At 70.5% G+C, this 115,343-nt stretch carries 92 protein-coding genes and 3 tRNA genes (1 of these 95 only partly in view); 57 read left to right on the forward strand and 38 right to left on the reverse strand.

The window, feature by feature from the left end; translation table 11 throughout:
• Positions 1 to 371 carry the 5' portion of a VOC family protein gene (locus tag D458_RS0124980; protein ID WP_017589456.1) on the reverse strand. 151 nt of this gene lie to the left of the window's left edge, so 371 of the gene's 522 nt are visible here — the first part of the coding sequence; its start codon is at positions 369 to 371; its stop codon lies beyond the left edge, outside the window.
• 313 nt (positions 372 to 684) lie between these two features.
• Between D458_RS0124980 and D458_RS34965 the strand changes: the two genes are divergently transcribed.
• From D458_RS34965 to D458_RS0125000, 3 genes are all read left to right on the forward strand, one after another.
• Positions 685 to 2,358: a serine/threonine-protein kinase gene (locus D458_RS34965; RefSeq protein WP_051049781.1), complete on the forward strand. Its 1,674-nt coding sequence runs from the start codon at positions 685 to 687 to the stop codon at positions 2,356 to 2,358.
• A gap of 223 nt (positions 2,359 to 2,581) precedes the next feature.
• Positions 2,582 to 4,303: a protein kinase domain-containing protein gene (locus D458_RS34970; protein ID WP_051049782.1), complete on the forward strand. Its 1,722-nt coding sequence runs from the start codon at positions 2,582 to 2,584 to the stop codon at positions 4,301 to 4,303.
• A 134-nt stretch (positions 4,304 to 4,437) separates the two neighbouring features.
• Positions 4,438 to 6,126 carry a pentapeptide repeat-containing protein gene (locus tag D458_RS0125000; RefSeq protein ID WP_017589457.1) on the forward strand — a complete coding sequence of 563 codons (1,689 nt, stop codon included), beginning with the start codon at positions 4,438 to 4,440 and terminating at the stop codon, positions 6,124 to 6,126.
• Positions 6,127 to 6,159: 33 nt separating this feature from the next.
• Here the strand turns inward: D458_RS0125000 and D458_RS0125005 are convergent, their stop codons facing one another.
• The gene (locus D458_RS0125005) at positions 6,160 to 7,527 is read right to left on the reverse strand and encodes a hypothetical protein (RefSeq protein ID WP_017589458.1); all 1,368 of its coding nucleotides are present in this window, start codon (positions 7,525 to 7,527) and stop codon (positions 6,160 to 6,162) included.
• Between the two features lie 1,043 nt (positions 7,528 to 8,570).
• On the opposite strand from D458_RS0125005, the gene D458_RS35780 reads away from it, so the two are divergent.
• The 4 genes from D458_RS35780 to D458_RS36540 are packed head-to-tail and all read left to right on the forward strand — an operon-like array spanning position 8,571 to position 13,581.
• Complete coding sequence (locus D458_RS35780) at positions 8,571 to 10,910, forward strand: type IV secretion system protein (protein WP_152521238.1); 2,340 nt, start codon at positions 8,571 to 8,573, stop codon at positions 10,908 to 10,910.
• A gap of 25 nt (positions 10,911 to 10,935) precedes the next feature.
• Positions 10,936 to 11,616, forward strand: a complete 681-nt coding sequence (locus D458_RS0125015) for a hypothetical protein (RefSeq protein ID WP_017589460.1) — start codon at positions 10,936 to 10,938, stop codon at positions 11,614 to 11,616.
• A 4-nt stretch (positions 11,617 to 11,620) separates the two neighbouring features.
• Positions 11,621 to 12,793: a C40 family peptidase gene (locus D458_RS0125020; RefSeq protein WP_017589461.1), complete on the forward strand. Its 1,173-nt coding sequence runs from the start codon at positions 11,621 to 11,623 to the stop codon at positions 12,791 to 12,793.
• A 2-nt stretch (positions 12,794 to 12,795) separates the two neighbouring features.
• Positions 12,796 to 13,581, forward strand: coding sequence for a hypothetical protein (locus tag D458_RS36540; protein ID WP_152521239.1), 786 nt, complete (start codon positions 12,796 to 12,798; stop codon positions 13,579 to 13,581).
• Between the two features lie 35 nt (positions 13,582 to 13,616).
• On the opposite strand, the gene D458_RS0125025 is transcribed toward D458_RS36540, so the two are convergent.
• Positions 13,617 to 14,168, reverse strand: coding sequence for a thymidine kinase (locus D458_RS0125025; protein ID WP_017589462.1), 552 nt, complete (start codon positions 14,166 to 14,168; stop codon positions 13,617 to 13,619).
• Positions 14,169 to 14,897: 729 nt separating this feature from the next.
• On the opposite strand from D458_RS0125025, the gene D458_RS0125030 reads away from it, so the two are divergent.
• Positions 14,898 to 15,758 (forward strand): ion transporter, encoded by an 861-nt coding sequence (locus D458_RS0125030; protein WP_239648066.1) that lies wholly within the window; start codon positions 14,898 to 14,900, stop codon positions 15,756 to 15,758.
• Between the two features lie 142 nt (positions 15,759 to 15,900).
• Here the strand turns inward: D458_RS0125030 and D458_RS0125035 are convergent, their stop codons facing one another.
• Positions 15,901 to 16,167 carry a GntR family transcriptional regulator gene (locus D458_RS0125035; protein WP_017589464.1) on the reverse strand — a complete coding sequence of 89 codons (267 nt, stop codon included), beginning with the start codon at positions 16,165 to 16,167 and terminating at the stop codon, positions 15,901 to 15,903.
• Positions 16,168 to 16,340: 173 nt separating this feature from the next.
• Between D458_RS0125035 and D458_RS35785 the strand changes: the two genes are divergently transcribed.
• Complete coding sequence (locus tag D458_RS35785) at positions 16,341 to 16,529, forward strand: hypothetical protein (RefSeq protein WP_083936423.1); 189 nt, start codon at positions 16,341 to 16,343, stop codon at positions 16,527 to 16,529.
• On the forward strand, positions 16,526 to 17,155 hold the full coding sequence (locus D458_RS34205; protein ID WP_239648061.1) for a hypothetical protein: 630 nt from the start codon (positions 16,526 to 16,528) through the stop codon (positions 17,153 to 17,155). Before D458_RS35785 ends, D458_RS34205 begins: the two co-directional genes overlap by 4 nt.
• A 471-nt stretch (positions 17,156 to 17,626) precedes the next feature.
• On the opposite strand, the gene D458_RS35130 is transcribed toward D458_RS34205, so the two are convergent.
• From D458_RS35130 to D458_RS34220, 3 genes are read right to left on the reverse strand one after another with little or no spacing between them, the layout of a single operon-like run.
• Positions 17,627 to 18,733: a thioesterase, FlK family gene (locus D458_RS35130; protein WP_017589466.1), complete on the reverse strand. Its 1,107-nt coding sequence runs from the start codon at positions 18,731 to 18,733 to the stop codon at positions 17,627 to 17,629.
• On the reverse strand, positions 18,703 to 19,266 hold the full coding sequence (locus D458_RS34975) for an acyl-CoA dehydrogenase family protein (protein ID WP_017589467.1): 564 nt from the start codon (positions 19,264 to 19,266) through the stop codon (positions 18,703 to 18,705). The genes D458_RS35130 and D458_RS34975 overlap by 31 nt, the downstream gene beginning before the upstream one ends.
• Positions 19,267 to 19,321: 55 nt before the next feature.
• Positions 19,322 to 20,503 (reverse strand): MFS transporter, encoded by a 1,182-nt coding sequence (locus tag D458_RS34220; protein ID WP_204366924.1) that lies wholly within the window; start codon positions 20,501 to 20,503, stop codon positions 19,322 to 19,324.
• Between the two features lie 325 nt (positions 20,504 to 20,828).
• On the opposite strand from D458_RS34220, the gene D458_RS0125060 reads away from it, so the two are divergent.
• Positions 20,829 to 21,392: a TetR/AcrR family transcriptional regulator gene (locus D458_RS0125060; RefSeq protein WP_017589469.1), complete on the forward strand. Its 564-nt coding sequence runs from the start codon at positions 20,829 to 20,831 to the stop codon at positions 21,390 to 21,392.
• Between the two features lie 99 nt (positions 21,393 to 21,491).
• On the opposite strand, the gene helR is transcribed toward D458_RS0125060, so the two are convergent.
• The 3 genes from helR to D458_RS0125075 all read right to left on the reverse strand — a co-directional run bounded on the left by helR (position 21,492) and on the right by D458_RS0125075 (position 25,907).
• Positions 21,492 to 23,669: an RNA polymerase recycling motor ATPase HelR gene (gene helR, locus D458_RS0125065; RefSeq protein ID WP_017589470.1), complete on the reverse strand. Its 2,178-nt coding sequence runs from the start codon at positions 23,667 to 23,669 to the stop codon at positions 21,492 to 21,494.
• Between the two features lie 286 nt (positions 23,670 to 23,955).
• A complete protein-coding gene (locus D458_RS0125070; RefSeq protein ID WP_017589471.1) occupies positions 23,956 to 24,987 on the reverse strand; it encodes a MerR family transcriptional regulator in 1,032 nt (343 codons plus the stop codon).
• A gap of 92 nt (positions 24,988 to 25,079) precedes the next feature.
• Positions 25,080 to 25,907, reverse strand: coding sequence for a hypothetical protein (locus D458_RS0125075; protein ID WP_152521240.1), 828 nt, complete (start codon positions 25,905 to 25,907; stop codon positions 25,080 to 25,082).
• Between the two features lie 403 nt (positions 25,908 to 26,310).
• On the opposite strand from D458_RS0125075, the gene D458_RS0125080 reads away from it, so the two are divergent.
• Both D458_RS0125080 and D458_RS0125085 read left to right on the forward strand, forming a co-directional pair.
• Positions 26,311 to 26,625: a hypothetical protein gene (locus tag D458_RS0125080; RefSeq protein WP_017589473.1), complete on the forward strand. Its 315-nt coding sequence runs from the start codon at positions 26,311 to 26,313 to the stop codon at positions 26,623 to 26,625.
• Positions 26,626 to 26,766: 141 nt separating this feature from the next.
• Positions 26,767 to 27,069, forward strand: coding sequence for a putative quinol monooxygenase (locus D458_RS0125085; protein WP_017589474.1), 303 nt, complete (start codon positions 26,767 to 26,769; stop codon positions 27,067 to 27,069).
• Positions 27,070 to 27,113: 44 nt separating this feature from the next.
• Here D458_RS0125085 and D458_RS0125090 read toward each other — a convergent pair whose 3' ends face one another.
• The 3 genes from D458_RS0125090 to D458_RS34980 form a co-directional block, all read right to left on the reverse strand.
• Entirely contained in the window at positions 27,114 to 27,317 is a 204-nt protein-coding gene (locus D458_RS0125090) for a hypothetical protein (protein WP_017589475.1), read from the reverse strand.
• A gap of 143 nt (positions 27,318 to 27,460) precedes the next feature.
• Positions 27,461 to 29,962: a tetratricopeptide repeat protein gene (locus D458_RS34225; RefSeq protein WP_063825769.1), complete on the reverse strand. Its 2,502-nt coding sequence runs from the start codon at positions 29,960 to 29,962 to the stop codon at positions 27,461 to 27,463.
• Positions 29,963 to 30,205: 243 nt separating this feature from the next.
• Positions 30,206 to 31,087: a VanZ family protein gene (locus D458_RS34980; protein ID WP_017589476.1), complete on the reverse strand. Its 882-nt coding sequence runs from the start codon at positions 31,085 to 31,087 to the stop codon at positions 30,206 to 30,208.
• Positions 31,088 to 31,296: 209 nt separating this feature from the next.
• Here D458_RS34980 and D458_RS34985 point away from each other — a divergent pair, with 209 nt between their 5' ends.
• Positions 31,297 to 32,421 carry a zeta toxin family protein gene (locus D458_RS34985; protein ID WP_017589477.1) on the forward strand — a complete coding sequence of 375 codons (1,125 nt, stop codon included), beginning with the start codon at positions 31,297 to 31,299 and terminating at the stop codon, positions 32,419 to 32,421.
• A 108-nt stretch (positions 32,422 to 32,529) separates the two neighbouring features.
• On the opposite strand, the gene D458_RS34990 is transcribed toward D458_RS34985, so the two are convergent.
• Both D458_RS34990 and D458_RS0125115 read right to left on the reverse strand, forming a co-directional pair.
• On the reverse strand, positions 32,530 to 33,603 hold the full coding sequence (locus D458_RS34990; RefSeq protein WP_017589478.1) for a hypothetical protein: 1,074 nt from the start codon (positions 33,601 to 33,603) through the stop codon (positions 32,530 to 32,532).
• Positions 33,604 to 33,871: 268 nt separating this feature from the next.
• Entirely contained in the window at positions 33,872 to 35,056 is a 1,185-nt protein-coding gene (locus D458_RS0125115; protein WP_017589479.1) for a DUF695 domain-containing protein, read from the reverse strand.
• A gap of 145 nt (positions 35,057 to 35,201) precedes the next feature.
• Between D458_RS0125115 and mnmA the strand changes: the two genes are divergently transcribed.
• The 9 genes from mnmA (at position 35,202) to gatA (ending at position 46,177) form a co-directional block, all read left to right on the forward strand.
• Entirely contained in the window at positions 35,202 to 36,293 is a 1,092-nt protein-coding gene (gene mnmA, locus D458_RS0125120; RefSeq protein ID WP_193374654.1) for a tRNA 2-thiouridine(34) synthase MnmA, read from the forward strand.
• Between the two features lie 178 nt (positions 36,294 to 36,471).
• Positions 36,472 to 37,032, forward strand: coding sequence for a DedA family protein (locus tag D458_RS0125125; RefSeq protein ID WP_017589481.1), 561 nt, complete (start codon positions 36,472 to 36,474; stop codon positions 37,030 to 37,032).
• A gap of 103 nt (positions 37,033 to 37,135) precedes the next feature.
• Positions 37,136 to 37,786, forward strand: a complete 651-nt coding sequence (locus tag D458_RS0125130) for an HAD-IA family hydrolase (RefSeq protein WP_017589482.1) — start codon at positions 37,136 to 37,138, stop codon at positions 37,784 to 37,786.
• Between the two features lie 67 nt (positions 37,787 to 37,853).
• Positions 37,854 to 39,026: a methionine synthase gene (locus tag D458_RS34245; RefSeq protein WP_017589483.1), complete on the forward strand. Its 1,173-nt coding sequence runs from the start codon at positions 37,854 to 37,856 to the stop codon at positions 39,024 to 39,026.
• Positions 39,027 to 39,188: 162 nt separating this feature from the next.
• Positions 39,189 to 41,444: an NAD-dependent DNA ligase LigA gene (ligA, locus tag D458_RS0125140; RefSeq protein ID WP_017589484.1), complete on the forward strand. Its 2,256-nt coding sequence runs from the start codon at positions 39,189 to 39,191 to the stop codon at positions 41,442 to 41,444.
• A 291-nt stretch (positions 41,445 to 41,735) separates the two neighbouring features.
• Positions 41,736 to 43,772 (forward strand): putative bifunctional diguanylate cyclase/phosphodiesterase, encoded by a 2,037-nt coding sequence (locus D458_RS0125145; RefSeq protein ID WP_017589485.1) that lies wholly within the window; start codon positions 41,736 to 41,738, stop codon positions 43,770 to 43,772.
• 294 nt (positions 43,773 to 44,066) lie between these two features.
• Positions 44,067 to 44,300 (forward strand): hypothetical protein, encoded by a 234-nt coding sequence (locus tag D458_RS0125150; protein WP_152521242.1) that lies wholly within the window; start codon positions 44,067 to 44,069, stop codon positions 44,298 to 44,300.
• 80 nt (positions 44,301 to 44,380) lie between these two features.
• The gene (gene gatC / locus D458_RS0125155; RefSeq protein WP_014911146.1) at positions 44,381 to 44,680 is read left to right on the forward strand and encodes an Asp-tRNA(Asn)/Glu-tRNA(Gln) amidotransferase subunit GatC; all 300 of its coding nucleotides are present in this window, start codon (positions 44,381 to 44,383) and stop codon (positions 44,678 to 44,680) included.
• Positions 44,681 to 46,177 carry an Asp-tRNA(Asn)/Glu-tRNA(Gln) amidotransferase subunit GatA gene (gene gatA, locus D458_RS0125160; RefSeq protein WP_017589487.1) on the forward strand — a complete coding sequence of 499 codons (1,497 nt, stop codon included), beginning with the start codon at positions 44,681 to 44,683 and terminating at the stop codon, positions 46,175 to 46,177.
• Positions 46,178 to 46,280: 103 nt separating this feature from the next.
• Here the strand turns inward: gatA and D458_RS0125165 are convergent, their stop codons facing one another.
• The 5 genes from D458_RS0125165 to D458_RS0125185 all read right to left on the reverse strand — a co-directional run bounded on the left by D458_RS0125165 (position 46,281) and on the right by D458_RS0125185 (position 53,232).
• Entirely contained in the window at positions 46,281 to 47,108 is an 828-nt protein-coding gene (locus D458_RS0125165) for a nucleotidyltransferase domain-containing protein (RefSeq protein ID WP_017589488.1), read from the reverse strand.
• A 225-nt stretch (positions 47,109 to 47,333) separates the two neighbouring features.
• Entirely contained in the window at positions 47,334 to 48,506 is a 1,173-nt protein-coding gene (locus D458_RS0125170; RefSeq protein WP_051049783.1) for a thioester domain-containing protein, read from the reverse strand.
• 368 nt (positions 48,507 to 48,874) lie between these two features.
• On the reverse strand, positions 48,875 to 50,095 hold the full coding sequence (locus D458_RS0125175; protein ID WP_017589490.1) for a thioester domain-containing protein: 1,221 nt from the start codon (positions 50,093 to 50,095) through the stop codon (positions 48,875 to 48,877).
• Positions 50,096 to 50,431: 336 nt separating this feature from the next.
• Positions 50,432 to 51,652 carry a thioester domain-containing protein gene (locus tag D458_RS0125180; protein ID WP_017589491.1) on the reverse strand — a complete coding sequence of 407 codons (1,221 nt, stop codon included), beginning with the start codon at positions 51,650 to 51,652 and terminating at the stop codon, positions 50,432 to 50,434.
• A 407-nt stretch (positions 51,653 to 52,059) separates the two neighbouring features.
• The gene (locus D458_RS0125185; RefSeq protein WP_017589492.1) at positions 52,060 to 53,232 is read right to left on the reverse strand and encodes a thioester domain-containing protein; all 1,173 of its coding nucleotides are present in this window, start codon (positions 53,230 to 53,232) and stop codon (positions 52,060 to 52,062) included.
• 300 nt (positions 53,233 to 53,532) lie between these two features.
• Between D458_RS0125185 and gatB the strand changes: the two genes are divergently transcribed.
• From gatB to D458_RS0125280, 18 genes are all read left to right on the forward strand, one after another.
• A complete protein-coding gene (gene gatB, locus D458_RS0125190; protein ID WP_017589493.1) occupies positions 53,533 to 55,026 on the forward strand; it encodes an Asp-tRNA(Asn)/Glu-tRNA(Gln) amidotransferase subunit GatB in 1,494 nt (497 codons plus the stop codon).
• 456 nt (positions 55,027 to 55,482) lie between these two features.
• Positions 55,483 to 58,188 carry a putative bifunctional diguanylate cyclase/phosphodiesterase gene (locus tag D458_RS0125195; RefSeq protein WP_017589494.1) on the forward strand — a complete coding sequence of 902 codons (2,706 nt, stop codon included), beginning with the start codon at positions 55,483 to 55,485 and terminating at the stop codon, positions 58,186 to 58,188.
• Between the two features lie 532 nt (positions 58,189 to 58,720).
• Positions 58,721 to 60,481: an acetolactate synthase large subunit gene (locus D458_RS0125200; protein ID WP_017589495.1), complete on the forward strand. Its 1,761-nt coding sequence runs from the start codon at positions 58,721 to 58,723 to the stop codon at positions 60,479 to 60,481.
• An 18-nt stretch (positions 60,482 to 60,499) separates the two neighbouring features.
• Positions 60,500 to 61,024, forward strand: coding sequence for an acetolactate synthase small subunit (gene ilvN / locus D458_RS0125205; protein WP_017589496.1), 525 nt, complete (start codon positions 60,500 to 60,502; stop codon positions 61,022 to 61,024).
• Between the two features lie 113 nt (positions 61,025 to 61,137).
• Positions 61,138 to 62,133, forward strand: a complete 996-nt coding sequence (ilvC, locus tag D458_RS0125210; RefSeq protein WP_193374655.1) for a ketol-acid reductoisomerase — start codon at positions 61,138 to 61,140, stop codon at positions 62,131 to 62,133.
• A 365-nt stretch (positions 62,134 to 62,498) separates the two neighbouring features.
• Positions 62,499 to 64,088, forward strand: coding sequence for a phosphoglycerate dehydrogenase (gene serA / locus D458_RS0125215; RefSeq protein WP_017589498.1), 1,590 nt, complete (start codon positions 62,499 to 62,501; stop codon positions 64,086 to 64,088).
• A 322-nt stretch (positions 64,089 to 64,410) separates the two neighbouring features.
• Positions 64,411 to 64,788 carry a hypothetical protein gene (locus D458_RS0125220; protein WP_017589499.1) on the forward strand — a complete coding sequence of 126 codons (378 nt, stop codon included), beginning with the start codon at positions 64,411 to 64,413 and terminating at the stop codon, positions 64,786 to 64,788.
• A complete protein-coding gene (locus tag D458_RS34250; protein ID WP_017589500.1) occupies positions 64,785 to 66,647 on the forward strand; it encodes a glycosyltransferase in 1,863 nt (620 codons plus the stop codon). The genes D458_RS0125220 and D458_RS34250 overlap by 4 nt, the downstream gene beginning before the upstream one ends.
• Positions 66,644 to 68,473 carry a glycosyltransferase gene (locus tag D458_RS0125230; RefSeq protein WP_017589501.1) on the forward strand — a complete coding sequence of 610 codons (1,830 nt, stop codon included), beginning with the start codon at positions 66,644 to 66,646 and terminating at the stop codon, positions 68,471 to 68,473. Before D458_RS34250 ends, D458_RS0125230 begins: the two co-directional genes overlap by 4 nt.
• On the forward strand, positions 68,470 to 70,068 hold the full coding sequence (locus D458_RS0125235) for a glycosyltransferase (protein ID WP_017589502.1): 1,599 nt from the start codon (positions 68,470 to 68,472) through the stop codon (positions 70,066 to 70,068). Before D458_RS0125230 ends, D458_RS0125235 begins: the two co-directional genes overlap by 4 nt.
• A 9-nt stretch (positions 70,069 to 70,077) precedes the next feature.
• A complete protein-coding gene (locus D458_RS0125240) occupies positions 70,078 to 71,712 on the forward strand; it encodes a glycosyltransferase (RefSeq protein ID WP_017589503.1) in 1,635 nt (544 codons plus the stop codon).
• 615 nt (positions 71,713 to 72,327) lie between these two features.
• Positions 72,328 to 73,392: a 3-isopropylmalate dehydrogenase gene (locus tag D458_RS0125250; protein WP_017589505.1), complete on the forward strand. Its 1,065-nt coding sequence runs from the start codon at positions 72,328 to 72,330 to the stop codon at positions 73,390 to 73,392.
• 223 nt (positions 73,393 to 73,615) lie between these two features.
• Positions 73,616 to 74,731 carry a branched-chain amino acid aminotransferase gene (locus tag D458_RS0125255; protein ID WP_017589506.1) on the forward strand — a complete coding sequence of 372 codons (1,116 nt, stop codon included), beginning with the start codon at positions 73,616 to 73,618 and terminating at the stop codon, positions 74,729 to 74,731.
• Between the two features lie 178 nt (positions 74,732 to 74,909).
• Complete coding sequence (locus tag D458_RS36145) at positions 74,910 to 75,542, forward strand: hypothetical protein (protein WP_026119671.1); 633 nt, start codon at positions 74,910 to 74,912, stop codon at positions 75,540 to 75,542.
• Positions 75,543 to 75,887: 345 nt separating this feature from the next.
• Positions 75,888 to 77,498, forward strand: coding sequence for a citramalate synthase (gene cimA, locus D458_RS0125265; protein ID WP_017589507.1), 1,611 nt, complete (start codon positions 75,888 to 75,890; stop codon positions 77,496 to 77,498).
• 369 nt (positions 77,499 to 77,867) lie between these two features.
• A complete protein-coding gene (locus D458_RS0125270; RefSeq protein ID WP_017589508.1) occupies positions 77,868 to 78,809 on the forward strand; it encodes a carbohydrate ABC transporter permease in 942 nt (313 codons plus the stop codon).
• The gene (locus tag D458_RS0125275; protein ID WP_017589509.1) at positions 78,806 to 79,741 is read left to right on the forward strand and encodes a carbohydrate ABC transporter permease; all 936 of its coding nucleotides are present in this window, start codon (positions 78,806 to 78,808) and stop codon (positions 79,739 to 79,741) included. The genes D458_RS0125270 and D458_RS0125275 overlap by 4 nt, the downstream gene beginning before the upstream one ends.
• A gap of 32 nt (positions 79,742 to 79,773) precedes the next feature.
• Entirely contained in the window at positions 79,774 to 81,177 is a 1,404-nt protein-coding gene (locus D458_RS0125280; RefSeq protein ID WP_026119672.1) for an ABC transporter substrate-binding protein, read from the forward strand.
• Between the two features lie 132 nt (positions 81,178 to 81,309).
• Here the strand turns inward: D458_RS0125280 and D458_RS0125285 are convergent, their stop codons facing one another.
• Positions 81,310 to 81,795 (reverse strand): Rieske (2Fe-2S) protein, encoded by a 486-nt coding sequence (locus tag D458_RS0125285; protein ID WP_017589511.1) that lies wholly within the window; start codon positions 81,793 to 81,795, stop codon positions 81,310 to 81,312.
• Positions 81,796 to 82,251: 456 nt separating this feature from the next.
• Here D458_RS0125285 and D458_RS0125290 point away from each other — a divergent pair, with 456 nt between their 5' ends.
• Positions 82,252 to 83,433 (forward strand): esterase/lipase family protein, encoded by a 1,182-nt coding sequence (locus D458_RS0125290; protein ID WP_017589512.1) that lies wholly within the window; start codon positions 82,252 to 82,254, stop codon positions 83,431 to 83,433.
• Positions 83,434 to 83,457: 24 nt separating this feature from the next.
• Here D458_RS0125290 and D458_RS0125295 read toward each other — a convergent pair whose 3' ends face one another.
• Positions 83,458 to 84,252: a DUF3152 domain-containing protein gene (locus D458_RS0125295; RefSeq protein ID WP_017589513.1), complete on the reverse strand. Its 795-nt coding sequence runs from the start codon at positions 84,250 to 84,252 to the stop codon at positions 83,458 to 83,460.
• A 507-nt stretch (positions 84,253 to 84,759) separates the two neighbouring features.
• On the opposite strand from D458_RS0125295, the gene D458_RS0125300 reads away from it, so the two are divergent.
• The 6 genes from D458_RS0125300 to D458_RS0125325 all read left to right on the forward strand — a co-directional run bounded on the left by D458_RS0125300 (position 84,760) and on the right by D458_RS0125325 (position 88,769).
• A complete protein-coding gene (locus D458_RS0125300) occupies positions 84,760 to 85,560 on the forward strand; it encodes a fumarylacetoacetate hydrolase family protein (protein WP_017589514.1) in 801 nt (266 codons plus the stop codon).
• 81 nt (positions 85,561 to 85,641) lie between these two features.
• Positions 85,642 to 86,616, forward strand: a complete 975-nt coding sequence (locus D458_RS0125305) for a GDSL-type esterase/lipase family protein (RefSeq protein ID WP_017589515.1) — start codon at positions 85,642 to 85,644, stop codon at positions 86,614 to 86,616.
• Between the two features lie 139 nt (positions 86,617 to 86,755).
• Complete coding sequence (gltX, locus tag D458_RS0125310; RefSeq protein ID WP_083936428.1) at positions 86,756 to 88,216, forward strand: glutamate--tRNA ligase; 1,461 nt, start codon at positions 86,756 to 86,758, stop codon at positions 88,214 to 88,216.
• Positions 88,217 to 88,373: 157 nt separating this feature from the next.
• Positions 88,374 to 88,445 (forward strand) — tRNA-Gln (locus tag D458_RS0125315).
• Between the two features lie 49 nt (positions 88,446 to 88,494).
• Positions 88,495 to 88,570 (forward strand) — tRNA-Glu (locus D458_RS0125320).
• Between the two features lie 126 nt (positions 88,571 to 88,696).
• Positions 88,697 to 88,769, forward strand: a tRNA-Glu gene (locus tag D458_RS0125325).
• 127 nt (positions 88,770 to 88,896) lie between these two features.
• Here the strand turns inward: D458_RS0125325 and D458_RS0125330 are convergent.
• From D458_RS0125330 to D458_RS0125360, 7 genes are all read right to left on the reverse strand, one after another.
• Positions 88,897 to 89,088 carry a hypothetical protein gene (locus D458_RS0125330; protein WP_017589517.1) on the reverse strand — a complete coding sequence of 64 codons (192 nt, stop codon included), beginning with the start codon at positions 89,086 to 89,088 and terminating at the stop codon, positions 88,897 to 88,899.
• An 88-nt stretch (positions 89,089 to 89,176) separates the two neighbouring features.
• Positions 89,177 to 89,779, reverse strand: coding sequence for a TetR/AcrR family transcriptional regulator (locus D458_RS0125335; RefSeq protein ID WP_017589518.1), 603 nt, complete (start codon positions 89,777 to 89,779; stop codon positions 89,177 to 89,179).
• Between the two features lie 189 nt (positions 89,780 to 89,968).
• Positions 89,969 to 91,096 (reverse strand): PDR/VanB family oxidoreductase, encoded by a 1,128-nt coding sequence (locus D458_RS0125340; RefSeq protein WP_017589519.1) that lies wholly within the window; start codon positions 91,094 to 91,096, stop codon positions 89,969 to 89,971.
• Complete coding sequence (locus D458_RS0125345) at positions 91,093 to 92,100, reverse strand: metal-dependent hydrolase (protein WP_017589520.1); 1,008 nt, start codon at positions 92,098 to 92,100, stop codon at positions 91,093 to 91,095. The genes D458_RS0125340 and D458_RS0125345 overlap by 4 nt, the downstream gene beginning before the upstream one ends.
• 76 nt (positions 92,101 to 92,176) lie before the next feature.
• On the reverse strand, positions 92,177 to 94,060 hold the full coding sequence (locus D458_RS34255) for an SDR family oxidoreductase (RefSeq protein ID WP_239648062.1): 1,884 nt from the start codon (positions 94,058 to 94,060) through the stop codon (positions 92,177 to 92,179).
• On the reverse strand, positions 94,057 to 94,932 hold the full coding sequence (locus D458_RS0125355; protein WP_017589522.1) for a M24 family metallopeptidase: 876 nt from the start codon (positions 94,930 to 94,932) through the stop codon (positions 94,057 to 94,059). Before D458_RS0125355 ends, D458_RS34255 begins: the two co-directional genes overlap by 4 nt.
• 294 nt (positions 94,933 to 95,226) lie before the next feature.
• Positions 95,227 to 95,913: an IclR family transcriptional regulator gene (locus D458_RS0125360; RefSeq protein ID WP_017589523.1), complete on the reverse strand. Its 687-nt coding sequence runs from the start codon at positions 95,911 to 95,913 to the stop codon at positions 95,227 to 95,229.
• Positions 95,914 to 96,089: 176 nt separating this feature from the next.
• On the opposite strand from D458_RS0125360, the gene leuC reads away from it, so the two are divergent.
• The 3 genes from leuC to D458_RS0125375 all read left to right on the forward strand — a co-directional run bounded on the left by leuC (position 96,090) and on the right by D458_RS0125375 (position 98,747).
• Positions 96,090 to 97,493: a 3-isopropylmalate dehydratase large subunit gene (gene leuC / locus D458_RS0125365; RefSeq protein WP_017589524.1), complete on the forward strand. Its 1,404-nt coding sequence runs from the start codon at positions 96,090 to 96,092 to the stop codon at positions 97,491 to 97,493.
• A 32-nt stretch (positions 97,494 to 97,525) separates the two neighbouring features.
• Positions 97,526 to 98,116, forward strand: a complete 591-nt coding sequence (leuD, locus tag D458_RS0125370; protein WP_017589525.1) for a 3-isopropylmalate dehydratase small subunit — start codon at positions 97,526 to 97,528, stop codon at positions 98,114 to 98,116.
• 349 nt (positions 98,117 to 98,465) lie between these two features.
• Positions 98,466 to 98,747 (forward strand): HU family DNA-binding protein, encoded by a 282-nt coding sequence (locus D458_RS0125375; protein ID WP_014910144.1) that lies wholly within the window; start codon positions 98,466 to 98,468, stop codon positions 98,745 to 98,747.
• A 138-nt stretch (positions 98,748 to 98,885) separates the two neighbouring features.
• On the opposite strand, the gene cofC is transcribed toward D458_RS0125375, so the two are convergent.
• Complete coding sequence (gene cofC, locus D458_RS0125380) at positions 98,886 to 99,533, reverse strand: 2-phospho-L-lactate guanylyltransferase (protein WP_017589526.1); 648 nt, start codon at positions 99,531 to 99,533, stop codon at positions 98,886 to 98,888.
• A 240-nt stretch (positions 99,534 to 99,773) separates the two neighbouring features.
• Between cofC and D458_RS0125385 the strand changes: the two genes are divergently transcribed.
• The 4 genes from D458_RS0125385 to D458_RS0125400 are packed head-to-tail and all read left to right on the forward strand — an operon-like array spanning position 99,774 to position 104,058.
• On the forward strand, positions 99,774 to 100,592 hold the full coding sequence (locus tag D458_RS0125385) for a lysophospholipid acyltransferase family protein (RefSeq protein WP_017589527.1): 819 nt from the start codon (positions 99,774 to 99,776) through the stop codon (positions 100,590 to 100,592).
• Positions 100,589 to 101,644: an NAD(P)H-dependent glycerol-3-phosphate dehydrogenase gene (locus D458_RS0125390; RefSeq protein WP_017589528.1), complete on the forward strand. Its 1,056-nt coding sequence runs from the start codon at positions 100,589 to 100,591 to the stop codon at positions 101,642 to 101,644. Before D458_RS0125385 ends, D458_RS0125390 begins: the two co-directional genes overlap by 4 nt.
• An 11-nt stretch (positions 101,645 to 101,655) precedes the next feature.
• Positions 101,656 to 102,873 carry a trans-sulfuration enzyme family protein gene (locus tag D458_RS0125395; RefSeq protein ID WP_017589529.1) on the forward strand — a complete coding sequence of 406 codons (1,218 nt, stop codon included), beginning with the start codon at positions 101,656 to 101,658 and terminating at the stop codon, positions 102,871 to 102,873.
• A 60-nt stretch (positions 102,874 to 102,933) separates the two neighbouring features.
• Complete coding sequence (locus D458_RS0125400; RefSeq protein WP_017589530.1) at positions 102,934 to 104,058, forward strand: D-alanine--D-alanine ligase family protein; 1,125 nt, start codon at positions 102,934 to 102,936, stop codon at positions 104,056 to 104,058.
• Positions 104,059 to 104,152: 94 nt separating this feature from the next.
• Here the strand turns inward: D458_RS0125400 and D458_RS0125405 are convergent, their stop codons facing one another.
• The 6 genes from D458_RS0125405 to D458_RS0125430 form a co-directional block, all read right to left on the reverse strand.
• Positions 104,153 to 104,998, reverse strand: a complete 846-nt coding sequence (locus tag D458_RS0125405; RefSeq protein ID WP_017589531.1) for an EI24 domain-containing protein — start codon at positions 104,996 to 104,998, stop codon at positions 104,153 to 104,155.
• 54 nt (positions 104,999 to 105,052) lie between these two features.
• Entirely contained in the window at positions 105,053 to 106,843 is a 1,791-nt protein-coding gene (gene cydC, locus D458_RS0125410; RefSeq protein ID WP_017589532.1) for a thiol reductant ABC exporter subunit CydC, read from the reverse strand.
• Positions 106,840 to 108,594, reverse strand: coding sequence for a thiol reductant ABC exporter subunit CydD (gene cydD, locus D458_RS0125415; RefSeq protein WP_017589533.1), 1,755 nt, complete (start codon positions 108,592 to 108,594; stop codon positions 106,840 to 106,842). Before cydD ends, cydC begins: the two co-directional genes overlap by 4 nt.
• Before the next feature lie 238 nt (positions 108,595 to 108,832).
• Positions 108,833 to 109,873 carry a cytochrome d ubiquinol oxidase subunit II gene (gene cydB, locus D458_RS0125420; RefSeq protein WP_017589534.1) on the reverse strand — a complete coding sequence of 347 codons (1,041 nt, stop codon included), beginning with the start codon at positions 109,871 to 109,873 and terminating at the stop codon, positions 108,833 to 108,835.
• 12 nt (positions 109,874 to 109,885) lie between these two features.
• Complete coding sequence (locus tag D458_RS0125425; protein ID WP_017589535.1) at positions 109,886 to 111,331, reverse strand: cytochrome ubiquinol oxidase subunit I; 1,446 nt, start codon at positions 111,329 to 111,331, stop codon at positions 109,886 to 109,888.
• 239 nt (positions 111,332 to 111,570) lie between these two features.
• Positions 111,571 to 112,293 (reverse strand): DUF305 domain-containing protein, encoded by a 723-nt coding sequence (locus D458_RS0125430; protein ID WP_026119673.1) that lies wholly within the window; start codon positions 112,291 to 112,293, stop codon positions 111,571 to 111,573.
• Positions 112,294 to 112,382: 89 nt separating this feature from the next.
• On the opposite strand from D458_RS0125430, the gene D458_RS0125435 reads away from it, so the two are divergent.
• Complete coding sequence (locus D458_RS0125435) at positions 112,383 to 113,162, forward strand: DUF3105 domain-containing protein (protein ID WP_017589537.1); 780 nt, start codon at positions 112,383 to 112,385, stop codon at positions 113,160 to 113,162.
• Between the two features lie 270 nt (positions 113,163 to 113,432).
• On the opposite strand, the gene D458_RS0125440 is transcribed toward D458_RS0125435, so the two are convergent.
• Positions 113,433 to 113,894: a DUF3515 domain-containing protein gene (locus tag D458_RS0125440; RefSeq protein WP_026119674.1), complete on the reverse strand. Its 462-nt coding sequence runs from the start codon at positions 113,892 to 113,894 to the stop codon at positions 113,433 to 113,435.
• A gap of 31 nt (positions 113,895 to 113,925) precedes the next feature.
• Positions 113,926 to 114,159 carry an Lrp/AsnC family transcriptional regulator gene (locus tag D458_RS0125445; protein WP_017589539.1) on the reverse strand — a complete coding sequence of 78 codons (234 nt, stop codon included), beginning with the start codon at positions 114,157 to 114,159 and terminating at the stop codon, positions 113,926 to 113,928.
• A gap of 212 nt (positions 114,160 to 114,371) precedes the next feature.
• Here D458_RS0125445 and D458_RS0125450 point away from each other — a divergent pair, with 212 nt between their 5' ends.
• Positions 114,372 to 115,319 carry a thiamine-phosphate kinase gene (locus tag D458_RS0125450; RefSeq protein ID WP_394296599.1) on the forward strand — a complete coding sequence of 316 codons (948 nt, stop codon included), beginning with the start codon at positions 114,372 to 114,374 and terminating at the stop codon, positions 115,317 to 115,319.
• The last annotated feature ends 24 nt before the right edge of the window (positions 115,320 to 115,343 follow it).

Genomic DNA, 115,343 nt, shown 5'->3' on the forward strand with positions numbered 1-115,343 from the left:
CCGCTCGTGGAGCCGGGCAGCGCCTTCTCGCACGCCGCCACGATGCCGTCGATCTGGTTGAGCACGCAGGAGAAGCTGACGCTCACCGCGGGCGCCTCGGCGGGGCGTTCGCCCGGCACGAGCAGGACGTCCTGGAACGCCCAGCGCCGCAGGTGGACGATCTGCCCGGGCATGGAGTAGATGTCGAAGAAGCCGAGTCCGTCGGTCCAGAACTCCTTGGACGCCTCCAGGTCGTCGGTCGGGACGGTCAGGAACATGGGCATGCCGTAGATGCCGCGGAAGAGCTCCGGGGGAGCGGTGTCGGGCCCGGGCTGCGGGACGGGGCTGATGCTGAACGCGGGAAAGTGCCCGTTCGTGTTGTTTTCGCTCATGCGGCCATCGTGAAGCCTCACGCCGCGTGAGGGTCAAGCCGGGCGAGAGCCGCACCAGAGGTGCCCGTGAGGCGCCGGAGGCCCATGTGAGGGGTGCGAAAGGTGCACCGGGCCGGTATCGCGAATGAGGTTGGAAAAGGCTCAGTATTCACATTTTCCGAGGTGGCGGAACGACAGAGCACATCGTCCCTAAAGGCCGATGCCGAAGGCCGATAACCTCTAGCATCGAACCGATGCCCGTTTGTGACAACCGGTACTTATCGTATCTACGGGGCATTTTCCTTTTCAGTGTCGAGGACACCAGGAGTGAACCGTGTTCGCACTCACCGACAACGACCCCGGTCGACTCGGGCAGTACCGACTCCTCGCGTCGCTCGGTGAGGGCGGCATGGGGCACGTCTACCTCGCGGCCGGACAGGGCCGACAGCTCCTGGCGGTCAAACGGGTCCTGCCGCACCTGGCGCGGTACGACGGGTTCCGGCGGCGCTTCGCCCTGGAGGTGGAGACCGCCAGCCGGGTCGAGAGTCCGCACACCGTCCGCCTCATCGACGCCGACACCGAAGCCGAGCAGCCGTGGCTGGCCTCCGAGTTCATCCCCGGGCCCACCCTGATCCAGCACATCGAGGAGAACGGGCCGCTTCCCGAACCCCTGGTCCGCCGCCTCGGCGCCGACCTCGCGGCGGCGCTGTCGGCGATCCACGGCGCGGGGCTCGTGCACCGGGACCTCAAACCCTCCAACGTCATCCTGACCTCCACCGGGGCCAAGCTCCTGGACTTCGGTATCTCTCGCGCCATCGACTACTCCACCAGCGTCGCGCTCACCCAGACCGGCGGCGTCGTCGGTTCGCCCGGCTACATGTCGCCCGAACAGGCCCGGTCCAACCCGCTCACCGAGCGCTCCGACGTCTTCAGCCTCGGCTGTCTCCTGGCCGTCGCCGCCACCGGCCGCGCCCCCTTCGACGGCCCCTCCATCCCGCAGGTCCTCTTCAAGGTCGTGTACGAGCAGGCCGATCTCGACGCGCTCCCGGGCGCCCTGCGAGACACCGTCGGCCGGTGCCTGGCCAAGGAACCGGAGGACCGCCCCACGGTGGAGGAGCTCACCGGACTGCTGGCCGGACCCGAGACCGCGCCGGGTTCGGTCCCCGCGTCCGTGGCGGCCTTCATCGACCGCCAGTACGCCGAGGTGAACGCCTTCGCCAGCACGGTCCCGCAGCAGCCGACCCTCGTCGACGAGGGCCCGACCCACGTCCTCTCGGACCAGGGCTTACCGCCCAACGCCGGCGGCCCCGTTCCGCCCCGGTCCGGTGGCCCCGTCCCGCCACCGCGCCGCATCAGCAAGCCCGTGCTCATCGCCGGTGTGGCCGTGGCGGCCCTGCTGTTGGCCGTGCCGATCGGCTTCGCCCTTTCCTCCGGTGAGGATTCACCGAGCGGGGAGAACGACGACCCTTCCTTCTCGGGGGGCTCTTGGGCTGACGGGGGCGAGGGGGACGACTCCGAACAGTCCGGAGAGTCCGAGCAGTCGGGGTCGGCACTCTCCGTCCCGACGGGGGAGGAGCTCTGCGAGATCTTCGATGCCGATGGCTTCGTGGCCGCACTCGGTTCGGAGTGGGAGATCAACGAGGTCCAGGAGGAAGACGACGGGGCCTGCAGGGCTTCCGCCAGAAGCAGCGCCGGGCTCGGCTCCGCGACCATCTCGATGTCCGTGAGCCCCACTCCCGAGGACAGCTGGCTTCTCTGCCCTTTCACCGGCTGCGACTACGCCCCCGACGCAGCGCTCGTCCCGAACAGTGAATCGACCGCCAGGCCCTGGGACATGGCAGGGATCGTCGACAACACGATGCCGGAGATGATCTGGTACCAGGACGGCACGGCCGGGGTGGTGAGGGCGTCGGCCATGGGGTCGGACGTCGATGCGGGGGACGAGGCGTTCCAGGCGTTCCTCCTGGAGCAGGGCATCGCGCTCTACGACCTCGCCAGCGAGGGCTGACCACGGGCGGCCGACAGCGCAGAGGGTTCTTGCTGAAGGCCCCGCGGAAGAGCCGTGTCGAAGATGACCGCAGCTCCGCGGCGGTCCCCGTGGAGCGCGAGCCGTCTCGTCGGTAGAGGGGGCGGCACCTTGCGTGTGTGCGGCTCTGAGAACTCTCTGTGCGGGGCGCTGGGGCGGTTGTAGCGTGTCGCGCAGTAGAGAACGACAAGCGGATAGGAGTGCGATGACAGAGTCGGGGCAGTGGGTGGGCGGGTTCAGGTTGGGTGAGGTGATCGGGGTGGGCGGGTTCGGCACGGTCCACCTGGCGGAGACCCGCGAGGGTGGGCGTGCGGCGGTCAAGCTGCTCCACCCGCACCTGGCGGCGGATGCCAAGGTCCGCCGGTACTTCTCCCTGGAGTTGGCCAACGCGCGCCGGGTCCAGGGTTTCTGTCTGGCGGAGATCTTGGACGCGGACGCTGAGGCGGACCGGCCATGGATCGCCACCGAGCATGTCGAGGGCCCCACCCTGGCCGAAGCGGTGCGTCAACGCGGCCCGTTCTCCGGCGGGGATCTGCAGCGCCTCGCGGTACAGACCATCACCGCGTTGAGCGCGATCCACGCGGCCGGGGTGGTGCACCGCGACTTCAAGCCCGCGAACATCATGTTGGGCCCGGACGGGGCGCGGGTGATCGACTTCGGTATCGCCAGGGCGTTTGACGTCGACAGCGTATCGACCAGCCGAAGCGGAACCCTGAGTTACATGGCGCCCGAACAGATCGCGGGCAAGGCCCTGGGGTCGGCCGTCGACCTCTTCGCCTGGGGTGCGGTCATGATCTACGCCGCGACCGGTGCACCTGCGTTCCCCGGCCCTTCCCCGGACAAGCTCGTCGAACAGATCCTGAAGCTGTCGCCCGAGACCGGCGATCTGGCCGACCCGTTGCTGAGCATTGTGCTGGCGTGCACCGCCAAGGACCCGGTTCAGCGCCCTACCGCCCCTCAGGTCTGGGACATGCTTCTCACCGGCCGGGCCACAGCGCCGACGCAGGGGGACGAAGAGGAGCCCCGAATCCCCAATCCTCCCGGGGACGTCAACGCCATGCTCGGCCTCGCGGACCTGATGGTGGGGCGGGGTGAGCTGAGCGAAGCTGAGCGGTGGTTGCGCCGCGCTGTGGAGGCCGGAGACACCGACGCCATGGGGCACCTCGGGGCATTGCTGCACAGTCGGGGTGAGCTGGATGAGGGCGAACAGTGGCTGCGCCGTGCCGGCGAGGCCGGGCACGCCGACTCCATGGACAGCCTCGCTGGAATCCTGTTCAGGCGGGGCGAGCTGGGTGAGGCTGAGCGGTGGCTGCGCCGTGCGGCGGAGACCGGGCGCATCAACGCCATGAAAATCCTTGCCTACCTCCTGTCCAAGCGGGGGGAGGAGACCGAGACCGAGTACTGGTTGCGCCGTGGGGCTGAGGCCGAGGACTCCGATGCCATGAGCATGCTCGGAGGGCTGCTGTATCGGAAGGGTGAGGTGGCTGAGGCTGAGCGGTGGTTGCGCCGTGCTGCCGGGAGCGGCAACGCCGGAGCCATAGCCAACCTCGGGTACATGTTCCTTGATCAGGGTGAGGTGGGTGAGGGGGAGCAGTGGTTGCGCCGTGCTGCCGAGGTCGGGAACGCCGACGCCATGAAAACCCTCGCCGGACTGACGTTCAGGAGGGGTGAGGAGGGCAACGCCGAGCAGTGGTACCGCCGTGCTGCCGAGACCGGGGACGCCGAAGCCATGATGCACCTCGGGGCCATGTTGTTCGAGCGGGGCGAGACGGGTGAGGGCGAGCAGTGGCTGCGCCGTGCGGCTGAGGCCGGGGACATCGATGCGATGAAGGGCCTCGGAGCTCTGCTGAGTGAGCGGGGTGAGGTGGATGAGGCCGAGCAGTGGCGTCGCCGCGCCCGGGAGGCTGGGGCCGACTCGGCGGGTTGAAGCCGCGTCGAACGAGTGCGTCTCGCCCTCCGCGCTTCCTGCGGCCGACCGGGCACGAGGTTGTGGTGCGGGTCTACTGACCGGAAGCGGCACCCCGTGCCTCTGCCGGCTCAGGGCGGTCTACCGTAGCGCTCATGCGTTCACCGACCCCCCGCCAGTGGACCGGCATCGCCCTCACCGCCGTGGTGCTGTTCGCGCTCACCTTGACCTCCTGGCCCCTGCTGACCCTCCTGTGGGGCCTGCTCCCCGAGGACCTGCCGATGCGGCGCATCCTCACGGGAGCGGGACTGGCCGCGCTCCTGGTGGTGGTGCTCCTCCGGACCCACACCGAACCCGGCCGCCCGAATGAAGCCCGGTTGTGGTTGCTGATCAGCCTCGCCTGGGCGGTGGCCATCGGGGCCGTGGCACTGATGGCGTTCCTGGTCTGGTTCATCCTGGGGACGCCCGGCCTGGACCTGCCCGACGAACTCTCCCCGCGTGCTCTGGACGCGATCGCCACCCGGGCCTTCGCCGTGGTGGCCGGGCTCGGCGGTGTGGCGCTGCTGGTGATCCACTACCGGCGCCAACGCACCACCGAAGCCGACGCCGTGCGGGCGGAAGCAGCCAACGTTCGTGCCGAACGGGCGTCCGAACGCGAGGTCACCAAGCTGTTCAACGAGCGGTTCACCACGGCCTACTCCGAACTGGGCAGCGAGCACGGCGCCGTGCGCCTGGGCGCCGTCCATGCCCTGGCGCACCTGGCCGATGACGCCCCCTCGGAGGAGGAGGTGCAGATGGTCATCCACGTGCTGTGCGCCTACCTGCGCATGCCCTACACCCCCGCACCCGGGGCACTCCCGGAGGACGCCGACGAGGCGCAGCGGGAGGGACACCGCGAGCGCGAGCTGGAGTTCGCGTCCTCCCGGGAGGTGCGCCACACCATCATCCGCATCATCGGCAACCACCTGCGCCGGCACACCCGCTGGCGCGGCAAGGACTACGACTTCACCGGCACCGTCTTCGACGGCGGAGACCTGTCCGGGGCCGTCTTCGACGGCGGGACGGTGTCCTTTCGCGGGGCCGCGTTCGCCGAGGGGACGGTGTCCTTCCAGGAGGCCGTGTTCTCCGGGGGAAGGGTGGACTTCAGCGGAGCGAGGTTCTCCGGAGGGGAGGTGACCTTCTACAGGGCTGGGTTCTCCGGCGGGGAGGTGGCCTTCCACGGGGCTGAGTTCTCAGCCGGGCGCGTGGTCTTCAACAGGGCCGAGTTCTCCGACGGGAGCGTGGACTTCGATCGCGCCGGGTTCTCCGGCGGGAGGGTGACGTTCGAGGACGCCGAGTTCGCCGGCGGGAGGATGGACTTCGGTCATGCGAGGTTCGCCGGCGGGGCCGTGTACTTCAGCGGAGCGAGGTTCTCCGGCGGGAGGGTGAACCTCGGCACGGCCGAGTTCTCCGACGGCGAGGTCTCCTTCTACATGGCCGACTTCTCCGGTGGGGCGCTGTCCTTCTTCATGGCCAAGTTCACCGGCGGGGAGGTGAGCTTCTTCAAAGCTGAGATCTCCGGAGGGAGGGTGGATTTCGGCAATGCGAAGTTCTCCGGCGGCTGGATGGGTTTCCGCCAAGTACAGATCTCCGGCGGGATGGTGGACTTCTACATGGTCGGCTTCTCCGGTGGGGAGGTGGACTTCGACGGGAGCTCAGGCGTGTGCCCCAGGTACCTGCTGGAAAGGGCCGAACGCGCAGAACCAGGGGTGGTGCTGAGGCTGCCCCGACAATGGCGACAGGCGACAAACGGGAGCGGCCACCAAGGCGGCCCGAGCGCGTCCGCCGGGATGGCTGGTCACTGACCCCCTCCGCGTCCGACAGCGGCCCTGCCCGACTCACTTCGCCAGGTAGGCGGAGGCGGCCAGTTCCTGTGCCGCCGCGCTGTCGCCGGGGTCCAGCAGGCGAACGTGCTCGGCAGCCTCCCGCATGGTGGAGGCGGGGATGCCGAACCTGGTCCTGCCCTGGAGGAAGCTCTCGTCGGGATCGTAGGCGGATTGCAGCAGTGCCACCGGGCCCGTATCGCCCTCCTCTTCCGGGGAGTCCGGCGCCGGAGCGCCTGCGTCCTCGTCCGCCGTGGCCGCCGCGACCTCCGCGTACCCCTCCGAGCCCGCTCCGCCCAGGTCCACCCGAACGGGGGCGGGGGCGTACTCCGACATGGATTCCTCCGGCACGTCGTACACGACCGCCCGGGCCTCGAACGCCTCGAAGGCGGAGGCGTCCCCGTTCAACCCGGACACCTCGACCCTCTCCTGCGCACACACCGTTCCGTCCCCTTTGCTCGCGAGACCACCAGTCCCTTCCGTACCCGCGTCCGTGGCGCCCGCGTCCGGTGAGACCTCGGAGCACTCGTACTCGAGGTCGTACTCCGGCTTCGTGATCAGGAGGAGCTGCACACCGTCGTCGTTGATGTACGTGGCGGTGAAGGAGCTGTGTTCGTGGTGGAAGCTCAGATGCCAGGGCCGCCAGCCGGGGGCGTCGAGGACGGCGAGCGGGTACGGGTACTCCCCGATCGAAGCCGCGTCGCCCCGGATCTGCTGCGCGGTGTCGTCCCGCATGCGCTCCAGGGTGTACGCGGTGGTCAGGGGCAGGGCGGCCGCCAGTGCCGCGCTCGCCAGTACGAGCCCCGTCCGGGACGGCCGTCGTCCGCCCGGATCCGACGTGTCCGCGCCAGGGGCCTGTTCCCGCCTGTGGAGGGCGTCCGCGCGGGCGTCGGAGGAGCCGCGTGCCAGGGCCCTTGACCGGTCCCGCGCCCGTCCCCGGGCTCCGGTCCACAGCTGGACCACGAACAGCGTCAGGACCACCACGGCCAGATGCAGGTATCCCGCGGATGCCGCCCCGGTGGCGAAGACGTTCAGCGGGGCCGGACCGATCTCGACCCCCAGAGCCTCCCCGCGTTCTCCGCTGAACCACAGGGACAGGAGCACGGGCTGGATCGGCGCGGGGATCAACGCGACGCACATCAGCAGGGAGGTCCCCACCGGGCGGGGCCAGTTGGTGAACCGGAGCGGCAGGGAGACCAGCACCGCCAGGACCGCCAGCCCTCCGAAGACCGTGGCCAGTGACAGCAGGTCCGGAAAGGCCGATCTGGAACCGCTCGGCCCGGTGACCAGGAAGGCGACGACGACCGCGGGGATGATCGCGACAACGAAGGCGAGGAAGTGCAGCAGGAGTGCCAGAAGCCCGAGTGTCGCGAAGGCGGGCACCCCAGGGGGTCTGGCGGCCATCCGGGACCGAAGGGCCCTGAGGGCGACGAGGGGGCCAGGGCCGGAGCGAAGACCGGGGGAGCTGACCGTTCCAGGGACACCTTCGGCGTTCTCGGCGCCGGGCCCGCCGTGGCCGCCGCGGGCACTGGGATCGGGATCGGGGTGCTGGGAGGTGGACAAGTCGTCTCCGGGAGGTGGACGTCAGGAACGAACAGCGGCGGTCGAGAAGGTTCGGAGGGCAGGCGGCCAGAGTGCGGAGGGAGGCAGGATCGATAGGAGGTCGGGATCGAACCCGGCGGGTACCTGAGCCGGTGGGCCAGTGGCTGCCGGAGTGTGGGGTCCCTGCGATGCCGATGAGGCGGAGGAGGCCGAACCAGAGCGGTGGATGTCGTGCTCTTGGAGCCTGAGACGCCACGAGAGCCGCACACGTTCTGCCTGGAACCGGATCGAACCCTGCTGTCGGGTTCCCCGGACGGGCGGCAGCAGGCTCGTCGCAGACTACTGATCGGCAACCACGGACAGGAGACGGCAGGGAGGCCGCCAGGTGCCAGGGACGGGGGCGGAGACCCGTGGAGGGAGGGGCGGAGTTGTTTCGGTCCTACGGCAATAGGGGCTGGGGGTTCCACGGAAGCTGAAGTTGGTACCGGGTGTCAGTCCACTTGATTGCTGTATGTCCACTTTTGGTTGCGAAAAGTTCTGTGACGCCCCTCATAGTCCTCATGTGGACAGCAAATTGTGGCCTTGTGGTTTTTGGGTGTTTCGGCCGCCCGTTCAAGCCTGCTACCTGCACAAACGAGAAGGATGGACCCATTTGATCCCCTGCTTCCGGTCAGATCCAGGCCGACAACCGGAAAACCGGTCGCGTTGCAGCCATCTCCCAACCCGGTGATGACGCACCATAGAAGATGGGGTAAAGACATGCGGGGGCCTTGTGGTCGCGTACGGTCGCGCGTTGGATGGTGCGATGGCGTGTGTGCGCGGTCGGAGGCCTCGGTGTCTGCCATCGATTTCCCCGCACGACCCACGACGCAGGAGCTCAGCAGATGAGGCATCAGCACGTCCACCGGCGGGGTTGGCGACGCATCCTGATGACGTTCCTGATGTTGTGCGGCCTCATCCTGATCCCCCTGAGCTCAGCCCAGGCGAACCCGATGTGTCCGGGCAACCCGGCGCCGCTTCCCGAGTCCGCCGGCAGCGGCTCGGATGGGCTTCTGGTTCCCCCGCAGTCGCAGTCCTCCATTGAGGGGTCGCCTGATGGGATGCCTCCGGACGCCAGCATGTACGGCCAGTACGGAACAGCCGGGCAGCAGTGGCACATGATCACTGAGTCCTGCGTTGACAAGATGTCTTTGAGCGCACAGGCAACCATCTCAAACTCTGCCTGGGATCTTTCAAAAACCATCAATCAGTCGACCATAACTGTTTATCAGGCAGCCACTTCTGATGGTCTCCTGGCTAGCTTTACTGAAACAGTTGAGAACGTCATTGTGGCGCTGAGGGAAGGGGTTTGGCGGCCACTGATCCCGACGATGGTTATCCTGGGTGCGATCTGGCTCGGCTGGTACGGCCTCATTCGTAAGAGAATGACTCTTACTCTCGAGTCGGCAGTTTGGATGGTTGCTGCCACTGCGCTCGGTATGTGGATTCTTGTGAACCCTGCTCAGGTGATGGGCATGGGGAGCACGCTCGTCAACTCTGGGACTCAGCTTGTCACTAGTGCAGTCGGGCAAGTGCCGTATGGTGCTGGAGCGGTTTCATGTCCGGCTGGAGCTGAGCCTCCAGAGCGTGCTTCATGGGAATCTGAGGCAGATTTCCAGGTTCGCCGTAATGCTGACATGATGTGGGCAAGCCTTGTGTGTCAGCCATGGGTTTCTGGTCAGTTTGGAAACGGTGACATTGCCGAGATCGCTGAACAGGAACACGCGGTTGATCTCTTGGCAGCTCAAGGAATCAGTCGAATCGAACAACAGCAGCTGACTGATGGTGACCTAGAAGCTGAAGCTCTTCTTGCGGAAAAGCAGGAGTCCTACGAGGAGATCGCTTCAAACGTCCAGTCATCATTCCCTAGTGTGTACCCAATTTTCGCGGGTGATGATCAGGGAAGCCGCCTTGGGGTTGCGACTCTAGCGCTCTTTGCATCAATCTTTGCTGGTGGGCTGATTCTCGCCGGTTCGGTGGCTCTGATCGTACTGAAGATCGCGTTCATCCTGCTCTTTATGCTTGCTCCAATCTTCCTGTTGATTGGTATTCATCCCGGTTACGGGCGCATAGTCCTGCTGCGCTGGGTTGAGATGATGGTTGGATTTCTGCTCAAGCAGATCTTTGTGGTGTTGATGATCTCCTTGCTCGTCATGAGCTACGGCTTGGTCATGTCAACACCACTTGGATGGGGCCTTCAGATGATTCTGCTCGCCCTGTTCACCTTGGCGATTTTCATCTACCGGAAGACCCTCACCTACCTCTTCGCTTCGGTCAACGCGCAAACCTTCACCTCCCGGGTGGTCAGCGATGCTGCGCGGAGTCAGGCACTGGACAAGAGCGCGGCTGTGCTTCCTCCGGTCGCTTACATGAAGGCGCAGAACTGGGGGCGCCGTAGGGGTGCTGCGATCGCGGGTACGGCTGCAGGAATTCCTGCTGGCGGGGGCGTCCCCACTGGTGTCACCGAGGGCACCGAAGAAGTTGCGGAAGGCGGGAGCACTCGCGCAGATGGAGCTCGTGTTCGAGGGACCGCGGGTTATGGCCGGGTTCGTGGAAACGACAACGCCCCGCCGCTCAACGTCAACCGGACCGGTGGTCCTGGGGCTGCTCGTCCATCCTCAGGTGCTCGTAGCGGTGATCAAGCTCCGAACCTTGGCAGTAGCAGCAGTGCCGTTGGCGGAAACAGCGGTGGGGCGATTCCACCCCGTCCCACTGGCGGTTACACCGGCACGGGTGACAGTGGCTGGGCGGCTGTCTTCGGTACCGGTGGCGGTGGCAACAACTCGAACCGAAACGACAGCGGTGGTTCCGGCTCTGGTTCGAGTGGTGGCTTGTTCGGAGGTGGGGCGAGCAACTCCCGCGCGGCCAGTTCTGAACGCCCCGAGCCCAGCAGTGGACGTGGCATCTTCAACGGCCGCGAGGACACCCCGGCTCAGGGGAGTCTGGGCGGCCGCGGTTCGCGCTGGGGTGGTCCGAGGGAGAAGCGCGAGCGCCCCGCTCCGCAGCGCGCGGCTCGTCCCGCGCCTGCTGATCGCGGGCGGCGTGGCGATGGCGAGGGCGGTTGGCTGACCGGCTCTGGGAAGCGCAAGGACAATGCCCCCATCACCCCCTTCTGGGGCGAAAGCGGGTCCCCCAGTACCCGCGACCGCAAGCGCGATGTCCCCTTCTGGCTGAACGACGACTGACCGAAGACAAGGCACCCCACACACCATGCCCAACCCTCTCCCCGAACGCACTCAGCGTCTGGTCGTCATCGTCCTGATCGCTGCCCTGGCCGCATTCGGGATCTACTTCAGCCTCGGCGGGTTCGGTGGGTTCGGCGGCGACCAGGCTGAGGAATCGGCCGGGTCGCCTCGTGAACCGCTTACGTCTGAGGAAGAGGCCGAGCCACCCTCCAACCCGGGTGGTCTGGCCACCGTGCCGCCCAGCCCTATTCCGACCACTGAGACTGAGGACCTGGACGTCCTTAACTGGTTCCCGTTCAGCGAGGCTGAGTTCCAGGCGGCGGGTGCCACAGCTCAGGCTTTTGCCGAGGCCTACGGAACCATCGACTACTCCCAGGAGCCCGAGACCTATTACGCCTCCATGGAGGCTCTGGCAACCGACGAGTACGCCCGGGTGCTCTCCGACGCGACCCGGGTCGGGGCCTTCTGGGAAGAGATGAGTGAGGCAGAGGCAGTCGCTGAAGGACGTGCGGAGATCCAGGAGATCCGCACCTTCGGCAGCGACTCGATCACCTTTGTGGTCACCGCCCAGTCCATTACCGAGACCGGGGAGGCCGAATTCGACGAGGACCTCGGAGACTTCGCCGTCACCGTGATTCGCGACAGTGGCTCTTGGGCGGTCTTCGACTTCCAACCTGCTGACGCCGGCCAGTTCGGGGAGGAGTGACCGCTTGATCTCCGCTCTGCGTACCCCCGCCCCCGATGAGCGAAGCGGCTCCTGTCTGACCAGGGTCGCCGTGCTGGCCGCCATTGGTGTGGCCGGTCTGGTCTTCCTGACCTTGATGGTCATCCCAGCGCTCACCAGTAACACCCAAGTGGGCTCCTGGTTGGCTTCCGGGGTGGTCTGTGCACCGAATGCCGATGCCGAGCAGCCGAGTAGCAGCACGTACGCCATGGACACCATCCCGGAGAACTACCTGGAGCTGTACCAGGAGGCGGGGGAGGACCGAGGGGTGCCGTGGAACATCCTGGCGGGTATCGGCCAGGTGGAGTCCCACCACGGCCGTTGGGAGGGACCGGGAATCACCGAGGGCCACAACGACTGGGGTGCCTCCGGTCCCATGCAGTTCGGTTCGCTGGATGGTTCGGCTGCTGGGAACAGCTGGGGCGGTGAGCCGATCCAGCCGGTGGAGGAGCGGCCGGAGCAAGGTTACGGGTTGGACGGCAACGGCGATGGGGTCGTCAACGTCTATGACCCCGCTGATGCGATCCCGGCTGCTGCTGACTACCTCCTGGCGCACGGCCTGGAGGATGACATCAGACGGGCGATCTACGGTTACAACCACGCCTGGTGGTACGTCGATGACGTGATGGAGTGGGCTGAGCGATACGCCGAGGGTGACTTCAACACCTCGGACTCCATCCGAACGGCTGTGCTCTGTGAGCTGGACGAGGAAGGGGTCCCGATCGGTCGAGCCCCGGACGAGCTGACTCAGGCAGTGGTGGACTGGGCTCTTGACCAGCGGGGGAAGCCGTATATCTGGGGTGGAACGGGGCCGGACGGCTATGACTGTTCCGGGCTGACGATGAAGGCCTACGAGAGCATCGGGGTGACGGTGCCTCGTGTTTCCCAGGACCAGTGGAACTTCGGTCCGGAGATTCCGATGGGCGAGGAGCAGCCGGGTGACCTGGTCTTCTTTGATGTGACCCGGGCTGGAGAGCCACCCGGTCCCGGGCATATGGCAATGGTTATTGGCGATGGCCTGATGGTCGAGGCCTGGTGCACCAACTGTGGACCGATCGCGGTGCGCGAGTACGATGACCCCAATCGTGCGGACATCGTGGGGTTCACCCGTCCGCTTGAGCATCCCGAAGTGAAGGCTCAGCTGGAGGCGCAGGCTTAACCGTGGCGGACACGAAGGAAGCAGACTCGAAGCGCAAGGAACCAGCGAAGAAGGGCCTGCACGGGTGGAAGGCTGCACTCGCAGTTTTTGGATGCGGGACGCTCGCTGCCTTCGGTACGTTCGGTGTTGTGGTTGGCGTACTGAGTTTGTTTATTGGGACAGTCTCTTCGGGAATAACGACATCAGAGACCCCTATTAACCAGCCGGGTGCAGGAATTGGTGCCCCTAGGGCTGACCTTGACGTGGGAGAGATGGATGTCTGCACAGACAACCTTGGCAAGCTATCGACTATCACGGTCGATCGCCAAGATTCCGGTGATTCACATGTGGACACCACGGACTCCAGTCAGATCGACATTGATGGGGTTTCGCGCCTTGTAAGCGATGATTGCTTGTGGGAGTTTAAGCCGCACGGTAATTCGACCCCATGGGATTTTGAATTCTCGTATGAGGCAATCATCGATGCTGAGGCAGGCAAGGATCGAGATGAACTTGCCGCATCCAGGTTTGATGAATTGAGGGATGACCTTCCTTCTACGGTAGAGAATGTTGCGTCTGAGAAGGAGTCGCCTTGGGGTGATTCTTCATATTCAGTCTATGGGACTGATGCATCTGGCCGGTCTGTCTACGTGGCTCTTGTTCAGACGCGCAGTGCCGTCTACAGTATCCGCTTTGAAGACAAGGCTGAGCAGAGTGTCGGGCAAGTAGCGGAAAATACATTTCTGCAGGAAGGCAGGAAGGTCACGAACTTCCTCAAGCAGGGGTTCGATTACTGGATTCCTGAGTAGAGGCTCAGCCTGAGAGCTGTTCCGACCGTGGAACTCTAGGCCACGCCGGCCATGAAGTGGTGGCGGCACAGGGTCGTGTACGACTCGTTGCCGCCGATGTGGACCTGCTCGCCCACGTAGATCATGACCCCGTCCACCACGCGAGCGTTGTGCGTGGCTCGGTTGCCGCACCAGCACCGCGCGTAGACCGGCAGGATCTCTATCTTGTCCGCCAGCTCGACCAACCTCTTCGACCCGGGGAACAGCACGCCCTGGAAGTCGGTCAGGATGCCGTAGCAGTACACGTCGATCCCCATGCCGTCCACGACGCCCGCCAGTTGGCCGACCTGTTTGAACGACAGGAACTGGGCTTCGTCGACGATGACGTACGGGGCCTTGCGGTCGGCGATGTCGTCGTAGAGATCCAGGGTGTCGCCGACCTCCACCGCGGGGGACGTCAGTCCCAGCCGCGAGGAGATGATCCCGGAACCGGCCCGGTCCTGCTTCGTGTACAGGATGCCCTCGCCACCGCGTGAGTGATGCTCCTGCAGAGCCATCGTGCTCTTACCCGAGTTCATCGAACCGGTGAAGTACTTCAGCTCCGCCATGACTGTTCCCCGGTCATCATCTGCCGTCAATTGCCGTCATCTGCCGTCCTCGATCGCGGGGGTCAGTCCGGGAGGACAGCGCCCGGCGCACTGCCGAAAGGCTGCCGAGGCCAGCAGCGAAGATACCAGCGGGGGCGGGGAGGCGGGCACAGTCTTCGGAGTTGCCGCGCGCCCCCGATTCCGCTGTCAGCTACCGAACGCCGCTGACCCGGGGCTCGTTTTGGGCTGGTTCCGGGGATGGGCGCGTCCACATGGGGACGGGCCGAAACGGGGAGCGCTGTGACCTGCGTAAGCCGTGTGGGAAGTCGCACGCGTCACCGCCCGCACCCGGTGATCCGTTCGTGACTCCTGAGGCAGAGCGAAGGCGTACCTTCTGGGGTGGTGTCGGCCTTCGGAGGAGGAAGCCCGTGTCGCCAGCTGGGACGGGGAAGTGTCCGAGCGGAAGGGGTACGGGCGGACGGCCGGGGCCCGGTGAGGGTTCGGCCGGCGGTGGGACACCCCGGCGGCACGGTGTTCGTGCGGGGGCGGCCCGGCGCCGTACCGCCTTCACGCCGATGGCTCTGCTGCCGGGAACGGTGCCGGGTATGACGCGCTTCGGGGTGTCCGAAAGTGTTTCGATATATTTGGGCGCGCCTTGTCCTCATTCAAGGTGCAGGCGTGAGGGGGAAAGTGACGTTGCGGCGGGATCAGGTCACCCAATTCGTAGAGAGCCGTTGGTTCTCCAACACCATGCTTGCCGTGATTCTGGTCAATGCCGTCATTTTGGGATGGGCGACTTACGGGGGTTCTGTACTTCCGTATCTCGTTGCCGCTGAGCGGTTCGTGGTCGGCCTGTTCGTCATCGAGATGTTCCTGAAGCTGTACGCCTGGCGCGGCGGCTTCTGGAAGGACGCCTGGAACTGGTTCGACTTCGTGGTGGTCGTGATCTCGTTGGTTCCGGCGGCCGGCCCCTTTGCGGTGCTGCGGATCCTCCGGGTGCTCCGGATCCTGCGCGTGATCACCGCGGTCCCGCAGATGCGTCAGATCATCGGCGCGCTCTTCAAGGCGGTGCCCGGCATGGGCACGGTGATCGGACTCCTGCTGATCGTCGTCTACGCGTCCGCGATCCTCGCCCAGCAGCTGTTCGGGGAGGACGTCCCGGAGTTCTTCGGCGACCTCGGAACGACGCTGTACACGATGTTCCTGCTCATGACCACGGAGAACTGGCCGGACGTGTCGGACGCGGTGCTGGAGCACCACCCTTACGGCTGGCTCTTCTTCGTGCTGTACATCGTGCTGACGGCGTTCATCATCCTGAACCTGGTCATCGGTGTGATCGTCACGTCGATGGAGCAGGAGTTCAGTGAGGGCCGCTGGGAGGAGGACCAGAAGATCGAGGCGGTTCAGCACCGCGCGGTCATGGACCAGCTGGCGGAGCTCAGCGAGCAGGTGCGCCGATTGGAGAGCCGACTCGGGCAAGAGAAAAGCGGCAGCATCCAGAGCGTGGAGGATGCCGCCGCTGAAGTCTCCGTCGTAGGTAGTGAGGCCTACGAGAACTCGGAAACCGGTGAGGGCGGGTCGGGTGGAACGAGGACCCGCCGGGGTGAGTAGAAGAACCGCCGGCGGGCCTTGTTCCTGCCCTCACGAATGATTATGGGGTACGCGCGGATGGCGTCGGACCGGGTTTTCGGGAATCCGGTCCACTTTTTTTGACCGACTGAGTTCGCGCACACCCCGAAGCGGGGCAAAAGCGTCAATCCTGTGGCAGGACAAATACCCCGCGCCCGTGAACCGCGCGAACGCGCCCGATCTCGCCCAGATAGTTCGTGGCCTTAACGATGGTTCCGCGCGCCACCCCAAACTCCTGGACCAACTGGTTCAGGGACGGGATGGCTCTTCCTGCCGGATATCGCCCGGCATCGATGCGCGCGACGATGATCGCGGCGAGCTGCAGCCACACGGGGTCCATGCCCTCGTTGTCGATCTCGCTGTCCGCTGTGTATCCACTAGGCAAGTCCATGTATCGAGCCTGGAGGAGTCAGGTTCAGGAGTGTCGTTTGGGGAAGTGCGCGGTTATCCATGTAACACCCAAGAACAGTGGGGTACAGTAAAGGACCCGTAACGAACGGGACCCCGGCGACGTGCGGACACACGCCCCGGGGCCATGGCCGACCTGACGATGACAGGACGACGATGCAGATCCTACTGCTCTTCCTTGCCGTGCTCGCCGTACCCGTACGGCTCGCACGCCCGACGCGAGGCCTCCACACCTCTCCCTACGGCTACACCCGGGGGCTCGTCTCCGAGCTCCGCCGCCGCTCCCGTCGGGTGCGCCGGTACGCGAACAACCTCCCCGATGCCGTCAGGGGGTGCTGCGCATGAGCGCCCACGGCTTCTCCACCCCGCGTCCCCCCGAACCCGACGCCCGCTCCCGTGCCCTGGCCTCTTCCAACCTGCAGCCCTTCGGCTCCGATCCGCGCAACCCGTCCAACTCGCCCAACCTGTTCAACTCGCCCAACCTGGCCACAACGCTCAACTCGTCCGACTCGCCCGACCCCCGCGTCCCGCAGAGCCACACCCCGCCGCGACCCGTGGTGGGAGCTGTCTCCGCCAAGGAGACCGCGAGCCGCACCGACGAGCTGGTTTCGGAGATCTGGCGGATCCTCGACCACCCGGGGCGGTCGGCGCACGCGGCCCGTACCCTCGCGCGGGCGGACCGGCTGTTCTCCGAGCTCGACCGCCGGATCAGGTCCGGCGAACCCCTGCCGAGCTCCTGGCGGGCGGCCCTGCGCCCGGCTCCGCCGCCCCCGCGTCGCGGCATCGCCTACGAGTACGCCACCCAGTGCTACGACGGGGTGAGCGAGGCGCTGCGTGAGGTCGGGGGAGTGGTGGTCGCGTGGCGGGCGCTGCGGGAGGCGGCGCGGGCGTGGGAACGCCTGGACCGGGCCCTCACCGAACGGGCTCCGCTGCCCGAACCCTGGCTTCCCGCGCCCCCGCGGCAGGAGTAGCCGCTCTTCGGGGCCGGCGACTCCGGCCGACCCCGAATCCGTGCAGTGCGGACCCTTCGAAGCCCGAACCTCCAACCCCGCGAACCCGGGCACCGGGTGGTCGGCCGGACCCAGGCCGCCCACCCGGTTCTTCGTGCTTCCGGCCTCTTCCCTGTCCCGCCCCGCCTCCCCACCGCACGGCAAGACTCGTAAGGTCTCCAAGGAAGCTCGGGGCTTGCTGTGATCGTGCCTGGTGAGGGCCCGGCCCACTGCTCGAGCGAGGACAGTGTCGTCGCTTGCCCAGAGCGAGGGTTCCCCAGGAGGAGGCGGAGGCCTTCACCGCCGTCCTGAAGGACCCCGTCGGGGAGGGCATGGAGATCCACTGGGTGACCAGCCCGTCTTCTGGGCCCCGTACGGCATGTGCCGCACGGGGCCCGCGCACGTACGACCGCGCCGTTCACCCGGGAAGGAGGCCCGGGCACGGTGCGGCGCTCAACCTGGGAGGGAACTCCCGTCACCACGTCCCTCGCGCGTTGCCGCGGTGGTGATCCCCGCAGCCGCCACCTGTGCCTCGACACTGCCGAGTCCGGGTACGGCGCACACCCGCGCCTTGTCGTCGAGCCGGTCCCGGAACTTCGCCAGAGGGACGGCGGTACGTTCGTGTTCCCCTTCCCCGATACGGTCGGCGTCGTCGTGGGCCACCACGTGCCAGAGGATCTTGTTCCCCTCCACCCGGAGACAGGTCACAGCCACGTCGACGGTCATGCCGGGCAGTGTGGCCGAGGTATGTGTCACGGACACGCGCGTGCCCAGGCTCCCCGTTCCCGGCTCCAGGTGCGGACGGAGGGCGTCCAGGCAGGCCCACTCCATCAGGCCGACCATGAAACCGGTCGCCAGGACAGGTGGCACCCTGGCGAACTCCGATGACTCCGGGTAGAGGAAGGGGACGGTCTTCTCCAACGGGACCCGATATCTCATGCTGTGCTCGTCACCTGGCCGTAGACCGTTCAGCATCGTGCGCTCCATCCGCTCGTGGGGATCGTGGTCCCAGGACCGAAGGGCCACTTGGAGCACCTCGTCCGCCAACGGTGGGAGAGAGGGCTCCGGTCGAGGGGAGAAGGGGGCGGCCCTGCCGAGCGCGAAGTCGGCGATCCTCTTCTTCTGGACGTCGGAGGTTCCCGCGGGAGTCAGTGTCACGAGTGCGTCCCGCAGGTGTCTGTCCATCCCGTAGGAGCGAACGCCACCTCTCGCTCCGAGGATGCTGGTGCCTTGTTGCGCGGCTGCCACCGCGTTCTCCGTGGCCGTGAGCTTGGCGGTGAGGAGCCACTCGTCGGCTGGGAACCCGTTGTCCAGGAGGTCCGCGGCCTGGTACGCCATCATTCGGGAGATCTGCAACGTCGAATAGATGTCGGCGATCCGTGCGCGCACGCTCTCCACCGCCGCCAGTGGTCTGTCGTACATCCGTCGGGTGTTGGCGTAGTCGACCACGGTCTCCAGCACCGCTTGATGGATGCCCAGGGCGACCGCGGTGAGGTTGGGTTTGCCCGCCTCCGTGATCGACCGGTGGGCTATCTCGACCCCTTGGCCCTCACGTCCCACGAGGGCGCCCCCGCGCCGGTGCCCTCCGAGGTCCTGGCGACGACACCGTGAACGTCGGCGACATGCGAGTTGGCGATGAACCACTTGCGTCCGTTGAGGACGTAGGAGTCTCCCTCGCGCCGGGCGGTGCATCTCATTCCGAGAATGTGTGAGCCGGACTCGGGCTCGGTGATGCAGATCGAGGCGATCCTTTTCCCGGACGCGAGGTCCGGAAGGTAGCGGGATTTCTGTTCCTCGCTTCCGTAACCGACGAACATGGCCACTCCGAGCTGCGCGGACTGCAGGGAAGCACCGGCCGCGGCCGACAGACGACTCGTTTCCTCGATGGAGACACTTCTGGCGAGATGGTTCGCGCCGAGGCCGCCGTACTGTTTCGGGATGGTCAGGCCGTGCCATCCGGTCGCGGCCAGCAGGGCGATCACACCTCTGTGGACATCGGAGTTCTCGATTTCTTCCGCGATGTCCCTGATCTGTTTCTCGCAGAAGTCGCGGTACGGTGCCCGGATCTGTTCGACTCGGTGGAGCAGTGACATGAATTCTCCTTGCTCTTCGCCGGGATCGCGCCTCGTTGCGCGGGAGGGGGTGGGGTCAGTGGCGGCCGCGAAGCCGTGGCGGAAGCGCGCCCACCAGTGCCGTGGCACCGATGGCGGCGACGAAGCAGACGCAGGCACCGAAGAGCCCCAACGCGTCAGTGAGGGCGCCCACCGCAAGGACCGGAACCGCGGTGGCGGTGTAGCCCACGACGTAGTAGGCCGACACGGCCCTGGCCTGCTCGTGCGAGGGCACGATCTCGCACACTCGGTCGAGGCTCCCCCTGTAGGCCATGCCCTGTCCCAGGCCCGTGACCGCGGCGGCGACCAGGAACCCGAGGGTGGAGCCGTACCCGAGCGAGGGGAGCAGCATGAGGAGGCCGAGCGCGAGGACGACCAGGCCGTCCCTCTGGGAGGTGAGGGACGGCCTGGAGCGCAAGAGGACCTGGGCGAACGCGGAGACACCGAGCATGATCACGACCAGCAGTCCGGCGACCACGACCGGCGATCCGAGGTACTCGCGCGCGAGGGTGGGCACCAACGCCGAATACAGGCCGTTGACCGCGTAGGCGCAGCCGATGGCCAGGGCGGGCCGCAGGAACGCGCGCCGGACACCGGCGGGTACCCCGACTCTGGGGCGCCACGGCACCCGGGTGCCGTGGCGCGGGGGGCGGCTCTCGGGCAGGAGCCATACGGCAGCGAAAGCCGGGGCCAGCAGGAACAGGTGCACGACGAAGACCGTGTGCAGCGGCATCGGCGCGAACTGAGCTGCCAGCCCGCCCAACAGCGGGCCGAAGGCCAGTCCCGCCGAGGTGATCGCCGACGCGGCCAGGGCTCCCCGCCCCGGCCGTGACTGGTTCTCACGCAGCGCGGCCGTCAGGGCGCCGGTGCACAGGCCCACTCCCAGTCCACTCACGAAACGGGCCGATCCGAGTGCTGGAACGCCGTCGGCGGTGGCGAAGACGACGGCGGCGAGGAGCGCGAAGCCCACCCCCGCCACGGAGACGGGCCGTCGCCCCACGTGGTCCGACAGGTGGCCGGCGAGGACGAGGGCTGTGAGGACTCCGGCGACATAGCAGGCGAAAACGACCGTTATGACAAAGGCGGACACCTGCCATTGGGTCCGGTACAGATCGTACAGCGGTGTGGGGACGGTGCTTCCGAGCAGCACGACGAACATCGCGTACACGAGCCAGGCGAAATGGCTCTTCCGGCCAGAGGAAACGGATAGTTTTCGCACGATAACCCACACTCCTGAAAGCGGCCGGTCGGGCGCGGCGGTGCGCTAATTCGCCAGCAAGAGGCTAACACCGGAAAGGCAACTTGTGATGTGAGGATTATGGTCGGTTCCTTGTGGGGCGGGTGGAGGCAGTTTTATGTCGCTCTGAACAGCGAGTACGAACTCCTGTGATCTCCATCTCCGGGGAAATGCTCTTTGTTCGCTTGAATTCATGGCCGTCCATGCTGTATCAGGGTGCGCGCGTGGAGAGCGCGATGCGCCTTGTGGATGTCCACCCTGGTCGCGCTATTGATTAAAGGGTGACTGACCTGTCAGTATGTAACGCATGGGCGAGATGAGTGAGGCCGGTGAGCGGTTGCTGGAGACGGCGATCGAGCTGTTCTACACGGAGGGCATCGGTGCTGTCGGCGTGGACACCCTGGTGGAGCGTGCCGGGGTGTCCAAGCCCACGCTGTACGCCCAGTTCGGATCCAAGGCGGGACTGGTCGCGGCGGTGCTGGACCGACGGCGAAAACGCCGGCAGCGGGCCATCACGGCGTTTCTGGAGGAGCTCGACGCCGACCCGAAGGAGAAGCTGCTGTCGGTCTTCGAATGGATGGCACGGGACCAGAGCCTCGTCGGTTCCCGTGGTTGCCCGTTCGTCAACGCGGCGGTGGAGCTGCCCGACCCCGCCCACCCGGCCCGAGTGGTCATCGCCGAACACAAGGATTGGCTGCGCTCCACCCTGGCCGAGCTGTCGGCCGAGGCCGGGCTCGCCGACCCCGAGGAACTGGGAAACGCCCTTCTCCTGCTCATCGACGGTGCCCACGCGCGGGTCCTCGTCATGGGTGACCACCATGAGATGAGCCGGACCCGGGCGACGGCGGACCGCCTCATCCATGCGTCGTGACACCTGATGCCCGGCGGCACGTGACCGGGCCCCGGCACCGGCCCCGAGGAGGCGGGAGGCGAACACCCTCCCGGGGCCGGGCGGCAGCGGAGCGAGGGTTCAGGAACTGGTGAGGACGACCATCTTCCGGGTCGCGCGGGTCATCGCCACGTAGCGGTCCACCGCACCCTCGACGCCCTCACCGAACCGGTCCGGGTCGACGATCACGACCAGGTCGAACTCCAACCCCTTGGCCAGCTCCGGGGTCAGCGACCGGACCCGCGGCGTCGCCCGGAACGCGGGATCGCCGATGACACAGGCGGTCCCCTCGTCGTTCCCGGCCAGCCAGGCGTCCAGAACCGCACCCAGCTCCGCGACGTCCCCGTAGCCGACCGGGACACCGCTGCTGCGGATGGAGGTCGGCACGTTGGCGTCCGGGAGCACCGCGCGGATGACCGGCTCGGCCTCCGCCATGACCTCCTCCGGGGTCCGGTAGTTGATGCTCAGCGAGGCCAGCTCGACCCGGTCGAAGCCGACCCGCTCCAACCGCTCCCGCCACGAGTCCGCCACCCCGTTCCCGTCGGTGAACCCGTGCCTGGCCTGGGCGCGGTCACCGACGACGGTGAAGCTCCGGGACGGGCAGCGCCGCAGCAGCATCTGCCACTCCGCGTCGGTCAGCTCCTGGGCCTCGTCCACGACGATGTGCGCGAACGGCCCCGCGAGCAGGTCCGGATCGGCCGCGGGCAGGACGGACTCGTCGTCCAGCATCTCCCTGAGGTCCTTCTGGTGCAGCATCGTCACCAGACCCTCACCGTCGTCGTCGGCTTCGAGGATGTTGTCGATGACCGAGGACATGCGCTCGCGTTCGGCGGCCACGGTGGCCTCGTGCCGACGCTTGCGCAGGGACGCCTTCGGGTCGCCGAGACGCTGCCGGGCGGCGTCCAGGAACGGCAGGTCGGAGACGGTCCAGGCCTGGGCGTCCGCGCGCTGCAACCGGTGGATCTCGTCGGCCTCCAGCCAGGGCGCGCACAGGCGCAGGTAGGCGGGGACCGACCACAGGTCCCCGACCAGGTCGGTCGGTTCCAGCAGCGGCCACGCGCGGTGCAGGGTCTCGATCAGCTCCCCCTCCCGCAGCAGCGCGGCCTTGAGCATCTCGGGGGTGACGTCCTCGTCGTCGTGCTGGTCGGAGAGGATCTCGACCAGTTCCGCCAGGATGTGCTCGCGCGCCTCGTTGTGCGGGATGCCCGGGTCCAGCGACCCGAAGGCCTCGGCCCAGTCGGCGGCGCTCAGCCGGAGGTCGAACCAGGGCGTGGAGACCGTCATGGCCTCCTTGGGCGGCCGCTCGTAGAACCGCACCGCCGGCTCGACGGCCTTCACCAGCTCCGCGGACGACTTCAGGCGGGCGACCCCGGGGTCGGACTCGACCCGTGTCGTGACCCCCTCCGGCACGAGGTCCCGCACCGTGCAGGTCTGCACGCCCTCCTCGCCGAGGCTGGGCAGGACGTCGGCCACGTAGGCCAGGTAGGGCTGGTGCGGGCCGATGAACAGCACCCCGCCCCGGCGGTGCCCGAGCCGGGAGTCGGAGTAGAGGAGGTGGGCGGTGCGGTGCAGGGCCACGACGGTCTTGCCCGTGCCCGGGCCGCCGTCGACGACCAGGGCGCCACCGGCTCCCGCCCGGATGATGGCGTCCTGGTCGGCCTGGATGGTGCTGAGCACGTCCCGCATCCGGTCCGACCGGTTCGCGCCCAGGCTGGCGATGAAGGCGGACTGGTCGTCGAGCGCGGCGTTGCCCTCGAACCCCTCCTCGGTGAACACCTCGTCCCAGTAGTCGCTGATCCGGCCGAGGTTCCAGCGGTACCTGCGACGGCTGACCAGCCCCATTGGGTTGGCGTGGGTGGCCGCGAAGAAGGGTTCGGCCGCGGGCGAGCGCCAGTCGACCAGCAGCCGGTCGCCCTCGCTGTCGGTGAGGCCGAGGCGTCCGATGTACACGGTCTCGGTACCACCGCTGCCGTCGGCGGTCACCATGCGGCCCAGGCACAGGTCCGAGCCGAAGCGGCGCAGGGTGCGCAGGCGGGCGGACAGCCGGTGCACCTCCTGGTCACGCTCCAGTACCTCCCGCACCTTTCCGGTGGGTGCCGCGCGGCGTTCGGCGAGTCGTTCGGAGAGGTCGGCGATCGACCGCTCCAGGCTCTCCCGGATGGCTGCGAAGTGTCGGTCGTCGTCGCCGATCAGCTCCGGGGCGGCCTTGGGGGAGAGGCTGTCAGAAAGGTCAAAAGCGCTGTTGACCTGCGTGTTCACGCTGTCTCCCGTGTGGTTGGTTCCTGTCACGGTCGACCATTCTGAGGCACGAGGGGGGTCTTGCGGCAAGCCCCCGGGTGCGCTATACATTAAGAGTGGCAAGGAGTGTCCTTAGACCCCTGGAAGCCCACCGATCGCCCTCCGCCGTTCACCGGCGTCGCAGGGCGATTTTTTTGCGCCACCACCCCTTCCGCCTGCCCCGGCTGGGCCGACTCGCGCCTCACCGGGCCGGACGACGTGAGCCCCCGCCCGCCCGGCCCTCAGCGCCCGGCCCGCGCCGGACCCCTCAGGCGTCGGTGGGCGAGGACTGCATGGCGTCGGCGATCCAGAGGTAGAAGAGGGAGTCGTGATCCAGTTCGTCCTCGGTTCCGTTGATCACCGCCACCAGGTACACGTAGCGGCCGTGGGTGTCGTCGTAGACGGGTTCCTCGGAGGCGGCGTCCTCCTCGGCCATCTGGCGTTCGAGGTCGGGGATCAGCCGGAAAGCGCGGGCCATCCGGTCACGGAACCCGGGGGTGCACGGTGAGTCGGACAGGGCGGCGGCCGCTTCCAGGAAGCGGGTGACGGCCGTTTGGGACCGGTCGGACCTGGGGGACTCACCGGCGCGGTGGGCGGCCATGAGCTCCTCCACGAGTGACCACCCGCTCTCGTGGATGAACTCCTGGATGGGCGGGCTCGCCATGACCCGGGCCTCGGGAACGAAGTAGGTGTCCTGCAGGTAGGTGCGGACCGCGTCGCGAAAGGCCGGGTCCCGCACCAGGTCGGCCAGTTCGATCCAGGCCTCCAGCTGGGCCACCGTGGGGTCCGCGGGCAGGACCGGGCGCATCGCCCGCAACCGGTCGACGAAGCCCTCGGGGACGTCGAGCCCTCGGCCGACGTCGTTCCAGAACTCGTCGACCACCCCTTCGCGTTCCTCGTCGGTCATCGACACCAGCTTGTGCATCAGGCCGGCCCGCGCGGCCGTGGCGCCCTCCCTGAGCAGGGTTCTGAGCACCGCCTGCCGGGCCCGCAGCGTGCGCTCCTGGTGCTCGACGACCTCCAGGTGCGTGGTGAGCAGCTCGTGCAGGGTGCGTTCCCCGGCGAGCAGGCGACGGATCTCGCCCAGGTCGGTGTCCACCTCCCGCAGGGTGCGGACGAGCTCCAGCCGGGCGACGGTGTCGATGTCGTACATCCGGTGCCCGGCCGGGTTCAGCCCCGTGGGCTCGACGATCCCGGCGTCGGCGTAGAAGCGGACGGCGCTGACGCTCAACCCGCTGCGGCGGGCGGCGTCTCCGATGGGGTACAGGTCTGCGCCGGAGCGCGGCTGGTCGTCGTTCATGGGAGCAACAGTGCAACCTCAAGTCGGTTGAGACGCAAGTCGGACCGGCTCGCTCCCGTGGGAGGAAGCGGCCCGGCGGCCCCTCGGACGTACTACTGCGAGTACCAGGGTGGTTCGCGGTCCAGGTGCGGGGGGAGTTCGGTCTCGGAGGGGTCCCAGGTGAGCTCGAGGTCGCGGCGGAGCCGGTGGAGCTCGTGGTCGGGGAAGCGCCGCTGCTGCCAGTAGCCGTCGACGTAGGGGACCGACACCCAGCCGGCCCGCCAGTAGTCGGTCGGGGTGCCGCCGACCGTGATCCGCTTGCTCGGCGGGACCTCTCCGGCTTCGAGCAGGGCGTGGCAGGCGGAGCAGACCGAGACGGTGCGGTCGGCTCCGCCGTCGGGGTTGAACCGGGCCTTCACAGTGAGCGGCCCGTGCGCGGGGTCGAAGAAGCAGGGGGCGCCGCGGTGCGGGCGGGGTCCACCCCGGCCGAGCGCGTCGACGACCGCGAGGAGGTGGCGGGCCTCGGCGATGTGGCCGGTCGCTTCGGTGATCCCGTCGGCGGTTCGGACCTGTGCCTGCTCGTCGAACAGTGTCCGCTCGGCGGCCCGGAGGTGCCCGGCCAGCCGGGTGCGGTCGGCGCCCGACACCGCCGAGGACAGCCGCTTCGCCTCCTCGGCCAGCTGCGACCACTCGGCCCTCAACACCGGACGGTAGGCCGCGACGACCTCTGCGTCCCGAGGCCCTTCACGGAGGCGGAGCAGCACGAACGCCACTGCGGCCGCCGCGACCACGGCCACCGCGGCCACGACCGTGATCAGGGCGGCACCCATCCCGGGCCCGAGCCACAGCACGACCGTGAAGCCGGCCACCGCCAGCAGCACCGCTGCGGCGGACGCGGTCTGCACGACCACCGCCAGATTGAGTTCCCGACGTCTGCTCATCCCTGCACCCTAAAGGCCGCCCGACCACCGGCCCAGGGGGTAGGTGAGAACTCACGGGCACCGCTGACCAGGGCGGCGGGGAACCAGCCATGAGCCGGGTCGGCTCCCTCACCGCGGACGCCGGGACCGCGGGCCGTGCGCCGACTGCCCGCCTGTCCGAGGACCCGGCGCGACGGGTACTCCTGCCCGGGGCCGGGCCCTACCCACGGAACCGCCGGGGCCGGGCAGGGGGAGGACAGGGTTGCGATGACGTCGCGCATCGGATTCGATCTCCGGTTTTCCCTGTTCTGTCGGCCGAAACCGGGATAGGAACGACGAGGACGGGCAGCCAGTCAGCACGGCGCTGAACCCCCCAGCCCCCGATCCCCAGCCTTCGCCTCCAGCCCCGACAGAGCGGACACCCATGAACGTTGAGCCCGAAGACGACGGCCGGACCCCCAGGCAGCGGGACCGGGACCGCAAGTACTGGGCCCACGTCGCCAGAGTCCAGCGCCGCGAGCGACTCGACGGGTGCGTGACCAACGTACGGCTGATCTACCAGTCCCTGCGGCACCGTGCCGAGCGCGGGTCGGAGCAGTGGAACGAGTTCGACCGGCTGTGGCGCTACCACAGCGAGGTCGAGAAGACCGTCTCCCTGCTGTCCCCGGCCGAACAGGACCAGATCCTCGAGGAGTACCCGAAGCTGGCCGCCCAGATCAAGGCCGAGTACGGACTCTGACCCCGCACCCGTGCGGGCGCCCGGGGCCGATCCCGGGGCCGATCCCGGGGCCGGGACCCGTGCTGACCGCGCCGCTCGCGTGGCCCGTGCGGCCCGTGTCGTTCGGATCGCGCGGCGCGGGGCGTCGGTAGTCTGCCGGGCATGACCTTCGCGAACGTGGGGACCCTGGAAGTCCAGCCGGGCAAGCGGGACGAGGTCGTGGCGATCCTGACCCGCCGCAACCCCCAGCTCGACGAGGCCGGATGCCTGCTGTACGAGGTGGGCGTCAGCGAGGAGCACCCGGACACGGTGTTCGTCACCGAGCTGTGGGAGTCGGCGGAGGCACACCGCACGTCCCTCCAGCTGGACAGCGTGCGCGCTGCGATCGCCGAGGCACGGCCGCTGCTGACCGGCCGGATGGGCGGCGAACAGTTCCTCGTCGCCGGTTCCCCCCTGCGCGGCTGAGCCGGCCGGCGCCGCGCCTCCCGGCTCAGGGGGAGGCGCCCCGGTCAGATGTCGTGCGGGCCCGACGGTGAAGGACGCCAGTACCGCGCCCCCGCCGCCAGGACCAGGATGAGGACCGCGAGGGTTCCGACAAGCCAGGCGCTCGGCTGTTCACCCGGGCCGAAGAACGACGGAACGAGCATGACCAGGGCGGCGGAGCACACGGCCATCCCGAGAATGCTGATCACGCACAACCACGTCTTCTGCATACCGACCTCAACGGGGACTGGGGGTGGGGACGGTGACCGCAGCCCCGTCAGCGGCGGAGCGGGCGGAGGCACACCGCACATCCCGCCCTACCTACCCGGGGATTCCTGTACGAACCACCGCGGACGGCCGCGGTCCGGGTCTTTCATCCCCAGGACTGGTTGAGGGCCTGGGGGCCGGTGGGTTCGTCGTTGGGGTCGACCTCGTGGGAACCGCCGTTGCCGTCGTGTCCCCCGTTTCCGCCGCTGCCGCCCGCCTCGCTCTCCCGGGCGCCGCTGTCGTCCGGGGCCCGCCCGCTGGGGTCGGCCCGGGCACGGGCCCGGGACTCGCGGCGCAGGCGTTCCAGCTGGCGCAGACTGGTGAGGGTGTCGGGGTGCTCGGGGCCCTGGACCCGGCGGCGGTCCTCCACCAGGGCCTCCAGGGACCGGATCGCCCCGTCGGTGTCGTGGGCCCGGGCCTGCCAGCAGGCCAGGTTGTGCCTGCTGGTCAGAGTGCCCGGGTGGTCGGGCCCCAGCACCTCCTCCTGGACGGCGGCCAGCTCACGGAGTTCGGTCACCGCTCCCTCGGGATCCCCGGCGAGGCCGCGCCAGTGCGCGAGGTTGTGCAGCGTGTTGAGGGTGTTCGGGTGGTCGGGCCCCAGGTACTCGCGCTGGTCGGCGAGGAGCTCCCGGGAGGCGTGGAGCGCGGCCGACAGGTCCCCGGACTCGGCCCGGCACACCGCGAGGTTGCCGCGGGTGCTCAGGGTCTCCACCCGGTCCGGACCCACCACCCGCTCCAGGTCCGCCAGCAGGTTCCGGTAGCGGACGATCGCGCCCGCGGTGTCGCCCGCCCGGGAACGCAGGTAGGCCAGCCCGTGCCGGGTGCGCAGGGTGTCGAGGTGGTCCGGGCCGAGCACCCGGAGCTGGCGTTCGTAGAGTTCGTCGAAGGCCTGCTGTGCCTCTGCCAGGTCGGCCTCCGAACCGGACCAGTAGGCCAGGGGGTCGGCGACGACGGGTGCCCCCGGCGGCCTGGTGTGCCTGAAGAAGTGGCCGGAGTGGTCTGGGTGACTCGGATGGCTGGGGTGAACCGAGTGATCCGAGGCGTCCTCGTGGTCCGGGCCACCGGGGAGGCCCGAGCGGCTCGGGTGAGGGTGGCTCGGTCGGCCGGGGTGCCGTGGGGGATCGGACTCCAGGGTGTGCGCGACCGCCTCGGCCAGCACCTCCCAGTACGTCACCGCCCACTCCACCTGGCGGGACGAGTCCAGGCCGCGGCCCGCCCGGAACAGCACCGGGTGGATACCCTCCTCCCACAACCAGCTCCACACCCGGACCCGGCCCGCGGTCCGCTCGCGCAGCACGGCGGTGTTCGAACGCAGACGCCTTCCCAGAGCCGAATCGCGCGCGGTGTCCGGCCACACGGCCACCAGCGCGTCCGCGATGGCGCGGACCGCCTCCCGGGTGGGCCGGGAGCGGGTGTGCTCGAGTGCGGCCCGCTGGGTGAGCTGGTGCGCGCCGATCACCAGCGGGGTGTCCCGGGTGACCAGGTCCAGGCGTTCCAACGAGGCGAGCGCCAACCGGACCTCGTGCCGGGTCAGGGTGCGCGCGGGGAAGGTGCGCCGCCCCAGGTAGGTGCGGACGGGCCGGGAGACGACGACCTGTTCGGGGGTGGCCGCGGAGCCCAGCAGCGCGATCAGCCCCATGAGGGGGCGGGCCACCCCCTCGGGGCGGTGGGCGTCGGCGCGCTCCACGGCCAGCTCCCAGGTGGCGGCCACCGGGGACCGGGTGCTCCAGCGGGGGAAGGACTCGACGAGTGCGGCCGTCCGCCGGTGGAACCGCGCCAGGTAGGTGGCGGGGGAGAGCCGCAGGTCCGCCATGTACGCGGTCGCCTGCGAGAGGGCGAGGGGCAGGTGGTCGAGAGCGGAGGCGAGGGCACGGAGTTCGTCGTCGGTGTGCTCGATCCCCGCCTCCGTGAACGCGGCGCGCAGGTAACCGTCCGCCTCGGCCGCGGAGAACCCGGGGACGGTGACCAGCCGACGGCCGCGCAGGTCCGGCGTGCGGCCGTGGTGGCGGGTGGTGACGATCATCCGGCCGTGTCCGCGGTCGGAGGGCGGCCACAGGTCCTCCACCTCCGCCGGGTCGGTGAGGTCGTCCCACACGACCAGCCAGCGCCGTCCCTCGGCGTCCACCGGGTCGTGCAGCCAGGACAGGAACTGCCCCGCGGCGAGCTCGGGGTCGTCGGGGACACGGGCGAACAGCTGCCGGGCCGCCTGGGCGTAGGCGAAGACGACCCCGTCACGGGTGGCGGCGTCCGCCCACAGCAGGACGTCGGGGCGCTGGTTCGGGACGCGGTGCTCGCGCAGGGACCGGGCGTGGTGGGCGGCCAACTGGGTCTTGCCCACCCCGCTCTCCCCGGACAGGACCTGGTGCGCCGCGGGTGAGCCGAACCCGCTGAGGGCCTCGTCGAGGACGTCCGAGAGGGCACGCCGACGCAGGTACGCGACGGGTTCGGGGAACATCCCCACCCTGACCGGCCAGCTCACCGGGTTTCGGCTGGTATGGAAGTCGTCACCCTGGGAGGTGTCGTCTGTCGGAGCGGAGTGGTCGGGACGCCGGCCGAGGGGGTTTCCGTCCGCGGCCGTGCCGTTGCCGTGTTCGTGGCCAGAGCTCAAAAGCCACACCCTTCCCGGGGTCTGGGGGAGTCGCGCGCCCACCGGTGCTCGTACGTGTCGTATGCCCCGATCGCGGATCGGGAACCCCAGCAGCAAAGGGGTTTCGGACGATCCAGTTCCCATTACGGAGGGGAGTCAACCCCATCGTTTGAGCTATCCCAGGTCAGTGCTCCGAGGTTGTCGGGACGCACGTGCAGACGTGAGGAACGGACCTTCGGAGGGCGGGGCGGGCGGCCGGGACGATCATCCTCGCGCGGGACGGACCGGCTCCTCCTCGGGGGATCCGGCCTCGGGGTCCGGAGCACCGGACGGCCCGGGCCGGACCACCGCCACGACCCCCACCGCGCCCGCTGCGAGCAGCGTGCCGACGACCGCGCCCACGCTGTTGACCATCAGGTCCCCCGTGTCGGCCAGCCGCCCCCAGGGCAGAGCCCACTGGGCCGCCTCCACGGCCAGGGACAGGGCCGGGCCGAACAGCACGCGGGCGGGCCACGAACCGAAGGCGAAGAAGGCCACCACGCCGATCGGCACGAACAGCAGGGTGTTCAGGGTGCGCTCCTGGAGGGCGACGCCGCCGGTCGTACCCCACGGGCCCTCTGCTTCGAGCTGGGCGTCGTACTCGGCGATCCACGCCAGGTTCTCCGTGACGGTCCGCTCGGCCAGGGCGACGTCCCCCGGCGTCGGGGTCCCGCCCTCGGAGTCGGTGACCACGAGGGTGTCGCCCGGGCCGTCCTGGACGAAGAGGTCGTCCTCGTCCTCCGGGAAACGCTCCTCCAGAGGGACGCCCGCGGGGGCGTACCGGACCGCGCGGCCGTCATCCAGGCGCTGACCGAACTCCGTGTACGAATCCGCGTGCTCACCGACCCCGGGGATGTCCTGGAAGGACAGCATCGGGTCCCAGACCACCCTGCGTTCGCTGTTCCCGTAGGACTCCGCGGCGCCGATCGGAGCGACCAGGACCGCCAGGTACACGACGGCGGCCGCCGCCAGCAGCTTCCGCATCGGCCCTCGGAACCGTGCCGGGTCCGGACGCCGCCACCAGGCGAAGGCCAGCGCTGCCGCCAGGCACAGGCCCAGGGCGAGGGCGATGGTGGTCGGGTTGACGTGGAAGAGCACGGTCCACACGGGGCGACTCCAATGGACGGGCCGAGCGGCACAGGGACAGCGAAGACAGTAGCCGAGGGCAACGGATCGGACACGGTCGTACTGCTCAGGGGTGTGTCCGCACCCGGCCACGCCCACGGGCCCGTGCCCCCTGGAACCCCCGGCCGAGCTCGGATAGGAAGGTTCGACGAAGGGAACCGGCGGTCGGCGCCGGACCGGGGGAGGGCGGTATGGGCGCGGACACGGGGGAGGGGATCCGGGGGCACCGGGAGCACTTCCTCAGAACGTACGAGCAGGAGCGCTTGCGCAACGGCGCGCGCCGGGTCCGGATCCTCTACCAGCAGCTCGCCGCCACCGCGGAGGACGGCTCACCCGAACAGGACGACTACGAACGCGGCGTCCGCTTCTACCTCGACATAGAACGCACCGTGCACCTCCTGGAGCGCCGGAGCCGCGACACCCTCCTGTCCGAGTACCCGAAACTCGCCGACGAGCTGTCCCGCCTGGTCAGGACCCGGGGACACCGCGGCCTCAGCCCGCGTGAGCACCGCCTGGTGCTCGAACGCCGCCTGTCCGTGCTCACCCCGTTCGAGCAGCCGGAGCGCGCACCCGGCGTGCGCCCCCAGGCGGTCTTCCTGGCGGGCCAGCCGGGGGCGGGCAAGGTCTCGCTCCAGGAGAGCGTCCGCGACGTCCTCGGCGGGACCACCGCGGTCGTCTACCACCGGCATGACAACGCCGAAGCGCACCCCGCGTACGCGGAGATCTTCGAGGACGACCCCTTCGGCGCCCTGCCCGAGGCCGCCCGACACCTCGATCCGGACCTCGAACGGCACTGTCTGGAACACCTGTGGTCCGGCCCCTACGACACTGTCGTCGTCGATCCGCTGGGCGACACCGCCGACGCGGAGGCGCTCCTCGGCGGGTTCGCCGCGGCCGGGTACCGGGTGGTCGTGGCGTTCGTGGCCGCGCACAGCAGCCACAGCCTGCTGGGCATCGCCGACCGGTTCCAGAGCGGATTGGACCACGAAGGGCTCGGCCGCTGGGTCGGCGCGCAGGAGCACCAGCGGATCTACGACGCGCTCCCGGAGGTCGCCCGCCACGTGGAGGCCGGGGGCCACGCGGAGGCGTTGTACGTGGTCGACCGGCGGGGAGGTGTCGTCCACGAGAACCACCGCCCCGTCGGCGGCGGGTTCGAAGCGCCGCTCGTCACGGGGGACCGGCTCCGCGAACACCGCGCCAGGAGGCCGAGCCCGGAGGAGGCCCGACACTTCGACGCCCGGGTCGCCCACCTCAGGTCCCGTGCCGAGCAGGGGAGCGGGGCCGAGCGCGGGGACCGCTCCGGCCGGGACGGCTGAGCGGACCCGGCCGGAAGCGGCGACCGCTGTGTCCCCCCGGGCCATCCGCGAGTCCTGCGCTCCCTGCCACCCGCAGGTCCTGGGCCCCCGTGCCACGCGCCGCGGGCTTCAGCTCCTGACGATGGCCTGGCTCAGGGCCTCCCGCTCGCCCGGCTTCTCGGCGCGCAGGGTCTGGGCCACGGCGAACACCAGTTCGGGGGAGAGCGCCCCGACGGGGTGCGCGCTCGCGACGGACCCGTCCTCGAGGCGGGTGCGGACCTCGCTCAGGCGGGCGCCGTCCCTGGAGCCGACGCCCCGGTGGACGACCAGCAGCGAGTCCGACTCCGAGCACTCCACGCCGGGGAACTCGCAGCCGCTGTGAACCCCCTCCTCCATCCGCTCCGGAGTCCAGCTCAGCACGTGGAGGGCTCCGGCCCGGACGTCCTCCGGGCTGTCCGCGCCGGCCCCCGGGCCCGCGGCGCCCGCCTCGGCGACCCGGCCCGCTCCGAGGGCGGACGCGTCGGTCCGCTCCTCGCCCTCCGGGGCGCCGCCGGCGGTGTAGGTCACCCGAAGGCCGCCGTGCACCTCGTGGACCCGCACCGGAGTCCACGAGGGGTGGTCCAGGACCGCGATCGTGTGATCGAACTCGTCGATCTGGGCGAGCGACCGCTGTTCGGTGGACTTGTCACGCATGAGTTCGGAGGCGAACGGCAGGATCAGCAGGGCGGCGGCCACCACCGCCACGCCCGGCAGGATCCCGGGCTGGCGCCTTCCCGACTCCCGGCTGAGCAGGACGCACAGGCCCAGAGCGGACGTCGACACGAGGGCGCTCACCACCGCGCTGTTCACGAGGATGCCGCCGGGAACGGGGGTGAAGGCCGGGGCCAGGAACCCCAGGACCAGGGGTGTGGCCGTCGCGGTTCCGGTCACCAGGCAGGCGCACGAGGTCGGACGGGTGACTCCGGAGCGCCGCAGCCAGGCGGTCGCGAGGAAGATCATCAGGGCCAGGGCGCCTACGGCCACCGGCGCGATCAGCAGGGCCCCCTGGCCGAGGCCGCCCAGGGCGAGACCGCGGGTCGTCTTCCACAGGGCGGCGAGGAGGAGTGACATCAGCGGGGCGCCCACCAGGCACAGGGCGAGGAGCGCGCCGACCGCGGCGACCCGGGGCCGGCCCGTGGGCGTTCGCGAAAGCACGCCGTCCATCAGACCCGAACCATCCTCCTGCGCGGGGACGACACGTTACGCCTGTTGTTGTTTGGGCGCCAGATGTGCAAACAGGGATTTTCCCTTGACCAAAACCTGCCGGGAACCGCACGTGAGGCCGGAATTGCCGCCGGGACGCCCCGGCGGCCGCTCCGGCGCTTCACGACCCCGTGACCTTCCGCAGCCGTCCCGCGGGGCCGGCCCCGCCCCTGTCCGAGGGGCGAGTCCCCGCCTGGCGGCCGAGCTCTGCCTGGCGGCCGGCGCCCGCCTAGCGGCCGAGCTTGCGGACGTACGGGCGGCGGGCCAGACCGAACTGCTGCCACTTCGGATCCATCTGGGTGCGCAGCTGCACCTTGCCCTCGGGCCAGTCCATGAGCTCGTTCTCGAACTCGGGCAGCACACCGGAGTCCGGGTCGAGGTAGTAGATGTACATCCGCTGCCCGGCCACGGTCTGCTGCATGAAGAGCGCGCCGTTCTCACCGAGGATGCCCGCCAGCCGGGCCTCGAGGTCGGCCAGCGCCACCACCGAGGTCTCCTGGGGGAGCCGGTCGTCGTCCATGTCCGAGTACGGCACGAGGACCTGGACGAACAGGGACAGGGCGGGGAAGTCGCGGCGGGTCACCGGGTGGCGGAGCAGGACCTCGATCGGACCCTGCAGGGGAAGCCTGCCGTGCAGCGTCACCCAGCCGTCGGTCCCGCCGAGGAGGTCGCCCATCTGCTTGGCCACGGCCGGCATGGAGGTCGGCGGGAGCGGGTCCAGCGGCCGCTCGTCCAGGGACGCCACCTTCCCGATCCAGCGCACGAACTGGTCCTCGCCGAGCGCCAGCAGCGTGACGTGCTCGGCCACGGCCTGGCGGGTCTCGCCGGACAGGAACATGTTGTCCGGGTGGTAGACACCGACCTCGATCTTGCCGGTGCCCTGGTTGACCCGCATCGACACGGACACGTGGGACAGGTCCAGCTCGTGGTCGTCCCAGCGCACCGTGGTGCTCAGCTGGTCGTGGTCGGCCGGGCGGACCGGGAGGAAGCGCCACCCGGTGTCCTCCGGGGCCGACCGCGACCAGCGTTCGGACTGGACGCGCGCCTCCTCGGAGGTGCCGGGGCGCAGCGTCAGCGCGTAGGAGGGCGCGTCGGTGATCTTGGAGGGGTCGTCCAGAGCGGCGAGCTGCTCCAGGAGTTTGGCCGGGTCGACGTCGGGCGACAGGTCGAGGTCGTCCAGCCCGCCCTGGGGCTGGGACGCGCGTCCCACCTCCCAGTCCAGATCCGGGTGGATCGCCTGGACCAGTGCCGAGACCTGCTCGGACACCTCGGCGGAGGCGGGGGTGTCGGACTCGACGGACTCGGCCAGAGCCGAGCGCACGGCGGGCCACGCGTCCCAGAAAGCGGTGACGGCGGCCGTGGATTCGGTGGAGCCGGAGGAGTCGGCGGAGCGGCGACGACGGAACAGAGCCATGTCCTGATTTTCGCAGAACCGGAGGACCACCCTCGCCCCACCCGTCCGGGTGTGTCACACCGGCCTCGGCGCGTCCCAAAGCACACCCTCCGCCGCGCCGGCACGTGGCACCGCCCTCCGCGGGGCGCATAGGCTGGACGACGTTATGACTTTGCGTGTACTGGCCGCCATGTCCGGCGGGGTCGATTCCGCGGTAGCCGCGGCCCGTGTGGCCGAGGCGGGGTACGACGTCACCGGCGTTCACCTGGCCCTCTCCAAGAATCCACAGTCCTACCGAACCGGTGCCCGCGGTTGCTGCACCGTGGAGGACTCCCACGACGCCCGCCGCGCCGCGGACGTCATCGGCATCCCCTTCTACGTGTGGGACATGTCCGAGGAGTTCGACCGCGAGGTGGTGCAGGACTTCGTCGCCGAGTACGAGGCGGGCAACACCCCGAACCCGTGCCTGCGCTGCAACGAGAAGATCAAGTTCGAGGCGGTGCTCGACCGCGCCATCGCCCTCGGCTTCGACGCCGTGGCCACGGGGCACCACGTCCGCAAGATCGACGGCCGCCTCGTGCGCAGCGTCGACGAGGGCAAGGACCAGTCGTACGTGCTGGGCGTGCTCAACGCCGAACAGCTCGACCACGCGATGTTCCCGCTGGGTGACTGCACCAAGGACGAGGTGCGCGCGGAGGCGGAGCGCCGCGGTCTCTCGGTGGCGGACAAGCCGGACAGCCACGACATCTGCTTCATCGCCGACGGTGACACCGCCGGCTTCCTGAACCGTCGGCTCGGCGAGAAGCCGGGGCCGATCCAGGACGAGGACGGCAACGTCGTGGGCACCCACAAGGGCTCCCACGGGTTCACGATCGGCCAGCGCAAGGGCCTGGGCCTGGGCGGAGCCCCGAACCCGCGCTACGTGCTCTCCATCGAGCCCGTGAACAACACGGTGACGGTCGGCCCGCGCGAGGCGCTGCGGGTGGACGAGATCGTCGGGACCAAGCCGGTCTGGAGCGGCAGCGAGCCGCTGACCGAGCCCACCGAGTGCCACGTCCAGCTGAGGGCGCACGGCGAGGTGTACCCGGCCACGGTCGTGCAGCGCGACACCGGGGACGGCCCGGAGCTGGCGGTCCGGCTGAAGGAGCCGGCCAGAGGTGTGGCCGCCGGTCAGGCCGTGGTGGTCTACGACGGCGACACGGTGCTGGGTTCGGCGACCATCCGCTCCACCGCGCGTTCGGAAACCGCTCCGGTGTGACCACCGGTCGGTGACACCGGGTTCCGTGACCACGGGATCCGGTGCGGCGCCGGGCTCCGACGTGACGGCGAAACAGTCACAGTAGGACACACAACACGCACTTTCTCGCCCATGACCCTTGCCGTAGTTAGGTAAGGCAATGCAAAGTTGTGGGGTCAAGGTGTAAGGGGTCCGGTCCATGCCGCAGTTCGCTTTTCTCGAGGGGCAGCCCTTCTGGGTCGTCTACTGCACCCTGCTCGTGGTGATCCTGCTCCGCGCCCCCGCCACCTACTGGATCGGCCGGGGCCTGGGCGCCGGTGTCACCCGCAGCCGCATGGGTGAGCGGCTCGGCCCCAAGCTGGACGCCGCCAAACAGCGCATCGACCGCTACGGGGCGCCCGTGGTCACCCTCAGCTTCTTCACCGTGGGCATGCAGACGGCGATCAACTTCTCCGCCGGCGCCGTACGGATGCGCTTCCCCCGGTACTTCGCCGCCGTGTTCGTCGGAGGCCTGGCCTGGGCGGGCCTGTGGGGCGTGGTGATCTCCGGCCTGGTCGGCACCTGGCTGGAACTCTTCCTCAAGTCGCCGTGGACCGCGGTGGGTGTGGTCGCGGCCGCCGTACTGGCCGTCACCGCGCTGGTGGTGCGCTCGCGCCTGGCCGGCCGCTCCCGCGAGGCCGAGGACGCGGACTCAGGCACCGGACCGCCGGCCGCCGACCCGGAGCGGGCCCAGGACACGGAGTCGGCCCGGACCCGGTAGGGCTCGACTCGGTAGGACCGGGCACCGGAGAGCCGGAACCGGCTCCGCGGAACCCGCTCGCCCCGTGCGCGACCCCCGGCCGCCGACGCTCTAGCGTGGGGGCATGCGCATCTCTGTTGACGCCGTCCTGTTCGACATCGACGGCACACTCGTGGACTCCACCGGCGCCGTGGAACGCACCTGGCGCCAGTGGGGCGAGGCCCACGGCATCGACCCCGACGAGATCCTCGCCGTCTCCCACGGCAGGCGCTCCGAGGACACCATCGCGATGTTCCTGCCCGACGACCAGGTCGCCGAGGCCGCCGCGGAGCTCGAGGAGCTCGAACTGGCCGACCTCGCCGGCGTGGCCGCCCTCCCCGCCACCGCCGAACTCCTCTCCGCGCTGCCCGCCGGACGCTGGGCCGCCGTCACCTCGGGTGCGCGCATGCTCATGCGCACCCGTCTGGAGGCCGCCGGGCTGCCCGTGCCCGAGGTGCTCGTCACCGCCGAGGACGTCACCGTCGGCAAACCCGACCCCCAGGGCTACCTGAAGGCCGCCGCCGAGCTCGGGTACGACCCCGCCCGCTGCCTGATCGTCGAGGACGCCCCCGCGGGGGTGGCGGCGGGCCTGGCCGCGGGGGCCGCCGTCCTGGCCGTGGCCACCTCCCACCAGCGCGTCGACCTCGAAGGGCTCGGCGCCACCGAGGTCATCGACAACCTCAGCTTCTGCACCCTGGAGACCGGCCCGGACGGCCTGGTCCTGTGCACGCCCTGACCCCCGGGGCCCTGGGCCCGGGGTGCGTGTCGGGCGGCAGCACCGCCCCGCCCCGGTTGCTCTAACCTTGGGCAACGTGAGTCAACAGCAGCCCTACCCCTGGTCCGCCGCGTCCGCCACCGGTGTCGGTTCCTGGCCGGGTGAGGAACCCGACGAGGCCATGAGGACCGTCGTCGGCGAGCTCCCCGACCTGCCGCACCTGACCGAACTCCCCGCGCGGGGGGTCGGCGCCGACATGATCGGGCGCACCGCGGGCCTCCTCGTGGACCTCCCGGTCGAGGTCCAGCCCACCGGCTGGCGGGTCGCGGACACCCCCGGCCGCGACCTCGCACGCGCCGGAAGCTTCCTCTCCTACGACCTCGACACCCTCACCGAGCACCTCCACGCCTACGAGGGCCCGCTCAAGATCCAGCTCGCCGGCCCCTGGACCCTGTCCGCCGCGATCGAACTCCGCAACGGACAGCGCCTCGTCTCGGACCCCGGGGCCCGCCGCGACCTCGCCGAGTCCCACCTGGAGGGCGCGCTCGCGCACATCGACGAGGTACGCCGACGGGTCCCCGGCGCTCAGCTCATCGTCCAGATCGACGAACCCTCCCTGCCGTCCGTACTGCTCGGCTCCCTCCCGACCGCCAGCAAACTCGGCGTCCTGCCCGCCGTGGACCGGGTCGAGGTGGAGGCGGTCCTGCGCACGCTCTTCGACGCGGTCACCGGGACCGGCTCCGTGCCCGCCGCCCACTGCTGCGCCCCCGGAGTGCCCGTCGACCTCATCTGCCGCAGCGGGGCGCGCGCCCTCAGCCTGGACGCGCGCCTGCTGGCACAGGCCCAGGACGACATGATCGGCACCGCCGTGGAAGCGGGTGTCGGCCTCCTCCTCGGGGTCGTCCCCCCGACCGACCCGCCCCTCCTCCCGACCGACCCGCTTCTCGCCGCGCCCGGCAGCCGTTCGATAGGTGCGTCGGCGGTGGCGCGCTCCCGGAGCCGCCTCAGGACCCCCTCACGCAACGATCCCGGCCCCGCCGGGCGGCCCGCCTCGGCCCTCGGAATGTCGGACCCGGCGACTATGGTCGATCCCGTAAGAGAGTTGTGGAACCGGCTCGGATTCAGCCCTGACCTGCTGTCCCGCGCGGTCGTCACCACGCCCGCCTGCGGGCTGGCGGGGGCCTCCCCCCGGCACGCCAGAGCCGCCCTCCAGGCCGCCAGGGACGGCGCCCGGGTCCTGCGGGACGAGCCCCGGAAGTAGGGGCCTCCGAAGGCACTCCGCACGGACCCGCGCCGACTCAGGGAGCCCCGCCCCGGGGCTCCCTCCGAACCCCCGAACGCCGTATTGCCCGACACCCGGACCCCGCGGTTCCGTCGGAGCCCCCCGATCAGGCCCCCCGTGAGATCAAGAGAAAGGCAGGCTGTGAGCGCGCCCGACAACACCAACGTCCCCGACGAGGTACGCGCCCGCCACGCCGAGCTGTGCCGTGAGCTGGACGACCACAGCTACCGGTACTACCTGGGCAACCCGATCGTCTCCGACGCCGAGTACGACCAGCTCATGCTGGAGCTGCGCGACATCGAGGACCGGTACCCGATCCTCGTCACCCAGGACTCGCCCACGCAGAAGGTCGGCGCGCCCATCAGCGTCGACTTCGCGGAGGTCGAGCACCTCGTCCGCATGGAGAGCCTGGGCAACGCCTTCAACGCCGACGAACTCAGCGCCTGGGCCGACCGGGCCTCCGCCGAGGTGCCGGTCAACGCCTACCTGTGCGAGCTCAAGATCGACGGCCTCGCGGTGGACCTGGTCTACGAGCGAGGGCGCCTGATCCGCGCCGCGACCAGGGGCGACGGCCGGATCGGTGAGGACATCACCCTCAACGTCCGCACCATCGGCGTGGTCCCCGAACAGCTCGACGAGAGCGTGCGCCCCGCACCCGAGCTCCTGGAGGTGCGCGGCGAGGTCTTCCTCCCGGTGGAGGACTTCGAGAAGCTCAACCGGCGCATCACCGCCGACGGCAGCCACGCGCCGTTCGCCAACCCGCGCAACGCCGCCGCCGGTTCGCTGCGGCAGAAGGACCCGAGGGTCACCGCCACCCGGCCGCTGTCGATGATCGTGCACGGCGTCGGCGCGTACGTCCCCGCCGGGTACAGCGAGGCGGAGGGGGGATGGGCCGTCGACTCCCCGGAGAGCGCACCGGAGGAGGTCAAGCTCACCAGTCAGTCGAAGACCTACACCCTGCTCGGTGAGTGGGGGCTGCCGCTCAGCGACCGCTACAAGGTCGTGGCCTCCATGAAGGAGGTCCACGAGTACGTCGAGTACTACCAGGCGCACCGGCACGACCCCGCCTACGAGATCGACGGCATCGTCGTCAAGGTCGACGACTTCGCGCTCCAGCGGCGGCTGGGCTCCACCAGCCGCGCGCCCCGGTGGGCGATCGCGGACAAGTACCCGCCGGAGGAGGTCACCACCAAGCTGGTCGACATCAAGGTGGGTGTGGGCCGCACCGGCCGCGTCACCCCCTACGGCGTGATGGAGCCGGTCGTGGTGGCCGGGTCCGAGGTCGAGTTCGCGACCCTGCACAACGCCCAGGAGGTCGCCCGCAAGGGTGTGCGGATCGGTGACACCGTCGTCCTGCGCAAGGCGGGCGACGTCATCCCCGAGATCGTCGGACCGGTGCTGGACCGCCGCGACGGCACCGAGCACGAGTTCGTCATGCCCGAGCGCTGCCCCGAGTGCGACACCGAACTCGGCCAGCAGAAGGAGGGCGACGTCGACCTGCGCTGCCCCAACGCCCGCTCCTGCCCGGGCCAGCTGCGCGAACGGGTCGCCTTCATCGCCGGCCGCAAGGCCCTGGACATCGAGGCGCTCGGCTACGTGGCCGCCACCGCTCTCACCCAGCCGCTGGAACCAGCCGAGGCGCCGCTCAGCAACGAGGGCGACCTGTTCGACCTCACCCTCGAGCAGCTGCTGCCGATCCGCACGCACGTCCTCGACCCGGACACCACCGAGCCCAAGACCGACCCCAAGACCGGTGAGCCCAAGGTCGTCTCCTTCTTCGCCAACATGAAGGGCGAGCCGAAGAAGACCGTGGAGAAGCTGTTCGAGCAGCTGGAGGAGGCCAAGAAGAAGCCTCTGTGGCGCGTGCTGGTCTCCCTGTCCATCCGCCACGTCGGCCCGCGCGCCGCCGAGGACCTGGCCCGCCACTTCCGTTCCATGGACGCGATCCGCAACGCCAGCGAGGAGGAGCTGGCGTCCGTGGACGGCGTCGGCCCGACGATCGCCCGATCCATCCGCGAGTGGTTCGCCGTGGACTGGCACGCCGAGATCGTCCGAAAGTGGGCGGACGCGGGTGTCCGAATGGAGGACGAGGGACAGGAACCGGGTTCGCGGGTGCTGGAGGGTGTCACGGTCGTGGTGACCGGCTCCCTGGAGGGCTTCACCCGGGACGGGGCCAAGGAGGCCATCGCCGAACGCGGCGGCCGCGCCACCGCCTCGGTCTCCAAGAAGACGGGCTTCGTGGTGGTCGGCGACGCACCCGGCTCCAAGTACGACAAGGCCGTGAAGCTCGGCGTTCCCGTCCTTGACGAGGCCGGATTCCGGGTTCTGCTCGAGGCGGGCCCGGAAGCCGCCGAGAACCTTCGGATCAACCCCACGGAGGAGGCTCCGGAGGAGTAGGCTCCGCCGCACACCCGTTGACACGAGCGCGTCACTCCGCGTTGGTCCGCGGGGCACGACCGGTTCACCCCGTGTCGTTGCCCGTCCGGTGCCGCGGGACACGCCGTGGGCGTTCCCCGCTGGGGACACGGGCAGGGATCCGCTGGGTCCCTGCCCTTCCGACTGTCGATTCATTAACGGATAGTTCCTGTCATGCGACAGTTGGTGACGAAAGCCCGTAAGCTGTGCAACAACACCCCTGATATGGACACAGCCATATCCGGTATTCGGTCATGAGGCACAAGGAAGCGGATGAAGGACCCCATCGGTACCCGGGACATCGGCCCCCGGGTCGGCACGCCGCTCTGGCTCTACATGGCGGCCGCCACTGCCGCGGGCGCGGCCCTGCTCGCCGTCTCCAGCCTCGAACTCGGCCTCGACCAGCTGGCCAACCTGGTCAGGGAACCCCTGCTCTGGGTACTGCTGTGCATGGTGATCCTCGGTGAGCTGAGACCCATCGCCATGCCCGGCCAGGCACCCGGCAGCGGTGCGCCCACCTCGCTGCCCTTCACCTTCGCGGTGGTCATCTTCTACGGACTGCCCGTCGCGGCCCTCCTCCAGTGCGCCGCCACCGTCGTCGCCGGGGTGGCCCGCCGCCACGCGCCCCACCGCACCGCGTTCAACGCCGCCCAGTACGTCCTCACCCTGGGCGTGGCCGACGCGGTCCTGCGCCTCTCGCTCCCCGAGATCGTCACCGCCCCGTGGGTCCCCGCCGGGGGAGAACTGCTCGCCGTCGCCCTCGCCGGGTTCGCTTCCTTCCTGGTCAACCGGCTCCTGGTGCTGTGCGCCGTGGCCATGCACGAACGCGTGCCCCTGAGCCAGGTGATGTTCAAGGGCCTGGGCCAGCAGGTGTACGTGAACACCGTCCTGCTCAGCCTGTCCCCGCTGATCGTCCTCGCGATGACCCACTCGGTCCTCTACGTGCCGCTGTTCGCCTTCCCCCTCGGCGCGCTCTACACCAGTGCCCTGCTGTCGGTGAAACGCGACCACCAGGCCAACCACGACGAACTCACCGGCCTGGCCAACCGCAAGCTCCTCACCGTCCGCGCCCGCAGGGAGATCGAGCAGGCCCACCAGCGCGGCACCCGCGTCGGCCTGCTCCTGCTCGACCTGGACCGGTTCAAGGAGGTCAACGACACCCTCGGCCACCCGACCGGGGACCGCCTCCTGCAGACCCTCGCCCGCCGCCTCACCCACAGCGTGCGCCCGGGGGACCTGGTGGCCCGCCTCGGCGGCGACGAGTTCGCGATCCTGCTCCCGCAGGTGCGCGACACCGCCTCCGCCCGCGAGGTGGCCCTGCGCCTCAAGGGCGCGCTGGCTGAACCGGTGCGGCTGGACGGCATGGACTTCGACCTCCAGGTCAGCACCGGCATCGCCCTCTACCCGGACGACGCCCCCGGCTTCGAACTCCTCATGCAGCGCGCGGACGTCGCCATGTACGTCGCCAAGGCCGACCGCACCGGCGTGGAGAGCTACGACCCCGGCAAGGACCGCAACTCCACCGCCCGGCTCAGCATGTACAGCGAACTGCGCCGGGGTCTGGCCGAGGGCGCCCTGGAGATGCACTACCAGCCCAAGGTGGCCCTGGCCGACGGCCGACCGGTCGGACTGGAGGCGCTGGCCCGCTGGCGGCACCCCCTGCGGGGCCTGCTCACCCCGGACGAGTTCATGCCGGTCGTCGAGCACTCCAACCTCTTCCGCGCCTTCACCGGGCAGGTCCTCGACATCACCCTGGCCAGGGTCGCCCTGTGGCGGGCCGAGGGCATGACCCTGCCCGTGGCGGTCAACCTGGGCGTGCGCGAACTCCTGGACCCGGACCTGCCGGAGACCGTCGCCTCGGCCCTGCGCGAGCACGGCGTCCCACCCGAGCAGCTGGTCCTGGAAATCAGTGAGCGGACCCTCATCGCCGACCCCGGCGCCGCCACGAAGGCGGTCAAACGCCTGCGCTCCCTGGGTGTGGGCCTGGCCCTGGACGACTTCGGCACCGGCCACTTCACCCTCGCCCAACTGGCCGGACTGCCGATGGACGAGGTCAAGATCCACGAGTCCTTCACCGCCCGCCTGGTCGACGGCACCGCCAACGGCCACACCGTCGTGCGCGGGGCGATCGCCCTGGTCCGCGCCCTGGGGATGGACGCCACCGCCGAGGGCGTGCAGACCAGGGCCCTGGCCGAGGCCGCCCGCGAGACCGGCTGCCAGACCGCGCAGGGACACTACCTCTCCCGGCCGATGAACGCCCGGGACGTCACCGCCTGGCTCTCCGCCCACGACACCGGCAGCCCCGTCTGACGGCTCCCCGCCGGTCACCTTCTCCTGATCCCTCACGATCAGCTCGCCCTTTCCGCGGCTGTCCGGCGCCCTCCGGCCGCATTTTCTTACCCCGGGGTTCCTGTGCCTTTTTTTCGTCGGGTTCCCCTGCCGGTTTCCCTGTCCCTCGTGGCGCTGGTCACCGGGTGTTCTCTGGTGGGGGTCTCCCATCGCACGCATGAAGCCGGGGATCCCGCCGAACACTTGGCTTCGGTGAGTGAGATCGCCTGGACCTGGGATCTTCCCCGAGGTGGTGAGGAGGGTTTTCTTCGTGAGATGAGTGAAGGAGTCGTGGTGCTCCTGGAGGGCGGGGTGCTCTACCTGCACGAGCGGCTGGAGGACGCCTCTGTGCCCGAGGGGTTCGCGCGGTTCGAGGGGTTCGACGGTTCGTCGGTTCTCACCTGGGACGAAGAGGAGAGCATGAGCGTGTCCGACGCGATCAGTGTCCCCGGGGGAGTGGCCGTGGCGTACAGGGCTGACGGCGAACCGGGTGTCCTGGGCCTCAGGTGAGGCAGAGCGACACCGGGACCGGTGCCGGGCCAATAGGATTGTGCTGATCACCCGTCCGCCGAAGAAACGGTTCTCACCTGATGACCGCCATCACCCGCGATGAGGTCGCGCACCTCGCCCGGTTGTCGCGGCTGGCGCTCGACGAGAGCGAGCTCGACACGCTCGCCGCCCAGCTCGGTGACATCCTCACCGCCGTGGCCAAGGTGCAGGAGGTCGCCCAGGGCGACATCCCGCCGAGCTCGCACGCCCTGCCGCTGACCAACGTCTACCGCCCCGACGAGGCCAAGCCCGGCCTCACCCCCGAGCAGGCCCTGGCCGGCGCCCCCGCGGTGGAGGACCAGCGCTTCCGGGTTCCGCGGATCCTTGGGGAGGAAGAGTAGATGAGCGACGTCATCGGGCTCAGCGCCGCCGAACTCGGCGCGGCCATCAAGGCGGGTGAGGTCTCCTCCGAGGAGGCCACCACCGCCTACCTCGACCGCATCGAAGCGGTCGACGGCGACATCAACGCCTTCCTGCACGTGCGCCGGGAGACCGCGCTCGACCAGGCCCGCGCGGTGGACGCCAAGCGCGCCGCCGGAGCCGAACTCGGCCCGCTCGCGGGCGTGCCGGTCGCGCACAAGGACGTGTTCACCACCAAGGACATGCCCACCACCGCCGCCTCCAAGATCCTGGAGGGCTGGCAGCCGCCCTACGACGCCACCGTCACCGAGCGCCTGCGCGAGGCCGGTCTGGTCATCCTGGGCAAGACCAACATGGACGAGTTCGCGATGGGCTCCTCCACGGAGAACTCGGCCTACCAGATCACCCGCAACCCGTGGGACACCGACCGCATCCCCGGCGGTTCCTCCGGCGGTTCCTCCGCGGCCGTGGCCGCCTTCGAGGCGCCCCTGGCCACGGGCACCGACACCGGCGGCTCCATCCGCCAGCCCGCGGCCGTGTGCGGCCTGGTCGGCGGCAAGCCGACCTACGGCGGCTCCTCCCGCTACGGGATGATCGCCTTCGCCTCGTCCCTGGACACCCCGGGCCCGTTCGCGCGCAACGTGCTGGACGCCGCCCTGCTCCAGGAGGCCTTCTCCGGCCACGACCCGCGCGACTCCACCTCCATCGACGCCCCCGTGCCGCCGGTGGTCGACGCCGCCAGGCTCGGTGACGTCGAGGGCCTGCGCGTCGGCGTCGTCAAGGAGCTGGACAGCGACGGCTTCCAGCCCGGCGTGCGCCAGCGCTTCCGCGAGACCGTGGAGCTGCTGGAGTCCCTGGGCGCCAAGGTCGTCGAGGTGTCCTGCCCGAGCTTCGACGCCGCCCTGTCGGCGTACTACCTCATCGCGCCCAGCGAGGCCTCCTCGAACCTGGCCCGCTTCGACGCCATGCGCTACGGCCTGCGGGTCGGTGACGACGGCACGCGCAGCGCCGAGGAGGTCATGTCGCTGACCCGTGCGCAGGGCTTCGGCCCCGAGGTCAAGCGCCGGATCATGCTGGGCACCTACGCCCTGTCGAGCGGCTACTACGACGCCTACTACGGCAGCGCCCAGCAGGTGCGCACGCTGATCAAGCGCGACTTCGACGCCGCCTTCGAGAACGTGGACGTGCTGGTCTCGCCGACCACCCCGACCACCGCCTTCCCGATCGGTGAGCGTTCGGACGACCCGATGGCGATGTACCTGGCCGACCTGTGCACGATCCCGTCCAACCTGGCCGGGAACGCGTCGCTGTCGGTGCCGTGCGGCCTCGCCCCGGAGGACGACCTGCCGGTCGGCTTCCAGATCATGGCCCCGCCGCTGGCCGACGACCGCACCTACCGGGTCGCGGCCGCCGTCGAGCGCGCCCTGACCGAGCGGGACGGCGCGCTCATCGCGCGCAGCCCGTACGCGGTCGCCTAGAACCGAACAGACGCGACGCCCTCCGTTCCCGGTCCGGGAGCGGAGGGCGTCCGTGTTCCACCGGACCGTCCGGCGGTCGGCCGACCGCCGGACGGTCCGCGTGTCAGCCGATCAGCTCGGCCAGGTCCTCGTGCAGGTCCTCAGGGATCTCGAAACCCCAGCGCCCGGCGGCCTCCCGGGACAGCTCACGGCTCCACGCCCAGCTCTCGCGCAGTGCCTCACGGACCGGCTCCGGCTCGGCCGCTCCGGTCGTGGCCGTGTAGCGGGCGACGTCGGCGGCGGGCAGGTCCGCCTCCAGGGCGCGGCTCGGGGTCAGCCAGTGCGCGGTGGATCCGCGCAGGAGCCGGAGCAGCTTGAGCTGGGGCGGGGCGACCATCGCGGCCAGGGCGTTGTGTGCGCGGGTGGTCTCGCCGCGGGCCAGGACGTGGGCGGCCATGAGCGTCCAGTTGGCCAGCTCCCCGGTGAGCTGTTCGGCGGTGAGCGCGGGCACGGGCGCGACGAACTCGGCGAGCGGGCGCACGGCCTCGGTCAGCCGGCCGGTGCGGTCCAGCAGCACGGCAGCCCCGGGGTCGGGCAGGTGGACCATGCCGCGCCAGGAGGCGATCTCCCCGATGGCCCGCCCGGCGGGGTCGAAGTGGAACTCGCCTCGCATGAGGTCGTCGAACACCACGGCGAGGATGCCGAACAGGTTGGTGTGGGCCAGTCGGACCGGGGCCAGACGGGAGACGAACTCGCGGCCGTCGAAGTCGTCGGCGTGCTCGTCGGCGACGAACACGTAGGCGTCCAGGTCGGAATGGGCGTCGGCCTCGCCCAGGGTCCAGGAGCCGTAGAGGAGAACCCCCTCCAGCCGCGGGTCGGCCCCGGCTGCCTCGCGCAGGCGCTCGATGCGCTGTTCCAGGGCGGTGGGAAGGGAACGGTCGTAAGTGCGCACGGTACTCCGTCGTGTCGATGGGTTCCGGGCAGCACGAAGGCACCGCCCGGCGTCGGCCTGTTCGGACGGCGGTCCTCTTCTGTGGGTTTCCGCCGTCCCTAGGACAGGCGGAGGTCGGTCACCGCGATCGCACACATGCGTACCAGGGTAGACGCCGGGGGCACGGACCCGTGATCCGGATCCGTGCCCCGGCCCGGTGTCCCTGACCGAGCCCTCGCTGTTCGGCTAGTCGGCGGCCGCCGCCCTGCGGCGGCGGGCCAGGAAGAGCGCCGTGCCACCGCCGGCGATCGCGACGACCGCGGCCACGACCAGTGCGGCCACCGCGTTGCCGGTGAGAGCGAGCCCGCTCCGGTCGGGCATTGCGGCCTCATCGGCGACGGGGGAGGGGCTGGGTTCCTCGGTCGGCTCCACGACGGGCGGTGTGCCGCCCGCGGCGTCCCAGGCCACCGTGGCGACCTCGGAGACGACGATCTCGCTGTCCTGCACCGTGATGAGGGTCTGTGTCGGGTTGTCGGTGTCCTCGCCCTTGAACAGGCGACCGGTCTCCACGGCCGCCGTGGTCTCCAGGACGAGGGCGGCCTCGCCCGCGTCGGCGTCGGCGGGGACGGAGAACGCGACGGTGTCGCCGCTCTCGACCTCGTCGAGGGCCTCACCGCTCCCGGCGTCGACGAGTTCCACCCCGTCGGGGGCCTCCAGCCGCACGGGAATGGACTCGGCGCTGGTCTCCACGGTGAACTCGCCGATGGTCTCCCCGGCCAGCCCCGCATCCTGCCCCGGGCTGACGGTGAGCGCGGAACCGGGCTCGTTGGGCAGGTCCTCGGCGTTGTCGACCAGGTGGTTGTACAGGTGGGTGACGTTGCCCGCGTTGACGTTGTCGTCGAGTTCGGGGCTCTGGTCGACCCTTTCCAGGTCCAGTTCGTTGCTGAAGTGCCAGATGGCGGCCTGGGTCGCGGTGAGCGCCTCGGACTCGGTCAGGCGCGCCATCTCGGCTTCCTCCTCGAGGTCCGCGACGTCGACCACCGGATAGGAGTTCTTCAGGATCCAGTGCACTTTGCCGGGCTCGGCGAAGTCGCCCTGTCCGGGGTAGTTCTCCCACTGGTCCTCGCGGTAGCGGGAGTCCTCGACCAACCCGGTACGGAAGTCGATGCAGTACGTGGTGAGCGTCTGGTCGCTGTCGTCCAGGTGCACGTTGAACGTGGCCGTGGTGGTGAAGGGCTCTCCCCGCATGGTGACGGAGTGGCCGTGTTCGGCGACGCCCGTGTACTGTCCGCGCACCGACCCCTGGTAGGGCGCGGGTTCGGCTGCTGCGGGGGCCGCGAGCCCGAGTGCGAGCAGCGCTGAGGCCGCGGCGGCGAGGGCCACATGTCCTGGGGGGTTGCGGAGGGACAAGTGCGTCACGTCTCTTCCTGAGGTGTTCTGCCCGGTGGCGGCGGGAAACAGGCCCGGTTCAGGTGGGGAAAGAGTGCCACGGAAGCCGCGGAACGCGTGCTGTGAACGCTGACTCCGGTCGGCAGAGGTTTTCACAGGTGACGTGGGCAACACAACGGAGTCTTTTGGATCTGGCCGGTATCAGCCATTCGGCACATCTGCTGTAAACCGCTCGCCCTCATGTGCGTGCCGAGTCGAAAAAAGGACCTTTGTTGCTTTTCACATGACAAAGGGCCCGTCCCGCGAAATTCTCGCGGGACGGGCCCCTGGAACCGGCGGTCAGCCGGACCGGCGGACCGGCTGGGTCAGCGGGCCGGCCGTAACGGCGGGTTCACCTGCTAGGCGTCCAGGTCCGCGCCGTTGCCGCCGCTCCTGCGCTTGCGGCTCAGGTAGAGGGCGCCGCCACCGGCACCCAGGGCGGCCACACCGGCGGCCACCAGGCCGGCGAGCGCGCCACCGGTCACGGGCAGCGTGGGCTCGTCGTCCTTGCCCGGAGCGGGCTTGTCGTCCTCGGCCGGCGTGCTGGGCTCCTCGGTCGGGGTCGGCTTCGGGTCCGGCTCGTCGGTCGGAGTGGGCTCCGGGGACGGCGTGGGCTCGGGCTCCGGGGACGGCGCCGGCTGGTCGGCCTCGGACCACTCGGCGGAAGCGGCGGCGTCGACGGAGACGTCGCTGTCCTCGGCGGTGATCAGGGTCTGGGTCGCCTTGTGGGCGTCCTCGCCCTTGAACAGGCGGCCCTGCTGGACGGTGGCGGTGGTCTCCAGGCTGAAGGAGGCCTCGCCCGCGTCGGCCTCGGCGGGGACGGAGAAGCCGACCTTGTCGCCGTCGCTGAGGAACTCGCCGACCGGCTCGCCGGTGGAGATGTCGACCAGCTCGACGCCCTCGGGGGCCTCCAGGGAGACCGGCACCTCGGCGGCGTTGGTCGAGATCTGGAACTCGCCCACGGTGTCGCCGGCCTGGCCGGTGGCGCTGTTCGGGGTGATGCTCAGGGTCGGTGCGGGCTCGCTGGCCAGCTCCTCGGCGTTCTCGACCAGGTGGTTGTAGATCGCCTTCACGTTGGCGTGACCGCGGGTGAGGGTGGCGCCGTTGCTGTAGTGCCAGATGGCGGCCTGGGTGGCGGCCAGGGCCTGCTCGGGCTCGACGCGGTTGGCGCCGCGCAGGGAGTTGAACTCCTCGGCGCTCACCGAGGGGTAGCCGTTCTGCAGGATCCAGTGGACCCTGCCGGGCTCGGCGAAGTCGCCCTTGCCCGGGTAGTCGGCCCAGTCGTCCTCCTGGTACCAGGCGTTCGAGCGGATGCCCGTCTCGATGTCGATGCAGTACGTGACGAGCTCGCTGCCGTCCTCGAGGCGGAGCTTGAAGAGGTTGGTGCCGATGGTGCCCGCGCTCATGGTCACGGTCTCGCCGGTCTCGTGGTTGCCCACGTACTGCGCCCGCACGGAGCCCTCGTAGGTGCCCGCGGGGTCGGCTGCGGCGGGAGCCGCCAGACCGAAGGTCAGCAGCGCCGCGGCGGAGACCGCGAGACCCGCGCGACCGGCGGTCCGGAGGTTGGGGGAGTGCTTCACGTCGTGTCCTGTCATGAGGTGCTGTGCCACACGGCCCCAAGGGGGCGCACGGCAGCGGGAGGAGCGAAGAAGAGGAGGACGCGCCCGGGAGGGGCCGGAGCGGCTTCGGAACTCGAGTGAGTCCGGTGGCACAGCAGAAGTGGTTTGTGCCTGTCCGATATTAGCGATATGTGGGGTTGCCTCCAAGCTGCCCCGGCAGAAAACTCCTGGTATGCCAGTTGATCTGCGAATTCGCGGGCAAAGACGAAGGGCCCGCCCCCGTGATCTCTCACGGGGACGGGCCCTCACGCACTACCCGCGCGCTGCGCGCGCCGGGGGCGGAGCCGGGGCGAACCCTTAGGCGTCCGCGTCCTCACCGGTGGCCGCCTTGCGCTTGCGGCTCAGGTAGAGGGCGCCGCCACCGGCACCCAGGGCGGCCACACCGGCCGCGACCAGGCCGGCGAGCGCGCCACCGGTCACCGGCAGGGTCGGCTCGTCGTCCTTGGGCGGGGTCGGCTTGTCGTCGCCGGGCTCGGACGGCTTGTCAGCCGGCTCGCTGGGCTTGTCGGTGGGCTCACTCGGCTTGTCGGTGGGCTCGCTGGGCTTGTCGGTCGGGGGCGGGGTCTCGCCGCCGGCCGTCCAGGAGGCGCTGGCCGAGGCGGAGACCGTGGTCTCGTCACCGTCGACGGTGATCAGCGTCTGGGTGGGCTGCTCCGGGTCCTTGCCCTGGAAGAGGCGGCCGGTCTCGACGCTGGAGGAGGCCTCCAGCGAGAAGGAGGCCTGGCCGTCCTCGGCGTCGGACGGGACACCGAAGCCGACCGTGTCGCCGTCGTTGACGGTGGCGACGGACTCGCCGGTCTCGATGTCGACCAGCTGGACGCCCTCGGGGGCGTCCAGCACGACCGGGATGTCGGAGGCGTTGGTCTCGACGGTGAACTCGCCGACGACGGCACCGGCCTCACCGGTGGCGGGCTCGCTCGGGGTGATGCTCAGCGCGGCGCCGGGCTCCCGCTCGACCTTCACGGCGTTCTCGGTGAGGTAGGCGTAGACCGCGCGAACAGCGTCGCTGTTCTTGTCGTTCTCCAGGTCCAGGTCCATACCGTTGCTGAAGTGCCAGATGGCGGCCTGGGTGCCGGCGAGGGCGTCCTTGTTGCTCAGGCCCTCGATCTCGGCGGCCTCGCCCAGGGCGGCGGCGTCGACGTTCGGGTAGCCGTGCTGGAGGATCCACAGGACCTTGCCGGGCTCGGCGAAGTCGCCCTTGCCCGGGTAGTTGGCCCAGTCGTCCTCCTTGTACTCGGCGCCACCGATGATGTTGGTCTGGAAGTCGATGCAGTACGTCGTGAGGACGCTGCCGTCGGTCAGCTCCAGGTTGAACAGGCTGGTGGGGGCCGAGCCGCCGGTCATGTAGACCTTGGGGCCGCTCTCGGCGTTGTCGATGTACTTGCCTTCGACGGAGCCCTCGTAGGTCTCCACCTCGTCGGCGGCCGCGGGAGCGGCCAGGCCGAGGGCGAGGAACGCCGCGGCGGTGGCGGCGAGACCGGCACGACCAGCGGTACGGGGGAAGGAGAAGTTGCTCAAGTTGTGTCCCGGTGTCTTCTAGGGGTTACCGGATGGAATCCGCCCAGGTCGATGGGGAGCCGTGTGCGGCGGATGCGGTCACCACGGACGGACGCCCTCAGTGGAAGAGGAGGGAGGCCGCCGAGTTCGCCCGGTGCGGGTGTCACCGTGTCGGGGGCAGGGGCGCGGTTCCCGGTTGGGGACGGGCGTGATCTTTCCGGTTGGGGATCGCTGACGCGGGAGTGGGCCGCGTGCGCCGTGGGAAAGCTGACCGCTCGCCTGATACTAGCGATCGGATTCACCACTTCCAACCCGCTTCGCGGAAAATGTGACCCGTTACGGGCCGAGATAAATCCTGGCAAGGCGAAACCGCATTATGGCCCAGTGTTATGGAACAGGGTTGTGGAGAAGGGTGTTGCCCGCTGTTCTCAGTCGCGTCGCTTGCGGCCCAGAATAAGGATGAGCAGGCCCGATACGACCAACGCCCCCGCGATGACCAACAACCCGGACAGCCAGGTGCCGGTGAGGGCGAGCCCGCCCCCGGTGTTCCGGTCATCCGCTTCCTGCGTCGGGGTCTCCTTGGTCACAGGGTCGGGCGAAGGCCGCTCCCGCGCCTCGGGCGCCTCGGCCTCCACCGGTTCGGCGTCGGCCTCCTCGACCGGTTCCTCTTCCTCCGGCGCCTCGCTGTGCCAGGTGAAGCTCGCGGAGGTCGTACTCGTCGCCGAACCCGGCTCGGCGGTGATGAGCGGCTGCGTCCGCACACCCTCCCGACCGGTGAACAGGCGGCCCTCCTCCAGGGGGACCTGGCTGCCGCGCACGTGCAGGGTGGCCACCCCGGCCGGGACCGACGGGTCCACGTCGAGGTAGACCTGGTCGCCGTCGAAGGCCTGCGAGACCTCCTCGCCCTCCGCGTCGACCAGCCACGACGCCGGCGCGCCGTGGAGCGAGAGGCGCATCGGTTCCTCGCCCGCGCTGGAGACCGTCACCGGCCCCATCGGTTCCTCGGGGGAGACCGCCTCGGTCTGGGCCGGGGAGACCTCCACGGAGCGGGCGGTCGCGTCGCCCCCGGCGTCGGCGCTGCCCTCGACCAGGTACGTGTAGAGGGCCAGGACCTCCTCGGAGTTGCCGTCCGGGTCCGGCTCGACCCCCTCCAGCACGTTCCACAGGGCGGCCTGGGTCGCCGCGATCGCGTGCTCCTCCTCCAGGTACACCACGCCCGCCGCCGCGCCCACGGCCGGGAGGGTCAGGTTCGGGTAGGAGTTGGTCACGATCCAGTTGGCCCGGTTGGCGGGCGTGGCGGTCCGGACGGTCTCGGTCCACTCCGCGCGCTCCGCCCACGAGGACTCCACGTAGGCGGTTCGCGGGCGCAGTTCCTCGTCGACCACCAGCGCGTAGGCGCGGACCGAGTCCTCGTCGGCCACGCGCAGACTGAACAGCGCTGTTTCGGCCTCGTTTCCGTCGGAGAGCATGAGGGGCGCGCCCGCGACCGGGTCGCGGTCCACGCGTGAGAAATCGTCGGCCGCCGCGGGAGCGGCGACCAGAGTGCCGATCAGTGCGGAGGCGGAAAGCAGCGCGGCGCACCGACGCAAGATGCCGGACATGCTCAGGCGCTCCCGTGCGAAGGGCTGAAAGGGCAGGTGAGCCCTACTGGCGAAATCGTGTTCCTGGGCAACCGATACTAACGGTCCGGCACCCCTTACAGCGGGAGATCGCCTCTACAGCGGCCCAATCGTGCGCTTGCCGTGACATCCGTCAGACGCACCACATCCGGGAACGGGCCACCGGGCCCCTCAGCCTCGGTAGGCTGACCTGGAAGGTATGTCCTCTACTGAAACGGGTTTGCGGCGATGGCCCACGCGGTAACTCCTAGCCCTGCCAAGAACGGTGGCGGCCCCACCCCGGTGGCCTATGAGCAGGCGCTGACCAGGTACGAACCCGTCCTCGGTCTGGAGACCCACATCGAGCTGGGTACCGCCTCGAAGATGTTCTGCCCCTGCCCCACCGCGTTCGGCGCCGACCCCAACACCCAGGTGTGCCCGGTCTGCCTCGCGTTCCCGGGGTCGCTCCCGGTGGTGAACGAGAAGGCGGTCGAGGGCGCGATCCGGCTCGGGCTGGCGCTCAACTGCTCCATCGCCCCCTGGGGCCGGTTCGCCCGGAAGAACTACTTCTATCCGGACATGCCGAAGAACTACCAGATCTCCCAGTACGACGAGCCGATCTGCGTCGACGGCTACCTCAACGTCGCCGTCGACACCCCCGACGGCCTTCGCGAGTTCCGTGTGGAGATCGAGCGCGTCCACATGGAGGAGGACACCGGCAAGTCCTTGCACGTCGGTGGATCCACCGGTCGCATCCACGGTGCCAGCCACTCCAACGTCGACTACAACCGCGCGGGCATCCCGCTGCTGGAGATCGTCACCAAGCCGATCACCGGCACCGGCGACCTCGCGCCCCTGGTCGCCCGCGCCTACGCGGCCGAGCTGCGCGACCTGGTCCGCTCGCTCGGCATCTCCGACGTGCGCATGGAGGAGGGCTCCATGCGCTGCGACGTGAACGTCTCGATCAACGAGCGCGGCGCCGGCGAGTGGGGCACCCGCAGCGAGACCAAGAACGTCAACTCCCTGCGCTCCGTCGAGCGCGCCGTGCGCTCGGAGATCGAGCGCCAGGCCGGCGTCCTCGACGCCGGGGAGCGGGTCGTGCAGGAGACCCGCCACTTCCAGGAGAACCTCGGCCGCAGCACCTCCGGCCGCTCCAAGGAAGAGGCGCAGGACTACCGCTACTTCCCGGACCCCGACCTCGTCCCCGTGGCCCCGTCCGCTGAGTGGGTCGAGGAGCTGCGCGCCACCCTGCCCGAGCTGCCCGCCGCCCAGCGCGCCCGGGTCAAGGCCGAGTGGGACCTCTCCGACACCGAGCTGCGCGACCTGGTCAACGCCGACGCCATCAGCCTGGTCGAGGCGACCGTCGTCGCGGGAGCGCCTTCGGCCGAGGCCCGCAAGCTGTGGCTGAACGAGCTGTCCCGCCGCGCCACCGAGCAGGAGGTCGAACTGGCCTCCCTGCCGATCACCCCGGCCCAGGTGGCCCGGATCATCGCGCTGGTGGCCGAGGGCACGCTCACCAACAAGCTCGCCCGCCAGGTGGTGGAGGGCGTCCTCGCCGGTGAGGGCGAGCCCGACGCCGTCGTGGAGTCCCGCGGCCTGAAGGTCGTCAGCGACGACGGCGCCCTGGGCGCCGCGGTCGACGAGGCCATCGCCAACAACCCCGACGCCGCCGACAAGGTGCGCGGCGGCAAGGTGGCCGCGGCCGGTGCCCTGGTCGGCGCCGTCATGAAGGCCACCCGGGGCCAGGCCGACGCCGGCCGCGCCCGGGAGCTCATCCTGGAGAAGCTCTCGAGTTAGCCTTCGGCCCGTGCGGCGGCGCATTCGCTGCTTGCACGGGCCTCCTGATGTCGGCGCGGCGCCGCGGGTACTCGAGAGAACCTGCGGCGCCGCCCCCTTTCCGGGGGCTTCGCCCGGCGGTGTCCCTTCCGAGAAGCACGCTTCCCGGGGGTGCGCACGCCCCCGGCAGGGCTGTCACTCAGGGTGACAGCTTCGTCGTCATCTCTCGTCCGGGCCTCAATCGCTGTGTGACCTTGGTTGCGTAGGGTGTCCACGCACGGGGGTGTGCGACCCGCTGGGGCCGTCCCGCCGCCGCTCGTCCCGGTCCCGCGACAATCCTGGGCGGCGACCCGCGGTGCGTCACGGCGCCGCGTTCTGATTCGAGTGATCACGAGGTGGGTGCTCCATGTTCGAGGAGAGAGCGCGACGGCGGTCGACGATCGCTCTGATCGCGACACACCCGCGGGGAGGCCGGTGATGGGAACGAGGGCACGCCGCCTGTGGGTGTTCGGGCTGGGCGCGCTTTTCCTGCTCTATCTGCTCGGGACCCTGATCCCGGCGGGGGAGTTCACGCTGACCGCGTCGATGGGCCAGTGGCCCACCGCGGCGGCGGCCGGAGCGGCGGGGTGTTCCCTGCTCCTGGCCTCGCGGCGCTGGGCCAGGACCGGGGCCGACCGGGCCGCCCACGTGGACGGGGCCGACGGTCCCGCTGCTCTGCGCTTCCTCGGACTGGCCTCGCTGGCCTGGTGCGCGGGTGGTCTCACTCACGCCATCACCCGCTCTTTCAGCGGAGCCTCGGTCCTTTCGCTCACCCTGGGTGACCTTTTTGCCCTGGGCGCCCTACCACTCTTCGTGATCGGCTTCACCCGGTTCGCCCCCTGGCAGGGCGGCCTGCGCACCGCCATGCGGCACATCACCGACAGCTACGTGTGCGCCGCCGCGGTCTTCTCGATCGTGTGGATCCTGCTGTTCTCCCCGCTCTACGAGGAGCTCGGCGAGGGGGCCGGATTCCTCGGCTTCGCCCTGGTCTACCCGGTCGCCGACATCGTGGTGCTGTGCCTGCTCGTGCCGCTGGTGTTCATGTCACCGCACAGCACCCGGCGCGCGGTGCTGGTGGCGATCGGCGCGCTCATAGTGATCGCCGCCTCGGACATGGTCGGCGCCATGACCCGGCTGACCGGTCCGCCGGTGGCGGGCGGCATCGAGCAGCCCGTGCGCTTCCTCGGCTTCGCCCTGCTGGGCGCACTGCCGTGGCTGGTGGAGCACCGGCCGGGCGCCGCCCCGCGCCGGATCACCGGCCGCGGGCTGTACCGGTTCGCGCCGGAGATCGCCGCGGTCGCCTCGGTCTTCGTGGCCACGGTCGTGCTCACGACCGCGGGGCTGCGCCTGCCCGACGTCGCCCCGGTGCTGCCGCTGGCCGCGGGCACCGCCGTCCTGGTCCTGCTGGTGCGCGTCCTGGGGATGCTGGAGGAGAACTCCACGCTCGCCCGTATGGTGCGCAACCGCGAGGGGCACTTCAACGAGCTCGCGCGCAACAGCGGCGACGTCATCCTGGTGCTGGACCGCGACGGCGGCGTCCACTACATGAGCCCCGGAACGGCGGAGGCGTTCGGCTACCGGCTGGACGACGTCCTGGCCGCGCCGGTCACCACGCTCATCCACCCCGAGGACCTGGCGCGCACCAAGGCCGTCACGGACCTGTTCACCGAACGCGCCAGCCAGGGTGTGCACCTGCGGTTGCGGGTCCGCGCCGCGGACGGCACCTGGCGGCACACCTCCTCCACGATCTCCCTGTACGAGCAGCCGGGCGAACCCGACCGCCTGCTGGTCACGACCAGCGACATCAGCGCCCAGGTGGCGCTCCAGGACGAGGTCGAGCACCTGACCTTCCACGACGGGGTCACCGGGCTGCCCAACCGGTCCTACCTGGAGGAGCGGGCCAGCGACGTGCTGGCGCACCGGGCGATCAGCGACGAACCCTCGGGCGACGTCGCGGTGATCTTCCTGGACCTGGACGGGTTCACGGCGGTCAACGACTCCGCCGGGCACGTACGCGGCGACCACATGCTGGGACAGGCCGCCCGGCGCCTGCGCGGGGAACTGGGCTCGAACGCCACCCTGGCCCGCTGGGGCGGGGACGAGTTCGCGGTGCTGGTCGAGGACGTGCCCAAGGCACAGCGGGTGGTGGACCTGGCCGAGCGGCTGGGCCGGGTGATCGCCTCCGAACCCTTCCAGGTGGCGGACCGGGACATCGTGCTGACCGCCAGCATCGGTGTGGCCTTCGCCGAACCGGCCACGGACAGCGGTGAGCTGCTGCGCAACGCCGACGTGGCGATGACCAGGGCCAAGGAGCGCGGGGCCGGGAACGTGGAGGTCTACGCCGCCCACATGCACGACATGGTCGTGTCCCGGCTGGAGCTCCAGATCCGGCTGCGGGAGGCGCTGGCCAACGGTGAGTTCTTCCTGGAGTACCAGCCGATCGTGGACCTGGGCACGTCCCAGGTGACCGCGGTGGAGGCGCTGGTGCGCTGGGACCGCGACGGCGAGACGGTGGGCCCGGACGCCTTCCTGGGCGCGGCCGAGGAGTCGGGGCTGATCGTGCCGCTGGGGGAGTGGATCCTGCGGGAGGCCTGCGAGAAGGTCGCCGTGTGGCGGGTCTCGGACTGGGACATCGGCCTGTCGGTGAACCTGTCCGTGAAGCAGGTGCTGTCGCCGAGGTTCGTGGAGACGGTCGAGGGCGTGCTCGCCGAGACCGGCCTGTCCGCCGGGGTGCTGACCCTGGAGGTCGACGAGGAGGTCCTGCTCGACGACGAGGGCCACGCGGTCGAGCGCCTCGGTGAGTTGCGCGAACTGGGCGTGCGGCTGGCCATCGACGACTACGGCATGGGGTACGCCTCCCTCGCGCACCTGCGCGAGCTCAGCGTGGACGCGATCAAGATCGATCCGTCGTTCATCGCCGACCTGGGCCGCGACGACACGGTCACGCTGCTCACGCACACGATCATCCAGCTCGGCCGCGACCTGGGCGTCCAGGTGGTCGCCGAGGGCATCGAGCGCCCCGAGCAGCTGGAGCAGCTGCGGGTGATGGGCTGTGACCACGGCCAGGGCTTCCTGGTCGCCCGCCCCATGCCCGCCGGCGGTGTGGAGTCGCTGGTCGGGGGAGAGGCCGGAGTGAACCTGTAGGGCCGGTGCTCCTGCTCCTCCGGGGCCGGGGCGAGCGGTCGGCGGGCCCGCCGAAGCTGTCGGGAGCGGCGGTGAGGCCGGGCCCGAAGGCACGCCGCGGCCCGTCGCGTCCGTGCGGCGCTCGGTGGGCGATCCGTCTGTTAAGTCCGGCTTACGGTGGGAACGTCAAGCCCCTGCCACGTGTTCTGCGTTACACGTGGTGGGGGCTTTGCTGTTGTCTTCGCAGGTCAGAGCTTCGAAGTTGTGCGCGGCCCTGCCGCATGCTGACATTTCTGTCTCATATAGTGAGACATTATTAAGTTCTGGTTGACGGGCGAGTGGTCTGTCGGCCAATGTTGTCAACGTGCAGAACAACTCCCTGATTCTCGTACTTGGTCGGCGCGCAGCCCACTGAGTTTCTTCTGCTGCGCGCCACCCCTCGACCGCCACCGGGCGGTGGGGGTTTTTTTATTGCCGCACCAAGGCACGAGAGCCAGAACCACCATCCCCAGAGCCGCTGTACCGCTCTGGACCCTCGCTGAAGGATCTTGAGATGACCGAGCAGATGACCGGCGCCCAATCGCTGATCAGGTCGCTGGAGCACGTCGGCGTTGACACTGTCTTCGGGATTCCCGGCGGCGCCATCCTCCCCGCGTACGACCCCCTCTACGACTCGGCCAAGGTGCGCCACATCCTCATGCGTCACGAGCAGGGGGCCGGGCACGCGGCGGAAGGCTACGCCTACGCCACCGGACGCCCCGGGGTGTGCATGGCCACCAGCGGCCCCGGCGCCACCAACCTCGTCACGCCCCTCGCCGACGCCCACATGGACTCGGTCCCGATGGTCGCCATCACCGGGCAGGTCGCCTCCCCGATGATCGGCACCGACGCCTTCCAGGAAGCCGACATCTGCGGCATCACGATGCCGATCACCAAGCACAACTTCCTGGTCAAGGACGTCCGCGACATCCCGCGCACCATCGCCGAGGCCTTCCACATCGCTTCGACCGGCCGCCCCGGCCCGGTGCTCGTCGACATCTCCAAGGACGCCCTCCAGAACAACGCCGACTTCGTCTGGCCCGAACGCCTGGACCTGCCCGGCTACCGCCCGGTCACCAAGCCCCACGGCAAGCAGGTCCGCGAGGCCGCCCGGATGATCGCCGACGCCAAGCGCCCGGTCTTCTACGTCGGCGGCGGTGTCCTGCGCGCCGGCGCCTCGGCCGAACTGCGCGTCCTCGCCGAGCTCACCGGCGTCCCCGTGGTCACCACGCTGATGGCCCGCGGCGTCTTCCCCGACAGCCACCCGCTGTACGTGGGCATGCCCGGCATGCACGGCGACGTCGCCGCGGTCGGCTCCCTCCAGCAGGCCGACCTGGTCGTCGCCCTCGGCGCCCGCTTCGACGACCGCGTCACCGGTCGGCTGGACAGCTTCGCCCCCGACGCGAAGATCGTCCACGCCGACATCGATCCGGCCGAGATCTCCAAGAACCGCCACGCGGACGTGCCCATCGTCGGCGACTGCCGCGAGGTCCTCGCCGACCTGGTCGTGGCGGTCCGCGCCGACCAGGAGAAGGGCCGCCAGGGCGACTACGAGGCCTGGTGGGACAAGCTCAACAAGCTCCGCACCACCTACCCCAAGGGCTTCGAGACCCCCGACGACGGCACCCTGTCGCCGCAGGCGGTCATCCAGCGCCTCGGCCGGATCGTCGGCCCCGAGGCCACCTACGTCGCGGGCGTCGGCCAGCACCAGATGTGGGCCGCGCAGTTCATCGACTACGAGCGCCCCGGCTCCTTCGTCAACTCCGGCGGGCTCGGCACCATGGGCTTCTCCGTCCCGGCCGCGCTGGGCGCCAAGGTCGGCGACCCCGACCGCGTGGTCTGGTCGGTGGACGGCGACGGCTGCTTCCAGATGACCAACCAGGAACTCGCCACCTGCGCGATCGAGGGCATCCCGATCAAGGTCGCGGTGGTCAACAACGGCAACCTGGGCATGGTCCGCCAGTGGCAGACCCTGTACTACGAGGGCCGCTACTCCAACACCGACCTGCAGACCTCACCGCTGGACGAGAAGGTCCGCATCCCCGACTTCGTCCGCCTGGCCGAGGCGTACGGCTGCGTCGGCCTGCGGTGCGAGCGCCCCGAGGACATCGACGCGACCATCGAGAAGGCGATGTCGATCAACGACCGCCCCGTGGTCGTCGACTTCACGGTCAACCACGACGCCATGGTCTGGCCCATGGTCGGCCCCGGCGTCAGCAACGACAACATCCAGTACGCGCGCGACATGGCGCCGAACTGGGAACACCAGGACTAGGAGTAGGGCCGAACCACCATGAGCCGTCACACGCTTTCCGTTCTGGTCGAGGACACCCCGGGTATCCTGGCCCGGGCCTCCGCCCTCTTCTCCCGTCGTGGGTTCAACATCGACTCACTCAGTGTCAGCACCACTGAGTACACCGGACTGTCCCGGATGACGATCGTGGTCAACTGCGACCTCCACCCTTTGGAGCAGGTGACCAAACAGCTCAACAAGCTGGTCAACGTCGTCAAGATCGTGGAGATGGACACCACCGCGTCGGTGCAGCGCGAGCTGCTCCTGGTCAAGGTCAAGGCCGACGCGTCGAGCCGCACCCATGTGCTTCAGACGGCCGAGCTCTTCCGCGCGCACGTCGTGGACGTCAGCCCGGACGTCGTCGTCATCGAGGCCACCGGCGACCCCGAGAAGCTCGATGCCCTGGTCAAGAACCTGGAGCCCTTCGGTATCCGGGAACTGGTGAAGTCAGGGCTGGTCGCCCTGGGACGGGGACCCCGTTCGATCACCGACCGCTCCCTGCGGGCGGTCGACCGCAGCGCCTGAGAACCGCAGCGAAGCGGCACGGGCCTGAGCCTCGAACTGAAAGGCTGTCCGGACACGGCCGGGCAGCCCACCCCCCGCCCCCGAAGAATTTGAGAAACAAGGAGTAACCCCAAGTGGCAGCACAGATGTACTACGACGACGCCGCCGACCTCGAGCTCATCCAGAGCAAGAAGGTCGCCGTGATCGGTTACGGCAGCCAGGGCCACGCGCACGCGCTGTCGCTGCGGGACTCGGGTGTGGACGTCCGTATCGGTCTGGCCGAGGGCTCCAAGAGCCGCGCCAAGGCCGAGGAGGAGGGCCTGCGCGTCCTCAGCCCCGCCGAGGCCACCCGCGAGGCCGACGTGGTCATGATCCTGGTCCCGGACCACATCCACCGCGACCTGTACGCCCAGGAGATCGCGCCCAACCTGGAGGCCGGCAACGCCCTCTTCTTCGGGCACGGCTTCAGCATCCGCTACGGCCTCATCGAGGCCCCCGAGGGCGTCGACGTCGCCATGGTCGCCCCCAAGGGCCCGGGCCACCTGGTCCGCCGCCAGTACGAGGCCGGGCGCGGCGTGCCCTGCCTGGTCGCGGTCGAGAAGGACGCCAGCGGGCAGGCCTGGGACCTGGCGCTCTCGTGGGCCAAGGGCATCGGCGGCACTCGGGCCGGGGTCATCAAGACCACCTTCACCGAGGAGACCGAGACCGACCTGTTCGGCGAGCAGGCCGTCCTGTGCGGTGGCACCGAGGAGCTGGTCAAGGCCGGTTTCGCCACCCTCGTCGAGGCTGGCTACCAGCCGGAGATCGCCTACTTCGAGTGCCTGCACGAGCTCAAGCTGATCGTCGACCTCATGTACGAGGGCGGCATCTCCAAGATGAACTGGTCCGTCTCGGACAACGCCGAGTACGGCGGCTACACCCGCGGCCCGCGTCTGATCACCGAGCAGACCCGCGAGGAGATGCGCAAGATCCTGGGCGAGATCCAGGACGGCTCCTACGCCAAGGAGCTCATGGACGAGTTCGACGCCGGTCAGCCGACCTTCAACAAGCGCCGTGAGTCCGAGCAGAACGAGCAGATCGAGAAGGTGGGCGCCGAACTGCGTCCGCTGATGAGCTGGCTGAAGGCCTAGCAGTGTTTGCCTTGCGCCTCCGCTGGCGCTTCGGCGCGTGTTCGGCGCCTTTGCGGAGGGATTCTTCATCGTTGTCTACGCCTGGCTCGTTCCTCGCTGGCGGCTTGACTCCTCTTGCAGAACCCTCCCCGGCGCTCGAACGGGTAACCCCCACCGGCTGAGGCCGGTGGGAACCACCGGGGCGGGGCGTGTGCTCCGCCCCGGTGGCGTGCGCGGGGAGGGTGACCCATCTTTCGTCGGCGGTGTACCCCTCCGCCCAACGGGCTTCCCTACCCCGCTAGTAGACTTTGGACCGGCCGTCACACCCGATCCGGGCAGCGCCTCCACCTGCGCGATCGGGTCGCACCACCCGTAAAGGAACCGTTGTGACCAAACCCGTCGTACTCGTCGCGGAAAAGCTCTCGCCCGCCGGAATCGCGCTTCTCGAAGAGGACTTCGAAGTGCGCCATGTGGACGGGGCGGACCGGTCCCAGCTGCTTCCGGCCCTGGCTGACGTCGACGCCCTGATCGTCCGCAGCGCCACCCAGGTCGACGCCGAGGCGGTCGCCGCGGCGAACCGCCTCCAGGTCGTCGCCCGCGCGGGTGTGGGCCTGGACAACGTGGACGTCGACGCCGCCACCAAGGCCGGCGTCCTGGTGGTCAACGCCCCCACCTCCAACATCATCAGCGCCGCCGAGCAGGCCATCAACCTCCTCCTCGCCAGCGCGCGCAACACCGCCCCCGCGCACAACGCCCTCATCAACGGTGAGTGGAAGCGCTCCAAGTACACGGGTGTGGAGCTCTACGAGAAGGTCGTCGGTGTGGTCGGCCTCGGCCGGATCGGCGCCCTGGTCGCCCAGCGCCTGCTCGCCTTCGGAACCAAGGTCATCGCCTACGACCCCTTCGTTCAGCCCGCCCGCGCCGCGCAGATCGGCGTCGAGATGGTGACGCTCGACGAGCTGCTCGAGCGCAGCGACTTCATCACCATCCACCTGCCCAAGAACAAGGACACGGTGGGCCTGATCGGCGACGACGCGCTGAGCAAGGTCAAGCCCTCGGTGCGGGTCATCAACGCCGCGCGCGGCGGCATCCTCGACGAGGAGGCCCTCTACCGGGCGCTCAAGGACGGCCGGGTCGCCGGCGCGGGCATCGACGTGTTCGCCAAGGAGCCCACCACCGACAGCCCGCTGTTCGAGTTCGAGAACGTCGTCGTGGCCCCGCACCTGGGTGCGAGCACCGCGGAGGCGCAGGAGAAGGCGGGCACGCAGGTGGCCCGCTCGGTGAAGCTGGCCCTGTCGGGCGAGTTCGTTCCGGACGCGGTGAACGTCCAGGGCACCGGGGTCGCGGAGGAGATCAAGCCGGGCCTGCCGCTGACCGAGAAGCTCGGCCGCGTGTTCACCTCGCTCGCCGGTGCGCTCGCCGCCCGGATCGACGTCGAGGTGCGCGGTGAGATCGCCCAGCACGACGTCAAGGTCCTGGAGCTGGCCGCCCTCAAGGGGGTGTTCACCGACGTGGTCGAGGACACCGTGACCTTCGTGAACGCGCCGCTGCTCGCCAAGGAGCGCGGTCTCGAGGTCAACCTGGTCACCAGCGACGACAGCGCCGACTGGCGCAACCTGATCTCGGTACGCGGTGTGCTGGCCGACGGCACCCGCGTGTCCGTCTCGGGCACGCTGACCGGTCCGCGCCAGTCCGAGAAGCTGGTGGAGATCAACAACTACACGATGGAGATCGGCCTCGACGAGCACATGGTGTTCCTCTCCTACGAGGACCGCCCGGGCATCGTCGGCAAGGTCGGCGCCCTGCTCGGTGACGCCCAGGTCAACATCGCCGGCATGCAGGTCATCCGGGACCAGGAGGGCGGCAAGGCGCTGATCGCCCTGACCGTGGACTCCGCGGTTCCGGACGAGATCCTGACCTCGATCTCCGCCGAGATCGAGGCCGACATCGTCCGCCAGATCGACCTGGAGGACTAGTCCTTCCGGGTCGTTCGATCGGCTCAGGGCCGCCCTTTCCGGATTTCGTTGAACGTTCTCCGATCGGGGCGGCCCTTCTGTTGTTCTGATTTCTTTATATGGCATTATGAGCATTAATTCCCTGTTTTCGCGCCGCTGTCGAAATGTGTGTCAGGAATTGGCAAACATCGTGTGACACGCTGTGGCCTGCCTCTTCACTTCCACGGGTGCGGTGGAACTGTGTCCTCGAGCCGGTCGCGGGTGCGCAATCAGCCGAGGCCGGACTCGTCGGCACTCGTGAATGGGGTTTGAATTGCGAATTCTGCGGCGGCGCCTTGCCGTCATGTTCTTGATTTCGGTGGCAGCCGTCTCCGGGGCGCTCGGAATCCTGCTCGCCCGGGGACTGATCGACGTGTGGTCGGCTGTGCAGATCACCGCCCTGGCCGTGCTCTCCGGCCTGATCGTGCTGCTCGTGATCCACGTGCGGCGTACCGCGACTCAGATCAGGCAGCTGCGCCGCGTCCTCGACCGCCAGGTGCGGGAGGTCGCCGAGATCGCCGGGGAGAACCGGGCGGAGCTGTTCGGCCGGGCCGATGACCTGACCGCCCGGGTGGACACCGTGGCGGAGTCCGTGGACGAACTGCGTACCGAGATCCGCGGCGGGCTCTCCGAGGTCCAGGTCTTCGGGGGCGCCCCGGTACCCACCCGGGCGGCCTCGTGACGGACGGGTCCCCGGCCGAGGCCCTCCGGGGCCGTCGGCCGGGGCGCCCACTGCTCTGCCGCATCGGCGCGAACACCGCTCCGGGCCCCGAACTCCGCGAGCCCGGGGCCGAGGTCGTCGATCTGCGCGCCGCGGCCGGGCTCCCGTTCGAGGGGCCCGTCGAACGGATCGTGGTCCTCGCGGCGACCACGGCGGACCTGCGCGCGGCCGTCCCCCTCAGCGGTGCCCTGCCGCCGGCGGCGGAGATCAGGGTCGTGGTCACGGCCTCGGCCCCGCGTACCGGGCCGCCCTTCCCGCCGGTGCCCGGCCTGGGGCAGTGGGAGAGCCTGATCGACTTCCAGGTGGACCGCCTGCCGGAGCGGGGGTGGTCGTGCACGCTCGCCTTCACCGATCCGGTGGAGGTGCGGCTGGTGCTGGCGGCGGTGGCACGAGGGCTGGTGGGCGGCCGCCGGTGCCAGGAACCACCGCTGCCGGAGAACTCGCACACACCCCCGGCCGCCGGACCCACCTGGAGGGAACTGGGCCGCGCCGGCGCCCTCGCCGGTCGCTCCGCGCTGCTCGACCTCTCGGTGGGTGATGTTCCCGCTGTGGATGAGCGGGTGGTGAATCCGATGGGGTTCACGAGGGTTTCCAAGGCCGCGGTGGGGCGGTTGGTCTCGCGTGGTGGTCGGTGGGTGCTGGCCGTGGGCGGTGGGGTGCGTTGGCGGGTGCCGGAGGACGGTGCTGTGTCCGATGCGGTGGTGGCGGGTCTGCGTGATCTGCGTGCGGTGCGGGTGGAGTGGGGGCGGCACAGCGGTCCGGTGGCGGCGGTGCGCGTGGTGGCGAACCTGGCCGCGGCCGGCATCCCCCTGGTGAGCGGGACGGTGCCCCGCTGGGCCCGGTGTCTGGGAACGGAACTGTCGGACCTGATCTCCCATGCGCAGGAGCGGCAGATGGCTGACGCCCAACTGCGTGAGGAGCACAGTGTGCGGTTGCGGCGGGCGGCGCTGCGGCTGCACGGCCAGTACACGAGGGCCCGTGGTCTCGCTGCCCGTCAGGTCACTCCGGTCACTCCGGTCCCTCCGGAGCCTTCGGTGTCGGTGGTGTTGTGCACGCGTCGGCCGGAGATGGTCGGGTTCGCTCTGCGTCAGGTGGCGCGGCAGCGGGGTGTGGACGTGCAGGCGGTGCTGGCGCTGCACGGGTTCGGGACGGATGCTCCGGGGGTGGCGGAGGCGGTGGCCGCCTATCGGGCCCGGGGCCGGGAGCTGGTGGTGTGGGAGCCGGATCCGGCGATGGTGCTCGGTTCGGTGTTGAACGGGGCGATCGCTCGGGCGAGCGGCACGTTGGTGGCCAAGATGGACGACGACGACTGGTCCGGGCCCGACCACCTGTCGGACCTGGTGCTGGCCCGCCGCTACTCCGGCGCCGACCTGGTCGGCACCATCGCCGCCTTCGTCTACCTGGAGCCCCTCGACCGAACCGTCCGCCTGGCCGACACGACCGACGCCCTGCACCACAAGTCCGCCGGGGGCACCCTGCTGACGGACCGCAGGACGCTGGAGGAGACGGGCGGCTTCCAGGCGGTGCCCACGTCCGAGGACACGCTGCTGTTGGCCGAGATCCAGCGCATGGGCGGCCGCATCCACCGCGGCCACGGCTGCAACTACGTGCTCCGGCGCAAGGCGGCCGGGCACACGTGGGGCGTCGACGCCGGGTACTTCCTCCGGCTGTGCGGAGAGCGGCAGCTCCCGGGGTGGCGCCCCAGCGCCCTGCTGGAGCCCGACCCCGAGGACCTGCCCCCGACCGGACTGGCCGGGACCTGGAGAGATCTGACCGAACCCGTCGAGGGGCGGGGACACCCTGTGAGGGCGGTGCGGTGATCGAGACGCTGTTGACCGGCGCGCTGCGGGCGCACGGAGCGGGGACGGCCCTGGTCGGCCACATGGGCGAGGGCAGCGCCGCGGCGGTCGAAGGGGTGGCGAAGGAGGCCGGGGTTCGGGCCCTGGACCTGGGTCCGGGCCGACCGGCGGCGGCCGGAGGGGCGGACCGGGCGGTCGACCTGGCCGTGCTCGTCGCGGCGACCACGGCGGACCTGCGCGCGGCCGTCCCACTGAGCGGCGGACTGCCGTCCGCGTCCGGGGTCGCGATCGCGGTCCTGGAGGCCGCGCCGCGCCCGAGCCCGCCGTTGCCCTCACCGCCGGGCCTGGGGCAGTGGACCGGCCTGCTGAGTTCACGGACACGCCGCCTGCCGGACCGGGGCTGGTGGTGGGAGTTCTCCTTCACCGACCCGGTCGAAACGGGAGAGGTACTGGCCGCCGTGGCACGAGGGCTGGTGGGCGGGCGCCGGAGTCCGGCGCCGCCCCCGCTCCCCAGTGCGTCGGACCGGTCCGCGGACGACCTGTCCTGGCGGCGTCTGGGCGCTCCGGGGACGGTGAACCGGACCGCCGGGTACCCCCGTCCGTCGGTGGGTGATGTTCCCGCTGTGGATGAGCGGGTGGTGAACCCGATGGGGTTCACGAGGGTTTCCAAGGCCGCGGTGGGTCAGTTGGTCTCGTGTGATGGCCGGTGGGTGCTGCTTGTGGGTGGCAAGGTGCGTTGGCGGGTGCCGGAGGACGGTGCTGTGTCCGATGCGGTGGTGGCGGGTCTGCGTGATCTGCGTGCGGTGCGGGTGGAGTGGGGCCGGCACAGCGGTCCGGTGGCGGCGGTGCGCACGGTGGCGAACCTGGCCGCGGCCGGTGTCCCGCTCGTGGGTGCCCGGCCGCCGGTGTGGGCGCGCCCCCTGGGCGAGGAACTCCACGACCTCCTCGCGTGGTCACGCGAGGAGGAACTGGCCGACGAGCTGCTGCGCGAGGAGCACAGTGTGCGGTTGCGGCGGGCGGCGCTGCGGCTGCACGGGCGGTACGCGCGGTGGTACGGCTCCGGGCCGGGCGCTCCTCCGGAGCCTTCGGTGTCGGTGGTGTTGTGCACGCGTCGGCCGGAGATGGTCGGGTTCGCCCTGCGACAGGTGGTCCGGCAGCGCGGCGTCGACGTGCAGGCGGTGCTGGCACTGCACGGGTTCGGGACGGACGCTCCGGGGGTGGCGGAGGCGGTGGCCGCCTATCGGGCCCGGGGTCGGGAGCTGGTGGTGTGGGAGCCGGACCCGGCCATGGTGCTCGGTTCGGTGTTGAACGGGGCGATCGCTCGGGCGAGCGGCACGTTGGTGGCCAAGATGGACGACGACGACTGGTACGGGCCCGACCACCTGTCGGACCTGGTGCTGGCCCGCCGCTACTCCGGCGCCGACCTGGTCGGCAGCGCGACCGAGTACTACCACCTGGAACAGCTGGACCTCACCCTGCGGCGCACGATCCACTCCGAGCGCTTCGTCCGGCACGTGACCGGAGCCGGGATGCTGACCGACCGCACGGTTCTGGAGGAGGTCGGCGGCTTCCGACCGATGGGGCTCGGTGAGGACAACGCCCTTCTCGACGACCTGCGGGACGCGGGCGGTTCGATCTACCGCACCCACGGTCTGGGATGTGTCATCCGGCGCAGGAGGTCCGGTCACACCTGGCACGAGGACAGCGGCTACTTCCTGCGGGGGACCCAGCGCCAGTGGCACGGCTGGCGGCCCAGCGCGCTCCTGGAGTCCGACTCCGCCGACGTGCCGGGCCCGGTCCCCGGCACGAACACATCCGACACGACGACCTTCGGGAGCCGACGATGACGCTCGTCCAGAGCGGTCCTGTGCGGGCACCGGCCGTACCGCGCCCGCTCGTCCGCCGCAACGACTACTCGGTGTTGGAGCCGCCGCCGCTGGGGGAGTGGGAGCCCGAGCTGTCGGTGAGCGTGGTCGTCCCCGCCTACGGAGGGCAGGAGAAGCTGGACCTGACCCTGGCGTCGATGGCGGCGCAGAGCTACCCGGGCGACCTGACGGAGGTCGTGGTGGTGGACGACGGCAGCGATCCGGCGCTGCGGCTGCCCCCGATCCGTCCGGAGCACACCCGGATCGTGCCGAGCCTGCCCGGCGGCTGGGCACGCGGACACGCGGTGAACTCCGGTGCGGCGGCCTCCGAGGCCGACGTGCTGCTGTTCTTCGACGCGGACATGATCGCCTTCCGAGAGCACGTCGAGGCGCAGATGCGCTGGCACCACCTGGCCGACTACCTCGCCGTCACCGGCCACCTGCGCTGTGTCGACTACGCGCCCGGGGCGCTCGATCCGGCCCGGGTCCTCGACGCGGTGCGCCGGGGCGAACCGGAAGCACTGGCCGAGGGGCCGGGCGAGGAGCTGGAGTGGCTGCGCCGCGCCTACAAGCGGATGAACGGCCTGCGTTCCGCCGGCCACAAGGCGTTCCACTTCTTCATCGGCGGCAGCGGATCGGTGCGTCGCGAGTTCTTCGAGGAGTCCGGCGGGGCCGACTCCGACCTGGTCCTGGGCGAGGACACCCACCTGGGGTACCGGTTCGCCCAGAACGGGGCGGTGTTCGTCCCCGAGTCAGAGACCAGCAGCTGGCACCTGGGCCTCCCGCAGATGGAGAGCCGGAAGGAGGAAGGGGCCCGGTTCCGCCGCCCCTTCGTCGGCACCAGGCTCCCCCTCATCGGGTCTGGGCGCACCCTGCCCGGACGGCAGTGGCAGGTGCCCAGGGTCGAGGCGGTGGTCGACGCGACAGGGGCCCGGTTCGACGAGGTGGCGGCGACGGTGGACGCGCTGTTGACCGGTGAGGTGTGCGACCTGCGGGTCCAGCTGGTGGGTGAGTGGTGGCGGGTGACACCCGGGCGGCACGCGGTCCTGGACGACCCGGCGGTGCACGTACGGCTCCTCCACGAGCACTACCGGTGCGAGCCGCGGGTGGAGTTCGTACAGGACGAGCCCGCGCCCGACCCGGACGTCCCCTTCCGACTGCTGATCACCCCCGGTCAGGCCCTGGCTCCTCATGGGGTGAGGCGGATGATCGCGCAGGCCGACGCGACGAACGCGGGGCTGGTGCGCGCCACCGCACCCGGAGACGACCTGGGCGGGCCCCGGCTGGAGCGGGCCGCGGCCTTCGCCCGGGCACGGCGCCTGGGGGCGACGGAGGACGACCTGGACGCCGTGGTGGACGAGGTCTTCGGAGTGCACTGGCTCGACGGGGAGTCGGCGCTGTTCACACCGGAGAAGCCGGTGGAGGAACCCCCGCGGGACTGGCGGGCGCGGTTGGCACGGGCAGAGGCCCTGGCCGAGTCGCACCGGGCCCGGGCCGAGGGGCTGAAGAGCCGTTTCCGTTGGTTGACCGGGAGCCGCGTCGGCCGGCTCCTGTGCCGGACGATCGGTCGAGGGTGAGGGGAGCGTATGGCGAACGGTGACGCGCGGGGCGGGGAGTCCGTGTACGGGGCGCTGCGGGGAGGAACTCCCGGCACACAGTCCCGGGGCACGCAGCCCAGGCTGCGCCGCAACGACTACTCGGTGTTGGAACCCCCGCCGCTGGGGGAGTGGGAGCCCGAGCTGGCGGTGGCCGTGGTCATCCCGGCCCGCGGCGGGCAGGAGAAGCTGGACCTGACCCTGGCCTCCCTCGCGGCGCAGAGCTATCCGGGCGGCCTGACCGAGGTCGTGGTGGTGGACGACGGCAGTGATCCGGCGCTGCGCCTGCCGCCGATCCGTCCGGAGCACACCCGCCTGGTGACCGCGCCCTCGCACGGGTGGGGCCCCGGGCACGCGGTCCGAGCGGGTGTGGAGGCCACGGCGGCGCCCGTCGTGCTGCGGCTGGACTCCGACATGGTCGTCGGCCGCCGTCACGTCGAGGCGCAGATGCGCTGGCACCATGTCGCCGACTACCTCGTCGTCATGGGCTGGGTCGTGTTCAGCGACGACCCGGATACCGGACTCACCCCCGCCGAGGTGCGCGAACGTGTGATTGCGACGGGGGCGGCCGAGCCCCTGGGCCTGGGCGCGGGCAGCATGGAGTGGATCACCGAGGTGCTGGAGCGGACCGACGGTCTGCGTTCCGCCGGACACCGGGCCTGGGAGGTGTTCACGGGAGCCACGGCCTCGGTGCGGCGCGAGCTGCTCGACGCCGTCGGCGGAACGGCCGCGGACCTGGTCATGGGGGAGGACAGCGAACTCGGCTACCGGCTCTCCCAGCGGGGCGCGGTGTTCGTCCCCGAACACGAGGCCTCCGGCCTGCACCTGGGACGGCCGACGACGGAGCGCCGCGGGGACGAGTCGGCGCGTTACCGGAGGCCGTTCGCGGAGAACCGGGTGCCCCGGCAGGGCACCCGTCGCAGGAGCCCCGGGCGGTCCTGGGCGGTGCCCTTCGTCGACGTGGTGGTCGACACGGCCGGCCGCGGGTTCGACGAGGTGTCCGGGACGGTGGACGCCCTGCTGGCCGGTGACGTGGCAGACATCCGGATCACGCTGGTGGGCGAGTGGTGGCGGGTGACGCCGGGGCGGCACGGCACGATCGACGACCCGGCCGTGGACGTGCGGCTCGTTCACGAGAACTACCGGTGCGAGCCGAGGGTGCGCTTCGCCGGGACCGACCCGGAACCCGACCCGGACGTCCCCTTCCGGCTGCTGTTGTCGCCGGGCGTCCGTACCCGTCGGTCCGCGGTGCGCGTTCTGACCGGCACCGCGGACCGGGAGGGCGCGGGGCTCGTTCGCGTCCCGGGCGGGGGAGAGCGGGACCGCCTCCTGCGGTTGGAGCGCACCGCGGCCTTCGCCCGGGCCGGGCACCTGGGAGCGGGAGAAGCGGACCGCGACGCCGCGGTGGCCGAACTGTGGGGTGTCCACGAGCTGGACCGCGCCGAGGTCCTCACCTGGGTCGAGGGAGACGGGGACGGGCCGCCGAAGGACTGGCACAAGAGGATGCGCAAGGCGGAGAAGGAGGCGGCCCGCTGGCAGAAGGAGGCCGAGCGGTGGGAGCGACGGATCCGGGCGCTGACCCGGGGGCGCTGCGCGCGGCTCCTGCTCGGCGGAGTCCGGAAGTGAGCCAGGGGGATTCGTCGGATGAGACCGGTTGCTCCAACCTGCTGTGACCAGCGAAAACGCAAAATCGTCTCGCCATGTGAGAATTGCTGGTCATATAGTTGGACATCCGATATTCTGAAGTCCTAGGAGTCAGTGGTGTCGGCTCCACCGCCAGGCACCGCGGTCCCTCGCTGCGCTCGCCCCCACCGGGGCCCGCGCCGGCGATTCCGGCAGACGATCCCGCCGGGGCGAAGCTCCTGTCCCTTTCCGTGGACAACGCCGCCCACGTCGCGCGTCCGTGAAGGCCTTCGGCTCCGATCGCCACCCGGCCCCGGACGCACACCACCGTCGAACGCCGACGGCCGAGCCGCACGCTCCCGCCGTCACGCAGAGCATCCGGAGGATCGCATGTACGACATGATCGAGTACCCGTCCACGCCCGACGCCGACGACGAGATCGCCCGCGCCCTGCAGGACGCCATCAACCGTCGCGACTAGTCGCCCGTGGCTGGTCGGTGCGGAGGCGGTCGACTGTGCCGGTCCTCGGGGCCGGTACAGTTGTCTCACCTACTGTTCATCTGATCTCGCTATGTGAGAATTCCATGGCGGGGCCACGTCTGAGTTAGAGGCAGTCCTATGGCAGCTCGCACCGTGAAACTGGCCGTGATCCCGGGTGACGGGATCGGCTCCGAGGTGGTCGCCGAGGGTCTCAAGGTGCTGGAGGTCGCGGCCGCCCAGTACGACCTGGCCGTCGACACCACCGAGTACGAGCTGGGCGCCAGGCTCTGGCACCGCACCGGTGAGACGCTGCCCGACTCGGTCGCCGCCGAACTGCGCGAGCACGAGGCGATCCTCCTGGGCGCCGTCGGCGACCCGTCCGTCCCCAGCGGTGTCCTGGAACGCGGTCTGCTGCTGCGCCTGCGCTTCGACTTCGACCACTACGTCAACCTGCGCCCCGTGCGCCTCTACCCCGGCGTGGAGAGCCCTCTGGCGGGCGTCGCCCCCGAGGACATCGACATGCTGGTCGTGCGTGAGGGCACCGAGGGCCCCTACGCGGGCGCCGGCGGCGTCCTGCGCAAGGGCACCCCGCACGAGATCGCCACCCAGGACAGCGTCAACACCCGATACGGCGTCGAGCGCGTGGTCCGCTACGCCTTCGAGAAGGCCGCGGTCCGCCCCCGCCGGAAGCTGACCCTGGTGCACAAGGACAACGTCCTCACCTTCGCCGGCGAGCTGTGGCAGCGCACCGTCAAGGAGGTCGGGGCCGAGTACCCGCAGGTCTCCGTGGACTACTGCCACGTCGACGCCGCCGCGATGTTCTTCGTCAACCAGCCCGGCCGCTTCGACGTGGTCGTCACCGACAACCTCTTCGGTGACATCATCACGGACATCGGCGCTGCCATCACCGGCGGTATCGGGCTGGCTGCGAGCGGTAACATCAACCCGGACAACACCTTCCCCAGCATGTTCGAGCCGGTCCACGGTTCCGCGCCGGACATCGCGGGCCAGGGCAAGGCCGACCCGACCGCCACGGTGCTCTCGGCCGCGACCATGCTGGACCACCTGGGGGTCCCCGAAGCCGCACGCCGCATCGAGGCCGCGGTCTCGGCTGACCTGAAGACCCGCGCCCAGGGCGGCGCGGTCCGAAGCACCACCCAGATCGGCGACGACCTCGCCGCGCGAGTAGCCGAGCAGGGCTGACGAGACCCCCGTCGGCCCTGCCCGTTTTCGAGGCGCGGCCGTCAGACGATCCAACTGTGACCAGCAGCGGGCGCGCCAGGAAACACTCCAGCGCGCCCGCTGTCTGTTTGACCCCGGTCTGACTCCCGGGCTCCGGTCTGGCACCGGGTGCGCTCTTCCGACACACTAGATCCCAGGTCGGCGGCGCTGCCGACCCGTTGCACCCGAGAGGACCACCGACAACATGGACAACAACGCCACCACCACTGGCTTGACGTTCGACATCCAGCTCTCCGACCGGCGGAAGACCCCGCAGGAGCGCGAGGCACTGCTGGAGAACCCCGGGTTCGGTCAGGTGTTCACCGACCACATGGTGACCATCCGCTACACCGAGGGCAAGGGCTGGCACGACGCCAAGCTGGAGCCGTACGGTCCGCTGAGCCTGGACCCGGCCACCGCGGCCCTGCACTACGCCCAGGAGATCTTCGAGGGGCTCAAGGCCTACCGCCACCCGGACGGTTCGCTCGCCTCCTTCCGCCCCGAGGCCAACGCGGCCCGCTTCAACCGCAGCGCTGCGCGGATGGCGATGCCGGAACTGCCCGAGGAGCTCTTCCTCAAGTCCATCGAGCTGCTGCTCGAGCACGACGGCGACTGGGTCCCGTCGAAGGAGTACTTCAGCCTCTACCTGCGCCCGTTCATGATCGCCACGGACGTGGGCCTGGGAGTCAACAACCCCTCGCGCAGCTACGTCTACCTGCTCATCGCCTCGCCGGTGGGCTCCTACTTCTCCGGCGGCGTCAAGCCGGTGACGGTCTGGCTGTCCAAGGACTTCACCCGCGCCGCCCCGGGCGGCACCGGTGCCGCGAAGTTCGCCGGCAACTACGCCGCGAGCTTCCTGGCCCAGGCGCAGGCGGTCGAGAAGGGCTGCGACCAGGTCGTGTGGCTGGACGCCCGCGAGCACCGCTGGGTCGAGGAGATGGGCGGCATGAACCTGTGGTTCGTGTTCGGCGAGGGCGAGAACGCCCGCCTGCGCACGCCCCCGCTGACCGGCACCCTGCTGCCCGGCATCACCCGTGAGTCGCTGCTGACCCTCGCCCCCGACCTGGGCATCCCGGCCGAGGAGGAGCCGCTGTCCATCGAGGAGTGGAAGGCCGCCGCGGAGTCCGGGGAGATGACCGAGGTCTTCGCCTGCGGCACCGCCGCCGTGGTCACCCCGGTCGGCCACGTCAAGAGCGACGACGGCGAGTTCACCATCGGCGACGGCACGCCCGGCCCGGTCGCCATGCGCCTGCGCGAGGAGCTGGTGGGCCTGCAGACCGGCCTGCGCGACGACAAGCACGGCTGGATCACCCGCTTCTAGATCCGGCTTCCGTAAAACCCGGCTTCCAGGACCCCGGCCTCCCGAACCAGGGAGGTCCGGGACCCGGCCAGGGCCGCCACCGCAACCCGGTGGCGGCCCTCCGTGTGTCCCGGCCGCTGTCTATCCTGGTTCGGCCCGCTCCGAGTTCCCCGCAAACCCTTCCCCCAAGGAGCCTTCCGTGTCCGAACCCTCCGTTCCCTCCGCCCCCGGGAACGACACAGCCGCGGATTCGCCGGGTGCCTCCTCCGCGGACGAGAGCACCGCACGCCGCACCTCCTTCCCCTGGCCCGCACGCGTCGCCCTGGTCGCCGCCGCCGGCCTGGTGGTGGGCGGGGCGGCCTTCACCGCCTACGAGGTGGTCACCGCCCTCGACCCGCCCGACCCGCTCCCCGCGGTGGCGGAGGACGAGGACGAGAGCCCCTCGGAGCGCCGCACCACCCCGTTGACCGGCACGGCCCAGCCCGAGGACGCCGAGGCCGACGGGGAGGAACAGGCGGCCGAGTCCGCCGGAGAAGCCCCTGCGCGGGGCCCTGGAGACGCCGCCGGGACATCCGGAGGAGCCGCCGAGCCCGGGGGTGGCGGTGCCTCCCCCGGGGCCCTGTCCGAGGGAGACCCCGGCTGGGTCGACCCGCGCAAGGAGATCCTGGAGGAGATGCTCAACACCCCGCAGGACCGCCCGCCGATGGAGCCGCAGATCACCCAGGAGGAGCTCGACGCCCTGCGCGAGGCAGCCGAGGCCGATGTGGTGGTGCAGGTGCCCGAGCTCGACTACTCGGAGTTCTACGAAGTGGCGCCCGACACCCGCCCCTGACCCCTTCCACCGGGATCCCGCGGGCAGGGAGGGGCCGCTCGCACCACCGGGCGGCCCCCTCACGGGGTTCACGGCCTCCGCCTGTGCTTTTGTCCGTTCTGAGAAACTTCCGTCTCGCGGTGCGAGACAAATGGGCCCCGAGCTGCGCCTTCCCCGCGCCTTTGTGGCACACTGACGACATGCTGTCCCAGGTACTCATTATTTTGGGGCGCGCTGGCTGACGACTTCCCGCGTAGACGCAGGGAAGAATCCGGACCCTGCCAGCGCGCTGACCTCTCGTGTCCACGAGGGGTCTTTTTTGTTGGCCGGGGCCGCCACACACAGCACCGACCGGGAGTTCCACCCATGCGGAACGACAGTTTCCACGTCTTCGACACCACGCTGCGCGACGGAGCCCAGCGCGAGGGGATCAACCTGAGGGTCTCCGACAAGCTGGCCATCGCGAAGCTGCTCGACGACTTCGGGGTGGCGTTCATCGAGGGCGGATGGCCCGGGGCCAACCCCAAGGACACCGAGTTCTTCCAGCGGGCTTCACAAGAGCTGACGCTGAAGCACGCGCAACTCACCGCGTTCGGCGCGACCCGCCGGGCCGGTGTGCGGGCCGCCGACGACCCTCAGGTGGCCGCACTGCGCGACAGCGGCGCGCCGGTCGTCACCCTTGTCGCCAAGAGTGACGACCGACACGTCGAACGCGCCCTGCGCACGACCCTCGACGAGAACCTCGCGATGGTCGCCGACACCGTCTCGCACCTGTGTGAACACGGCCAACGCGTGTTCGTGGACTGCGAGCACTTCTTCGACGGCTACCACCACAACCCCGAGTACGCCCTGGCGGTCGTGCGCGCCGCGGCCGACGCGGGCGCCGACGTGGTGGTGCTGTGCGACACCAACGGCGGCATGCTGCCCAGCGACGTCACCCGGGTGGTGACCGAGGTGCTGGAGGCGACCGGCGCGCGCCTGGGCATCCACGCCCAGGACGACACCGGCTGCGCCGTCGCCAACACCCTCGCCGCTGTGGACGCGGGCGCCACCCACGTGCAGTGCACCGCCAACGGCTACGGCGAGCGCGTGGGCAACGCCAACCTCTTCTCCGTGGTCGGCGCGCTCACCCTGAAGCGCGGCGAGGACGTCCTGCCCGAGGGCTGCCTGCCGGAGATGACCCGCGTGGCCACCGCCATCGCCGAGCTGGTCAACCTCGCCCCCGACACCCACCAGCCCTACGTGGGGGTCTCGGCCTTCGCGCACAAGGCCGGGCTGCACGCCTCGGCGATCAAGGTCGACCCCGACCTGTACCAGCACACCGACCCCGAACTGGTCGGCAACCGCATGCGCATGCTCGTCTCCGACATGGCCGGGCGCGCGTCGATCGAGCTCAAGGCCCAGGAGCTGGGCCTTGACCTGGCCGGCGACCGCACCGTGTCCGGGCGGGTCGTGGACCGGGTCAAGAGCCTCGAACTGTCCGGCTACAGCTTCGAGGCGGCCGACGCCTCCCTGGAGCTGCTGCTGCGCGAGGAGCTCGGCGCACCGGTCCGCTACTTCGAGACCGAGTCCTGGCGCGTCATCACCGAACGCCGCCCGGCCGTGGGAACCAGCCCGCTGTCCAGCGACTACGAGAGCCTCAGCGAGGCCACGGTGAAACTCCGGGTCAAGGGTGAGCGGGTCATCGCCACCGAAGAGGGCAACGGTCCGGTCAACGCCCTGGACCGGGCGCTGCGCAGTTCGATGGAGAACGTCTACACCGCGCTGGCCGGTCTGGAGCTGACCGACTACAAGGTCCGCATCCTGGAGGGCAGCTCGGGCACCAACGCGATCACCCGGATCCTGGTCACCTTCAGCGACGGCAGCGGAGAGTGGACGACGGTGGGCGTGGGCCCGAACGTCGTCGACGCCTCCTGGGTGGCGCTGGAGCAGGCCATCACCTACGGGCTCCTGCGCCAGGGCTACCCCCAGGACTGAGCGGGCCCCCGCGGCCCCGGGACCCGTTCCGGGCCCCGCCCGGTGTCCTCCGGACGACGGGAGGGCCACAGCCGCCCCGTCGCTCGTCACGCGACCGCCTGATCCCGAAACCCGGGGTCAGGCGGTCGCTTCTTACCTCGCGGTGAGACAGACCTGTCCTCGAGGCCATAGCCAGTGTGACCCCGGCCACTCGATACTGCGGACTTTGAGACAGTCCGAGATGTGCGAGTGGTGATAGATGCCGGCCATAACCGATGTGCGCCCTTTCGTTGGCGCGCAGTTCGCCTCCGTGCGAACCGCAGGTCACCTGCCCCGTGAAGACTTCGGGGCGTGTCCTCAGCCACCGTCCGACCGGACGGGGGGAGGAGCGTGACCCCCGGCCCGGTGTCCGAACGCCGTGCCGCGTCACCACCGCCCCCCACGTCGAAACGCACCCGCCCCGCCAGGGACGCGACCCTCGCCTGGGGCTTCCTCGCCCCCTCCGTGCTGGTCTTCGCCCTCTTCCTGATCTATCCGCTGGGCCGCACCGTCTACCTGTCGATGCACGGCAACGACATCATCGGCCGCCCCAACCGCTTCGTGGGCCTGAGCCACTTCGCCGAGATGGTCTCACCCGAGTTCGGGCGGATCCTGCTCACCACCCTGGTCTTCACCCTCGGGGTCGTCGTCCCCGGCGTCGTGGGAGCCCTCGCGGTGGTCCTCCTCCTGGAAGGGGTGCTGCGCGGGCAGAGGATCCTGCGCGGCGCCTTCGCCCTGCCGTTCGCCTTCTCCGTGGCCAGCGCCTCGGTGGTCTTCGCGGTCTTCTACAGCCCCGGGAACAGCGTCCTCAACGGCATCCTCTACCGCATGGGCCTCGACCAGGTCCCCTGGCTGACCTCCCAGGAGATGGCCCTGTGGTCGGTCGCCATCACCACGGTGTGGATGAACCTCGGCTACGGCGTCCTCGTGCTCGCCGCCGGGATCGGCGCGATCCCCAAGGAGGTCAACGAGGCCGCCCGCATCGACGGAGCCACCGGGCCGCGCCTGGCCTGGGACGTCACCGTCCCGATGCTCGGACCGCAGCTCTTCTTCCTGATCGTCATCTCCACGATCAACGCGCTCCAGAGCTTCGGGCAGATCCACATCCTCACCGGGGGAGGGCCGGTCGGCTCCACGACCACCCTCGTCTACTCCATCTACCAGGACGCCTTCGCCTACGGGACCAGCGACTTCGGTCGGGCCAGCGCCCAGGCGCTCGTCCTGCTCGCGGTGGTCCTGGTGTGCACCGTGATCCAGTTCGGTGTCATCGAGCGGAAGGTGCACTACTCATGAGCCGCGAACCCTCCGCCGCGGTCGGCGCCGCCGGTACCGGCACCGCGACCGGCACGGTCCGGGAACCCGAACGGACCGGACCCGTCCGCGCCCGCGCGCGCCACCGGCACGGGTTCGGGCATGTTTTCGGCCGGGTCCTGCTGTTCCTCCTGCTGGCCGCGTTCCTGGTCCCGGTGCTGTTCCCCGTGTACTACATGTTCGTCGGCACCTTCATGGAACCCCGCGAACTGTCCACGTTCCCGCCGCGGCTGCTGCCCACCGGCGTGCACCCCGAGAACGTCCAGGGCGCGCTCGCCGCCGTCCCGCTCCTGCGCATGTACACGAACTCGCTGGTCATGGCCGGGATCATCACGCTCTGCCAGCTGTTCACGTCGGCGCTGGCCGCGTACGCGTTCGTGTTCCTGCGGTTCCGGGGCAGCGCCGTGGTCTTCGCGCTGTTCCTGTCCACCCTGATGGTCCCCGCCGAGGCGACCTTCATCCCGAACTACCTCACCCTGACCGGGTGGGGGCTCGGCGACACCTACGCCGGCCTGGTCCTGCCCTTCCTCGCCTACGCGTTCGGCACGTTCCTGCTGCGCCAGAGCTTCAAGCAGTTCCCCCGGGAGCTGTACGACGCCGCGCGCATCGACGGGATGGGACACCTCAGGTTCCTGTGGACCATCCTCGTGCCGCTGAGCAAGCCGGCCCTGACCGCGGTCGGCATGTACGTGTTCATCACCAGCTGGAACATGTACTTCTGGCCGCTGATCATCACCCGCAGCACCGAGATGCAGACCCTCCAGATCGGCCTGAACAGCCTCAAGGTGGGGGAGTCCTCCAACCCCGGACTCCTCCTGGCCGGCGCCGCGCTGTCGGTCCTGCCCACGCTCGCCCTCGTGATCTTCGGGCAGCGCTTCATCGTCCGCGGCCTCACCGCGGGCGCGGTCAAGTAGGGCGCGAAACACCTAGTGGAGACGAGTAGCACATGAAACGTATCCCCCGACGCCGCGGTGTGAAGGCCGCGGCACTGCTCGCGAGCCTGGGCCTGCTCCTCAGCGCCTGTTCGGGCGACGGCGACAGCGGTGGCGGCAGTGACCTCACCGCCCCCGGAGCAGAGGTCCTGGACGGTCTCGACGAGGCGGTGCAGGTCGAGTTCTGGCACAGCATGGACGCCACCAACGGCCAGGTGCTGGACGGGCTGATCGAGGAGTTCAACTCCCAGAACGAGGGCCGGGTCGAGGTGACCGGGTCCTTCCAGGGCGACTACGACACCGCCCTGGCCAACCACCGCGCCGCCATCCAGCAGGGCGACACCGCCGAGCTGATCATGATCTTCGACCTCGGTACGCAGTTCATGATCGACTCCGCGCAGACGGTGCCCGCGCAGTCCTTCCTCGACGAGGACGGCTACGACACCTCCACGATCGAGGAGGCGCTGCTCAACTACTTCACGGTCGAGGGCGAGCTGCGGTCGTTCCCCTTCAACAACTCGACCCCGCTGATGTACGTCAACCGGGACGCCTTCGAGGAGGCCGGGCTCGACCCGGACTCCCCGCCCGCCGACCTCGCCGAGATCCGGGAGGCGGCCGAGCAGCTCACCGTCACCGACGACGACGGCACCGTGGTCCAGTACGGCTTCGGAGCCTCCGTGTACGGGTGGTTCATCGAGCAGTTCATGGCGCGCGCCTCCACCCCGTACTGCGACAACTCCAACGGCCGCGACGGCCGCGCCACCGAGGTGCTCTTCGACGACCCCAAGGTCGTCGAGCTCGTCGAGTGGTGGGAGCAGATGATCGAGGACGACCTGGCGGTCCAGATCGGCCGCAACACCGACGACGGCCAGGCCGCGTTCACCTCCGGCCGTGCCGCGATGACCCTGGAGTCCACCGGCGCCCTGGGCGGGTTCATCGACCAGTCCGACTTCGAGGTCGGCGCCGGGTACTTCCCGCTGATCAGCGCGGACGACCCGGGCGGCTCGATCATCGGCGGCGCCTCGCTGTGGATCAACGGCGAGGGCCACACCCCCGAGGAGATCCGCGGGTCCTGGGAGTTCATCCAGTTCCTGCTGACCCCGGAGTCCCAGTCGGTCTGGCACGCGGGGACCGGATACCTGGCGGTCAACACCGAGGGCTACGACGGCCCGGAGGCCACCGAGCGGGCCGAGGAGTTCCCGCAGTTCTCCGTGGCCGCCGACCAGCTGGCGGACTCCGAGATCAACGAGAACACCGCGGGCTGCATGATGGGCGTGATGTCCGACGCCCGTGTCGCCGCGGAGGAGGGCTGGGAGGCAGCCCTGACCAGTGACACCTCCGCCCAGGACGCCATGTCCGAGGCGGCCTCCGGGGTGTCCCGCACCATCGAGGAGTACAACGAGTCCGTCGGCGACTGAACACCCGGTGACGCGTCGACCCGGTGACGCAGCGCCCGGGTGGCGCAGTGTCCGGGTGACGCGGTGAAGGGCCGCGGCGGGAACCCCGCCGCGGCCCTTCCCGTTCGCCGCCCCGGATTCGCGTACCCGGGCTCAGGCCAGGACGACGGAGTCGCCGTCGACGCGGATCTGGATCTCCTCGAGAGGGCTCTCCGCAGGGCCCTCGACCGGGGAGCCGTCCTCGATGGAGAAGCGGCTGCCGTGGCAGGGGCACTGGATCTGCCCGTCGGCGACCTGGTCGACCGGGCAGCCCTCGTGGGTGCAGCTGGTGGAGAAGGCGCGGAAGGTGCCCTCCTCGGGCTGGGTGACGACCACCTCGTGCTCGCTGAAGACGGCGCCCCCGCCCACGGGGACCTCGTCGGTTGTGGTGATCGGGGCGTCCACGTCATCGGGGTCGACGTCCTCGTCCGCCCGGTCCCCGCCCTCCGTCCGGTCCGCGTCGTCGTCCGCGGTGTCCTCGCCCCCACCGCAGGCCGTGACCACCCCGACCAGGGCCCCGCCCCCGGCGACTCCGAACACGGATCGTCGGGTCACGTCGGGCAGGACGGCTTCGGGGACGGGTTCGCGGCAGTCACACATGCGGCCTCACTCTCTCGCCCGGCGCGGGGCGGGCGGACTTCCGTGCGGGGCCCGGGCCCCCACGGGTGACGGACGGCCCCCGCTCGGACGGGGGCCATGACCCATGGAACACGGTGGGCACCCGCCGTGTCCGGGAAATCCGCCGACCTGTCCGAGGGGCGTTCGGCGCGCGGCGCGCCCCGGTTCGGTTCGGGCGCCCTTCCCGAGCGCGACCGCACCGTAATCCAAGTTCGGGACCGGTCGCTACCCGGTGGAGAGAAGCCGTCAACCGGTGTATAGCGGACGGGATTCCGGCGGTCGTGTAGCGCCCCGTTTCCGGAGGGTGACGGCTTGGGCAGGAATCCGGTGCGCTCACCGTCCCGCCCCCACGGTTGCGGCGAGGCCCCCGGTGTTCCGGCGGGCCGCCCACGCGCACGATTCCCAGGCGCTCGCGCCTTCTCAGTGAAAGCGGTTCTGATGACCGACCAGCAACAGCCCGTCGTGGAGCCCCTCGGTTTCCTCGCTCCGGCCCCGCCCACCGTGGAACCCGCGCCCGCACCGGACGCCACCTGGGAGCTCAGGGGCGGTAAGGCCTGGGTCTACCTGAGCAACCCGAAAGCCGGCCTTCGACGGCCGGTGATCCTCTCCGACGGGTTCGAGAGCGGCCCCAGCCGGCTCGACCAGCTCTGGGCGGCGCTGGAGCGCGGGGACTACGCCTTCGTCACCGAACTGCGCCAGCGCGGCTACGACCTCGTCCTGATCGGTTACGACGAGCGCAGCGCGTCGATCCTGGACAACGCGGAGACCGCCATCCAGGCCATCCGCAGTGCCATCCAGGAGCGGTCGGGCGACGCCCCCCTCACCGTGGGCGGTTTCAGCATGGGCGGGCTCGTCACCCGCTACGCGCTGGCCAAGCTGGAGACACTGCGCATGGATCACCAGACCGCGCTGTACCTGTCCTTCGACAGCCCGCACAGGGGGGCATGGGTGCCCATCGGGCTCCAGAAGTTCGCGCACTTCCTCACCGCCACCCCCGCGCTGTCCCGGCAGATCAACAGCGATGCCGCCCGACAGTTGCTGTGGCGCCACGTCGAGAGCGTCGAAGCCGAACCGGCCGAGGACGCCCTGCGCACCGAGTTCCTGGCGGAGCTGGAGAGGGTCGGCTCCTGGCCGAAGGTGCCGCGCCTGATCGGTGTGGCCAACGGCACCGGCAACGGTGTCGGCCCCGGCGTGCCGCCGGGGGAGGACGCGGTCACGGTCAGCGGAGGCTGGTTCGCCGGGACGGCACTGTACACCCAGGCCGAGGGCGAAAAGCAGCTGGTCGCCCAGCTCAAGGGCCAGTTCGCGGAGAAGGAGGTCCGCACCACCGGGCTGCCCGCGCTCGACGGAGCACCCGGCGGCACCCTGGAGACCTTCGGAATCGCCGGCGACCGGCTCGAGCTCACAGGGCCGACGGAGGTCACCCATCGGTCGGTCTGCTTCGTGCCCTCGGTCAGCGCCGTCGCCATCGGGGACCTGGACGATCCGTACTCCGCGGTCGACGCCCTCCACCGTGAGTCGAGCGACCTCGACGACTTCCTGTTGGCGGAGACCAACGAACCCCACTCGCACATGAGTCGGACCCTGGGTGAGTGGATCCTGGAGCGCCTGCCCCAGTAGGGCTTCCACGGCGCGGGGCCGCGGCTAGGGGTGCACCCAGCCGTTGGCCTCGCAGCCCTGGAGGCCCAGGGTCTGCTGCTGCATCACCGGGGCGGGCTCGCCCTCTCCGGGGCAGTCCACGTGCCCGTGGCCGAGGGTGTGGCCGACCTCGTGGTTGATCAGGTAGATCCGGTAGGTCTCCAGGTCGTCGCCGAAGTGGTCCACGCCCGTCACCCAGCGGTTCTGGTTGATGACGGCCCGGTTGCCGTTGGCGCAGGAGACGAACCCGTTGGTGCGCAGCGGTGCGCACAGCCGGTCGACCGTGTCCGGGGCGGCCAGCAGCACCCGGATGTCGGCGTCGTCGCCGTCCACCCGCTGGAGCGACCGGTCCCCGTCGTTGCCCCAGCTGCGGGGGTCGCCCAGGATCTCCTCGACGGCGTCCACGAAGTCCCCGGCCTCACCGGGCAGGCCCTTCTCGACCTCCACCGCGAAGGTCGTCAGCGGGCCGTCGCCCATCACGTCGCTCTCGCCCTTCATCACCTCGAGGTCGCCGTCGGCGGAGTCGACCTCCTCCACCACCGAACGCAGCAGGAGCGGGAGCTCCTCTTCCTCCTCCGTGGGTGACGGGCCGGAGGAGGGGCCGCTCGGACTCGCACTGGCGTCGGCGACGTCGTCGGGCGAGGGGTGGCGGCGGTCGCTGTCGTCGGGGACCCCGTCACCGACCGGTCCGGTCGTGGAGGTCTCCTGGGTCACGTCCGGTTCGGAGCCGGGTTCGGGCACGCTGACCATCAGCACGGCGGAGGCACCCGAGACCAGGCACAGACCCAGGGCGAGGCCCATGGGGTACCGGCGGCGCCGGCGGTGCCTGGCACGGGAAGCGGGAGCGGGCACGAGGCTCAACCTCTCGACAGTGGACGGTGGTACCGCCGGAACCCGGACGGGGGAGGCCCTGCCTCCCACGCCTTCCGGCGGCCGCGGGGCCGCTCCGACCAGAGCGGTCGGTGGAGGCGTCCCCACGGGATGGCCGAGTGTCGCGGCGGCCACCCTGGGCGGTGTTCCCGCCCACTCGGGGCGGTACCGCCGACCCTCGGAGCGGCGGCTCCCGAGGGCTTCGGACAACGCACCCAGCATGCCAGAGATCGCTCCCGGGAAGGGCCAGGCGGCGCCCCGGGAAATACGGGTGTGTCACGGCTTCGGCTGTTTGTCGGTGCCGCCCGGCCCTGAACGGACCCCGACTGTGACCCGACACCAAGGCCACACGCCGGACTTATAGGGCACGACCACCTCCGGCGCCGCTACCCTTCAAGCGGCAAGAGCGAGTGAAACAGGGCTGCTGGGAGGCATCAGGTGCGTATCGCACGGTTCGCGGCCGGCGACGAGGTCGGTTTCGGCCTGGTCGAGCGGGACACGGACAGCGGGGAGGAGTTCGTCGCGAGGCTGACGGGCCACCCGCTGCTGGGGGACATCAAACTGACCGGTGAGCGGGCCAAGCTCTCCGACGTGCGCCTGCTGTCGCCGGTCCTGCCCACCAAGGTGGTGTGCATCGGCAAGAACTACGCCGACCACGTCGCCGAGATGCAGGACATCACCGGGGAGTCCACCGACGAGCCGGTGGTCTTCCTCAAACCGTCCACGGCGGTCACCGGGCCGAACGACCCGGTCTTCCACCCCTCGATCTCCGAGCGGGTCGACTACGAGGGCGAGCTGGCCATCGTCATCTCCCGGCCCTGCCGCGAGGTGCCCCGGGAGCGCGCCAAGGATGTCATCTTCGGCTACACCGTGGCCAACGACGTCACCGCGCGCGACCTCCAGAAGTCGGACAAGCAGTGGACCCGGGCCAAGGGGTTCGACTCCTTCTGCCCGATCGGGCCGTGGATCACCACCGGCCTGAGCATCGAGGAGGCCCAGGACCTCGCGGTCACCACGACCGTCGACGGCGAGGTCCGCCAGGACGGGCGTACATCACAGTTCATCCATGACATCCCGGGCATCATCTCCTATGTCACCTCGTTCATGACGCTGCTCCCGGGCGACGTGGTCCTGACCGGCACCCCTGCCGGCGTGGGCCCCGTCGAGGTCGGCCAGCAGGTCACCGTCACCGTGGAGCGCCTGGGCTCCATCAGCAACAGGGTGGTCACCAGAGACTGAACCCGAACCGTGCGCGGGGGCTCCCGCGCACGGTTCCCCCGGCAGCGCACGCCACCCCACCGAGAGGAAGGTCCGATTCCCTTGGCTCCTCGACCGGCTCACCGCCGCGGTCTCACCCGTCCCGCGTTCCTCACGGGCGTGCTGGCCCTGACCCTGGCACTCGTGGGCTCCGGCCTGTGGGTGTTCACCCGGCCCGGCGCGGGGGAACCCGACCGCTCCGACGGCTCCGAACCCCGGCCCGAGGGCCAGGACCACGCGCAGGTGCGGGTGATGCTGGCCGGGGACTCCATGACCCACGGCGCCGACGGCGACAGGACCTGGCGCTTCCACTTGTGGAACCACCTCGACCCGCACGTCGAGGGCCTGGACTTCGTGGGTCCGTACTCGGCACCCGCCGCCCAGGACGAGATCATCCCGCCGGAGCTCTTCGGCGGTGACCAGGACGGCGACGAGCTCGAGGACGGGCCCGGCGGCGGTTCCGCCGACGGCACCCAGCCGGAGGAGGACCTGGACGTCCCCGACGACGTCACCTACCGGGACCCGGACTTCGACCAGGACCACAACGCCCGCTGGGGGCGGACCCTGGCCGACGCCGCCGGCACCATCGAGGACGACGTCGCCGCCCACCGGCCGGACGTGCTGTGCGTCATGATCGGGATCAACGACCTGCTGCACCCGATCACCGCGGAGGAGATGGAGCAGCGGCTGCGCGCCTACGTCAACGGCGCCAGGGACGCCAACCCGCAGATCCGGATCCTCCTCGCGGAGGCGCTCCCGATCGCCCTGGCCGAGCAGGACGAGGGGTTCGCGCTGCGCGTGTACGTGTACAACGAACTCGTCCGCTCGGTCGCCGCCGACCTCACGACCGGGCGGTCCCCGGTGGTCAGCTTCGACCTGGCCGAGGCCGAGGGGTGGGACGTGGCCGCCGACACCTACGACGGCACCCACCCCAACGACGGCGGTGAGATGAAGATCGCCGCGGGGTTCGCCGACGCCCTCTCCAGGGAGTTCGGTCTGGGCCCGGGCTATCCCCGCCCGCTCCCGATCAGGCGCTGACCGGAGCCCGGACGGGACCCCTGCCCCGGGACCGGTGCCCGGGGCAGGGGGCAGGGGGCCGGTCCCGGGGGCGGCCCCCCTCCTCCGCCCCACCGAGACTTCCCACAGGTCATCCCGGGCCACCGATACCCTGGGGACCGTGACTGAGACTCCGATTCGTACCCGCTTCGCCCCGTCCCCCACGGGCATGTTCCACGTCGGTGGCGCACGTTCCGCCCTCTTCAACTGGGCGCTGGCCCAGCAGCAGCCCGAGGGCCGCATGGTCCTGCGCATCGAGGACACCGACGCCGCCCGCAACCGTCCCGAATGGACCGACGGCATCATCCGCGCGATGTCCTGGATCGGCATCGACGAGAGCGACCCGCACTTCGAGGGTCCCTACTTCCAGTCGGCCTACGTCGACAAACACCGCGAGACCGCGCAGGAGCTGTACGGCTCCGGCCGCGCGTACTTCTGCGACTGCACCCGCGAGCAGGTGCAGGAGCGCCGCGGCAACCAGTACCTGGGCTACGACGGCTTCTGCCGCGACCGCGGCCTGGAGCCGGGTCCGGGCCGGGCACTGCGCTTCCGCGTGCCCGAGGGCGGCCCCACGGTCGTGCGCGATCAGGTCCGCGGCGACGTGGAGTTCGACCACGCCTCCATCGAGGACTTCGTGATCGCCCGCGCCGACGGCTCCCCGCTGTTCGTGCTGGCCAACGTGCTCGACGACGTCGAGATGCGCATCACGCACGTCATCCGCGGCGAGGAGCACCTGTCCAACACCCCCAAGCAGCAGCTGCTGTGGGAGGCGCTGGGCCTGACCCCGCCGGTGTGGGCGCACCTGCCCGTCATCGTCAACGAGCAGCGCAAGAAGCTGTCCAAGCGCCGTGACAAGGTCGCCCTGGAGTCCTACCAGGAGGAGGGCTACCTCGCCGAGGCGATGGTCAACTACCTGATGCTGCTGGGCTGGGCGCCGGGCGAGGACCGCGAGATCATGCCGTGGTCCGAGATGATGCCGCTGTTCCGCATCCAGGACGTCAACAGCTCCAGCGCGTTCTTCGACGAGAAGAAGCTGCGCGCGTTCAACGGCGAGTACATCCGTGAACTGAGCGTCGAGGACTTCATCGAGCGCTGTCAGCCGTGGCTCACCGGCGAGGGCACCCCGTGGGACGCCGCCGACTACGACCCCGAGGTCTTCGCGGCCGTCGCCCCGCTGGCCCAGAGCCGCGTGGCGGTCCTCAGCGAGATCGTCCCCAACGTGGACTTCCTGTTCCTGAAGGAGCCGGCGGAGGACGAGAAGAGCTGGAGGAAGGCGATGAAGCCGGGCGTCGGCAAGGAGATGGTGGAGGCCGCCCTGGCGCGCTTCGCCGACCCCGGGCTGGAGTGGACGGCGGACGCCCTCAAGACCGCCACCGAGGAGACCGGTGCCACGCTCGGCCTGAAGCTGGGCAAGGCCCAGGCCCCGGTGCGCGTCGCCGTCACCGGGCGGACCGTGGGCCTGCCGCTGTTCGAGTCCCTGGAGCTGCTGGGCCGCGAGCGCGTCCAGACGCGTCTGGAGGCCGCCCTGGAGCGTCTGCGCGCCGAGGAGAAGGACGCGGCCCAGGCTTCCGACGAGGGCTGATCCGTGCGCTGATCCCTGAGCTCGTCCGAGCGGGGTGTCCGGGGCCACAGCCCGGGCACCCCGTTTCCGGTTCGCGAGTACTCAGAATGTCCGCTAGAGTTAAACACGTCGCCGAGGGGGACAGGGAAGCGAAAGCGACCGGGTCCTCCCAAAGCATTGGCCTATGGTGTAATCGGCAGCACGACTGATTCTGGTTCAGTTAGTCTAGGTTCGAGTCCTGGTAGGCCAGCGCAAGACCGCGGTTCGCCGCGGTCGGCACGGGTCTTCGACCCAGGTGCGCCCCCGTCGTCTAGTGGCCTAGGACGCCGCCCTCTCAAGGCGGTAACGGCGGTTCGAATCCGCTCGGGGGTACCAACAGGGAGACGCTTCCACACCGTGGAGGCTTTCTTTCTGACCGGTGCATGTCACCGGTGTCCGGTTCGAGTGCATATCGTGGTTTCACGGTTCACCCGGACCATCGGTTCCCAGGGACTGATGTAGGCCCCCGTCGTCTAGTGGCCTAGGACGCCGCCCTCTCAAGGCGGTAACGGCGGTTCGAATCCGCTCGGGGGTACAGAGGTAGGAACAGAAGGCTCCATCCACACGGATGGGGCCTTCTGTCGTTGAGCGGCCCTCCGTGGCGCGGCCCCCGGTCGGCCCCTTCGGCTTCCGGGAGCCCCTCGGCCGGAGGAAGCCGCGGGTCAGCCGCTGGAACTCCCGATCTCCAGCGAACGGATCACCGTCCCGGCCTTGAGGTCCCGAGCGTGCACGGTCACCGTGCCGTCCGCCGCCACCTCGATCCGCAGCCCCTGCGCCGCCGAGGCGTCGAGGGCCCGCTCACCACCGCTCCCGTTCGGACCGTAGAGGGTCTGCACGAAACCGGTGTTGACCACCGTGAAGCCCCGCGGTGCGGGCCCCGGACCGGAACGGGGAGCGTGACCGGTTGCGCCAGGAGGGGAGTCCCCGCCGACCGTGGGCGGGTCAGGTGATGCGGGCGGCCAGCCGGTCCAGCTCCTCCTGCGGGCCTCCCGCGGCGGCCAGCATGGCCGTCAGCTGGTCGAGCAGCCAGTCCGCGAGCTCGTCGCGGGACATCGCCCGCTCGCGCAGCCAGAACATCACCGCGGTCTCCACCGCCGACACCCAGCAGCGCAGGGCCAGCAGCAGTCGGGGCGAGGGTTCCCCGATGCCCACCCGTTCCAGGATCAGCCTCCGCACCCCCTCGCGGACCCGGTCGATCTCCGCCTCGGTCTCCTCCGTCGCTATCACCGAGCCGCCGTTCAGCAGGGCGGCGTAGGAGGGGGCGTAGGAGTCCGCGAAGTCGACGAAGGTGCGCAGGGCCACCCGCAGCTGCTCCAGCGGCGGCAGGTCGGCGGGCGGGGCCAGCCGGGGCATGAGTTCGGCCATCGCCTGCTCCAACGCCGCCCGGCGCAGCTCCGCCATGTTGGGGAAGTAGCGGTAGACCAGGGCACGGGAGACGTCGGCCTCCTCGGCGACCTCCTCCGGGGTGACGTCCCCGGGCGGGCGCCGCGCGAACACCCGCAGCGCCGTCCGGATCAGGTCCGCCCGGCGTTCGTGCGGCGCCATGCGGCGTGGCCGCCGCCCGGTACCCGGCCCGCGGGCCGGTACCGCCGAACCCGTCACCCGCGCCTGGTGACGGTCGGCCCCGTGGGACACCACCGTTGTCGAAACCTCCCGAGCCGCTCGCGGCCTGCTTCCTCCGGCCGTCGCCTCGTGCCGGAACCCTCCTCTGAAACTACCGTCCCCGCGGTCCGCTCACAGATCCAGCACGAGCCGTCGGTCCTCGTCGGCGCGGGAGACGCACAGGGCGAACTCCCTGCCGCGCGGGGATCCGCCCGTGGGGCGGTCCCGGTGGTCGGGCGACCCCTCCAGCAGCCCCACCCGGCAGGTGCCGCAGAAGCCCTGCCGGCACGAGTAGGCGGTCTCCGGGCGCACCCGGCGCACGACGTCCAGCGCCGTCTCGTCCTCCGGCACGGTGAGCACCGGTCCGGAGCGGCCCAGCCGCACCTCGAACCTGCGGCCGTCCACGACGGGCGGCGGCGCGAAGCGTTCGGAGAAGAACGGGTTCCCCCGGGGCACCCGTTCACGGAGCGCGTTGATCAGCGGCGCCGGACCGCACACGTACACGGCCGTGCCCGGGGTGAGGCCGGTGAGGAGCTCGTCGGCGTCCGGGATCCCGTACTCGTCGTCGGGGCGCACGAACACGTCCGCGCCCTCGGCGGTCTCGGGCAGCTCGTCCTGGAAGGGCATACTCCCCCGGTCGCGACCGGTGTAGACGAACCGGAACCGGCGGCCCGCCGCGTGCGCGGCACGCACCATCGGCAGGATCGGGGTGACGCCGATACCGCCCGCCACGAACAGGTACCGTTCGGCCCGGGAGAAGGGGAAGGCGTTGCGCGGTCCGCGCAGCCCGACCGTGTCCCCCGCGGTGAGCCCGTGCACCAGGCCCGACCCCACACCGTCCCTGATGCGCCGGACCGCGATCCGGTAGGACGAGCGGTCCGCCGGGTCGCCGCTGAGCGAGTACGGGCGCACCACGCCGCCGCTCAGCACCACGTCCACGTGGTGGCCGGGCTGCCAGCGGGGCAGTACGGCACCAGGGTCCACGGGGACGAGGGTGAGGGAGGCGACGTCCGGCGCGGGGTGCTCCACCCGGGCGACCCGCACCGGCAGGTCGCCGGCGGGCTCGGGCGGCGGATGGCCGGGCCGCCACCGCGCGGTGACGGGCTCGATCCGCGCGGCCACGCGCTCCAGGGCCAGCATGAACCGGTCCGGCCCCCTCTCCCTGCCGAACAGGGCGACCGGGGGACGCGGGTTCGCGTACGACTCGGCGCTGTGCCCGGCCTCCTGGCCGCGACCGCTCCGGTTCCGTGCGCCCGTCACCGCGAGGCCTCCTGCCGCGTCGACTCGTGCCGGGTCCGCTCGTGCCGAGCCGCCCCCTGCCGCGCCGCCGCCTCCTGCTCGGCGGCCTCGGCGGCCCGGGCGGCGGGGGAGACCGCCAGGTAGGCGACGGCCTGGCTGGTGGAGCCGTGGTGCGAAGGGTGGTACCTGCGGCGCAGGTACTCGGGGACGGCGGCGGCCAGGCGGCCCAGGTGCGGGACGAGTCCCCGCCTACCGTCCCGCAGCGCCCAGGAGGCCCTGGGCCTGCGGCCCCCGATCCGCCCCTTCAGACAGGGGTCGTTGGCGACGAGGAACCGGACGCCGCGCACCCACAGGGCGGCCAGGGCGAAGGCGGCCACCCCCATGGCCAGGGCGCGGCGCGGGTAACCGCCGTCCAGGTGCGTGTAGAGGTCGTAGGCGACCGCGCGGTGCTCGACCTCCTCGGCGCCGTGCCAGCGCAGCAGGTCCAGCATGGTGGGGTCGGCGCCCGCCTCGTCGAGCCTCTCGGCGTCCAGCACCCACTGGCCGAGGACGGCCGTGTAGTGCTCGATCCCGGCGATCACCGCGAGCCGGGTGCGCAGCCAGGCGAACTCGCGGGCCCCGGACAGGTCGCGGTCGCCCAGCACGGTCCGGAACATCCAGGCGATCTGCTCCACGTAGGGGCGCGGGTCCAGGCCGTGCGCGTCCATGTGGTCGAGCACGCCCGCGTGGGCCTCGGCGTGCACGGCCTCCTGGCCGATGAAGCCGAGCACCTGCTCGCGGAGTCCGTCGTCGGTGATGTGCGGGACGGCCTGCTTGAAGACCTCGACGAACCACCGTTCGCCCTCGGGCAGCAGCAGGTGCAGCACGTTGATGACGTGGGTGGCGAAGGGTTCGCCGGGGATCCAGTGCAGGTCCAGCTCGCTCCAGTCGAACTGGACGTCACGGGCGCGCAGGACGAGGCGGTCGGGTTCGTCCACGCCGGGGGCGGGGTCGGCACCGGGAACGGGGTCGGTGGCACTGCTCATGGTCAGCCTCCTGAGGGGAGCGAGGGGTCGGGAAGGGCCGTGGACCGGCAGGGGCACGGGGGGCAGCGGATCCGGGTCAGACCGGCGGGGCGAGGCGGGCGTAGCCGCGGATCGCGGCCGGGGACAGCCGGGAGAGGGCCAGCCCGATGTGCGCCTCACCGGTGACCGGGACGATCTCCGGGTCGGACTCGACGGCGTCGGCGATCCGCCGGGCCGCCTTCTCCGGGGTGTAGCCGCGCAGCCGGTACAGCCGGTTGAGCCGGTCCTTTGTTCTGGAGACCTCGCCCATGCCGGAGACCCGTGCGTTGGTGATGATCCCGGTGGCGACCAGGCCCGGGCAGACCGCGGTGACGCTGACGCCCTGCGCGGCGAGCTCGCCGCGCAGGGACCTGCTGAGCCCGAGCACCGCTGCCTTGGTGGCCGAGTAGGCGCCGTACATGCGGGAGGGCAGGTAGGCCGCGGCCGAGGCCGTGTTGACGATCCGGCCGCCGCCCCCGCTCTCGACCATCATCGGGGCGAAGGCGCGGACGCCGTTGATCACGCCCCACAGGTTGATGTCGACGACCCGTTTCAGATCCTCGGTGCCTGCCTCCAGGAAGGGGCCGGCCACACCGATGCCGGCGTTGTTCACGACCATGTCGGGGACGCCGTACTCGTCGCGCACCCACGCGGCGAGCTCGTTCACGGCATCGGAGTCGGTGACGTCCACGCGCCGTGCGCCGGAGCCGGGCGTGATCATGGAGCAGAGTTCGGCGGTGCGCTCGGCGGCGGGCGCGTCGATGTCGACCGCGACGATCCGGGCGCCGCGTTCGGCGAGTTCGAAGGCCAGGCAGCGGCCGATACCGCTGCCCGCGCCGGTGATCACGGCGACCTGGCCGGCGAAGGCGCCGCCGTGGCGGCGGGCCTGCTGGGCGGTGAGGTTGCGGACCGGGCGCGGGGCCCCGGACTCGATCTCCCTGACGAAGGCGCGGACGCGGCGCGCCACGGGGGCGGGGTGGGAGCGGACCGACCAGTGGCCGCCCTTGAAGCGGTGGAAGCGGAAGTCGTCGGCCCAGCGCCCGGCGTTGGACTGCACCTGGTCGACCATGAACGCGTCGTGGGTGGGCGCCAGGACCTGGACCGGCACACCGGTGCGGCGTTCGGCGGGCCGGGCGAAGCGGCGGAGCATGTTGGCCCGGTACAGCTCCAGGCCGTTGAGGTAGTCGCGGACGGTGCGCTCGGCGGGCACGCGGGGACCGCCGCCGACGCGCTCCAGTGCGGACAGGGCGGCGCCGCCGATCCCGCTGAGCCAGGCGGCCTCGGGCAGGCCGGGTGTGCTGAAGAACCCGATGTAGCTGGAGCGGACGGCCTGGCGCAGCACGTTGCGGACGCCGTCGGGGGCCTTCCGGAGCCAGTGGCCCGCCTGGTCGAGGTCGGGGCCGGAGATCGAGGTGAAGGACGCGAAGCGGTGGGCGTGCGCGGGTTCGGTGACGGCGTGCCAGGTCTGGATGGAGCCCCAGTCGTGGCCGACCAGGTGCACGGGCCGGTCGGGGCTGACGGTGTCGGCGACGGTGCGCAGGTCGTCGGCGAGCTGGTCCAGCAGGTAGCCGGAGCGGTCGTCGGGGGCGGTGGAGCGCCCGGCGCCGCGGACGTCGTAGGTGACCACGTGGTGGTCGGCGGCGAGGTCGGCGACGAGGGCCTCCCAGACGGTGGCGTTGTCCGGGTAGCCGTGGACGAGCAGGAGGGTGGGGCGCGTGGGAGGTACTGCGCCGGAGGTGTCCGTTGAGGGTGGTGGAGGGAGACGGGTGGGAGGTACTGCGCCGGAGGTGTCCGTTGAGGGTGGTGGAGGGAGACGCGTGGGAGGTACTGCGCCGGAGGCGTCCGTTGAGGGTGGTGGAGGGAGACGGGTGGGCCCGGCGGAGTAGACGGCCAGGCGCTGGCCGTCGGTGGCGGTGGCGTAGCGGTGCGGTCGGGTGCTCATGCGGTCGCGGTCTCCTTGCCGGTGCCGGCGGTGGCGGGTGACGAACGGGCCCAACGGTTCACGTGCGGCAGGTCGTCGTCGAGCCAGTAGGCGTCGTCGGAGGTGACCACGAGGATCTCCTCGAACTTGACCCCCATGTCGCGGAAGCCGATGTGGGGCTCGACCGCCCACATGCCGGGGGTGGCCGGGTGCGCGGAGATGTCGCCGTCCGCCCACAGCGGGGAGCGGTGGTGCATGCGCTCGACGACGAGGTCGCCGAAGAGGGTCTGGAGGGAGCGGATGCCGAAGCCCGCGACGACCGCCCTGGGCAGGCGGGACTCCACCTTGCCGACCTGGTGGGCGATGACACGGCCCGGATAGACCTGGTGCCGGTTGTCGTAGCCCTGTTCGCGGACGAGGGCGTCCACGGCGCGGTAGACGTCCTGGAGGGTGCGGCCCTCGCGGACCTGCTCGACGATCAGGCGGCGGTGGGCGCGCAGGTCGTCCATCAGCCGGTCGTGCAGGGGGTTCCGGCCGAGGTAGCCGGAGTAGCCGATGTCGGCGACGTAGCCGTCGCGGACCGGGGCGCAGTCGAGGATGAAGGGCATGCCCTCCTCCAGCCTGCGGTTGGTCGGGAAGAACTGGAGGGGGGTCCGGAAGCCGCGGAAGGCGGTGCGGTCGCCGAACCAGGCGAAGGGCGTGTGGAACCAGTCCTGGACCCCGCGCTCCTCCAGGTGTTCGCGGACCCGCCGGGCGGCCTCGCGTTCGGTCACACCGGGTTCGAGGGTGTCCGCCACGTCGCCGGCGGCCCGGTAGGCGAGCTGCTGGAGCTCGCGGAAGGCGTCGAGATCGGCCTGGGAGGCTGTGTTCCCGGTCACGTTCTTGTGAGACATCCTGTCATGTTAGACAGAGTGTCAATAAGTGTCCATGGGTGGGGGCGGGGTTTCGGGGGAGTGGCACACCGAGGTGTCCGCGATCCGGACGGCGGGACGGGGCGCCCCTGAGGCGCACGGGGGCGGCACACGACGAGGGCGGCGCTCCCGTGTGCGGGGAGCGCCGCCCTCGTCGGGTACCGGCGTATCGGGTCGGGGTGGTCGGGTGCGCCGAGCGGCGCACCGGGCGGGATCAACGGGGAGCGGGCGGGGCGGGGGGTCTCCTGGAGCTTCCGGCGGAGCCGTCGGCTGCGGTCAGTGCGCGCCCTCGTAGGTGTGCAGTGACTCGCTGATCTTCTCCGCCGCGGACACCACGGCCTGCGAGTGGATGCGGCCGGGGGAGCGGGTGAGCCGCTCTATCGGGCCGGAGACGGACACCGCGGCGATCACGCGTCCGCCGGGGCCGGACACGGGAGCGGAGACCGAGGCCACGCCCTGCTCGCGTTCGGCGACGCTCTGGGCCCACCGGCGGCGGCGCACCTGGGCGAGGCTGGCGGCGGTGAAGCGGGCGCCCACGAGGGAGCGGCGGATGCGGTCGGAGTCCTCCCAGGCGAGCAGTACCTGTGCGGCCGAACCGGCGTTCATCGGCAGCTCGCTGCCGACCGGGACCGTGTCGCGCAGGCCGCTGCTGCGTTCGGAGGCGGCCACGCACACCCGGAGGTCGCCCTGCCGGCGGTAGAGCTGGGCGCTCTCGCCGGTCAGGTCGCGCAGCTGGACGAGGACCGGGGCGGCCACGGCGAGCAGGCGGTCCTCCCCGGTGGCGATCGACAGCTCTCCCAGGCGCGGCCCGAGCACGAACCTGCCCTGGCTGTCCCTGGTGACCATGCGGTGCCGCTCCAGGGCGACGGCGAGACGGTGGGCGGTGGGGCGGGCCAGACCGGTGATCTGAACCAGCTGGGCCAGCGACGCGGGCCCCGACTCCAGGGCGTCGAGGACGGACATCGTCTTGTCCAGGACACCGACACCGCTGGATGAGCTAGAGTTGTCCATGGCTTGATATTGCCGTCTCGAAATGTGGAATGCAAGTCGGTCGCGCGTCCGTGCGGCCGACGGACCGTGCGAGACCCCTCCACAAGAGACGCGCCAGACACGCTAGATCACGAGAGAGGCGATCGCCCATGGCACGCACGATGGCCGAGAAGGTCTGGGAGGAGCACGTCGTCCGACGTGCCGACGGCGAGCCGGACCTGCTCTACATCGACCTCCACCTCGTCCACGAGGTGACCAGCCCGCAGGCCTTCGAGGGCCTGCGCCTGGCGGGTCGCTCCGTGCGCCGGCCGGACCTGACCATCGCGACCGAGGACCACAACGTCCCGACGATGGACCTCCTGGCCCCCATCGCCGACCCGGTCTCCCGCAAACAGGTCGAGACGCTGCGCAAGAACTGCTCCGACTTCGGTGTCCGCCTGCACCCCATGGGCGACATCGACCAGGGCGTCGTGCACGTGGTCGGTCCCCAGCTCGGCCTCACCCAGCCCGGTATGACCGTGGTCTGCGGTGACAGCCACACCAGCACCCACGGCGCGTTCGGCGCGCTGGCCTTCGGTATCGGCACCAGCCAGGTCGAGCACGTCCTGGCCACCCAGACCCTGCCGATGCAGCCGTTCAAGACCATGGCCGTCACGGTCAACGGCACGCTCCGGCCCGGGGTGTCCGCCAAGGACGTCATCCTCGCCGTGATCGCCAAGATCGGCACCGGCGGCGGCCAGGGCTACGTCATCGAGTACCGGGGCGAGGCCATCGAGGCCCTGTCCATGGAAGCCCGCATGACGGTGTGCAACATGTCCATCGAGGCGGGCGCGCGCGCCGGGATGATCGCCCCGGACCAGACCACGTTCGACTACGTCCAGGGCCGCCCGCACGCCCCCCAGGGCGCGGACTTCGACGCCGCGGTCGAGCACTGGAAGAGCCTGCGCACCGACGAGGGTGCGGAGTTCGACGCCGAGGTGGTCCTGGACGCCGACGAGCTCAGCCCGTTCGTCACCTGGGGCACCAACCCCGGCCAGGGCGTGCCGCTGGACGCCGAGGTGCCCGACCCCGCCTCCTACGAGGACCCCTCCGCGCGCGCCGCCGCCGAGAAGGCCCTGAAGTACATGGACCTCGAGGCCGGGACGCCGATGCGCGAGGTCAGGGTGGACACGGTCTTCCTCGGCTCGTGCACCAACGGCCGGATCGAGGACCTGCGCACCGCCGCGGAGATCGTCCGCGGGCGCAAGGTCGCCGACGGCGTCCGGATGCTCGTGGTGCCCGGCTCCATGCGGGTCAAGGAGCAGGCCAACGCCGAGGGCCTGGGACAGGTCTTCCTCGACGCCGGCGCCGAGTGGCGTGAGGCGGGCTGCTCCATGTGCCTGGGCATGAACCCGGACCAGCTCAAGCCCGGCGAGCGCAGCGCCTCCACCTCCAACCGCAACTTCGAGGGCCGTCAGGGCCGGGGCGGCCGCACCCACCTGGTCTCGCCCCAGGTGGCCGCCGCCACCGCCGTGCGCGGCACCCTGTCCTCGCCCGCCGACCTGGACGCCTAGCAGTCCCCGACCCCAGTCAGGAGAGTCCTCCCATGGAGAAGTTCGACGTCCACACCGGTCGGGCCGTCCCGCTGCGCGCCAGCAACGTCGACACCGACCAGATCATCCCCGCCGTCTACCTGAAGCGGGTCAGCCGCACCGGGTTCGAGGACGGTCTGTTCGCCGAGTGGCGCAAGACCGACCCCGACTTCGTGCTCAACCGCCCCGAGTACGAGGGCGCGACCGTCCTGGTGGCCGGGCCCGACTTCGGTACCGGCTCCTCCCGTGAGCACGCCGTGTGGGCCCTGCAGGACCACGGCTTCAAGACCGTGCTGTCCTCGCGCTTCGCCGACATCTTCCGCGGCAACTCGCTCAAGGGCGGCCTGCTGACCGTCCTGCTGCCCCAGGAGGTCATCGACCGGCTGTGGGACGCGATCGAGGCCGACCCCGCCACCGAGGTGACGGTGGACCTGGTCGACCGCGAGGTCCGCGCGCCCGGCGTGCGGGAGTCGTTCGAGTTGGACGACTACACCCGCTGGCGGTTGTTGGAGGGTCTGGACGACATCGCCCTGACGCTCCGTCACACGGACGAGATCGGTGAGTTCGAGACCACGCGCGAGCGGTGGAAGCCGGTCACGCTCTAGCTCGGGAACCCCGATCTGAAGCGGGATCGAGGGCTGTTGTGACTCAGCGCACCCTCGGTCCCGAATAATTTTACCTTTACTTGACGTGAGCACTCGCTTACGGACTTTGTGTCCTTAAGCTCGGCGTGTCCCGCGCCCGGAATCCGGTTATACGTAGGCTTTTGAGGCCTACAGAAGGGGTCAAAAGGGACTGGGTCACCACCCCCGTCCCTTGGTCCCCACTCGTTGCGGAGGGTGACCTTGCAGGTCGGAAGGGGCCCGACACGCCCTGCCTACGGGCGTTTGTATTTGTGTAAGGGCCTCTGCTTCCCCTAATTTCGTGCGAGCAAGGGGGAACCGGAGGAACCTTATGAACAAGCGTGACCTGATCGACGCGATCTCCGACCGTCTCGGAGACAAGAAGACCGCGACCGAAGCGGTCAACGCTGTGCTTGAGACCATTCAGGCCACCGTGGCGTCGGGCGACAAGGTCGCCATCACGGGCTTCGGCGTTTTCGAGAAGTCCGAGCGTGCGGCTCGCACCGCGCGCAACCCCGCCACTGGCGCCACCATCAACGTCCCCGCGAGCTTCGTTCCGAAGTTCCGCGCTGGCGCTGACTTCAAGGCTCTGGTCAACGGCGACAAGAAGTAGCCTCGCTCGCCGTCAGGCGAAACAGGACGTACCCGCCCGGGTTCCCCACAAGGGGACCCGGGCGGATCGCTGTCCGGGGTCGGTTCCGGAGCTTCTTCGGGGCCGGTTCCGGGGCGGTCCGGGTCGGGTGCGCGAGCGTCAGGAGGCGTTCCGCGGGGCGCCGACCGGCACCAGGCCCAGGAGTTCACGCGTCCGGGGGCCCACGCCCAGGACCGCCGCGGCCGCCAGATCCTCGGGAGTGTCCACGTCCCGCCGGACCGACTCCACCCCCGGGACCAGCAGTTCACGCGCGCCACCGGCCAGATGACGGGCGCGGGAGGCCCCCTCGAAGGCCGGCGCGAGCCGCTGCCCCGGGGCAGCGGCGAGCAGCGTGGTCCCCACACCGGGGGAGTCCGGCAGGAAGGACCTGCCGTGGGCGGAGGCGGCCGCCAGCACCCTCTCCAGCTCGGCCGGGCGCAGCGCGGGCAGATCCGCCGACAGCGCGCACACACCGGACCCCGGCAGCCTCGCGGCCGCGACCCGGGCCCCGTGCTCCAGGGCGGGGTTCAGACCGCCGCCCGGCTCACCACCGATCACCACCGCGCCCAGGCGTGACAGTTCGGCGCGCGCACGCGGGTCCTCGGTCACCGCGAACACCGCGCCCGTGGCCGCGCAGGACCGTGCGGCGGCCACCGTGTCGCAGGCGATCGCGAGCGCCAGGTCCTCCCGGCGGTCCCCGGCGGCCCGGGCCAGTCGTGTCTTGGCCAGGCCGAGGTGCTTGACTGGGACGATCAGGGACCAGCGCACCCCGAGGTGCGAAGCCCCGCCTCGCTCTCCAAAGCCGGTCACGGTTCCCCCGGGACGTTGATGCGGCCACGACAGTGATGAGGGTAGGCGTTCGGGGTAAGGCGCGGCGCGGGCGCCCTGGGCGTGTCCGACCGGGGCCGCCGGACGGCACACCCCGGCACATCAACGCACGTCCTAGACTGAGTCGGTTGTGCTTCCGTGGTCCGGACCGGGCCGGGAGCGAGAAGTGAGGAGTCCCCCGTGGCCAAGCAACGAGAATCGCGATGGGTCAAGTGGGTCGTGTCCCGGATCGTCCGGTTCGTCCTGTGGTTCGTGACCAAGCCCGAGTGGAAGGGCACCGAGAACGTGCCCGCCGAGGGCGGTGCGATCATCGCCGCGAACCACCTGTCGGTGACCGACCCCCTGACCGTCGCGCACTTCCTCTACATCGGTGCGCGCCGCTGGCCGACCTTCACCATGAAGGACGGGGTCATGAAGATCCCCGTGGTCCGGTCCGTGGCCAGGAGCACCGGCCAGATCCCGATCAAACGCGGCAGCGCCGACGCCGTCAAGGCGCTGGGCGAGGCCGAGAAGGCGCTCACCCAGGACGGGTCCTCGGTGATCTTCTACCCCGAGGGCACCTGCACCCGTGACCCCGAGCTCTGGCCGATGACCGCCAAGAACGGTGTGGCCCGACTCGCCCTGACCACCGGTGTGCCCGTCATCCCGGTCGCGCACTGGGGCGAGCAGAACATCCTGCCCTACGGCTCCAAGAAGCCCAGCCTGTTCCCGCGCAAGCGGATCCAGTTCAGCGCGGGCCCGCCGGTGGACCTGTCCGCCTTCCGGGACCAGCCGCTGACCGCGACCGTCCTGGACGGCGCCACCAGGGCGATCATGGCCGACATCACCGCCCTGCAGGCCGAGATCCGCGGCGAGCAGCCGCCCGCCGAGCCCTTCGACTTCAAGAAGGCGCGCCAGCAGGCCGCCCGGGCCAAGCGCGCCGAACAGGAGGAGATCTCGGAGACCCCTGAGGGCACGACCACCGACACCGACAACGGGAAGAACAGCACGGGGGCATGACCGACCAGATGAGCGCTGAAGTGAAGGTCGCGGTACTGGGCAGCGGGTCCTGGGGGACCACGTTCGCCAACATCGTCGCCGACGCCGCGGACCTCCGAACGGCGGAGGGCCACAAGACCGAGGTGGTCCTGTGGGGGCGCCGGGCCGCGGTGGTCGACGCGATCAACGAGTCCGCGGAGAACCCGGACTACTTCCCGGGGATCACGCTCAACGGGCGGCTGCGCGCCACCACGGACCCGGCCGAGGCGCTCTCCGGCGCCCGAGTCGTGGTGCTGGCCGTCCCCTCGCAGACCCTGCGGGGGAACCTGGCGTCCTGGCGGGAGCACATCGCCGAGGACGCGGTGGTCGTCAGCCTCATGAAGGGCGTCGAGCTCGGCACCCTCATGCGGATGAGCCAGGTCGTCGGCGAGGTCCTGGAGCTGCCCGAGGAGCGGATCGCCGTGGTGTCCGGGCCCAACCTGGCCCGGGAGATCATCGAGCGCCAGCCCGCCACCGCCGTGGTGGCCTGCCCGCACGAGGAGACCGTGGTCCGCCTCCAGGAGCTCTTCAAGTCCGCGTACTTCCGCCCCTACACCAGCACCGACCTGGTGGGCGTGGAGATCGGCGGCGCCATGAAGAACGTGATCGGCCTGGCGGTCGGCGTGGCCGAGGGCATGGGTTTCGGTGACAACACCAAGGCCTCGCTGATCACCCGCGGCCTGGCCGAGACCACCCGCCTCGCGGTGACGCTCGGCGCCGACGAGCACACCCTGTCCGGCCTGGCCGGAATGGGTGACCTCGTGGCGACATGCTCGTCCCCGCTGTCGCGGAACCGGACCTTCGGTGAGAAACTGGGCGCGGGCAAGACCCTCGAACAGGTCGTCGCCGAGACCAGGCAGACGGCCGAAGGGGTCAAGTCCTCCGAATCCATCCTCGAACTCGGCTGGACCCACGGGGTCGACATGCCGATCACCGAGGCCGTCGTCAAGATGATGCACCACGACATGAGCCCGGCCCAGGCGCTGCTGGCGTTCATGTCACGCAGCACCAAACCGGAGCGCTACGGGGTCTGAGAGCGAGCACGATGACACACACACCTGGTTCCGGGAACGCGGGAGAGCACACACGGGCGGTCAACGCCCCGGCCGCCCCGGTCCCCGCCGAGCGTCCGATGCGGATGCCCGTCCACCGCGCCACCACCTACGCGTTCGACACCTCCCAGGAGTTCGCGGACGTACTGGCCGGTGCGCGGAGCGGCTACTCCTACGCCCGTATCGACAGCCCCACCGTGGACGCCTTCGCGGACGCGGTCGCGGCGCTGGAGGGCGCGGGACTCCCGGACCGGGTGCGTGGTCAGGCCTTCGCCTCCGGCATGGCGGCGATCAGCACCGTGCTGCTGGCCCTCACCGAGGCCGGGGCGCACGTGGTGGCCTCCCGCCAGATCTACGGCAACACGTACTCGCTGCTGGACCGGCTGATGCGCCGCTTCGGGGTGCGCACGGACTTCGTGGACGTCACCGACCTGGACGCCGTGCGCGCCGCGGTCACCCCCGAGACCGCCGTGGTGTTCACCGAGACGCTGTCCAACCCCGCGATGACCGTCTCCGACCTGCCCGGACTGGCGCAGATCTCCCGTGAGGCGGGCGCCGCCCTGGTGGTGGACTCCACGTTCGCCTCCCCGGCGGTCTGCCGCCCCCTGGAGTTCGGCGCCGACGTCGTGGTGCACTCCGCCACCAAGTACCTGGGCGGCCACAGCGACACCACCGGCGGCGTGGCCGTGGCCTCGCCCGCCCTGACCGACCGCATCCGCGCGGCCCGGATCGACCTGGGCCCGTGCCTGGCCCCCGACGAGGCGTACCTGCTGCACCGCGGCCTGGAGACCCTGCCGCTGCGGGTCCAGCGCCAGTGCGAGAGCGCCGCGGCCTTCGCCGCCGCCCTGGACGGACACCCGCTCGTGGAGCGGGTCGACCACCCCTCGCTGGCCTCGCACCCCGAGCACCTGCTCGCGGGCAAGCTCTTCGACGAGGGCCGCTACGGCGCCGTGGTCACCGTCCACCCGCGCGGCGGCCGGGACGCCGGGATGGCCTTCGCGGACCGGCTGGGGCTGGCCACCATCGCCGCGTCGCTCGGCGGTACGCACACCCTGGCCGGGCACGTGGCCTCGACCTCGCACCGCAGCATGAGCGAGGCCGAACTGGCCGCCGCGGGCATCTCCCAGGGCGCGGTACGGTTCTCCATCGGCCTGGAGGACCCCCAGGACCTCATCGAGGACGCCCTCGCGGCGCTCGACGGCGGAAAGTGACACACGGGTGCTTTCCACCCCGTACCGGTTTCATCAGCAGGCGAGATAAGGTCAGGCAGCATGTCGTCCGAGCAGCGCAAGATTCGGGTCGCCGTCGTCTTCGGCGGGCGTAGTTCCGAACACGAGATCTCCTGCGTCACCGCGGGCAGCGTCCTGTCCGTCATCGACCAGGACCGTTACGAGGTCGTTCCGGTCGGGATCACCCCCACCGGCAACTGGGTCCTGGCCTCGGGTGATCCCGAGAGCCTGCGCATCGACGCGGAGACCAAGGCCCTGCCCACCGTTTCCGAGGAGGGCGTCGAACTGGCGCTGCCCTTCGACACGGCGGGCCAGCTCATGACCGTGAGCCCGGACCAGGGCACCCAGCGCCTGGCCGAGGTGGACGTCGTGCTGCCGCTGCTGCACGGCCCCTTCGGCGAGGACGGCACCATCCAGGGCCTCTTCGAGATGATGGGCGTGCGCTACGCGGGTGCCGGGGTGTTCTCCAGCGCCGCGGCCATGGACAAGGTCTTCATGAAGGCCCTCCTGGTCGGCAACGGGATCCCCACCAGCGACTTCGTCGCCGTCACCGAGCGCACCTGGCGGACCGAGCGAAAGAAGGTCCTGGACGACATCGCCGAACTGGGCGAGACGGTGTTCGTCAAGCCCGCCCGCGCCGGGAGCAGCGTCGGGATCAGCAAGGTGAAGGACTCCAAGGACACCGACGCCGTGATCGCCGCGGTCGAGGCCGCCCGCGAGCACGACCCCAAGGTCCTGGTCGAGGCGCAGGTCGTCGGCCGCGAGATCGAGTGCGGTGTCCTGGAGGCCGAGGACGGTGGCACCCCCGACGTCTCCTTCCCGGCCGAGGTGCACGTGGCGGAGGGCTTCGACTTCTACGACTTCGAGGCCAAGTACCTGTCCACGAGCGGACTGACCATCCCCGCCGAGATCCCGGAGGAGGCCACCGCGCGACTGCGCAGGATGGCCGCCGACGTCTTCGAGGCCATGGGCTGCGAGGGCCTGGCCCGGGTGGACTTCTTCTACACCGAGGACGGCCGGATCCTGGTCAACGAGCTCAACACGATGCCCGGCTTCACGCCGTCGTCGGCCTTCCCCCAGATGTGGGGCGCCACCGGCCTGGGCTACGCCGAACTCGTCGAGCGCATGATCACCACCGCCCTGCGCCGCGACCCCGGCCTGCGCTGACCGCGCCGGGACACCGCACCGACGCAGAACCACCGCCGGGGGCGGACGACCACGCGGTCGTCCGCCCCCGGTGTTTCTTCGACTCCTTTGCCTTTCAGCCCTGCGGCGGGGCCTGAGGCGGCCCCTGGGGGCCCTGTGGCGGCAGAGGCGGCGCCTGGTGGGGGTTCAGGCGATCCTGGGGCTCCTGGGGCGTCTCAGGCAGGAGTTCGCGGGCGAGAATGGTGCCACCCGCTGTGGCAGCCGGGAACACGGCCACCGCCGCGAACGGGATCGCCAGGAGGAAGTACGTGGGGATCGCGAAACCCAGCACCCGGAGACGGCGGGTGCCCATGAAGTGGCGGCGGTCGCGGATGCGCAGCAGCCCGCGCCGGTCGAAGGCGCTCGTGGTGAGTTCGATGCCCAGCAGCCAGCCGCCCATCACGGCGGTCAGCACGGGGGCGGCCATCCAGCCGATCAGCGGGACGAGCCCGATCAGGAACGCGCCGACCGTCACGGTCAGGGAGACCAGCACGATCCCCACGGACTGGCGCACCGACCGGGCCACCGACGACATCAGCGACTCGTCGGGGGCCTCGGGCGCACCGCCCAGTTCCTGCTCGACCAGCTCGGCGATCTTGTCGTAGATCGGCGCGCCCAGGCCGAGGGTCACCGTCGTGAACGCCACCACCATGACCAGGACCGCACCGGCCAGCAGCGCCACGGACAGGGCGCCGCGCAGCAGCCCCTGCCACGCGTTGTCCCAGTCGTCGGCGAACGGCGTCGCCCACGCCACCAGGTCCACCAGGTTCACGGCCAGGGTGATCAGCGCCGCCAGGAACAGCAGCGACGTGATCAGCGCGGGCAGCGCACCCAGCAGGAACAGGCGCGGTTTGCGCAGCATGATCGCCAGACCGCGCAGCAGAACACCGAAACCACCGAAGAGCTCACGTACAGAATTCACGGGCGAACACTAGCGCTAGTGGGCTGATCGGTACCACCTTTCCACCCGTCGCCCTCAACGGACGCCTACGGCGCGGTACCATCCGGGCTCGGCCAGGAGCTCCTCGTGGGTTCCGGACTGCAGCACCCGGCCGTCGCGGACCACGTAGATCCGGTCCACCCGGTCCAGGCCGGTGAGGTCGTGCGTGATGAGCAGGGTCGAGAACCCCCGGGCGGCGGCGAGCAGGTCCTCCACCACCCCGTCGCGGGTGTCCGGGTCCAGGTGCGCGGTCGGTTCGTCCAGCACCAGGACACGCGGCGCGGCCAGTACCGCGCGGGCCAGCGCCAGCCTCTGGCGCATCCCGCCGCTCAGCCCCACGCCGTGCGAGCCCACCTGGGTGTCCAGGCCCTTGGGCATCGCCTCGACCTCCCCGGCCAGCCGGGCCCTGCGCAGCGCCGACCACAGCTCGTCGTCCTCCGCGCCCGGTCGGGCGAGCCGCAGGTTCTCACGGAGCGTGGACGCGAACACGTGCGGGTCCTGGGGGACGCCGGAGACCACACGGCGCACCTCGTCGGCCGGGTAGCCGGTGATGTCCGCGCCGCCGATCTCCACACGGCCGCCGTCCGGGTCGCGGAAGCGCAGCAGGACCGAGGCGAGCGTGCTCTTGCCCGCGCCGCTCGGCCCGACCACCGCGACGGTCGCCCCGGCCGGGATCTCCAGGTCCACCCCGTCCAGCGCCCACGGCTCCTCGGGGCCGTACCGCACCCGCAGGTCCCGGACCCGGACGGTGGCGTCGGCCTCCGGGTCGATCTCCAGGCCCTCCCGGGCCGGCGGCGCGATGCCCGGCGGGGTGTCCAGGACACCGAACAGCCGCTCGCCCGACGCCCGGATCGACCCCAGCCTGGCCGCGACGGCGGGCAGCGGAGCGACGATCTCGAAGGCGGCGAGCGTGGTCAGCACCAGCACCGCCAGGGCGGTCGCGCCGATCGAACCGTCCGCCACGGCGAGCACGCCCAGGAACAGTGCGCCCCACACGGTCAGCCCGGTGATGAGCGCGCCGGCCCCGGCACTCATCCCGAGGGTCGCGGCGTCGCGCCGGGCCACCCGGGTGAGTTCCGCGTCGGCCTCGTGGACCCGGGCCACCTGGCGGTCCATGGCGCCGTAGGCGACCAGGTCCGGGGCGCCCTGGAGGGTGTCCACCAGGGTCGTGGAGAGCTTCCCGCGCGCCCTGGCCTCACGCTCTCCCGGGCCCCGGCCGAGCGCGGCCGCGGCCAGCGGCACCGCGAGTCCGGCGAGCAGCAGCCCCGCCGCCAGCAGCAGCCCTCCGGGCACGTACACCACGGTCAGGAACAGCACCGTGGCACCGCCGGTGACCACCGAGACCAGCGGCGGGGTGAGCCCGCGTACCAGCAGGTCGAGGGTGGCCTCGGTGTCGTTGACCAACCGCGACATCAGGTCGCCGGAGCGGAAGCGGCCGAACGGTTCGGTCGCGGCGAGCCGCTCGTACACGCGCACCCGCACCTCGGCGAGGGTTCGGAAGGCGGCGTCGTGGGTGACCAGCCGCTCCAGATAGCGGGCCACACCCTTGCTCACGCCCAGCGCCCGGGTGGCGACCACGGCCACGCTCAGCGCGGTGATGGAGGGGTGGTCGGCGGCGGTGGCCAGCATCCACGCGGCCACGCCCAGCAGGGCCACACCCGAACCGGTGGCGGCGGCGCCGAGCAGCACGCCCAGCGCGAACCTTCCGCCTCGCGGCCGGGCCAGCCCGATCATGCGGAGCAACGGGTCCCTGCGCCGCTTCCGCCCGTCCGCCTTCGGGTGGCCGGCGGCGGGGGAGGCCGCCGCTCCGGTCGTCTCGGTGCTCATCGGTGCGCCTCCCGGCTCAGCAGCGGAAGCTCGGCGGTCCTCAGGTTCCCGCCGAGCGCGGACTCGGCCCAGCCGGTGTCGTGGGCGACGATCAAGGCGGTGCGGCCCTCCAGGAGGCGGGTCACCGCGGTGCGCACGGCCCGGGCGTTCTCCGGGTCCAGGTGCGCGGTGGGTTCGTCGAGCAGGACCAGCGGGGCGTCCCGGCACATCGCCCGGGCCAGCGCGATCCGCTGCCGCTGTCCGGCGGACAGCCGCGCGCCCCGCTCTCCCAGACGGGTCCCGTACCCGTCGGGGAGAGCGGAGACGAACCCGTCGGCCTCGGCCAGCCGCGCCGCCTCCCGCACCCGGTCCATGTCGGCGTCGGGCGCGCCCAGCCGGATGTTGTCGGCGACGGAGACGTCGAACAGGTAGGGGTGCTGGGGAACCCAGGCGATGCCGAGCCGCCAGTCGTCGGCGGGGACCCGTTCCAAGGGGGCCCACCCGCCGCCGGGCGCCCGCACGCTGATCCGGCCCTCGGTGGGTTCGGCGAGCCGCAGCAGCAGGGACAGCAGGGTGGTCTTGCCGGAGCCGCTCGGCCCGGTGAGCAGCAGGTGCTCCCCGGCGCGGACGGTCAGGTCCAGTCCGGACAGGGCGGGGATGTCGCGGTCCGGGTAGAGCAGCCCGACCCCCTCGAAGCGGATGTCGCCCGCGGCCGCTGGGGAGGGCGAGTGGGAGGGGGCGTCGGCGACGGGTGCGGCTCCCCCCTCTTCCCGGTCCTCCCCGGTGGTGGTGCCGCGCCTGCGGTCCAGCTCGGTGAAGACCTGGTCGGCGGCGGCCACTCCCTCCATGCTCGCGTGGAAGCGCGCGCCCACCTCGCGCAGCGGCAGGTAGGCCTCGGGCGCGAGGATCAGGACGAGGAGGGCGGTCTGGTAGTCCATGTGCCCGCCCAGCAGGCGCAGGCCGACCTCGACGGCGACCAGCGCCACCGCCAGGGTCGCGAGCAGTTCGAGCGCGAAGGCCGACAGGAACGCGATCCGCAGCGTGCCCATGGTCGCCGCGCGGTGGTCCTCGCCGACCTTGCGGATGATCGCGGCCTGGGCCTTGGCGCGGCGGAACACCGCCAGGGTCGGCAGCCCCTCCACCACGTCGAGGAAGTGTCCGCCCAACCGGCTCAGCAGCCGCCACTGGCGTTCGGTGCGCTGCTGGGTGTGCATACCGATCAGCGCCATGAAGACCGGGATGAGCGGCAGCGTCACCAAGATGACGATCCCGGAGATCCAGTCCGCCCAGAACACCACCGCCAGGACCGCGAACGGCACGATCACGGCCAGGACGAGCTGGGGCAGGTAGCGGGAGAAGTACTCGTCGAGGGCGTCCAGGCCGCGGGTGGCCAGGGTGACGAGCTCACCGGCCCGGGGCGACCCGTCCTCGCGGTCACCGCCCTCGGCCAGCCACACCTTGCCCGAACCGGTCACGTGCGCGATCAGTCTGCGGCGCAGCTGCGACTTGGTGCGGGCGGCGCTGTGCAGTGCGGACGCCTCGGCGAGGTAGGACAGCAGGGCGCGGGCGACCGCGACGGCGGCCACCGCGGCGATCATCCAGCCGAGGGCGTCCATGCCCTCGCCGGCCCACGCCCCGGTGACGACCCGGGCGAGCAGCCAGGCCTGGGCGAGGATCAGGCCGGTGATCAGTACGCCGCTGGCGACGGTGACGGCCAGGTGCGTCCGGACCGCGGCTGCGGTGCGCACCAGGCGCGGATCGAGCGGTTTCATCTGCGGGGACCTCGTGGCGTCGGGACTCGGCCGGGACGGGGATCCGGCATGGCTGGCGGTGGGGGCTCGGGATCGGCGGAGACGAAGGAGCGCGGTGCGGGACGCACCCCCAGTATCCCGAAGGGCGCCGCTCCGTGGGTGTCCGACGAACACCGAGCCCCCCGCCTGCCGGGGCGATTCGGGAAGCGGGGGGCACGGTGCCCGATGAGGAGGGGCGGAAGCACCGGAGGGAGCGGGGTCAGGCGGCCTGTTCCGGCTCGCGCCCTCCGGCGGCCACGCTCTCCCCGGTGATCTGCGCGCCGGTGACGCGCTGACGGAAGACCCAGTAGCTCCAGCCCTGGTAGCCCAGCACCAGCGGCAGGAACACCACCGCCACCCACGACATCAGGGTGAGCGTGTAGTCGGCGGACGAGGCGTTGGCGACGGTGAGGCTGAAGGCGGCGTCGGTGGTGGACGGCAGCACGTTCGGGAACAAGGAGCCGAGCAGCACCGTGAAGGTGAGGACCACGGTCACCGCCGTGGCGAGGAACGACCACCCCTCACGGCGGAACCGGGCCGCCGCGACCCCGACCGCCAGGGCCGCGGCGGCGAGCAGTGCGAGCGGAAGGGTCCACGGCTTCCCGTGCGCGAACTGCGTCCACAGCAGGAAGACGGACACGGCGGGGACCGCCGCGCAGGCGCTCCACTGGGTGGCCGTGCGCGCCCGGGCCCGGACCGGACCGTCGGTCTTGAGCGTCAGGAAGACGGCGCCGTGCAGGGTGAACAGGGCCAGGGTCGTCACCCCGCCCAGCAGGGCGTAGGGGTTGAACAGGTCCGCCGGCGACGCCGTGACGACGTGGTCGGCGCCCATGGCCACGCCGCGGACGAGGTTGGCGAAGATCAGCCCCCAGAGGAAGGCGGGCACGGCGCTGCCGGTGAAGATCGCCCGGTCCCACCAGTTGCGCCAGCGGTCGCTGTCGCGCTTGTGGCGGTATTCGAACGCCACCCCGCGCACGATCAGCGCGAGCAGGATGAGGAAGACCGGTACGTAGAACCCGCTGAACACGGACGCGTACCAGGCGGGGAAGGCGGCGAACATGGCGCCGACGGCGGTGATCATCCACACCTCGTTGGCGTCCCAGACCGGGCCGATGGCGTTGATGGCCACGCGGCGGTCGACGGAGTGCCGTTCGCCCATGAAGGGCAGCAGTATTCCGACCCCGAAGTCGAATCCCTCCAGGAGGAAGAAGCCGATCCACAGGACGGCGATGGCGGCGAACCAGATGACGGCCAGTTCCATGGTCGTTGGCTCCTAGTAGCTGAAGTGCGGGATCCGGGACTCGTCCTCGTCGTTCTCCAGATCGGGAACGACGTGGGAGGGGCCCTTCTTGATGTACTTCCAGAGCAGGCCGACCTCGACGGCGAACAGCAGGCCGTACAGGGCGGTGAAGAGGCTGAGACTCGTCGCGACGGTTCCGAGGCCGACCCCGGGGGAGACGCTGGCGGCGGTGAGCAGCTCGCCGTGGACCGTCCAGGGCTGGCGCCCCATCTCGGTGAGGACCCACCCGAAGATGTTGGCCATCAGGGCGGCGGGCAGGGCGGCGATCGCCGCGAGGTAGAACCACTTGGTCCTCGGCAGGCGCTCCCGGCCGCGGGTGAGCCACAGGCCCACCGCGGCGACGGCGATGCCGAACAACCCGAGGCCCATCATGAGCCGGAAGGACCAGTAGACGACGAACACGTTGGGCATGTAGTCGCCGGGTCCGTAGAACTCCTCGTAGGCCTCCTGGAGGTTGTTCATACCGTGTACCTCGCCGTCGAAGGTGCCGGTGGCCAGGAAGCTCAGGACGTTGGGGACGGTGATGTCGATGGGGTTGTAGTGCGCCTCGGTGTCGCCGACGGCGAAGGCGGAGAAGGCGGCGCCCTCCTCGGTGTCCCACAGGGCCTCGGCGGCGGCCAGCTTCATGGGTTCGTACTCGGCGGCGAGCTTGGCCTGGTGGTCGCCGGAGAAGACCGTCAGGGCCCCGGCGACCAGGGTGACGACCAGGCCGGTCCTGAGCGCGGAGCGGAACAGCGCGTGGTCCCGCACCGGCGGGGTGACGCCGACCTCTCCGGTGTCGTTGTGCCTGGTGTTGCGCCACAGCTTGTAGGCGCTGACCGCCACCACGAACAGCCCGGCCGTGACGAAGGCGGCCGAGACGGTGTGCAGGTAGGTGGACCAGGCCTGGTCGTTGCTGAGCACGGCCCAGATGTCGTTGAGCTCGGCGCGGCCGTTCTCCGGGTTGATCTCGTAGCCGACCGGGCGGCGCATCCAGGCGTTGGCGGCCAGGATGAAGTAGGCCGACAGGTTGGTGGCGACCGCCACGATCCAGATGCAGGCCAGGTGGACGCCCCGGGGCAGCCGGTGCCAGCCGAAGATCCACAGTCCGATGAAGGTGGACTCCAGGAAGAAGGCCAGGAGGGCCTCCATCGCCAGGGGCGCTCCGAAGACGTCGCCGACGAAGCGTGAGTACTCGCTCCAGTTCATGCCGAACTGGAACTCCTGCACGATGCCGGTGACCACGCCCATGGCGAAGTTGATCAGGAACAGCTTTCCGAAGAACTGGGTGGCCTGGAGGTACTCGTGCCGTCCGGTGCGGTACCAGAAGGTCTGGAGCACGGCCACGATGAACGACAGCCCGATCGTCAGGGGAACGAAGAGGAAGTGGTAGATCGTGGTGACGCCGAACTGCCACCTCGCCAGGTCAAGAGCTTCCATGCCTGCCTCTCAGCTACCGACCGCCGGTAGTACTACGAACTGTAGTGCTACCGCTTGTCGTATTGGAGGGCACCCCCATGAGAATCAGGACACGTCGGGGAGGAGAGGCCGTCCGGCCCTCCGGGCGTAGGCCGAACGCCACGACGGCGCGCCCCGGCCCGGGGCGCGCCGTCGTGGCGTCACGTCTTTTCCTGTGCGGTTCTCCTGCCAGGTCGGCGCCGTTGTGCCGGCGCCTCCGCTCAGCTGCGGAGCTCGAGCATGCGCTCCATGTTCTCGACCTCGGACTGCTGGGCGTCGATCATCCCCTGGGCGAAGGTGGTGACGAGTTCCTCGTTGCCGAGTTCCACCTCGGCCTCGGCCATCTCGATCCCGCCGAGGTGGTGGTCGATCATCAGCTCGAGGAAGAGCACCTCCGCCTCCTCGCCCTCGGCGTCGGCCAGCCGGACGAGCTGCTCGTCGGTGGCCAGGCCCGGCATGGTCTCGGGCACCTCGCCCTCACCGCCGCCGTGGTCGTGGCCCGCCATCCAGGTCATCGGGGGCTCGGGGGAGCGCGAGTTCAGCCCCCACGCGGACAGCCAGCCCTGCATGATCCCGATCTGCGCCTGCTGGGTCCGGGCCATGTCCGTGGCCACGGTGTGCAGCTCGACGTCCTCGGTCTTGTCGAGGATGACCATCGACATGTCCACGGCCTGGGCGTGGTGCGCGCTCATGTCGCGCAGGAAGCCGGCGTCGGCCCCGGTGTCCAACGGGTAGGACGGCCGCCCCAGGAGGAAGCCTCCGACCAGCGCCAACGCGACCAAGGTCACGGTCATCCAGAGCGGTACGGAGCGATCCGACCGCGTCGGCGCGGCGCTGCTCCCACCGTGCTCCGGGAAAGCCTCGGGCTCGGCCCGATCGTCCTCGTACGACGTTTCGTCGGTGCCGTCGGCGTCTCGGGACGCCGGGCCGGTCACATGCCCCATCGGAACCACCCTGGTCAAATCGCACAACTCTGGTGCCAAAGTAGAGGATAGGAAAGTCCCATTCGACCACATCCATCCCAGGAGACCCTGTGGCCAAGAAGACGAAGGCGGAGGAGCGTCGCGCTCGCGCCGCCGCACTGCGGGAAGAGCAGCGGAAGAAGGAGCGCCGCGCCAAAGCCCTCAAGATCATCGGGATCAGCGTAGCCTCCGCGGCGGTCCTCGGTCTTCTGGGAACCGCGATCTTCATGGAGTTCCGCGACCGCAACATCGAGGGCGTGGAGGAGTACGCCATCGACGAGTACAACCACGTGACCGTGGGCGAGCGCGTCGACTACGCCCAGTCCCCGCCGGTCGGCGGCCAGCACTGGCCCCAGTGGCAGAACTGCGGTGTGTACGCGGATCCGCTGATGCCGGAGTTCGCGGTCCACTCCCTGGAGCACGGAGCGGTCTGGATCACCTACGACCCCGAGCTCCCGCAGGAGGAGGTCGAGGCGCTCGAGGGCTTCTACAACCCGGGCGACTACCTGGTCATCAGCCCCTACGACGGCGACATGCCCGCGCCGATCGTGGCCTCCAGCTGGGGCCGCCAGATCACCGCGGAGAGCGCGGACGACGAGAACCTCGGCCGCTACGTGCAGTTCTACGAGCGCGGCGGTGACGTCCCCGAGCCGGGCGCCGCCTGCTCGGGCGCCATCCAGGAGACCGCCGCCGAGGTCGAGGCCCAGATCGAGGCCCAGGGTGCGGGCAGCGAGGCCGTCGAGGGGGCGGACAGCGACGAGGGCGGTGCTGACGCCGAGAACGAGGACACCGACGCCGAGGCCACCGACGAGCCCGCCGAGGACTCCGGCACCGACGAGGAGGGGGAGTAGGCACGGGACGACCGGCTGACCCGCCGCATCCCGGAACCCCGACCAGAACCCCTGCAGCACGCGTGCGGGGGCCGGAGGCGAACCCTCGCCCCCGGCCCCCGCATTCGTGTCTCGGTGACGTCCGGAACAGCCCGCTCAGCCGTCCGGTCCGGCCACGGACTGCTGGCCCCGGAGTCCGCGCGGCCACCTGCTACTGGACAACTAGAGGCCGCGCGGCCACGGAATTACCGGATCAATCAGAGGCTGCGCGGCCACCTGCCTACTGGGCAACTAGAGACCGCTGTCCGCGCGCTCTTCCAGGTGCTCGTTGATCAGGTCGCTCAGCTCGACCAGCGCCTCGGCGGGGGCGCCGTAGGAGGGCGGGATGGTCAGTTCGACGTAGGCCTCGCGCTCCACCGCCGTGTACAGGGTGGGGGCGTCCTCCGGCTGGGGCAGCCAGGCCACCCCGTTGACCTCCTCCAGGATCGAGTCCATCTCCAGGGAGGAGGGGCGGGGCACACCGCACCGAAGGCCGATGGGCGGGTCGCCCCAGGCGGCCATGACCTCCGACTCGGGCTGGACCGTCGCGCGGTCCGCGCCGAGCAGGGTGTCCGGGAGGTCGGCGACCAGAGCGGCGCAGGCCTCGGTGGTCTGTCCGTCGGTCTCGGGGGGTTGCATCTGCACGGTCTGGTCTCCGCAACCAGCCGTTACCAGGACGACAGCCAGAGCCGCCCCGAAGTAGCGCTTGTGCACAGGCAACCTCGCTCCGTCGACTCGGTCGACCTCAGATGTTGACGATGGGACAGGTAAGGGTACGGGCGATGCCGTCCAGCCGCTGAATCCGGGCCACCACCAAGGCGCCCAGGGCGTCGATGTCGTCGGCCTTCGCCTGAACGATCACATCGTAGGGACCCGTGACGTCATGCGCCTGTTCGACCCCCGCGATCCCGCGGATGCGCTCGGCGACCTCGGCTGACTGGCCGACCTCGGTCTGGATCAGGATGTATGCCTGCACCATGATGTCTTCTCCTTCGTGCTGTGCCAGGTGTGAGGTCGAGCGGCCGCATCCCTGCCCGGAGGGCACAGCTGATGACGAACGGATGACGAACGTGGGGCTCGACCCCGGGGCTCGACCACGGGGTCTAGACCTCTGCGCTGGAGCGTCACCGTACCCTGATCCTTGTGTTGAGCACCATTGGGGGTCTTGGCGAGTTCGCTCTGATCACACGTGTGACGAGCCAATTCCCCAGTACGGACGATGTAATCCTCGGCCCCGGCGACGACGCCGCGGTCGTGGCCGCGCCCGACGGGCGTACGGTCGCGACCACGGACCTCCTCGTCGAGGGCCGTCACTTCAAACGGGAATGGTCCAGTGCCCGGGACGTGGGGCACCGCGCCGTCGCGCAGAACTACGCCGACGTCGTGGCGATGGGCGCCCGGCCCACCGGGCTGCTCATCGGCTTCGCCGCGCCCGCTGACCTCCCGGTGGCCTGGGCCGAGGAGTTCACCCTCGGGGTGCGCGACGAGTGCGCGCTGGCCGGGGGAGCCGTGGTCGGCGGCGACATGGTGGGATCGGACGTCCTCACGATCGCCGTCACCGCCCTCGGTGACCTGGAGGGGCGCGCCCCGGTAAGGCGCGACGGCGCCCGGCCGGGGGACGTGGTCGCCTGCACCGGGCACCTGGGGTTGTCCGCCGCCGGGCTGGCCCTGCTGGAACGCGGTCTCGACGGCCCCGGCGCCTGCCTGTCGGAGCACCGCAGGCCGAGTCCGCCCTACGCCGCGGGACCGGAGGCGGCCCGGTCGGGCGCGACCGCCATGCTCGACGTCAGCGACGGACTGGTCCAGGACCTGGGGCACATCTGCCGGGCGAGCGGGGTGCGTATCGATCTGGAGTCGGAGGCGTTTCGGCCCGATCCCGCGCTCCTCGAAGCCGTCCGTGTACTCGGGGCCCCGACGGGGAAGGCTGTGGACGCCGCCCGCCGGCTGATGCTGGCGGGGGGAGAGGACCACGCGCTCGCGGCGGTCTTCCCACCCGAGGTCAGACTTCCGGAGCACTGGCACAAGGTGGGAAATGTGCGCGACGCACCGGAGGCCGCGGAGAAAAGCACTGAAACCTTGGTCACCGTGGACGGAAACGTGGTCGAACGCGGCGGATGGGATCATTTTCGGCGTGATTGAGCCGGATTGGATTTGTCCTGTTTG

The organism is Nocardiopsis ganjiahuensis DSM 45031 (assembly GCF_000341085.1).
GTDB lineage: Bacteria > Actinomycetota > Actinomycetes > Streptosporangiales > Streptosporangiaceae > Nocardiopsis > Nocardiopsis ganjiahuensis.

Excerpts from the sequence above, each read along its gene's own strand:
- D458_RS34970 (WP_051049782.1), top strand. The coding sequence starts at position 2,582 with ATGACAGAGTCGGGGCAGTGGGTGGGCGGGTTCAGGTTGGGTGAGGTG.
- D458_RS0125000 (WP_017589457.1), top strand. The coding sequence starts at position 4,438 with ATGCGTTCACCGACCCCCCGCCAGTGGACCGGCATCGCCCTCACCGCC.
- D458_RS35780 (WP_152521238.1), top strand. The coding sequence starts at position 8,571 with ATGAGGCATCAGCACGTCCACCGGCGGGGTTGGCGACGCATCCTGATG.
- D458_RS0125015 (WP_017589460.1), top strand. The coding sequence starts at position 10,936 with ATGCCCAACCCTCTCCCCGAACGCACTCAGCGTCTGGTCGTCATCGTC.
- D458_RS0125025 (WP_017589462.1), bottom strand. The coding sequence starts at position 14,168 with ATGGCGGAGCTGAAGTACTTCACCGGTTCGATGAACTCGGGTAAGAGC.
- D458_RS0125030 (WP_239648066.1), top strand. The coding sequence starts at position 14,898 with ATGCTTGCCGTGATTCTGGTCAATGCCGTCATTTTGGGATGGGCGACT.
- D458_RS0125035 (WP_017589464.1), bottom strand. The coding sequence starts at position 16,167 with ATGGACTTGCCTAGTGGATACACAGCGGACAGCGAGATCGACAACGAG.
- D458_RS35785 (WP_083936423.1), top strand. The coding sequence starts at position 16,341 with ATGCAGATCCTACTGCTCTTCCTTGCCGTGCTCGCCGTACCCGTACGG.
- D458_RS34205 (WP_239648061.1), top strand. The coding sequence starts at position 16,526 with ATGAGCGCCCACGGCTTCTCCACCCCGCGTCCCCCCGAACCCGACGCC.
- D458_RS34975 (WP_017589467.1), bottom strand. The coding sequence starts at position 19,266 with ATGTCACTGCTCCACCGAGTCGAACAGATCCGGGCACCGTACCGCGAC.
- D458_RS0125060 (WP_017589469.1), top strand. The coding sequence starts at position 20,829 with ATGGGCGAGATGAGTGAGGCCGGTGAGCGGTTGCTGGAGACGGCGATC.
- D458_RS0125070 (WP_017589471.1), bottom strand. The coding sequence starts at position 24,987 with ATGAACGACGACCAGCCGCGCTCCGGCGCAGACCTGTACCCCATCGGA.
- D458_RS0125075 (WP_152521240.1), bottom strand. The coding sequence starts at position 25,907 with ATGAGCAGACGTCGGGAACTCAATCTGGCGGTGGTCGTGCAGACCGCG.
- D458_RS0125080 (WP_017589473.1), top strand. The coding sequence starts at position 26,311 with ATGAACGTTGAGCCCGAAGACGACGGCCGGACCCCCAGGCAGCGGGAC.
- D458_RS0125085 (WP_017589474.1), top strand. The coding sequence starts at position 26,767 with ATGACCTTCGCGAACGTGGGGACCCTGGAAGTCCAGCCGGGCAAGCGG.
- D458_RS0125090 (WP_017589475.1), bottom strand. The coding sequence starts at position 27,317 with ATGCAGAAGACGTGGTTGTGCGTGATCAGCATTCTCGGGATGGCCGTG.
- D458_RS34985 (WP_017589477.1), top strand. The coding sequence starts at position 31,297 with ATGGGCGCGGACACGGGGGAGGGGATCCGGGGGCACCGGGAGCACTTC.
- D458_RS34990 (WP_017589478.1), bottom strand. The coding sequence starts at position 33,603 with ATGGACGGCGTGCTTTCGCGAACGCCCACGGGCCGGCCCCGGGTCGCC.
- D458_RS0125115 (WP_017589479.1), bottom strand. The coding sequence starts at position 35,056 with ATGGCTCTGTTCCGTCGTCGCCGCTCCGCCGACTCCTCCGGCTCCACC.
- mnmA (WP_193374654.1), top strand. The coding sequence starts at position 35,202 with ATGACTTTGCGTGTACTGGCCGCCATGTCCGGCGGGGTCGATTCCGCG.
- D458_RS0125125 (WP_017589481.1), top strand. The coding sequence starts at position 36,472 with ATGCCGCAGTTCGCTTTTCTCGAGGGGCAGCCCTTCTGGGTCGTCTAC.
- D458_RS0125130 (WP_017589482.1), top strand. The coding sequence starts at position 37,136 with ATGCGCATCTCTGTTGACGCCGTCCTGTTCGACATCGACGGCACACTC.
- D458_RS0125145 (WP_017589485.1), top strand. The coding sequence starts at position 41,736 with ATGAAGGACCCCATCGGTACCCGGGACATCGGCCCCCGGGTCGGCACG.
- D458_RS0125150 (WP_152521242.1), top strand. The coding sequence starts at position 44,067 with ATGAGTGAAGGAGTCGTGGTGCTCCTGGAGGGCGGGGTGCTCTACCTG.
- gatC (WP_014911146.1), top strand. The coding sequence starts at position 44,381 with ATGACCGCCATCACCCGCGATGAGGTCGCGCACCTCGCCCGGTTGTCG.
- gatA (WP_017589487.1), top strand. The coding sequence starts at position 44,681 with ATGAGCGACGTCATCGGGCTCAGCGCCGCCGAACTCGGCGCGGCCATC.
- D458_RS0125185 (WP_017589492.1), bottom strand. The coding sequence starts at position 53,232 with ATGTCCGGCATCTTGCGTCGGTGCGCCGCGCTGCTTTCCGCCTCCGCA.
- D458_RS0125195 (WP_017589494.1), top strand. The coding sequence starts at position 55,483 with ATGGGAACGAGGGCACGCCGCCTGTGGGTGTTCGGGCTGGGCGCGCTT.
- D458_RS0125200 (WP_017589495.1), top strand. The coding sequence starts at position 58,721 with ATGACCGAGCAGATGACCGGCGCCCAATCGCTGATCAGGTCGCTGGAG.
- ilvN (WP_017589496.1), top strand. The coding sequence starts at position 60,500 with ATGAGCCGTCACACGCTTTCCGTTCTGGTCGAGGACACCCCGGGTATC.
- D458_RS0125220 (WP_017589499.1), top strand. The coding sequence starts at position 64,411 with ATGTTCTTGATTTCGGTGGCAGCCGTCTCCGGGGCGCTCGGAATCCTG.
- D458_RS0125235 (WP_017589502.1), top strand. The coding sequence starts at position 68,470 with ATGACGCTCGTCCAGAGCGGTCCTGTGCGGGCACCGGCCGTACCGCGC.
- D458_RS0125240 (WP_017589503.1), top strand. The coding sequence starts at position 70,078 with ATGGCGAACGGTGACGCGCGGGGCGGGGAGTCCGTGTACGGGGCGCTG.
- D458_RS0125250 (WP_017589505.1), top strand. The coding sequence starts at position 72,328 with ATGGCAGCTCGCACCGTGAAACTGGCCGTGATCCCGGGTGACGGGATC.
- D458_RS0125255 (WP_017589506.1), top strand. The coding sequence starts at position 73,616 with ATGGACAACAACGCCACCACCACTGGCTTGACGTTCGACATCCAGCTC.
- cimA (WP_017589507.1), top strand. The coding sequence starts at position 75,888 with ATGCGGAACGACAGTTTCCACGTCTTCGACACCACGCTGCGCGACGGA.
- D458_RS0125275 (WP_017589509.1), top strand. The coding sequence starts at position 78,806 with ATGAGCCGCGAACCCTCCGCCGCGGTCGGCGCCGCCGGTACCGGCACC.
- D458_RS0125280 (WP_026119672.1), top strand. The coding sequence starts at position 79,774 with ATGAAACGTATCCCCCGACGCCGCGGTGTGAAGGCCGCGGCACTGCTC.
- D458_RS0125285 (WP_017589511.1), bottom strand. The coding sequence starts at position 81,795 with ATGTGTGACTGCCGCGAACCCGTCCCCGAAGCCGTCCTGCCCGACGTG.
- D458_RS0125290 (WP_017589512.1), top strand. The coding sequence starts at position 82,252 with ATGACCGACCAGCAACAGCCCGTCGTGGAGCCCCTCGGTTTCCTCGCT.
- D458_RS0125295 (WP_017589513.1), bottom strand. The coding sequence starts at position 84,252 with ATGGGCCTCGCCCTGGGTCTGTGCCTGGTCTCGGGTGCCTCCGCCGTG.
- D458_RS0125335 (WP_017589518.1), bottom strand. The coding sequence starts at position 89,779 with ATGGCGCCGCACGAACGCCGGGCGGACCTGATCCGGACGGCGCTGCGG.
- D458_RS0125345 (WP_017589520.1), bottom strand. The coding sequence starts at position 92,100 with ATGAGCAGTGCCACCGACCCCGTTCCCGGTGCCGACCCCGCCCCCGGC.
- D458_RS34255 (WP_239648062.1), bottom strand. The coding sequence starts at position 94,060 with ATGAGCACCCGACCGCACCGCTACGCCACCGCCACCGACGGCCAGCGC.
- D458_RS0125355 (WP_017589522.1), bottom strand. The coding sequence starts at position 94,932 with ATGTCTCACAAGAACGTGACCGGGAACACAGCCTCCCAGGCCGATCTC.
- D458_RS0125360 (WP_017589523.1), bottom strand. The coding sequence starts at position 95,913 with ATGTCCGTCCTCGACGCCCTGGAGTCGGGGCCCGCGTCGCTGGCCCAG.
- leuC (WP_017589524.1), top strand. The coding sequence starts at position 96,090 with ATGGCACGCACGATGGCCGAGAAGGTCTGGGAGGAGCACGTCGTCCGA.
- leuD (WP_017589525.1), top strand. The coding sequence starts at position 97,526 with ATGGAGAAGTTCGACGTCCACACCGGTCGGGCCGTCCCGCTGCGCGCC.
- D458_RS0125375 (WP_014910144.1), top strand. The coding sequence starts at position 98,466 with ATGAACAAGCGTGACCTGATCGACGCGATCTCCGACCGTCTCGGAGAC.
- D458_RS0125390 (WP_017589528.1), top strand. The coding sequence starts at position 100,589 with ATGACCGACCAGATGAGCGCTGAAGTGAAGGTCGCGGTACTGGGCAGC.
- D458_RS0125395 (WP_017589529.1), top strand. The coding sequence starts at position 101,656 with ATGACACACACACCTGGTTCCGGGAACGCGGGAGAGCACACACGGGCG.
- D458_RS0125400 (WP_017589530.1), top strand. The coding sequence starts at position 102,934 with ATGTCGTCCGAGCAGCGCAAGATTCGGGTCGCCGTCGTCTTCGGCGGG.
- cydC (WP_017589532.1), bottom strand. The coding sequence starts at position 106,843 with ATGAGCACCGAGACGACCGGAGCGGCGGCCTCCCCCGCCGCCGGCCAC.
- cydD (WP_017589533.1), bottom strand. The coding sequence starts at position 108,594 with ATGAAACCGCTCGATCCGCGCCTGGTGCGCACCGCAGCCGCGGTCCGG.
- cydB (WP_017589534.1), bottom strand. The coding sequence starts at position 109,873 with ATGGAACTGGCCGTCATCTGGTTCGCCGCCATCGCCGTCCTGTGGATC.
- D458_RS0125425 (WP_017589535.1), bottom strand. The coding sequence starts at position 111,331 with ATGGAAGCTCTTGACCTGGCGAGGTGGCAGTTCGGCGTCACCACGATC.
- D458_RS0125430 (WP_026119673.1), bottom strand. The coding sequence starts at position 112,293 with ATGGGGCATGTGACCGGCCCGGCGTCCCGAGACGCCGACGGCACCGAC.
- D458_RS0125445 (WP_017589539.1), bottom strand. The coding sequence starts at position 114,159 with ATGGTGCAGGCATACATCCTGATCCAGACCGAGGTCGGCCAGTCAGCC.